Origin of the sequence: Mesorhizobium sp. BR1-1-3 (assembly GCF_020165455.1) — a bacterium.
GTDB classification, from domain to species: Bacteria; Pseudomonadota; Alphaproteobacteria; order Rhizobiales; family Rhizobiaceae; genus Mesorhizobium; species Mesorhizobium ciceri.
Map to the genome: position 1 here is coordinate 54,708 of NZ_JAIUIC010000010.1, position 115,343 is coordinate 170,050.

101 protein-coding genes and 1 tRNA gene (1 of these 102 only partly in view) are annotated in these 115,343 nt (G+C 62.8%); 49 read left to right on the forward strand and 53 right to left on the reverse strand.

Features of this window, described 5'->3' with window-relative positions; genetic code table 11:
• Positions 1-112 precede the first annotated feature (112 nt).
• Positions 113-188, forward strand: a tRNA-Ile gene (locus tag LB559_RS21640).
• Between the two features lie 402 nt (positions 189-590).
• Here the strand turns inward: LB559_RS21640 and LB559_RS21645 are convergent.
• From LB559_RS21645 to LB559_RS21730, 18 genes are all read right to left on the reverse strand, one after another.
• The gene (locus tag LB559_RS21645) at positions 591-1,403 is read right to left on the reverse strand and encodes an NAD-dependent epimerase/dehydratase family protein (protein ID WP_224674936.1); all 813 of its coding nucleotides are present in this window, start codon (positions 1,401-1,403) and stop codon (positions 591-593) included.
• A 3-nt stretch (positions 1,404-1,406) separates the two neighbouring features.
• Positions 1,407-2,609, reverse strand: coding sequence for a pyridoxal phosphate-dependent aminotransferase (locus LB559_RS21650; RefSeq protein ID WP_013530392.1), 1,203 nt, complete (start codon positions 2,607-2,609; stop codon positions 1,407-1,409).
• Positions 2,606-4,225, reverse strand: a complete 1,620-nt coding sequence (locus tag LB559_RS21655; protein ID WP_024503265.1) for a hydantoinase B/oxoprolinase family protein — start codon at positions 4,223-4,225, stop codon at positions 2,606-2,608. Before LB559_RS21655 ends, LB559_RS21650 begins: the two co-directional genes overlap by 4 nt.
• Positions 4,222-6,318 (reverse strand): hydantoinase/oxoprolinase family protein, encoded by a 2,097-nt coding sequence (locus LB559_RS21660; RefSeq protein ID WP_024503264.1) that lies wholly within the window; start codon positions 6,316-6,318, stop codon positions 4,222-4,224. The genes LB559_RS21655 and LB559_RS21660 overlap by 4 nt, the downstream gene beginning before the upstream one ends.
• A complete protein-coding gene (locus LB559_RS21665) occupies positions 6,315-7,985 on the reverse strand; it encodes a thiamine pyrophosphate-binding protein (RefSeq protein WP_224674937.1) in 1,671 nt (556 codons plus the stop codon). Before LB559_RS21665 ends, LB559_RS21660 begins: the two co-directional genes overlap by 4 nt.
• Before the next feature lie 98 nt (positions 7,986-8,083).
• On the reverse strand, positions 8,084-9,508 hold the full coding sequence (locus LB559_RS21670; RefSeq protein ID WP_224674938.1) for an FAD-binding oxidoreductase: 1,425 nt from the start codon (positions 9,506-9,508) through the stop codon (positions 8,084-8,086).
• A gap of 60 nt (positions 9,509-9,568) precedes the next feature.
• A complete protein-coding gene (locus tag LB559_RS21675; RefSeq protein WP_027161621.1) occupies positions 9,569-10,327 on the reverse strand; it encodes an amino acid ABC transporter ATP-binding protein in 759 nt (252 codons plus the stop codon).
• 12 nt (positions 10,328-10,339) lie between these two features.
• The gene (locus tag LB559_RS21680) at positions 10,340-11,419 is read right to left on the reverse strand and encodes an amino acid ABC transporter permease (RefSeq protein WP_064992567.1); all 1,080 of its coding nucleotides are present in this window, start codon (positions 11,417-11,419) and stop codon (positions 10,340-10,342) included.
• 3 nt (positions 11,420-11,422) lie between these two features.
• Entirely contained in the window at positions 11,423-12,586 is a 1,164-nt protein-coding gene (locus LB559_RS21685) for an ABC transporter permease subunit (RefSeq protein ID WP_013530399.1), read from the reverse strand.
• Between the two features lie 79 nt (positions 12,587-12,665).
• Complete coding sequence (locus LB559_RS21690) at positions 12,666-13,700, reverse strand: amino acid ABC transporter substrate-binding protein (RefSeq protein WP_013530400.1); 1,035 nt, start codon at positions 13,698-13,700, stop codon at positions 12,666-12,668.
• Positions 13,701-13,786: 86 nt separating this feature from the next.
• Complete coding sequence (locus LB559_RS21695) at positions 13,787-14,737, reverse strand: LysR substrate-binding domain-containing protein (protein ID WP_013530401.1); 951 nt, start codon at positions 14,735-14,737, stop codon at positions 13,787-13,789.
• A gap of 70 nt (positions 14,738-14,807) precedes the next feature.
• A complete protein-coding gene (locus LB559_RS21700; RefSeq protein ID WP_063168723.1) occupies positions 14,808-15,557 on the reverse strand; it encodes an SDR family NAD(P)-dependent oxidoreductase in 750 nt (249 codons plus the stop codon).
• A gap of 12 nt (positions 15,558-15,569) precedes the next feature.
• Positions 15,570-16,280, reverse strand: coding sequence for an SDR family oxidoreductase (locus tag LB559_RS21705; RefSeq protein ID WP_013530403.1), 711 nt, complete (start codon positions 16,278-16,280; stop codon positions 15,570-15,572).
• Positions 16,281-16,567: 287 nt separating this feature from the next.
• Positions 16,568-17,356, reverse strand: a complete 789-nt coding sequence (locus LB559_RS21710) for a FadR/GntR family transcriptional regulator (RefSeq protein WP_063170308.1) — start codon at positions 17,354-17,356, stop codon at positions 16,568-16,570.
• A 50-nt stretch (positions 17,357-17,406) separates the two neighbouring features.
• Positions 17,407-17,754 carry a RidA family protein gene (locus LB559_RS21715; protein WP_224674939.1) on the reverse strand — a complete coding sequence of 116 codons (348 nt, stop codon included), beginning with the start codon at positions 17,752-17,754 and terminating at the stop codon, positions 17,407-17,409.
• Between the two features lie 69 nt (positions 17,755-17,823).
• Positions 17,824-18,630 carry an SDR family NAD(P)-dependent oxidoreductase gene (locus tag LB559_RS21720; RefSeq protein ID WP_063168722.1) on the reverse strand — a complete coding sequence of 269 codons (807 nt, stop codon included), beginning with the start codon at positions 18,628-18,630 and terminating at the stop codon, positions 17,824-17,826.
• On the reverse strand, positions 18,623-19,435 hold the full coding sequence (locus LB559_RS21725) for a shikimate dehydrogenase family protein (RefSeq protein ID WP_063172734.1): 813 nt from the start codon (positions 19,433-19,435) through the stop codon (positions 18,623-18,625). Before LB559_RS21725 ends, LB559_RS21720 begins: the two co-directional genes overlap by 8 nt.
• Before the next feature lie 5 nt (positions 19,436-19,440).
• Positions 19,441-20,331: a 2-hydroxy-3-oxopropionate reductase gene (locus LB559_RS21730; protein WP_024503253.1), complete on the reverse strand. Its 891-nt coding sequence runs from the start codon at positions 20,329-20,331 to the stop codon at positions 19,441-19,443.
• Between the two features lie 117 nt (positions 20,332-20,448).
• Between LB559_RS21730 and LB559_RS21735 the strand changes: the two genes are divergently transcribed.
• Entirely contained in the window at positions 20,449-21,213 is a 765-nt protein-coding gene (locus LB559_RS21735; RefSeq protein WP_024503252.1) for an HpcH/HpaI aldolase family protein, read from the forward strand.
• Between the two features lie 15 nt (positions 21,214-21,228).
• The gene (locus LB559_RS21740; protein WP_024503251.1) at positions 21,229-22,446 is read left to right on the forward strand and encodes an NAD(P)/FAD-dependent oxidoreductase; all 1,218 of its coding nucleotides are present in this window, start codon (positions 21,229-21,231) and stop codon (positions 22,444-22,446) included.
• A gap of 179 nt (positions 22,447-22,625) precedes the next feature.
• On the opposite strand, the gene LB559_RS21745 is transcribed toward LB559_RS21740, so the two are convergent.
• The 8 genes from LB559_RS21745 to LB559_RS21785 form a co-directional block, all read right to left on the reverse strand.
• Positions 22,626-23,357: an ABC transporter permease gene (locus LB559_RS21745; RefSeq protein ID WP_063173765.1), complete on the reverse strand. Its 732-nt coding sequence runs from the start codon at positions 23,355-23,357 to the stop codon at positions 22,626-22,628.
• 5 nt (positions 23,358-23,362) lie between these two features.
• A complete protein-coding gene (locus LB559_RS21750) occupies positions 23,363-24,070 on the reverse strand; it encodes an ABC transporter permease (protein WP_063168719.1) in 708 nt (235 codons plus the stop codon).
• Positions 24,071-24,147: 77 nt separating this feature from the next.
• Complete coding sequence (locus tag LB559_RS21755) at positions 24,148-24,945, reverse strand: transporter substrate-binding domain-containing protein (RefSeq protein ID WP_224674940.1); 798 nt, start codon at positions 24,943-24,945, stop codon at positions 24,148-24,150.
• A 71-nt stretch (positions 24,946-25,016) separates the two neighbouring features.
• Entirely contained in the window at positions 25,017-26,981 is a 1,965-nt protein-coding gene (locus LB559_RS33055; protein WP_411970109.1) for a DUF2817 domain-containing protein, read from the reverse strand.
• A 67-nt stretch (positions 26,982-27,048) separates the two neighbouring features.
• Positions 27,049-28,575, reverse strand: coding sequence for an FAD-binding oxidoreductase (locus tag LB559_RS21770; RefSeq protein WP_224674941.1), 1,527 nt, complete (start codon positions 28,573-28,575; stop codon positions 27,049-27,051).
• Entirely contained in the window at positions 28,572-29,693 is a 1,122-nt protein-coding gene (locus LB559_RS21775) for an aminotransferase class I/II-fold pyridoxal phosphate-dependent enzyme (protein ID WP_013530416.1), read from the reverse strand. Before LB559_RS21775 ends, LB559_RS21770 begins: the two co-directional genes overlap by 4 nt.
• Positions 29,694-29,735: 42 nt before the next feature.
• On the reverse strand, positions 29,736-30,863 hold the full coding sequence (locus LB559_RS21780) for a 2Fe-2S iron-sulfur cluster-binding protein (protein WP_224620679.1): 1,128 nt from the start codon (positions 30,861-30,863) through the stop codon (positions 29,736-29,738).
• Positions 30,860-31,900, reverse strand: coding sequence for an aromatic ring-hydroxylating dioxygenase subunit alpha (locus LB559_RS21785; protein WP_224674942.1), 1,041 nt, complete (start codon positions 31,898-31,900; stop codon positions 30,860-30,862). The genes LB559_RS21780 and LB559_RS21785 overlap by 4 nt, the downstream gene beginning before the upstream one ends.
• Positions 31,901-32,022: 122 nt before the next feature.
• On the opposite strand from LB559_RS21785, the gene LB559_RS21790 reads away from it, so the two are divergent.
• A complete protein-coding gene (locus LB559_RS21790) occupies positions 32,023-32,940 on the forward strand; it encodes a LysR substrate-binding domain-containing protein (RefSeq protein WP_013530419.1) in 918 nt (305 codons plus the stop codon).
• 400 nt (positions 32,941-33,340) lie between these two features.
• Here LB559_RS21790 and LB559_RS21795 read toward each other — a convergent pair whose 3' ends face one another.
• The gene (locus LB559_RS21795; RefSeq protein WP_224674943.1) at positions 33,341-34,738 is read right to left on the reverse strand and encodes a YcaO-like family protein; all 1,398 of its coding nucleotides are present in this window, start codon (positions 34,736-34,738) and stop codon (positions 33,341-33,343) included.
• Between the two features lie 165 nt (positions 34,739-34,903).
• Between LB559_RS21795 and LB559_RS21800 the strand changes: the two genes are divergently transcribed.
• A complete protein-coding gene (locus LB559_RS21800; RefSeq protein WP_063168714.1) occupies positions 34,904-36,814 on the forward strand; it encodes a hypothetical protein in 1,911 nt (636 codons plus the stop codon).
• A 35-nt stretch (positions 36,815-36,849) separates the two neighbouring features.
• Here LB559_RS21800 and LB559_RS21805 read toward each other — a convergent pair whose 3' ends face one another.
• The 5 genes from LB559_RS21805 to LB559_RS21825 form a co-directional block, all read right to left on the reverse strand.
• Complete coding sequence (locus LB559_RS21805) at positions 36,850-37,251, reverse strand: hypothetical protein (protein ID WP_013530422.1); 402 nt, start codon at positions 37,249-37,251, stop codon at positions 36,850-36,852.
• Between the two features lie 54 nt (positions 37,252-37,305).
• Positions 37,306-39,216, reverse strand: coding sequence for a peroxidase family protein (locus LB559_RS21810; protein WP_224674944.1), 1,911 nt, complete (start codon positions 39,214-39,216; stop codon positions 37,306-37,308).
• A complete protein-coding gene (locus LB559_RS21815; RefSeq protein ID WP_164755109.1) occupies positions 39,110-39,985 on the reverse strand; it encodes a DMT family transporter in 876 nt (291 codons plus the stop codon). Before LB559_RS21815 ends, LB559_RS21810 begins: the two co-directional genes overlap by 107 nt.
• Before the next feature lie 138 nt (positions 39,986-40,123).
• A complete protein-coding gene (locus tag LB559_RS21820; RefSeq protein WP_013530425.1) occupies positions 40,124-40,822 on the reverse strand; it encodes a TIGR00730 family Rossman fold protein in 699 nt (232 codons plus the stop codon).
• Positions 40,823-40,860: 38 nt separating this feature from the next.
• Complete coding sequence (locus tag LB559_RS21825; RefSeq protein WP_013530426.1) at positions 40,861-41,631, reverse strand: hypothetical protein; 771 nt, start codon at positions 41,629-41,631, stop codon at positions 40,861-40,863.
• 825 nt (positions 41,632-42,456) lie between these two features.
• On the opposite strand from LB559_RS21825, the gene LB559_RS21830 reads away from it, so the two are divergent.
• The gene (locus tag LB559_RS21830) at positions 42,457-42,654 is read left to right on the forward strand and encodes a hypothetical protein (protein ID WP_013530427.1); all 198 of its coding nucleotides are present in this window, start codon (positions 42,457-42,459) and stop codon (positions 42,652-42,654) included.
• 145 nt (positions 42,655-42,799) lie between these two features.
• On the opposite strand, the gene LB559_RS21835 is transcribed toward LB559_RS21830, so the two are convergent.
• The gene (locus LB559_RS21835) at positions 42,800-43,318 is read right to left on the reverse strand and encodes a ferritin-like domain-containing protein (RefSeq protein WP_013530428.1); all 519 of its coding nucleotides are present in this window, start codon (positions 43,316-43,318) and stop codon (positions 42,800-42,802) included.
• 442 nt (positions 43,319-43,760) lie between these two features.
• Here LB559_RS21835 and LB559_RS21840 point away from each other — a divergent pair, with 442 nt between their 5' ends.
• Positions 43,761-45,323 (forward strand): GMC family oxidoreductase, encoded by a 1,563-nt coding sequence (locus LB559_RS21840; RefSeq protein WP_224674945.1) that lies wholly within the window; start codon positions 43,761-43,763, stop codon positions 45,321-45,323.
• A 112-nt stretch (positions 45,324-45,435) separates the two neighbouring features.
• On the opposite strand, the gene LB559_RS21845 is transcribed toward LB559_RS21840, so the two are convergent.
• From LB559_RS21845 to LB559_RS21855, 3 genes are all read right to left on the reverse strand, one after another.
• The gene (locus tag LB559_RS21845) at positions 45,436-46,698 is read right to left on the reverse strand and encodes an aldehyde dehydrogenase family protein (protein ID WP_318014180.1); all 1,263 of its coding nucleotides are present in this window, start codon (positions 46,696-46,698) and stop codon (positions 45,436-45,438) included.
• Between the two features lie 103 nt (positions 46,699-46,801).
• A complete protein-coding gene (locus tag LB559_RS21850; RefSeq protein WP_224674946.1) occupies positions 46,802-47,134 on the reverse strand; it encodes a pyridoxal-phosphate dependent enzyme in 333 nt (110 codons plus the stop codon).
• Positions 47,124-48,191, reverse strand: a complete 1,068-nt coding sequence (locus LB559_RS21855; RefSeq protein WP_224674947.1) for a succinylglutamate desuccinylase/aspartoacylase family protein — start codon at positions 48,189-48,191, stop codon at positions 47,124-47,126. Before LB559_RS21855 ends, LB559_RS21850 begins: the two co-directional genes overlap by 11 nt.
• Positions 48,192-48,321: 130 nt before the next feature.
• On the opposite strand from LB559_RS21855, the gene LB559_RS21860 reads away from it, so the two are divergent.
• From LB559_RS21860 to LB559_RS21885, 6 genes are all read left to right on the forward strand, one after another.
• The gene (locus LB559_RS21860) at positions 48,322-49,107 is read left to right on the forward strand and encodes an IclR family transcriptional regulator (protein ID WP_024503981.1); all 786 of its coding nucleotides are present in this window, start codon (positions 48,322-48,324) and stop codon (positions 49,105-49,107) included.
• Between the two features lie 130 nt (positions 49,108-49,237).
• Entirely contained in the window at positions 49,238-49,987 is a 750-nt protein-coding gene (locus tag LB559_RS21865; protein ID WP_224674948.1) for a GntR family transcriptional regulator, read from the forward strand.
• 68 nt (positions 49,988-50,055) lie between these two features.
• Positions 50,056-51,588: a putative N-acetylmannosamine-6-phosphate 2-epimerase gene (locus LB559_RS21870; protein ID WP_224674949.1), complete on the forward strand. Its 1,533-nt coding sequence runs from the start codon at positions 50,056-50,058 to the stop codon at positions 51,586-51,588.
• An 82-nt stretch (positions 51,589-51,670) separates the two neighbouring features.
• A complete protein-coding gene (locus LB559_RS21875) occupies positions 51,671-52,966 on the forward strand; it encodes an ABC transporter substrate-binding protein (RefSeq protein ID WP_224674950.1) in 1,296 nt (431 codons plus the stop codon).
• A 55-nt stretch (positions 52,967-53,021) separates the two neighbouring features.
• Positions 53,022-53,888 carry a carbohydrate ABC transporter permease gene (locus LB559_RS21880; protein ID WP_224674951.1) on the forward strand — a complete coding sequence of 289 codons (867 nt, stop codon included), beginning with the start codon at positions 53,022-53,024 and terminating at the stop codon, positions 53,886-53,888.
• A 2-nt stretch (positions 53,889-53,890) separates the two neighbouring features.
• Positions 53,891-54,712, forward strand: coding sequence for a carbohydrate ABC transporter permease (locus LB559_RS21885; protein ID WP_027160930.1), 822 nt, complete (start codon positions 53,891-53,893; stop codon positions 54,710-54,712).
• Here LB559_RS21885 and LB559_RS21890 read toward each other — a convergent pair.
• Entirely contained in the window at positions 54,702-55,016 is a 315-nt protein-coding gene (locus LB559_RS21890) for a hypothetical protein (RefSeq protein ID WP_224674952.1), read from the reverse strand. The two genes, LB559_RS21885 and LB559_RS21890, sit on opposite strands and share 11 nt — an antisense overlap.
• Positions 55,017-55,211: 195 nt before the next feature.
• Here LB559_RS21890 and LB559_RS21895 point away from each other — a divergent pair, with 195 nt between their 5' ends.
• From LB559_RS21895 to LB559_RS21935, 9 genes are all read left to right on the forward strand, one after another.
• Positions 55,212-56,201, forward strand: a complete 990-nt coding sequence (locus tag LB559_RS21895) for an ABC transporter substrate-binding protein (protein ID WP_013530444.1) — start codon at positions 55,212-55,214, stop codon at positions 56,199-56,201.
• A gap of 148 nt (positions 56,202-56,349) precedes the next feature.
• Positions 56,350-57,216, forward strand: coding sequence for an ABC transporter permease (locus LB559_RS21900; protein WP_024503974.1), 867 nt, complete (start codon positions 56,350-56,352; stop codon positions 57,214-57,216).
• Between the two features lie 13 nt (positions 57,217-57,229).
• Positions 57,230-58,033, forward strand: coding sequence for an ABC transporter ATP-binding protein (locus LB559_RS21905; protein WP_013530446.1), 804 nt, complete (start codon positions 57,230-57,232; stop codon positions 58,031-58,033).
• A 95-nt stretch (positions 58,034-58,128) separates the two neighbouring features.
• Positions 58,129-59,733, forward strand: coding sequence for a GMC family oxidoreductase (locus LB559_RS21910; protein WP_224674953.1), 1,605 nt, complete (start codon positions 58,129-58,131; stop codon positions 59,731-59,733).
• 153 nt (positions 59,734-59,886) lie between these two features.
• Positions 59,887-61,161, forward strand: coding sequence for a flavin-containing monooxygenase (locus LB559_RS21915; protein WP_024503972.1), 1,275 nt, complete (start codon positions 59,887-59,889; stop codon positions 61,159-61,161).
• 56 nt (positions 61,162-61,217) lie between these two features.
• Positions 61,218-61,634, forward strand: coding sequence for a RidA family protein (locus LB559_RS21920; RefSeq protein WP_013530449.1), 417 nt, complete (start codon positions 61,218-61,220; stop codon positions 61,632-61,634).
• 5 nt (positions 61,635-61,639) lie between these two features.
• On the forward strand, positions 61,640-62,314 hold the full coding sequence (locus LB559_RS21925) for a DUF1028 domain-containing protein (protein WP_024503971.1): 675 nt from the start codon (positions 61,640-61,642) through the stop codon (positions 62,312-62,314).
• 21 nt (positions 62,315-62,335) lie between these two features.
• Entirely contained in the window at positions 62,336-63,826 is a 1,491-nt protein-coding gene (locus tag LB559_RS21930; protein ID WP_224674954.1) for an aldehyde dehydrogenase, read from the forward strand.
• A 151-nt stretch (positions 63,827-63,977) separates the two neighbouring features.
• Entirely contained in the window at positions 63,978-64,934 is a 957-nt protein-coding gene (locus LB559_RS21935; protein ID WP_013530452.1) for a LysR family transcriptional regulator, read from the forward strand.
• 7 nt (positions 64,935-64,941) lie between these two features.
• On the opposite strand, the gene argE is transcribed toward LB559_RS21935, so the two are convergent.
• Positions 64,942-66,102 (reverse strand): acetylornithine deacetylase, encoded by a 1,161-nt coding sequence (argE, locus tag LB559_RS21940; protein ID WP_224674955.1) that lies wholly within the window; start codon positions 66,100-66,102, stop codon positions 64,942-64,944.
• Between the two features lie 276 nt (positions 66,103-66,378).
• Here argE and LB559_RS21945 point away from each other — a divergent pair, with 276 nt between their 5' ends.
• The 10 genes from LB559_RS21945 to LB559_RS21990 all read left to right on the forward strand — a co-directional run bounded on the left by LB559_RS21945 (position 66,379) and on the right by LB559_RS21990 (position 79,836).
• Positions 66,379-68,448, forward strand: a complete 2,070-nt coding sequence (locus LB559_RS21945; protein ID WP_224674956.1) for an NAD(P)-binding protein — start codon at positions 66,379-66,381, stop codon at positions 68,446-68,448.
• Positions 68,449-68,531: 83 nt separating this feature from the next.
• Positions 68,532-69,134: an ANTAR domain-containing response regulator gene (locus LB559_RS21950; RefSeq protein WP_224674957.1), complete on the forward strand. Its 603-nt coding sequence runs from the start codon at positions 68,532-68,534 to the stop codon at positions 69,132-69,134.
• 2 nt (positions 69,135-69,136) lie between these two features.
• On the forward strand, positions 69,137-70,375 hold the full coding sequence (locus LB559_RS21955) for a CmpA/NrtA family ABC transporter substrate-binding protein (protein ID WP_224675029.1): 1,239 nt from the start codon (positions 69,137-69,139) through the stop codon (positions 70,373-70,375).
• 356 nt (positions 70,376-70,731) lie between these two features.
• A complete protein-coding gene (locus LB559_RS21960) occupies positions 70,732-72,048 on the forward strand; it encodes a CmpA/NrtA family ABC transporter substrate-binding protein (RefSeq protein WP_224674958.1) in 1,317 nt (438 codons plus the stop codon).
• A 66-nt stretch (positions 72,049-72,114) separates the two neighbouring features.
• On the forward strand, positions 72,115-73,005 hold the full coding sequence (ntrB, locus tag LB559_RS21965) for a nitrate ABC transporter permease (protein WP_224674959.1): 891 nt from the start codon (positions 72,115-72,117) through the stop codon (positions 73,003-73,005).
• An 11-nt stretch (positions 73,006-73,016) separates the two neighbouring features.
• Entirely contained in the window at positions 73,017-73,814 is a 798-nt protein-coding gene (locus tag LB559_RS21970) for an ABC transporter ATP-binding protein (RefSeq protein WP_013530459.1), read from the forward strand.
• Positions 73,815-73,818: 4 nt separating this feature from the next.
• A complete protein-coding gene (nirB, locus tag LB559_RS21975) occupies positions 73,819-76,269 on the forward strand; it encodes a nitrite reductase large subunit NirB (RefSeq protein WP_224674960.1) in 2,451 nt (816 codons plus the stop codon).
• A gap of 5 nt (positions 76,270-76,274) precedes the next feature.
• Positions 76,275-76,604 (forward strand): nitrite reductase small subunit NirD, encoded by a 330-nt coding sequence (gene nirD / locus LB559_RS21980; protein ID WP_224674961.1) that lies wholly within the window; start codon positions 76,275-76,277, stop codon positions 76,602-76,604.
• Positions 76,605-76,608: 4 nt separating this feature from the next.
• The gene (locus tag LB559_RS21985; protein WP_224674962.1) at positions 76,609-79,470 is read left to right on the forward strand and encodes a nitrate reductase; all 2,862 of its coding nucleotides are present in this window, start codon (positions 76,609-76,611) and stop codon (positions 79,468-79,470) included.
• A 99-nt stretch (positions 79,471-79,569) separates the two neighbouring features.
• Positions 79,570-79,836 carry a BrnA antitoxin family protein gene (locus LB559_RS21990; protein WP_024503962.1) on the forward strand — a complete coding sequence of 89 codons (267 nt, stop codon included), beginning with the start codon at positions 79,570-79,572 and terminating at the stop codon, positions 79,834-79,836.
• Positions 79,837-79,853: 17 nt separating this feature from the next.
• Here the strand turns inward: LB559_RS21990 and LB559_RS21995 are convergent, their stop codons facing one another.
• From LB559_RS21995 to LB559_RS22035, 9 genes are all read right to left on the reverse strand, one after another.
• Positions 79,854-80,210: a cupin domain-containing protein gene (locus LB559_RS21995; protein WP_024503961.1), complete on the reverse strand. Its 357-nt coding sequence runs from the start codon at positions 80,208-80,210 to the stop codon at positions 79,854-79,856.
• 9 nt (positions 80,211-80,219) lie between these two features.
• Entirely contained in the window at positions 80,220-81,602 is a 1,383-nt protein-coding gene (locus LB559_RS22000) for an NAD(P)/FAD-dependent oxidoreductase (RefSeq protein WP_224674963.1), read from the reverse strand.
• Between the two features lie 28 nt (positions 81,603-81,630).
• A complete protein-coding gene (locus LB559_RS22005) occupies positions 81,631-82,740 on the reverse strand; it encodes an ABC transporter ATP-binding protein (RefSeq protein ID WP_024503959.1) in 1,110 nt (369 codons plus the stop codon).
• Between the two features lies 1 nt (position 82,741).
• Positions 82,742-83,530, reverse strand: coding sequence for an ABC transporter permease (locus LB559_RS22010; protein WP_027160917.1), 789 nt, complete (start codon positions 83,528-83,530; stop codon positions 82,742-82,744).
• A complete protein-coding gene (locus LB559_RS22015) occupies positions 83,527-84,435 on the reverse strand; it encodes an ABC transporter permease (RefSeq protein ID WP_224620656.1) in 909 nt (302 codons plus the stop codon). Before LB559_RS22015 ends, LB559_RS22010 begins: the two co-directional genes overlap by 4 nt.
• 24 nt (positions 84,436-84,459) lie before the next feature.
• Positions 84,460-85,539, reverse strand: coding sequence for an extracellular solute-binding protein (locus tag LB559_RS22020; RefSeq protein WP_023809407.1), 1,080 nt, complete (start codon positions 85,537-85,539; stop codon positions 84,460-84,462).
• Positions 85,540-85,542: 3 nt separating this feature from the next.
• Complete coding sequence (locus tag LB559_RS22025) at positions 85,543-86,235, reverse strand: helix-turn-helix domain-containing protein (protein WP_024503956.1); 693 nt, start codon at positions 86,233-86,235, stop codon at positions 85,543-85,545.
• A gap of 133 nt (positions 86,236-86,368) precedes the next feature.
• On the reverse strand, positions 86,369-87,463 hold the full coding sequence (locus tag LB559_RS22030; protein ID WP_013530471.1) for an ROK family transcriptional regulator: 1,095 nt from the start codon (positions 87,461-87,463) through the stop codon (positions 86,369-86,371).
• A 57-nt stretch (positions 87,464-87,520) separates the two neighbouring features.
• Positions 87,521-88,171: an SGNH/GDSL hydrolase family protein gene (locus LB559_RS22035; RefSeq protein ID WP_224674964.1), complete on the reverse strand. Its 651-nt coding sequence runs from the start codon at positions 88,169-88,171 to the stop codon at positions 87,521-87,523.
• 354 nt (positions 88,172-88,525) lie between these two features.
• Here LB559_RS22035 and LB559_RS22040 point away from each other — a divergent pair, with 354 nt between their 5' ends.
• The 5 genes from LB559_RS22040 (at position 88,526) to LB559_RS22060 (ending at position 93,867) form a co-directional block, all read left to right on the forward strand.
• On the forward strand, positions 88,526-89,572 hold the full coding sequence (locus LB559_RS22040) for a substrate-binding domain-containing protein (RefSeq protein ID WP_411970110.1): 1,047 nt from the start codon (positions 88,526-88,528) through the stop codon (positions 89,570-89,572).
• A gap of 81 nt (positions 89,573-89,653) precedes the next feature.
• Positions 89,654-91,165: a sugar ABC transporter ATP-binding protein gene (locus LB559_RS22045; RefSeq protein WP_224674966.1), complete on the forward strand. Its 1,512-nt coding sequence runs from the start codon at positions 89,654-89,656 to the stop codon at positions 91,163-91,165.
• Between the two features lie 9 nt (positions 91,166-91,174).
• Entirely contained in the window at positions 91,175-92,137 is a 963-nt protein-coding gene (locus LB559_RS22050) for an ABC transporter permease (RefSeq protein WP_224674967.1), read from the forward strand.
• A 3-nt stretch (positions 92,138-92,140) separates the two neighbouring features.
• Positions 92,141-93,094 (forward strand): ABC transporter permease, encoded by a 954-nt coding sequence (locus tag LB559_RS22055; protein ID WP_063168693.1) that lies wholly within the window; start codon positions 92,141-92,143, stop codon positions 93,092-93,094.
• 89 nt (positions 93,095-93,183) lie between these two features.
• A complete protein-coding gene (locus tag LB559_RS22060) occupies positions 93,184-93,867 on the forward strand; it encodes an SGNH/GDSL hydrolase family protein (protein ID WP_013530477.1) in 684 nt (227 codons plus the stop codon).
• A gap of 147 nt (positions 93,868-94,014) precedes the next feature.
• Here LB559_RS22060 and LB559_RS22065 read toward each other — a convergent pair whose 3' ends face one another.
• Positions 94,015-94,383 (reverse strand): hypothetical protein, encoded by a 369-nt coding sequence (locus LB559_RS22065; RefSeq protein ID WP_224620654.1) that lies wholly within the window; start codon positions 94,381-94,383, stop codon positions 94,015-94,017.
• Between the two features lie 105 nt (positions 94,384-94,488).
• On the reverse strand, positions 94,489-95,592 hold the full coding sequence (locus LB559_RS22070) for a histidinol-phosphate transaminase (RefSeq protein ID WP_318014181.1): 1,104 nt from the start codon (positions 95,590-95,592) through the stop codon (positions 94,489-94,491).
• Between the two features lie 130 nt (positions 95,593-95,722).
• Here LB559_RS22070 and LB559_RS22075 point away from each other — a divergent pair, with 130 nt between their 5' ends.
• The 8 genes from LB559_RS22075 to LB559_RS22110 all read left to right on the forward strand — a co-directional run bounded on the left by LB559_RS22075 (position 95,723) and on the right by LB559_RS22110 (position 104,020).
• Positions 95,723-96,496: an SDR family NAD(P)-dependent oxidoreductase gene (locus LB559_RS22075; RefSeq protein WP_224674968.1), complete on the forward strand. Its 774-nt coding sequence runs from the start codon at positions 95,723-95,725 to the stop codon at positions 96,494-96,496.
• A gap of 207 nt (positions 96,497-96,703) precedes the next feature.
• The gene (gene hisD / locus LB559_RS22080) at positions 96,704-98,026 is read left to right on the forward strand and encodes a histidinol dehydrogenase (RefSeq protein WP_024503949.1); all 1,323 of its coding nucleotides are present in this window, start codon (positions 96,704-96,706) and stop codon (positions 98,024-98,026) included.
• 15 nt (positions 98,027-98,041) lie between these two features.
• Positions 98,042-99,067, forward strand: a complete 1,026-nt coding sequence (locus tag LB559_RS22085) for a zinc-dependent alcohol dehydrogenase (RefSeq protein ID WP_224674969.1) — start codon at positions 98,042-98,044, stop codon at positions 99,065-99,067.
• 32 nt (positions 99,068-99,099) lie between these two features.
• Positions 99,100-99,831, forward strand: a complete 732-nt coding sequence (gene hutC, locus LB559_RS22090) for a histidine utilization repressor (RefSeq protein WP_013530484.1) — start codon at positions 99,100-99,102, stop codon at positions 99,829-99,831.
• A 29-nt stretch (positions 99,832-99,860) separates the two neighbouring features.
• On the forward strand, positions 99,861-101,159 hold the full coding sequence (locus LB559_RS22095; RefSeq protein WP_224674970.1) for a hypothetical protein: 1,299 nt from the start codon (positions 99,861-99,863) through the stop codon (positions 101,157-101,159).
• Positions 101,160-101,359: 200 nt separating this feature from the next.
• Positions 101,360-102,367: an ABC transporter substrate-binding protein gene (locus tag LB559_RS22100; RefSeq protein WP_013530486.1), complete on the forward strand. Its 1,008-nt coding sequence runs from the start codon at positions 101,360-101,362 to the stop codon at positions 102,365-102,367.
• A 28-nt stretch (positions 102,368-102,395) separates the two neighbouring features.
• The gene (locus LB559_RS22105) at positions 102,396-103,244 is read left to right on the forward strand and encodes an ABC transporter permease (protein WP_013530487.1); all 849 of its coding nucleotides are present in this window, start codon (positions 102,396-102,398) and stop codon (positions 103,242-103,244) included.
• Positions 103,241-104,020, forward strand: coding sequence for an ABC transporter ATP-binding protein (locus LB559_RS22110; RefSeq protein ID WP_013530488.1), 780 nt, complete (start codon positions 103,241-103,243; stop codon positions 104,018-104,020). The genes LB559_RS22105 and LB559_RS22110 overlap by 4 nt, the downstream gene beginning before the upstream one ends.
• A 26-nt stretch (positions 104,021-104,046) precedes the next feature.
• Here LB559_RS22110 and LB559_RS22115 read toward each other — a convergent pair whose 3' ends face one another.
• From LB559_RS22115 to LB559_RS22130, 4 genes are all read right to left on the reverse strand, one after another.
• Complete coding sequence (locus tag LB559_RS22115; RefSeq protein WP_224674971.1) at positions 104,047-105,939, reverse strand: ABC transporter ATP-binding protein; 1,893 nt, start codon at positions 105,937-105,939, stop codon at positions 104,047-104,049.
• Complete coding sequence (locus LB559_RS22120; RefSeq protein WP_224674972.1) at positions 105,939-107,798, reverse strand: ABC transporter ATP-binding protein; 1,860 nt, start codon at positions 107,796-107,798, stop codon at positions 105,939-105,941. Before LB559_RS22120 ends, LB559_RS22115 begins: the two co-directional genes overlap by 1 nt.
• Positions 107,799-108,088: 290 nt before the next feature.
• Entirely contained in the window at positions 108,089-108,529 is a 441-nt protein-coding gene (locus LB559_RS22125) for a hypothetical protein (protein ID WP_224674973.1), read from the reverse strand.
• Positions 108,530-108,697: 168 nt separating this feature from the next.
• Entirely contained in the window at positions 108,698-110,506 is a 1,809-nt protein-coding gene (locus tag LB559_RS22130) for an ABC transporter ATP-binding protein (protein ID WP_224674974.1), read from the reverse strand.
• Between the two features lie 191 nt (positions 110,507-110,697).
• On the opposite strand from LB559_RS22130, the gene LB559_RS22135 reads away from it, so the two are divergent.
• The 4 genes in view from LB559_RS22135 to LB559_RS22150 are tightly spaced (at most 34 nt apart) and all read left to right on the forward strand, a layout consistent with a single transcriptional unit that may run on beyond the window.
• Entirely contained in the window at positions 110,698-112,056 is a 1,359-nt protein-coding gene (locus LB559_RS22135; protein WP_224674975.1) for an LLM class flavin-dependent oxidoreductase, read from the forward strand.
• A 14-nt stretch (positions 112,057-112,070) separates the two neighbouring features.
• Positions 112,071-112,847, forward strand: a complete 777-nt coding sequence (locus tag LB559_RS22140; RefSeq protein WP_224674976.1) for a DUF427 domain-containing protein — start codon at positions 112,071-112,073, stop codon at positions 112,845-112,847.
• Positions 112,848-112,881: 34 nt separating this feature from the next.
• Entirely contained in the window at positions 112,882-114,519 is a 1,638-nt protein-coding gene (locus LB559_RS22145; RefSeq protein WP_024503938.1) for an ABC transporter substrate-binding protein, read from the forward strand.
• 7 nt (positions 114,520-114,526) lie between these two features.
• Positions 114,527-115,343, forward strand: partial view of an ABC transporter permease gene (locus LB559_RS22150; protein ID WP_013530496.1) — the 5' portion only. The gene runs 143 nt beyond the window's last position; only the first 817 of its 960 coding nucleotides appear in the window; its start codon is at positions 114,527-114,529; its stop codon lies off the right edge, out of view.

The following is a 115,343-nucleotide window of genomic DNA, read 5'->3' on the forward strand; positions in this document are numbered from 1 at the left end:
CAAGTCGCAGACGTCGCGTAGAGCGCGATTATGGGTTGATTTGGGCGATCTGGGGAAGCCCGTCGGGAAAGCCTTGTGCCGCGATGCGAAAAACATTAATCCAGCCCGCGTGGGGCCTGTAGCTCAATGGTTAGAGCCGGCGGCTCATAACCGCTTGGTTGGGGGTTCGAGTCCCTCCGGGCCCACCATAACCTAAGCCTTTTGTTATATTGGGTAATTATTGCCCTTTATCCAGAAACATACACCTGGAGCGGGCGACGTATCTATGGCGCAAAGACTCGGGATTTTTCTTCCAGATGCGAATCCCTGCCGGGAACCTGGGGCTTCATTGCGGCCGAGACGATCCTGCATCAGAACAGGTGATCGCGTAAGCCTAGATGGCAGACGGCACCGAACCCCAGAAGCACACCGGAGGCATGGGGGTGATCGCCGGAGCCTACGGTCTTGCACGATCGCCGGTGTCGCCCTGGCCTGAACGTCCCGGAAGCGCTTCATGATCATTATTCGGCTGTCGCCGTGAATTGCAGGGAGCCGTAGGGGTGTTGGTGGATGTTTCGTCTTCGCCATCTAGCGGATTGGTTTTTTGATAGTTACGCCCGCTTGTCGTCCGGATGGCCAAGCTCGCAGAACCACCCGCCCAGATACTTCACCGATGGCGCCTTGGGATCCGGAATCTGCGTCTTCGCCTCGACCGCTGCGCGGAATGGCTCGGCGCTGTCTTGCGGGATGAACCCCAGATGGTTGGCGCCGCTGTTGTCGACCATTTTCAGCTTGTTGTCGGATATGCCGAACGAGATTGTGTGCCCGACGCGCGGCGCCGTCAGTGCTGCTTCGACCAGACGAACGCAGTCGGCGAAGGAAAGATACGACCACAGCATGCGTCGGTCGGCCGGTTCGGGAAAGGACGAGAAGATACGCAGGCAAGCCGTCTCAATGCCGAACTTGTCCCAGTAGAGCCGGCTCAGGCTTTCGACGAAATTCTTCGACACGCCGTAGAGGCTGTCGGGGCGCACCGGCGCATCGACGCCGATATGGGCTTCGACTTCATGATAGCCGATGGCATGCACCGAGGAAGCATAGATAATCCGCTTCACGCCGTGTTTCCGGGCGCCTTCGTAGATGTGGTAGGATCCGCGAATGCTGGAATCCAGGATCGTTTGCCATTCGCATTCAAGCGGCGCACCGCCGAAATGCACGATCGCGTCGCAGTCCTTGGTGGCCGCAAGTGTAGCCTCCATGTCGGCGAGATCGAAGACCGCTTCTTCCTCGTGAGGAGCAAGATCGCCGAACGGTTCACGACCCGCCAGGCGGATCGTTTCTGCCAGCGGCACCAGCCCCTTTCGCAGTTCCGAGCCGAGCCGGCCGGCGGCGCCGGTGATCAGGATGCGTTCGTAATGCGGCATGGTCTACTCCACTTGCGCGACGGCGGCGTTGATCCGCGCGATCGCCTCGGCAAGCACCTCCTCGCTGGTGGCGGTGGAGATACGAAAATAGGGTGAAAGTCCGTAGGCAGTGCCCGGCACCGAGGCCACGCGGCCTTCGTTCAGAAGATAGGTCGCCACCGCCGTATCGTCCTCCAGCATGACGCCTTTTGGGGTCCTGCGGCCGATCAGGCTGGCGCAACCGATATAGGCATAGAATGCGCCTTCCGGCGGCGGCAGCGTCAGGCCGTTGATGCGCCTTATGCCATCGACGACCAGGTTCCTGCGCGCCTCGAATGCATCGCGGAAACGAGCCACCTCGTCCTGCGGGCCGTTCAGTGCGGCGACCGTCGCCGCCTGGGCAATCGAGCAGACCGAAGTGACCGACTGGCTCTGGATGATCGACATCGCCTTGACGAGTGGTGCCGGGCCGGCTGCATAACCGACACGCCAGCCGGTCATCGCATAGGCCTTGGCCACGCCGTTGACGATGAGGCTTCGGTCCTTGAGGTCAGGGCAGGCCTTGCCGAAGGATACGAATTCGCGGTTATCGAAGATGATGTGCTCATAGATCTCGTCCGACAGGATGAGCACCTGCGGATGCCTGGCAAGGACAGCGCCAAGCGCCTTGAGATCGTCGGCCGAGTAGACCGCTCCGGATGGATTGCCGGGCATGTTTAGGAACAGCCACTTGGTTCTCGGCCCGATCGCCTTTTCCAAGAGTTCGGGCGTCAGCCTGAAGCCGCCGCTTTCCCTGCATTCGACCGTGACGGGCGTGCCGCCTAGCAGCTTCACCATCTCAGGATAGGAGACGAAATAGGGCGCGGGCAGGATGGCCTCGTCGCCGGGTTCCAGCGTCGCCATCAGCGCGTTGAAGATGATCTGCTTGGCGCCGTTGGCCACGACGATGTCGTCGGCCGTGTAGTCCAGTCCGTTCTCGCGCCTGAACTTCCCGGCCACGGCCTCGCGCACTTCCGGCGAGCCGGCTGCGGCGGTGTAGAGGGTCTGGCCCGCTTTGGCGGCTGCATAGGCCGCTTCGATGATGTGGGCAGGCGTCGGAAAATCAGGTTCGCCAAGGCCAAGGTCGATGACGTCGACGCCTTTGGCCCGTAGCGCCTTGGCCGCCTGCGAGGCGGCCATCGAAGCCGACGGCTTGACCACGGACAGGCGCGAGGAAATGTAGCTCATCGGCTTTTCTCCGAAATATAGCCCCTGGACACGTCCTGTGCCCGCGCCTCCGTACTGCGCCTGGAGGGATCGCCATAGCCGCCACCGCCAGGAAGTTCCAGCACCAGGCGACGCCCTTCCGGAACGTGCTGCCAGCCCTTGGGGCGCATCAGCGTGCCATCGTCGAGCCTGACGATGCCGGCGGTTCCGTCCTTGCCGCCATCGCGCCCCTTGGCTGGATGCCTGACCCGGTCGAACATGGCGGAAAAATCGAACTCGTGGCCTTCAGTGGCCGCGATTTCGAGGATCTGGCCGAGGCCGCCGCGAAATTCCCCGTCGCCGCCGGAATCGGGACGCAGTTCCTTGCGCCAGATGACGATCGGCCCGGTGTGCTCGGTCGCCTCGATCGGCATGGTATGGACCCCGGACGGAAAGGCGGTGGCGGACAGCCCGTCCAACGTCGGGCGGGCCCCCATGCCGCCGGAATTGAACATCAGCACCTCGGCGCGGCGTCCATCGCTCCCGGCGACCGGCCTGACCGAGATGTGGATGTTCCACAGTGCCGCCGCCCCTTCGGCAAGGATCTGGCCCGGCAGCGCCTTGGCCAGCGCGCCCAGCACCAGATCGGGCACCATATGGCCGATGACGTGCCGCAGGGAGACCGGCGCCGGCCGCGGGGCGTTCAGGATGTTGGTCGGCGACGATATAGTGAACAGAGCAAGCGAGGCCGCATTGTTCGGGATCTCCGGCGCCACGACGCATTTCAGGGCGTAGCAGGCATAGGCCTTGCTGTAGATGATCGGAACGTTGATGCCCCATCGGCTTGTCGGATCGGTGCCGGAGAAATCGACATTCAAATGGTCGTCCTCAATCGAGACAGCTGCCACCAGCTTGACCGGCGTATCGTAGCCGTCGGTCACCAACTCGTTCGACCAGGTGCCTTTCGGCAGCGCCTTGATGCGCTCCAGCGTCGCGTCATGCGTGCGCGTGAAGATAAACTCTCCCAGCCTGTCCAGCGATGCCAGGCCGATCTCCTTCATCATGTCGACCAGGCGGCGATGGCCGACCTCGTTGCAGGCGGCCAGCGAATAGAAGTCGCCGACGACCTGATTCGGCTCGCGCACATTGGCGCGCAGGATCTTCACCAGATCGAGGTTCACCTTGCCGCGCTCGGCGAACTTCATGATCGGGATCTGGATCCCTTCCTCGTAGACTGACTTGCCGTCGGCGCCGAAGCCACGTCCGCCAACATCGACCACGTGCGCGGTGCAGGCGAAGAATGCCACCAGTTCGCCGTTCAGGAACGAGGGCGAGACCATGGTGATGTCATGGAGATGGCCGGTGCCTTTCCAGGGATCGTTGGTGACATAGGTGTCGCCCTCGTACATCTCCTCGCGCGGGATCTCGTTCATGAACTGCAGCACGGCCTCGGCCATGGTGTTCACATGCCCTGGCGTACCGGTCACGGCCTGCGCCAGCATCTCGCCGCGCGGATTGAACACGCCGGCCGACAGATCGCCCGATTCACGCACCGACGTGGAGAAGGCCGTACGCAACAGGGTCAGCGCTTGCTCCTCGACCACCGAAATCAGGCGATTCCACATCACCTGCATGCGGATTTCCAAGATGTCGCTCATGCCTGGACCCCTTTGCGGATCAGGAGGATCGAACCGTCGCTCTGTAGCGCGGCATCGAAGAGAGTGGTGACGACCGTCGACGTCTCACGCTCGACGATCACCGCCGGACCGCTGATGCGATCCCCTGGCGAAAGGTCGGCGCGTTCGATGATGGCTGAAACCTGCACGGTTCCGGTCGCCGGATCGAAAACCTCGCGCGTTTGCGAAGCGGCGACGGTCCTGGTCCCCATGGTGATCTCGTGCCTTGCGGGCGCCGGCCGCACGTCCTGCGCCTTGACCGACCAGGTGACGATCTCGATTTCCAATCCGTCGAGGCCATCAATGGCACGGCCGAAGAAGCGCGCATAATTGTCCCGGAAGGCGTCCTTGAGGCTCACCTCGTCGCCGGGCTTGAACGCCCTGTCGGGCAGCGGCACCGGGATTTCCCATCCCTGGCCGGCATAGCGCATGAAGGCGGTGATCTCGCGGGTGATGGCATTGTTCGTGCCGGCTCGCACGAAGCTCTCGGCGGTCGTCTTCAGCCCGTCGAGCAGCGCATTCACCTCGCATGCATCGAAGCGCGACAGCCGCATCAGCTTGGAAGCCAGCGCCTCGTAGCCGAACGGCGCCTTGAGGAAGCCGATGGCCGAGCCGACGCCGGCGCCTTGCGGGACAAGGCACTGTTCGACGCCAAGCTTCTCGCACAGCCGCGCCGCATGCAGGGGCGCTGCACCGCCAAAGGCGATCATGACATTGTCGGAGATGTTCTTGCCGTTTTCCACCGCGTGGACGCGGGCGGCATTGGCCATATTCTCGTCGACGACCTCGCAGATGCCGAAAGCGGCGGAAACGGAATTGAGCGAAAGCCGGGTGCCGACATCGCGGGTGATCGCCTGCTCGGAAGCCTGCGTGTCGAGCCTGATGGCGCCGCCGGCGAAATTGTCGGGATCGAGCTTGCCCAGCACCAGGTCGGCATCGGTGATGGCTGGGCGGCTGCCGCCACGCCCGTAGCAGGCGGGACCGGGTTCGGACCCGGCACTTTCCGGGCCGGTCTGGATGCGGCCCATGGCGTCGACCCAGGCGATCGAGCCGCCGCCGGCGCCGATCTCGATCATCTCGATGACCGGGATCGAGATCGGCATGCCGGAGCCTTTGCAGAAGCGATAGGTGCGGGCGACCTCGAAGGTCCGCGCCGTGCGCGGCGAATAGTCCTCGATCAGGCAGATCTTCGCGGTCGTTCCGCCCATGTCGTAGGAGACGACGGAGTCCAGGTCGAAGCGCCGCGCCACGTCGGCCGCAAAAATGGCACCGCCGGCCGGACCGGACTCGACCAGGCGCACCGGAAATTCGGACGCGGTTTCCACCGAGATCAGTCCGCCGCCCGAGTGGATCATGAACACCGGACAGTTCGCCCCCATCTCCTTCAGCCGCACCTGGAGGCGCACCAGATAGTCGGCCATCTGCGGCCGGACATAGGCATTGGCGCAAACCGTGTTGAAGCGTTCGAACTCGCGCATCTGCGGCGAGACCTCAGCGCTGATGGAAATCGGTATGTCCAGCTTTCTGGCGAGGATCGCGCGTGCCCGCTGCTCATGCACCGGGTTCATGTAGGAATGGATGAAGCCGATGGCGACGGCGCCGAAGCCGCCCGCGGCGATGCTGTCGGCGATCTCGTCGAGCGCTGCTTCGTCCAGCGGCTGCAATTCCTTTCCGTCCGCGCCGATGCGCCCCTTGACCGTATAGCGATGCTCGCGCGGGATCAGCGGCGGCGGCAGCTTCAGGTTCAGATCATACTGTTCGAACCGGTTTTCCGTGCGCATCTCGATGACATCGCGAAACCCTTCGGTGGTGACCAATGCCGTCTTGGCGCCACGCCGTTCGATGAGCGCGTTGGTCGCCAGCGTGGTGCCGTGAATGACGATGTCGAGGTCCGCCAGCGTGATGCCGGCGTCGCGCACGACGATCTCGATCCCGTCGAGGATAGCCTGTTCGGGGGCGGCATAGTTGGTCAGGATCTTGGTGGAAAAGATCGTGCCGCGCACATCGACCACAATATCGGTGAACGTGCCGCCGATATCCGCGCCGAGACGGATGTCATTTGCCGTACTGGTCATGCGTTGGCCTTATGCGAAGCGAGCGCTGCGTCGCGCATTTGGGAAAGGGTTTGACGCGGCGTGATCGCCTCCGGGGAAATATCCAGCTCCAGGACCGCGCCGGTCGGGGATGCCAGCGCCCTGCCGAAAGCGCCGGCGAACTCCCCCGTCGCGCCGACCCGCTCGGCGTGGAAGCCATAGGCCCGGGCGATGCCGACAAAATCCGGGTTCTCGATGTTCGTTCCCGACACGCGCGCCGGATAGTGCCGCTCCTGATGCGCGCGGATGGTCCCGTAGATGCCGTTGTTCAGGATGAGGACGATCGGCTGCGCCCCGGCCTGCATCGCCGTCCCCAACTCCTGGCAGTTCATCTGGAAATCGCCGTCACCGGCAAAACAGACCACCGTGCGTGAGGGAAAGGCCACTTTGGCCGCGATGGCCGCCGGCAGGCCGTAGCCCATGGCGCCGGATTGCGGTGCAAGCAGCCGCGCCTTCTGCCCGAACTTGAAGAACTTGTTTGGCCACACGGTGAAATTGCCGGCGCCGTTGGTGAGGATGACGTCGTCGGGTAGGTTCTCGCGCAGCCAGTGGCTGACTTCGACCATGTCGACCGGGCCCGGCTGGGCAGGCGCGGTGAACGTGCCCTCATAGCTTTGGCGTGCCTGCGACCGCCACGCGCCCCAGTCGCCCTTGACCGGCGAGAGCGCCTTGGCGAAGGCGTTCGGCCCGGCATGGATGCCAAGCGAGGGCACGTAGATCTTGCCGATCTCGCGATCCGAAGCGTGGACATGGATCAGCTTCTGCTTCGGCTCGGGCACGGACAGCAGCGTGTAGCCATCCGTGGTCATCTCGCCGAAGCGCACATTGATCGCCAGGATCACATCGGCGTCCCGGATCAGCTTCTTGACATGCGGGACCATGCCGACACCGGCCTCGCCGACGAAGACCGGTGAGCCATTGTCGAACTGATCCTGGAAACGGAACGCCGCGACCACCGGAATGTCGGAGGTCTCGGCGAAAGCCTGGAGCACGGCACGCCCGTCAGCTGACCAGTTGGCACCGCCGATCAGGATCACCGGTCTGCTGGAGGCGGCCAGCATGGACCGGGCCTCGGCCAGCGCATCGGCATCGGCCGCGGCCTCGAACACCCTGCCAGGCCCGCTGAGCGCCGCGACATCGGTCAGCGTCGTCAGCATGTTCTCGGGCAGGGCGATCACCACCGGGCCTGGCCGCCCGGTGAGCGCCGTGGTCCAGGCCCGGGCAATGATTTCCGGCAGGCGCTCGACAGCGTCGATCTCCACCGCCCATTTCGCCATCGTGCCGAACACCGCGCGGTAGTCGATTTCCTGAAACGCTTCGCGGCCGCGCATGTCGGTGCCGACCTGGCCGACGAACAGGATCATCGGCGAACTGTCCTGCATCGCCGTGTGCACGCCGATGGACGCATTGGCGACACCCGGTCCGCGCGTCACGAAGCAGATGCCCGGCGAACCCGTCAGCTTGCCATAGGCCGAGGCCATGAATGCCGCGCCGCCCTCGTTGCGGCACAGCACGTAGTCCAGCTTTCCACGAGTGTCGTGCAGCGCGTCCAGCACGGCCAGATAGCTTTCGCCCGGCACACCGAAACTCTTGGTCGCGCCGAGCGCGATCAGGCATTCGACAAGAAGGCGACCGCCATTGCGGATCATGCTGCGACATCCTTCATTCAGGCGGCAAGCGGATCGAGCCTGCCTTTCGGATTCATACGTGCACGCTGGCGCATCGAGACGAAACCAAGAAATGCCGTCTATTCGAAAGTTTTTCTTTCCCGAGAGGCGCGAACCAGGACGTCCGGGTTCATCGTGCCCAGCGGATCGAACGCGCCTTTGAGCCGCGCCATGAGCTCTCGCTCCACCAGGCCGCGATTGCGGTCGGCCATGACCACCTTTGCCCGGCCAAGCCCATGCTCGGCGGCAAAGCTGCCGCCCATCTGAGTGGCAAGAGATGACAGCGCCTCTGCGAACAGCTCGGCCTTGCCGTCGAAATCGGCACGACCTTCCGGCGGAGACAAATTGTAATGGATGTTTCCGTCGCCGAGGTGCCCGAACGGGTTTATCCGCACACCGGGAAGAATGCCGCCGCAGATCTTCGCGCCAGCCTCGACGAAACGGGCGATTGCACCTGGAGGGACGGAGATGTCGTGCTTGAGTTGCTCGCCTTCCAGCCTTTGTCCCTCCGGTTGCTCCTCGCGCAGCCGCCAGAATTGTGCCCGATGCGCACCTGTCGCCGCCAGCGCGCCGTCGCTAACCAGGCTCTGTTCCATCCCCCATTCCAGAGCCGAAGCCAGGATCTCGTCCAGGGGAACGCGTGACGACCCCGATGCCAGTTCGACCAGCAGATAGACGTCGCCCCGTGTCTCCAGTTGGTAGGCAAGGTCGGGCACGTGCTTGAGCGCCAATCGCAGGCCCACATCGGAGAAGAACTCGAGGCCAGTCAGGAATTCCCCGGCCTCGCCGCGCAGGAAGGCGCCGAACGAAACGGCGGCGGCAAAGTCGGGCAGGACCAGAAGGGCGCTCGCTTGCTGCCGAGGCTTGGGGTAGAGCCGCAGGATCGCGCGCGTGACGATGCCGAGCGTGCCCTCAGCGCCACAGAACAGCTTGCGCAGTTGATAGCCGGCATTGTCCTTCTGCACCGCGCGCAGTCCGTCCCAAATCCCGCCATCAGGCGTCACGACTTCAAGACCCAGGACGAGATCCTGCATCATGCCGTATCGGAAAGCCTGGCTGCCGCCGGCATTGGTGCCGATCAGGCCGCCGATCCTGGCGCTGCCTTCTGCGCCCAGATGCATTGGAAACATCAGCCCATGCGGCTCCAGCGCCTCGTGCAGCGTGGCCAGCACGACACCCGCCTCGACGACGATCGATCCGCTGTCCAGATCCGGCTTCCCGATCGCCGTCATGCGTGACAGCGAGACGATCACCGCATTCGGCTGCTCGGCGACGGCGGCGCCGCAAAGCCCGGTGTTTCCGCCTTGCGGCACGACTGCCAGTCCGGCCTCGCGACATAGTTTGACGACACTGGCAACCTCCGGCGTATTCGCGGGCCTGGCAACGCCCAGAGGTGCGACGCCGTAGCGATTGAGCCAATCGCGCCGGTAGGGCTCGGCATCCCGGCCCGAAAGCCAGCCTTTCGGCCCGAGAATCTCGTGCAGCGCGGTGGCGGGATCGGTCATTGATCTACCCGAGTTAGCTGAGGGCGTGCCGTCCGACACGTCCCGGATCGTTGCTTCCAATCAATGACCCAGCACCTGCGACAGGAATTGTCGAGTGCGCTCGTTGCGGGAAGAGGTGAAGAACTCGTCCGGAGGCGCTTCTTCGAGGATCTCGCCGCCGTCCATGAAAAGCACCCGGTCCGCCACGCGACGCGCAAAGCCCATTTCATGCGTCACGCAGATCATCGTCATGCCTTCCGAGGCAAGCGTGACCATGACGTCAAGCACTTCGGAAACCATTTCCGGATCGAGCGCCGAGGTCGGTTCGTCGAACAGCATGATCTGCGGCTGCATGCAAAGAGCGCGTGCAATGGCGACGCGCTGCTGCTGACCGCCGGACAATTGGCTGGGATATTTCATGGCCTGCTCGGGAATGCGCACCTTCTCCAGGTAGTGGCGGGCGGTTGCCTCGGCTTGCGCCCGCGGCTGCTTGCGCACGATCATCGGGGAGATCATGCAGTTCTCCAGCACCGTCATGTGCGGGAACAGGTTGAAGTGCTGGAACACCATGCCGACTTCACGCCTGATCTCGTCGATATTGCCGACATCGTCGTTGAGCTCGGTCCCGAGCACCGCGATGCGGCCGCCATTGTGCTGTTCGAGGCGGTTGATGCAGCGGATCATCGTCGATTTGCCGGAGCCGGAGGGTCCGCAGACGACGATTTTTTCGCCCCGTTGTACGGAAAGGTTTATCCCGCGCAGTGCTTGGAACGTGCCGTAGTATTTGTCGAGGTTTTCGATGCGGAGCGCTGGCTCACCGGTCGAATTGGTTGAGATCACCTGCACGCCTCCTTACCGTTCGCTGACCGACATGCGGCGCTCGAGAAAGGCGCCATAGCGGGATAGGCTGAAGACGAAGATGAAGTAGATGAAGGCGATGAAGGCATAGACTTCGACATAGGCGAAGCGCCATTCGCCGGTGCCATAGGCGGCATTGCCGGAAGCCAGGATCTCGAAGAAACCGACGATGACCACCAGCGAGGTCTCCTTGAACGAGATGACGAACTGGTTGATCGTGGCCGGCATCGCGTTGCGCATTGCCTGAGGCAGGAGGATGCGGCTGATGCGTTGCCAGTAGCGCATGCCGAGCGCCATGGCAGCCTCCTCCTGTCCTGTCGCAACGCCCTGCATGCCGCCTCTCACGATCTCAGCCTGATAGGCGGAGAAGAACAGAGCGGAGCCTAGGATCACGCGGTAAAGCTTGTCGCCCTGCAGCCATTGCGGCAGCGCGAACGGCAGAACCACTGCAAAGGTGAAGAGGATCGATATCAGCGGAAGCGACCGGACCCCGTCGATGATGAGGCCGGTGGTCCGCGAAATCCAGGGCAGCTCCGACCGGCGCAGCAAGGCCAGGCAGATCGCCAAGGGGAAACCGATCAGGCAGGTGGTCACGAAGATGAACAGGGTCAGCGCCAGCCCGCCCCAGGCTTCCTCGCCGACATGGGCAAGGCCAAGCACGCCGCCTTTCATCAATACGTAGAAAAGGCCTGTTCCGGCTCCCCATACCAGCGCGATCCGGCGGCCCGTCCAGAACGCCGGGATACAGCTCAGCACCGTCATCACCACAACGGCGACGCAGGCCAGCGCCGAGCGCCATTGTTCCTCGTAGGGATAGAGGCCGAAGAAGATGATCCGCCATCTCGCTGCGATGACCGACCAGCAGGCTCCCGCTGCCGCCTGGCAGGCTTCCGGCCCGCCGCTGGTGGTGAAGACAGCCGAGAAAACCGCCCAATTCAGCAGCTTCCAGACCAGGAAGACCATGATCGTCAGACAGGCCAGCGACACCACCGCCTGAAGCGGCGTCGCGAAGAAGCGTCGCCTCAGATCCTCAAGCCTGCCGGGAGCGGGTGGAGCGACAATGACCATCTCCATCTCTCAGCCCCTCAGTTGATTGCCCTTGAGGGCAATTGCCTTGTTGATGCGGTTGAAGACGGCGGCAAGGCTGAGGTTGATGGCGAGGAAGCCTGCCATCAGGATGCCGATCGCTTCGAGGGTTTGCCCGGAATGGTTGATCGTCAGCGCCACAATCATGAAGAAGTCGGTGAAGCCCACGGCGATGCCCATCGTCGTCGCCTTCATCAGCCAGACATACTGATTGGCAAGGATCGGCAGCATGGCACGCAGCGCCAGCGGCAGCCGCACCAGCGTGAAGACCCGCCAGGGACTAAGGCCCAAGGAAAGAGCTGCCTCGACCTGGCCGGTGCCGACAGATTTGAAGCCTCCGCGCACGATCTCCGCAATGTAGGAGCCGCCATAGATGGCGATGGCGATGGCGAGGGTGGCGAACTCCGGAGGGATACGCAGGCCGCCTCTCAGATTGAGGCCTTGCAGGGCAGGGAAGTCCAGCAGCGGCGTATCCGGCAGACGTCCGAGAGCCAGAATGATGGTCGCGCAGGCCAGTGCCGCTGCGGCGGCGGCAAACTGGATGGTGCGCCGCTGGCCGATCGGCTGGGCAAGGAGCGACGTCCTGCCCAGCCAGGCCGGCAGCACGATGGCCGCGATCACAGCCACTGTGGCTGCGGCAAACGCGGCACTGCCGACGTTCGGGAATGGGATGTAGAGTCCTCGGCTGGTGAGCAGGAAGCCCCAGGCTTCGTGCGCGCTGCGCGGCGTCGGCAGGTGCGTGATGATCGCATACCAGAAGAAAACCTGGAGGATCAGCGGAATGTTGCGGAAGATGTCCACATAGGTACGGCCGAGCAGCCGCGCCAAATCGTTCGAAGACGTCCGCGCCAGACCGACGATCGTTCCCACGATCGTCGCCAGTATCAGGCCGACGCTCCCCAGGAACAGCGTGTTGATGATGCCGATGAGGAAGTACCACCAATAGGGATCATTGGCCGTGGCGGGCAGCAGCGAGAAATTCACATCCCAACCCGTCGACTTGAACAGAAAGTCGAATCCGGAGGTGATCCCCTGATCAGCCAGGTTGCGGCGGGCGATCACGATGCCGGCAAGCACCATCGCGGCGATCGAGCCGACATAGAGGACCTGCAACAGCGCGTTGCGGACCTTTTGATTTCTCAGCAGGCTGACCATCCAAAGATCCTTGCCGAATTGTCGCCGACCCCGCCCCGCTGTGCCGGGCGGGGCCTGGAGCGGGTGAGTTAAGGACGGATCAGTCGATCACCAGCGGGAACAGGACACCGCCATTGTTCCAAAGGTTGGTCAACTCGCGGTCCATCTTGTAGGGCGAGTCCTTGCCGAGGTCGCGCTCGAAGATTTCGCCGTAATTGCCGACGTTCTTGATCACCTTGTAGGCCCAGTCATCATCGAGACCGAGACCCTTGCCCATGCCTGGCGTGACGCCGAGGAACTTGGCGACTTGCGGCGAGGTCGGCTTGGCCTTGACCTCGTCGACGTTCTTGGAGGTGATGCCTTCCTGCTCGGCGAAGATCAGCGTGCTCAGCGTCCAGTTGGCGATGTCAACCCAATTGTCGTCGCCTTGGCGCATGATCATGACTTCAGGCTCGACGGCGAGCACGTCGGGCAGGATGACATGGTCGTCGACCTTGCTCTTGGCGATGCGCGCAATGGCGAGCGTCGGGCCCCACTGCGCATAGAGATCGCAGCGTCCGGAGAAATAGGCCTGCTCGAGCTCCTCGGTCTTTTCGATGAGCACGGGTTCGAGCTTGATGCCAAGCTTGGCCGTATAGGCCGCGACCTGCTGTTCCTGCGACGTGCCGGCGGGAATGCAGATCGTGCCGCCGGCCGCATCCTTGAGCGACTTGAGGTTTAGCTCCTTGTGCGCCATCACCTTGGTCGTTCCGAGGTAATAGGACATGGAAAATTGCAGCCCGAGCTCGGTGTCGCGGCTGAGCGTGCCGCCCGACGCCTTGATGATGATGTCGACATCGCCCGATTGCAGGGACGGCCAGCGCTGCGCCCAGCTGATCGGAACGACCTTCAGTTTTGCCGGGTCGCCGAGCACGGCCGTGGCCACCGCCCGGCAGAGATCGATGTCCATGCCCTTCCAGTTGCCCTTGTCGTCGACTTCGGCGAAGCCGAGATAAGACCCGTCATGGCCGGTGCAGTTGAGCACGCCGCGCGCCTTGACGGCTTCCAGCGTCTTGCCGCCGGCGGCTTCTGCCGGCGCTGCAAAATGCACAAGTCCAAGGGCCATGGCTGCGGCCCCCCATTTCATCGTCTTCATGTTCCGTCTCCACTGTTGAGGTTGTTTGGTTTCTTGTTGTTGGAGGCCCAAAAGTTCTCTTTCGGAGCTCTGTCTCAAAGCCGCTCCTAATCGGAAAGCGGGGTCGGTTTCGGCACGGAGGAAATCTTCAGATCGCTGCCCCAGTCCTGCTGGGCGAGCCATCGGTGAAGGGCGGCGACCGCCTTCACGCGCAGGTGCCCGCGCGGGACGATCAGGTAGAACCCAGGAACTTCTTCCGGCCGCATATCGGCAAGGGCGTCGCGCCCGACCGGAGCGACCAGCGCCCCCGACCTCAAATCTTCCTCGGCGTCGATGACGGAGACGAGACCGACGCCGATGCCTTGCAGGGTTGCACGGCGCATGGTCGCGGCATCGTCGAAGCTGATGCTTCGGTTGCCGTCCGTCTGCTCGATGGCAAGGTGGCGTAAAATGTCTGGCCAAAGGCGCTTCGACTTGACGGTGTCCAGCAACGTGAACAACGTCAGGTCCTGCGCCGACTTGATGCTCTCGCCGATGGCCGGAGTGCAGCAGATGACCTTCGGATCAGGCACCAGCAGTATGGTCTCGTAGTCCGGCCAATTGCCGTAGCCCCACTGGACGGTCATATCGATGTCGTCGCGTCCGAAATCGGGCAGATCGACCATCGTCGTCAGGCGCAGATCCGCACCGGGCAATATCTCCCGGAACAGAGATAGGCGAGGCAGCAAATAGTGGGTCGCGAAATAGGGGCTCGCATTCAGGTTGATGCGGTCCCGGTAATTCGACTTGGTGACGCGGCGAACACCTTCGGAAAACTCGTCGAACCCAGCTTTGACATAGTGCGAGAGAAGGATGGCAGACTCGGTCAATTCGACCGACCGCCCCTTGCGTTCGAACAGTGTCACCTGAAGCGTGTCCTCCAGTAGCTTGATCTGCTGTCCGACGGCCTGCGGCGTGACCAGCAATTCATCCGCCGCCTGCCGGAAGCTCTTGTGCTGCGCGACGGCGTGGAAGACGCGAAGCGCATTCAGCGAGGGAAGGCGAAGCTTGCCGGTCATCGTCTATTCCACCTCCTTTCGCTTGCGTTCCTGTTGGACAATTCAGCGCCGCCGGCGCCGCGAAAATAGCTCAGGCGTATATATAACCACCTGAAACAATTACGTTTTCTCCGGTCATGTAGGTATTCTTGGGGCCGCCGGTCATGAGAACCCACTCGGCAATCTCCGCAGGCTCGGCGCCACGACCCAGCGGGCTCGCCTTGGCCAGTTCCTCGAGGAAGCCGAGGGCCTTGGCCCGCTCCGTGGCCATCCCTGCGGGGGCCACCGAATTGACCAGGATCCCGTGTTTTGCGACGTCATGGGCAAAGGAGCGCGTCAGGCTGACCACGGCGGCCTTGGTTGCCGCATAGTGGGCGTTCTGCGGATGCGCCTTGAAGGCATCGACAGAGGTCAGGTTGACGATCCGGCCACGCACATGGCTCTTCGGCTCCTGCGATTGCATGTGGCGAACGGCTGCCACCATCATGTGATAAGTGCCCTTGATGTTGATGCCATTGGAGGCATCCCAATCGGCGTCGCTGATCTCGAGGAGCGGGCGGCGAGGGTAGATCGCGGCGCAATTGATCAGCGTGTCGATACGCCCGAGCTTCGAAACGATGGCGTCGAAGGCGGCGTGGCACTGAGGGCCGACCTGGATGTCGCACAGGGCGGCCGCGGTCGGCAGGCCGTTGGCCTTTGCCGGTGCGAGAGCGGCTTCGGCGGCGTCCTGGTTGATGTCGATGATGCCGATCTTTGCAGCCCCGGCCTCTACAGCCATCCTGGCCAAAAGCGCGCCGAGGCCAGCGCCGCCGCCTACGATCAGAACGGAAAGATCCTTCATTCCAGTTTTTCCTTACTTGGTGCCGCTTGGCGAGGTTGGCCATGTCGGCATGATGTCGAAACGGGTAACGTCGGCCCATGCGGGCAGGCCGAGTACCGCGACCACCATTCTGGCCACGTCATCCGGCTGCACCACTTTGCTGGCGTACATGGCCGCGCGCGCCTTTGCGTCGAGGATGTCCTGGTAGAGCTGCGTCTCGACACGGCCGGCGACGATCTCGGTGACACGGACGCCTGATGGGGAGAGGTCGGCGCGCAACGCGGCGGCAAAGCCTGATATCGCCGCCTTGGTGGCCGAATAGACGGCAATGTTGGAATATGCCGCGTGGCCCGCGGTGGAGCCGGTGAACAGAATGTGGCCAGCCTGCCGCTCGCGCATCTGCGGAACGACGAGGCGGGTAAGCAGGATTGCCGCGCTGAGGTTGACCTCCAGCGTGGTGTCGATGTCGGAGATTTTCATGTCGGCGAAATTGCCCAACGGTGGCATGATCCCGGCATTATTGATCAGCACGTCGATGGTCAGATCCGCCAGAACAGCTTCCAGCGCCTCGCGATCGGTCACGTCGACGGCGATGGGCACGATGCCGGATCGCTCGGCCTGCAACGCCTTGAGCGCGGCCTGGCTGCGCCCGACCGCATAGACATCGTAGCCGGCGTCGCTCAGTGCGATCGCCATGGCCCGCCCTATGCCGCTTGTTGCACCTGTGATGAAGGCTGTCGTCACGTTGGCTTCCCTGATTGCCTGATTCAGTCTGCGGCCTGGGCCGATGCCGCGAAACCAAGAAAACCAGCAAAAAGGAAAGATAAACTTTCGAATTCTCTTCTCCCGCCCGAAACCTGGACAGGTGCTGACCTCGGCGCCGAGGCTGAAAACCGAAGGAAACGACGGGAAAACGATGTTCTCAACCTGCGGGAAACGGTTCAGGTCAGCTGGCGGAGCCAAAACATGGCTTTCGCAATGCGGTGGCTAATCTGGGTGAGTGCGAATGCCTGGGTGATCGAAGCCGGGGCCTATCCGCCGGTCGAAACAGGCCTCTTCATATCGGTAAAGAGCGAGGCCGCAGCCGCCTGCTGCTCTGCCTCTGTCGCCGCGACGCCCGAAGCCCGTGCCAAAGCGCGCACACGCCCGAGGCTGTTGTGCAGATGCTTGCGCATGGCCTGGCGAGCGGCACGACCGTCCTGCCTTTCGATGGCGTCCACGATGGTTTTGTGCTCGTTGTGAATGCGTGCGTAGTAGCTGTCCTTGAGCGCCGGCGTGACCACGTAGCCCAGTTGAAAGCGCGGAACGATCATCGGCCTGAGATAGCTCAGGAAGCCGTGGATGAATTCGTTGCGCGCGGCTTTGGCGATCGCCAGATGGAAATCATAGTCATAATGGATCTGGACGACAGCGGGATCCGCTTGCTGGGCGTCGACCTGTTCCATCAGGGTTCGGATTCCACTCGCCTCCGCATCGGTGCGCCGTTCCGCGCATAGCCCGGCGGACTCCACTTCGACACTTAATCTCAGTTCGAGCAGGGCAATGGTTTCCGGCAAGGTCCTCAGCGCCTCGTCCGGTATCGAGAAATTGCGCGGCGCCGGCGTTTCGCTGACGAACATGCCGCGGCCCTGCTGCGGCACCACCATCCCTTCGGAGCGCAATCGCGCCACCGCTTCCCGCACCACCGTCCGGCTGACGTCGTACTCGGCACAAAGCTCCGCCTCGGTCGGCAATTGCGCGCCGGGAAGCAGAGATCCGGAACGGATCTTTTCGGACAGACTCTCCGCCACGACAGTGGAAAGCGGTTTGCGCTTCGTCATCAGTCTCCCCTTAGCCAGATTCGCGATGATGCCTGAACCGGCAAGGCCATTCAAACCGCCGCGGTGACGATCAGCTCGACCAGCATTCCAGGCTTGGCCATCCGTCCTTCGCCGGAAGAGCGCGCGGGTGCATGCTCCTTCGGCATCCATCCGTCCCAGACCGTGTTGACCTCGTCGAAATCCCTGACGTCGTCCAGCCACATCTGCACGTGAAGGATACGTGTCTTGTCCGTACCGGCCTTGGCAAGCAGGACGTCGACCTTGCCAAGCGCCTCGCGCATCTGGTCGGCTGCGGACTGACCCGGCTTTGCGACCTGGCCGGTGAGGTAGAGGGTGCCATTGTGCATGACCCCGTGGTGGATGCGGGTGTCGAAGTCGAAGCGCTTGATGTCACTCATTGGATTGTCCTTGGGTCAAATTTCCGGCCTCCGCCGGTGGGGTCAGATTTCCGGCCTCCGCCGGATGGGTCAGATTGCCGGCGTCTGGCGGATGGGGTTTCCCTGCAGATATTGTGCGTAGGGCGCCTGAACGAGCCAGCCGGCGTCGACGGGCAGCGTGACGCCGGTTATCGATGCGGCCCGGTCGGAGCAGAGGAACAGTGCGGCCTCGGCAACGTCGCGCGGCTCGACGAAGCGGCGCAGCGCGGTGGTCGCCTGGATGGCTTCGGGGTTGCGCTCACCCTTGGCGATCCTGGCTTTCAGCCCGTCCGAAAGCGTGTAGCCGGGTGCCACCGCATTGACGCGTACGCCGTGCGGACCGAGCTCGGCGGCCAGGATCTGGGTCAAGGCCAGGACGGCATGCTTTCCGGGCGTGTAGGCGGGCAGGGACAGCGGCGCGAAGGAGGCAAGCGAGCCGACGTTCAGGATCGCGCCTCGCCCGGCAGCCGACATCAGCCGACCGAACACCTGGCAACCCAGCAAGGTGCCGCGATAGTTCACTCGCCACATCCTCTCGTCTTCGTCCAGATCCTGGTCGAGGACGTGCTTGCCACTCTGCAGGATGCCGGCGCAGTTGACGACGACGTGCGGGGTACCGAACGCGTCGCTGACGGCCTGCGCCAGCGCTTCCACCGAGCCGGATTCGGCGACATCGGTCTGGACAAACAGCGCGCGCGGTGCGCCAACCGCCGCGCAGGCGCCAACCGCCTCATCGCCCCGTGCCGCATCCCTGCCGGCGACCACCAGATGGTAGCCGTCCTCGGCAAAGCGCAGCGCTATCGCGCGTCCGATGCCGGAAGTGCCGCCGATGACGACGGCCGTCAATGTCTCAGCCATTGCCGCGACCCTTGCCTTCGATGTCGAAGAATTCGGACATGGCCCGGACCTGGAAATCCATCATCGGGCGCCCCGGCTGAATGCGGCAGCCAATCTCTTTCGCCGCCTTTAGCAGGGGGGTCTCGGCGGGCTCCATGATGATGTCGACGACCGTCATGTCCGGGGTCAGCCGGCTCACATCCAGCGGCAGCGGGTCGCCGGCGTGCATGCCGACCGGTGTGGCGTTGATCGCCATATGCATGCCGAAAGGATCGGCCTCGCCGACCTGGATGCGGCATTTCGGGAAGACCTGCGCAACCAGCGCCGCCAGTTTTTCGGCGCGACCGGTATCGAGGTCGGCGAGGCGGATTTCTTCGGCGCCGGCTTCCGCAAGACAATAGGCCAGGGACGCGCCGGCACCGCCGGCTCCAACTTGGAGAATGCGGCGGCCGGCAATCTGATGCCCGCCTGCATTGAGGCCATCGATAAAGCCGACGCCGTCGAAATTGTCGGCGTACCAGCTGCCATCGGGCAGCCGGCGCACGGAATTGGCGCTCTGCACCCTCGCGGCGCGGTCGTGAGCGGCGGTGCATTTGTGATAGACCGCAACCTTGTACGGCACCGAGATGATCACGCCCCTGATATTCTCGGCTGCCGTAATGCCAGCCCAGAAGGCCTCGAAATCCTCCGGGCGGCAGCTCAAGGGCACCATGAGGCTGTCGAGGCCCTTCTGCTCGAAGATCTCGTTGAATATGCCGGGGCTCTTGGCATGGGCCACGGGATGGGCCAGCATCACGAAGATCTCGGCCTTGCCGGTTCCGCGCATCGGTTTTACTCCTTTTCTTTTGACAGTTCGTGGCCGCTGAGGATCTCCAGCGCCTGGACGAGGGACGAGTGGTCGGCCTCCGCGCCGCCTGGTCGGGCTGAGCAGGCGCTCATCAGTTGTTGCGCCATCGCGGTGTTCGGCAGCGAGACGCCAAGCGCGCGGGCGCTTTCGAGCGCGAGGTTGAGATCCTTCTGGTGAAGCCGCATGCGAAAGCCCGGGGCGAAGGTCCGGGCGATCATGCGCTCGCCATGCACCTCCAGCACGCGGGACGAGGCAAAGCCGCCCATCAGCGCGGCGCGCACCTTTGCCGGGTCGCAACCGGCCTTGCTGGCAAAGACGAGCGCTTCCGCCACGGCCTCTATGTTGAGCGCGACGATGATCTGATTTGCGATCTTGCAGGTCTGGCCGGCGCCATTGTGCTCGCCGATCAAGGTGATGTTCTTGCCCAGCGTCCGAAAGATCGGCAGCGCGCGCTCGAACTCTGCGGTCGGCCCGCCGACCATGATGGTGAGGCTCGCCGCCTTGGCGCCGACCTCACCGCCCGAGACCGGGGCGTCGAGGTAGCCGGCTCCCGCTTGCCGCAGTTTCGCTGCGAATTCCGCAGTGGCGATAGGGCTTATCGAGCTCATGTCGATGACCAGCTTATCGGCCGACAGCCCCTCCAGGACGCCGTTTCCTCCAAGCAGGACACGCTCCACATCTGGCGTGTCGGGCAGCATGGTCACGATGATCTCGGACATCCGCGCCACATCGCCAGGAGAGGCGACGACCGATGCCCTAAGGTCCTTCGGCAGAGGGGAGCGGTTCAGGACCGTGAAGATCTCATGTCCCGCGCCGACGAGATGGTGCGCCATCGGTGCTCCCATCACACCGAGCCCGATGAACCCGATCTTCATTCTTGAACCCCGTACGAAGGTTGGTGCGTATTGCATCTTGCAGCAAATTATTGCCGTATGATATAGGACATCATACAAATTTCAATGTCCTATCGCTCATCGGAGACTGACCGCAAAATGCAAGAGCGCCTCAACACGCTGAAGGCTGCCGTGTCGGCCGGCCGGGCCCATATCGGCATCTGGTGCTCGCTGGCTTCCGCCCTGACGACGGAAATTGTCGCGGGCTCCGGCGCCGGCTGGCTGCTGATCGATGGCGAGCATAGCCCCAACCATCTGCGCAGCATCATGGCCCAGTTGCAGGTCATGGGCGGCTTCGACAGCGAGGCCGTCGTCAGGCTGCCTTCCGACGATCCCAATCTGATCAAGCAGGCCCTGGATATCGGTGCGCGCAGCCTGATGATCCCCAATGTGCGGACGGCCGATCAGGCCCGCGCCATTGTCGCGGCCATGACATATGCGCCTGGTGGATTTCGCGGCTTCTCGGTCGGTCACCGTGCCAACGGCTTCGGTCGCATCCCCGGTTACCACGCCAAGGCGCGTGAGCAGCAGCTTCTCGCCGTACAGATCGAGGATGAATTAGGCGTCGCCAATGCCGCCGAGATCGCGGCAGTGGACGGCGTCGACGTTCTGTTCGTCGGGCCCGGCGACCTTTCCACCAACATGGGTGCGATGGGCAATCCCGGGGCCGCACACGTTCAAGAAGCGATCGCCTCGGTGCGCAAGGCAGCAACGGCGGCAGGCAAGGCCAGCGGGATCCTGGCTCCCGCAAAGACCGATGCCGACCGCTACCTCGCCGACGGCTTCACCATGGTTGCCGTTGGTTCCGACCTCGGCCTGCTGGCGCGGGGCTCGGATGCCTTGGTCGCTTCGTTCACTCAGTAGACCGGAGATACAGCCATGCCGATCCCCCGGTACAAAGCGCCGTCACGGACCGCCTACGACATCGTCATCGTCGGCGGCGCCGTCATCGGTTCGTCCACGGCCTACTGGCTGAGCCAGGCGCTGGGCAGCGGCGCCTCGATCCTCGTGGTCGAACGCGACTCGAGCTACGAATTCTCGTCGACGGCGCTCTCCACCAGTGCGATCCGGCAGCAATATTCCAATCCGATCAATGTGAAGATCAGCCAGTTCGGCATCGAGGTCATCCGCGGATTTCAGGAGCGTATGGCACCTTTCTACAAGGACGAACCGGCGCCCGACCTCGGCTTCAAGGAGCATGGGTATCTTTACTGCTGTTCACCCGACGGCGTCAAAGCGGCCCGCGAGCGCGTCGATCTGCAGCGCAGTTTTGGGGCCCACACGGTGTTTCTTGAGCCGGGCCCGCTGAAGGATCGCTTCCCCTGGCTCAATGTGGAGGATCTCGGTGGCGGTTCCTGGGGGGCCAGGGAAGAGGGCTGGTTCGATTCCGTGGGGCTGATGAACGGTTTCCGCCGCGCAGCCCGCGCCAGCGGCGTCGAGTATATCGACAATGCCGTGACAGGGCTGGATATCGCCGATGGGCGGGTCATCTCGGTGCGCCTCGCGACCGGACAGACGGTTGCCTGCGGAACATTGGTCAACGCCGCGGGCCCGCGCGCTCAGCAGGTGGCCGCCATGGCCGGCCTGTCGATCCCGGTCGCGCCCTACAAGCGCTACAGCTTCGTCTTCGCCAGCGCCAACCCGATCCCCGGCCGGATGCCCAATGTCATCGACCTTTCCGGAACATTCGTGCGTCCCGAAGGCGAGCTTTTTCTCACCGGCAACACGCCGCAAGGCGACGGACCGGCCGGCTACGACGACTTTGAAATGCACCATGAAGAGTTCGACGACTACATCTGGCCGGCACTCTGGCACCGCATTCCGTCTTTCGACGCACTCAAGGTCCAGACCAGTTGGACCGGCCACTACGAGTACAACATGCTCGACCACAACGGCATCGTCGGCTTCCACCCGCAGGTGACCAATTTCATGTTTGCCAACGGCTTCTCGGGGCACGGGCTGCAACAGTCGCCAGCCGTGGGCCGGGCCGTTTCAGAACTTATCGTTCACGGGGCTTTCCAGACGCTCGATCTTTCGCCGTTCTGTTACGAGCGCATAGATCGCAACGAGCCGTTTCTCGAGGAAGCAGTGATCTAAAGCGAGACGATCGGTCACCCGTTTTATCTCGGGCATTCAGCGTCCAATGAAATTGCATCTTAGTCAGAGACGTCGTGAAAACTACTCGCTTCTCGCCGGGCTTGTTTCCAACGACTGACGAGTAGCCACTCGACCGTCAGTGACAATTGGTTTCGGATCGCTCTATCTTAGCAGGGGCGTCACGAACCCACGGTCGATCGATTTGGTTGCGGCGCTGCCAGATCTCGGCCAGAGGACGCCTCGTGGCGCATGAGGAAACGCTCTATGGCGCGGATGATGGCGATCAACAGCAGATTGATCACAAGGTAGAGCACGCCGGCAATGGCGAAGATTTCGAAGATTGCGAAGGTCTGGCTCATCAGCCGCTTGGCGTAGCCGGTGATCTCGAGCACCGTGATCGTCGAGGCAAGGCTGGTCCCCTTGACGACCAGGATGAGCTCATTGCCATAGGCCGGCAGCGCCTGGCGGATGGCGAGCGGAAACTCGATGCGCCGGAACCGGAGCATGCGCGACATGCCGCATGCCTGCGCCGCTTCGACGAGGCCAACCGGAACCGACATCAATCCGCCGCGCAGGATCTCCGACGTGTAGGCAGCCGTGTTCAGCGCAAGCGCCAGCACGGCGCAGCGCGCGCCGTCGCTGATCAACCACCACAAAGCTGCGTTGTCCTTGATCAGGGAAAGTTGGCCAAGCCCGTAATAGAACAGGAAAATCTGCACCAGCAGTGGCGTCCCGCGAAAGACATTGGAATAATATTTGGCAAAGCCTGACAGGAAGCGGTTCGACGACAGTCGCATCAGCGCCAAACCTAGGCCCAGATTGAAGCCGATCAGCACCGAGACGAACGTTAGTGCCGCTGTGACCCACAGGCCCTTGAGCAGGACGGGAACCGCTAGCTGGATGAGATCCATCATAACTACTTTCTCGTCCTCACCCTGAGCAGGCGTTCGATGCCGTCGAACCCGGCCTGGCTGACGAGCGTAATGGCCAGATAAACCACAGCCGCGATCAGGTAGAAGATGAACGGGTGGCGGGTGGAATTGGCGCCAATGAAAGAAATGCGCATCAGCTCCTGAAGGCCGACCACCGAGACCAGGGCCGTGTCCTTGATCGTGGTCTGCCAGACGTTGTTGATTCCGGGAACCGCGATGCGCAGCATCTGCGGCGCGATGATGCGGCGAAAGATCCGGCCGCCCGATAGCCCGAGCGCGCGCGCGGCCTCGATATGCCCATTGGGGATCGCGCCCAGGGCCCCGCGCACGACCTCGGTCGAATAGGCGCCGGAGATCGCGCCGATGGCGATGACCGCGATGACGAACGCATAGCCGCTCTCCGCGACCCCGGCATAGCCGAAAGCGGTCACGACCTTGGTCACGAATTCAACCGAACTGAAAAACAGGAGGTAGATGATGAGCAGCTCGGGCACGCCGCGCACCAGCGAGGTATAGGCATCAACGAGCAGCGAGAGCGGAAATATCCGGGCCCATTTGATCAAGCCGCAGACAATGCCGATCACCAGCCCGGCCGCCATGCTGACGAGACCCACCAGGATCGTTATCGACGCGCCACGCAGGATGGCGGTCACCCAACCCGCTTCCCAAACCTGCCAGAGACCGAATTCCATCTGAGTTGCCCTAGTCTTGTCGTGCCAGCGAAGCGCATGCGCCCGGCGCTCCGGGCGCATGCGAGGGTTCCAAGGCGTTATTTGCAGGGCCGGGAAATGTCCGTCTTGAACCATTTCTCGCTTGCCTTGCCGACCGAGCCGTCCGCGATCAGCTCGCAAAGCGCCTTGTCGATCTTGGCCTTGAGTTCGGTGTTGTCCTGCGCGATACCGACGCCGATGCCTTCGCCAAGCGTCGGGTCGTATGTGCTCTTGATCTCAACACCGACCAGTTGGAAGTTCTTGCCGTCAGGCTTGTCCAGAAAATCCTGCAAGGCGGATTGATCGGCGAAAGCCGTGTCGATACGGCCGCTCGCCAGGTCGATCTGCATCTGGTCAAGCGTGTCGTAGGTTTTCAGGTCGGCATTCGGTGCACGCTTCTCGAGGAAATGCGCGTGGGTCGTGCCAGCCTGCACGCCGACCTTCTTGCCGTCGAGCGACTTCAGCAGCGTGTCGACGTCGGTGATCGCGGCCAGATCAGAACCCTTGGCCGCTACGAACATGTTGGCCAGTTCGGCATAGCCGACGCTGAAATTGATCTCCTTCTTGCGATCGGCGGTGATCGACATGCCCGAGATGATGACGTCGAAGCGCTTGGCCTTCAGCGCCGGGATCAACCCGTCGAACGCCTGCACGACAAAATGGCAGGTCACCGCGAGTTTGGTGCACAGCAACGCGCCGACATCGGCGTCGAAACCGGTGACGTTGCCACTGGCGTCGGACATGCTCCATGGCGGGTAGGCGCCTTCCGTTCCGATGGACAACTCGCCTTCGGCCGCCAATGCGCTTCCCATGCTTCCCGCGAGACATGCGAGCAGCGTCAAGACTTTCAGTTTCATATCAGTTCCCCTTGTTGTTGGTCTTCATTGCCGTTGTCCGGTACGAACCGGACGCTTCGAGAATGCTTCCCTCACAGTGTCCGTGCCAGGAATTGGCGCAGACGCTCCGAGCGCGGGTTGCCGAACAGCTCCGCGGGCGCACCCTCTTCCTCCACCTTTCCCTGGTGGAGAAACAGAACCTTGTGGGAGACCTCGCGCGCGAACTGCATCTCGTGCGTTACGAGGATCATGGTGTTGCCTTCCTCCGCCAGTTGACGGATCACGCGCAGCACCTCGCCGACCAACTCGGGATCGAGCGCCGATGTCGGTTCGTCGAAGAGGATGACTTTGGGACGCATCGCGAGCGTTCGGGCGATCGCGGCGCGTTGCTGCTGGCCGCCTGATAACTGGCCCGGATAATGAGCGTGCTTGTCGGCGAGCCCGACCTTCTTCAACAAAGCGTGCGCATGTTGGATGGCCTTCTCGCGGGGCTCCTTCAAGACGTGCCGGGGCGCTTCGATGATGTTCTCCGCCACAGTCATGTGCGGCCACAGATTGAAGTTCTGGAACACCATGCCGACGCGGGCGCGGATGCGTTCGACCTGCGCCATATCGGCTGGCCCAAGACGGCCGCTCGACAGCGGCTTCATCTTGATCACCTCGCCATCGATGGCGACCTTGCCGCCATCCGGCTGCTCCAGAAGATTGATGCAACGCAGGAACGTGCTCTTGCCCGAGCCCGACGAGCCGATCATGGAAATGACCTCACCGGCATGGGCGGTGAGATTGACGCCCTTCAACACCAAAAGCGAGCCGAAGCTCTTGTGAAGCTCGTCGATCTGCACGGCCGGCGTGGTGATCTTTGCCTTGTCAGCGGGCGCCGGATCGGCCGCGACGGCAGGAAGGGTTGGCGGCGTCTGTTCGCTGCTGGTGTCCTGGGTTATCTCGACGGTTCGCAGGTCCGCCAGCGCACGATCGAAATAGCGCAGGCTGCTGGACAGGCAGGTGCGTTGCCAGTCTGGGTCATCCGGGATGAAGGCGCAACGCAGGGTGTCGCGGATCCGCTTGCCCAACGGCGAATCGAGCTTGCCGAACAGATGCAGCCAGTTGTCGGCCTGGACCGCTTCCATGACAGCCGGCCCGTCCAACGTGCCGCATTCAACGACAAGCGGCAGCACGCGCGCGTTCGGCATTGCCTTGCGGACGGCATCGGAGACATAGCCGGTCGCCGTCGCCGCGATGCCGGTATCGGTCTTGGCGCCCTGGCCTGTCAGGACTGTCGCCAGCGCCGGCCCGAAGATGGATTTGCCCCAGGCAAGGCCGTCATGCTCGGAACTCGCCACAGAAAGCAGAGCCGGATAACCGTAAGGCCCGGCGCCGGTATGCAGGTCGAAGACGATGGCCTGGCGCGCCGCGCCGGCAAAGGTCTTCAGAATTTCGTTCAAGGTGCGGTTCGACCAGACCGGGCCGCCACCGCCGTAGAACATGCCGTCGGCGAACTCATACTGGCCGGCTTCGACGATCGCCGCCAGCCCGGCATGCCCAAGCCTTTTGCGCGCCCCGGCGAGCTTCTCGTCGGCCGCTATGCGGTCCGGTCCCTCCCACTCGCGATACGCCATGGCGTCGTGCAGGCCGGCATAACCGTTGTTGACGGGAGCACTTGAAGACCAGTCGATGAAGTTGCGGTTGAGGTCGACATTGTCCTCGTTGACGCGCCGCGACCAAGCCGTACCCCAGGGATTGATGAGGTGAATGGCAAGGATGGCTGTGTCGCCGGGCAGGCGCCGCAGGTGCTTCCGGCCGAGCCAGGCGGTCTGGCAAGTCGAGCCGAACGGGCCCTCGACACCATGCGTACCGGAGATGAGCACGATCAGCTTGCGCGCATCGCGGCGGCCAAGCAGCGCCACATCCGTCGCCAGCGTCTCGCCATCCGGGCCGTTCAGCGGATGAACATATTCAGACAGTTCCGCGCCGGCCCGCTCGGCGGCTTCGCGAAATCTCCTGCGAAGGATGGCGAAATCACAGGCATAGGCTGGGGCTGGCTCATCATGGCGCATGGTCGATCCCACCGGATCGCTGGCGGTTGCGGTCAATCCGTTCATTCCCTGTCGTTCCACCGTGGGGCTATTCATCGTTGTGATCGCTCGTGTTCTGAGGTGGCAATCGGCGCTCATTGCCGGAAAGGAGCGGCCTGGAGGACCGGACAAACCAGGCGTCGGAGGGAAGCACCTTGTCGGGGTTCATGATCGACTGATCGTCCAGCGCTCGTTTCACCCGCTCCATCGCGGCGAGCTTCGTCGGGTCAACCGTCGCCAGCAGCGAATGGATGCGCTTGGACCCAACACCGTGCTCGGCGGAAAAAGAACCGCCAATCTCCCGCAGTTGTTGGTACAGGACGCTCTCGGCAGCCTCCGCTACGTCAGGCGCCAGCGGACCCTGACGGTTGAGGATGATATGCAGGTTTCCATCGGCCAGGTGACCGAATACATAGGGCGCCAGACCCGGTTCGATCGCTGCGAGCCGGGGCAGGATTCTGTCGAGATAGGCCGGAATTTCCGACAGAGGCACCGACACGTCGAAGGAAGGCGCTTGGGGATGGGCGCGATAGAGCACGCCGGTGTCTTCGCGCAACCGCCACAGGTCTTCCTCTTGCCGCCGCGAGCCGGCAATGATGCCGGTGGCTTCAGGATAGCGCTCCATCACTTCCGAATAGATACGCTCGAAATCTTCGCGCAGCGCCTCTTCGCGCGCGCCGCCAAGCGACAGCAGCAGGAACAGCGGCTGGTCGAGCGGCACGCTCGGTTCGGACCATTCATGCGCGGCTGCGGCCAGGCTGAAATACGAGGTCCACATCGCCTCCGCCGCGCGCAAAACTCCGGTATCCGATTCAAGCGCCAGATGAATGACTTGCAGCGCCGCTTCGACAGACGGCAGCCCGAAAAGCGCGGTGGCGGTGGCTCGGGGCGAAGGGTCGAGCTTGACGACCACGCGGGTCACGATGCCAAGCGTGCCCTCCGCACCGATGAAGAGATGCTTCAGATCGTAGCCGGCGGAATTCTTCACCACCCGCGTCAGATCGGAATAGACCGATCCGTCGGCCAGCACGGCCTCCAGGCCAAGGACGCGGTGGCGCATGACCCCGTTGCGAAAGGCCATCACGCCACCCGCATTCGTGGACACCATGCCGCCGATCGTCGCCGAACCGCGCGCGGCAAGATCGATACCGGGCTCCAGGCGGTGCTCAAATGCGGCAGACTGCAAAGCTTCGAGCGTAACACCGGCACCGACGATCGCCACGCGCTCGACGGGGTCGAGCCGCTCGATCCGGTTCATGCGTGCCAGGGAAAGAACGATCTCGCCCGGCCGCGAGACACTTCCGCCGACAAGGCCGGTCCGCCCGCCCTGCGGCACGATCGGAATCTCATTTTGACTGCAGATGCGCACCACCGCGGCGACCTCGCCGGTCGATGAAGGCGCAACGACGATGCCGGCGGCGCAATCCGTCCCGTTCGAACCAAGGTCGATCGCCCCGGCATCATCACTGGTCCGCACATTCGAGGCGCCAACGACACGGCGGATCGCGTCGACAACCGACAACGGCACCGCTTGCTCGATCCAGTTCGTTTGCCTGGGAGACGCGTGGCCGCTCATCGCCCCGCCAATCCCTGAAGCGCCGTGATCAGCCGGTCGTTGTCGGCCGGCAAGCCGATGGTGGCGCGCAGATAGTGCTCGTAGCCGGTTTCGCGCCACGCCTTGACGATGATCCCCTGCTTCAGGAGACCGGCGGCAACGCTGGAGCTGTCGCCCTTGCAGTCGAAGAACAGGAAGTTTGTCTGCGACTGGGCAACCCGGAAACCAAGGCCCTTAAGTGCGGCGGCGGTGCGCACGCGCTCGGCTCTGACGCGGCCCGCCGACGCCTTCATCCAGCTTTCGTCGGCCAGTGCCGCAATAGCGGCGACCTGTGCTGCCGCATTGACGTTGAACGGCGTCTTGGCGGCCGCGATCACTCTTGCCAGTTCGAAGCCCGAACAAACGGCATAGCCAACGCGCAGCCCCGCCAGGCCATAAGCCTTCGAAAATGTGCGCAGCACGACATGGTCGATGCTGCTGTTACGCAGGACCTCGATGCCGTCGGGCGCGCCGGGATCGGCGAATTCGAAATAGGCCTCGTCCAGGACAAGAAGCGTGCCGGGCCGCACGGCGCCGATCAGCCGTCGCAGGCCAGCGTGGTCGAGACCCGGCCCGACCGGATTCCACGGCGAGGATATGAAAACGATCCGTGGCCCAACGGCGATCGCCGCTTCGAGCGCGGCAAGATCGAACCCCATCTCGGGTGTCATCGCAATCTTGACGACATCGGCACCGGCAGCCAGCGGCTCTATCTCATGCAGCCCGAAGCTCGGCACCGTGGTGACGACCGAGGCGCCCGGCACCAGGACGGCGCGCGAGATGGCGGCGATCATCTCCTCGGAACCATTGCCGGCAACGATCATGCCAGGATCGATCGCCAGTTTTTCGCCAAGCGCCGCCCGCAGCGCCGTGCAGGCCGGGTCGGCATAGCGCCATGGCTCGAAGGATGAGGAGGCCAATGCGGCCATGACGGCGGGAGAACACCCATCCGGGTTCTCGTTGCTGGCCAGCCGGGCGACATCGTTGCGGCCACTCAGCGCCCGCGCCATCGAGATGTTCATGCCGGCATTGTAGGGCGGCAAGGCGGCGATATGCGGATTGAGCGGCAGGCTCGACGCTGGTTTGACCGACTGTTCCAAATCCCGACTTCCGTTTCCCCGCGCCCACGCGCGGCAATCTTGTCAAATATCGAGGACGACTGATCCGCGCGGCTTGGAGCAGCACAACAGCACTTCGCCGCTTCCAAGCTCGTCCAGCGGTTCTTCGAAATAGGCGATGTCGCCCGAGATCAGCCGCGACTTGCATGTGCCGCAGATGCCGGCCCGGCAGCTGAATTCCGGCAACAGACCTTGGTTCTCGGCGAAGTCGAGCAACGATACGGCCGAGCCATCCCAGACGGCCGTCAGGCCCGACTTCCGAAATTCCACGGTTGTCGCTTCCCCGGCCGGCTCGATCCTTGCCGGCTGCGCTGGAACCGCGGGAACTCGCACTGCATCGGGCTCAAGCACCGTCGCCGGGCCGAAGAATTCGTAGGCAATGCGATATCTTGGCGCGCCAAGCTCGCGCAGCATGACGTAGATCGCCTGCATGAACGGCGGCGGGCCACAGAGGTAGAAATCATAGTCATCGATCGGCAGCAAACGCTGCAGCACGTCCCGCGAAATCATGCCTTCGCTATGGAAGCGCTGCTCGGCCTTGTCGCGCTCGGACGGGTGCCGGTAGCAGAAGTGTGCGGTCAGGCCGGGACGGGTCGAGACCAGGCCGGTCACCTCATCGCGCAAGGCATGCACATCGCCGTTGTCGCAGGCGTGAATGAAGACGGCACGGCGGTCCGGCAACGAAGCCAATGCATGCAGCATCGACACCATCGGCGTCAGCCCGACGCCGCCGCTGAGCAGCACGACTGGACGGTTGCTGGCCTTGTCGAGCACGAAATCGCCGCGCGGCCCTTCCGCCTGAAGCACATCACCGACGTCGATACGGTCATGCAGGAAGCACGAGCTTATCCCATCGGGAAGCCCCGGCCCGGGTGCTGCCTCACGCTTCACGCTGATCCGATAGGAAGCGCTGTCTGGGGAACAGGAGATACTATAGTTGCGCAGCACATATCCCCTTTCGCCGGCGGCCTCCCGCGCTACCGGAATCCGGAACACCAGGAACTGGCCCGGCTGGAAGTCGCGCCAGTCCTGTGGATCGACCGGCTCGATATGGAATGAAGTGATGAGGGCGCTTTCGCGCACCTTCGCGACCACCTTCAGGTCGCGAAATCCGCTTCTTGCGATGGTGTCGCGAGCGGTGAATGCATTCATTCGGCAGCTGCCAATTGCTGGCTCTCGCTGGCAATCAGCTTGGCCAGGTTCCGACGAAAGCGCAGCGGTCCGACATCTATCTTCAGATCGAGATTGGGCGTGCGCTTGTTTGCCATGCCCTTGTGCACGGCATTGAGCACGGTGCGGTCCTCGTCGAAGGCGCCGCGCACAGAGGTGGCGAACTGGCGGGAAACCTCCAAATCGTCGGGGGCGAAATTGCGCATCTGGAACCAGTAATATTTCGTCTGGTTCTCATCGACCGGCGTCATGAAGTTGTAGGAGTCCATGAGGAACACGTCCTCGTGCAGCGGCTTGCCCTCGCCGCCCGTGCGGGCCGGCACGAAGATCGCCTTGATGATGGCGTTGGAGGGGTAGCGCACTTCGTAGTGCTGCTTGCGGTCGCAATTGCCTGAGAATTTGAGGAAAGGCGCATAGAAGGGCGCCGGCGCGGCATCGACCACCCAGCGCCACACGGTCACGCCGTCCGCGCCTACGGTGGTTTCGAGTGGCGCATCCTCCATCGCCTGAACTCCGCCGAAGGAGGACTGGTGGACCCAAGACACATGCGAGGGGTCGAGCAGGTTGTCGGTCATGTAGAGGTAGTTGCAATCGAGCGCCATGGACTCGCCGCGATTGACGCCCCATGCCGGATCGCCCCAGTGGTCGACCGCGAAAATCAGCGCGGGGTCGGCCTTTGCCGTTTCGCCCATCCATATCCACAGCAGCCCGTAACGTTCGGCGATCGGATAGGAACGAACGCATGCCACATGCGGTATCTTTTCAGCACCGGGCACGCGCGTACAGGTTCCGGTGCTGTCGAAGGTCAGCCCGTGATAGCCGCATTCGACAGTGTCGCCCTTGATGCGGCCCATGGACAGCGGCAGCTTGCGGTGGGGACAGGCATCCTCGAGCGCCGCCACCACGCCATCGGTCCGGCGATAGAGGACAATATCCTCGCCAAGTATCCGGGTCGGCACCAGCCTGTCGGCGACCTCATGGTCCCATGCGGCAACGTACCAGCAGTTTCGAAGAAACATGGCGTCCTCCCGAGCTTGTGACGCCTAAACGAATATCTTGCGGGCCTGGGACGACATAGGGCTTGCATCTGCGTTCTATTTTAGAAAAACTAAATCAAGCTGACCCCAGGATCGTTGCCCAGGTGAAGAAGACGCCCCCACTGCGTGCGATACAGGCCTTCGAGGCTTTCGGGAGGCGTGGCAGTGTGACGGCGGCCGCCAACGAACTCGGCGTCTCCGTCGGCGCGGTCAGCCAGCAGATCCGCAAGGCCGAAGACGCCCTGGAGGCGCGGCTTTTGGAACGGCGCGGCAGGAGTGTCGCCCTTACCGCGCTGGGCCGCGTTTACCACGCAGCGGTTGCCGTCGGCTTCGAACACATTCGCGACGCCCAGGATCTCATCGAACAGGCCCGGTCCGCGGACACTTTGACCATCTCCTGCCTGCCGTCGTTGGCCAGCAAATGGATCGGCCCGCAGCTCCTGGATTGGCAGGTCGACCACCCCGGCGCGACCGTGCGGCTGGTGGGCGCCGAGACGGAGCCAAGGCTGGGCGCCGAACAAGTTGACTTCCGTATTTCGTACGGCACGAAATATCGTGATTTCGAGCACTACACCGAACTGTTCACCGACTGGGTGGTGCCGGCCTGCTCGCCGACGCTGCTGGCGAAACATCCGGTCGGCAAGCCCGCCGATATTCTCGATCTGCCGCTTCTCAGCATCGAATGGGCCCGCGATCACCGCTCGCCGCCGACATGGGCGGAATGGGCCGCAAGCATCGGCGCGGTGCACCGCAGAACATCCGGCGAAGTGGCCTTTTCCCTGTCGAGCGCGGCGATCGATGCGGCGGCCAACGGAAGGGGCTTTGTGCTGGCGCAACTGTCGATGGCTGCCGACGATATCGCGTCGGGCAGGCTCGTCGCCCCGTTCGACAAGCGGATCAGGCTGCCGGAACCTTATTTTTTGGCTTGGGATCGGGCCATTCTTGAGAAGCCTTTTGGTCCTGAGCTGCGAGCCTGGATTGTTTCGATTTCCAAGCGACTGGGCGCAACCTTAGCCGGATAGTCGAACACCGATCTGGAGACACAAGTTTGCATCTGCCGAGTTCGCGCGCACCAGCGTCTTAAGAGATCCAGACATTGGTCGGCGGTGTGCGGTCCCACGGATTGCTTCGGTTTGCCCTAGATATCTCGACAAAAGTCCGCTTTTTTCGCCCTTCTTGCACCGCTAGCCGTCGGGCGGCTTTGCGACCCAAAACAGCAGCGTTCGCGCCCTCAAGTCAACAGGGGTTCACTCAACTTCCCTGCTGTACGAGATCCCGGCGAACTCGGAGCCCCTGCTTGAGCAAATCCCGACGTACACGAAGTCCTGGCCCCGCCCACAATCGTAACGCCGGCTTCCTCATCAGCGTCCTGTAACCGGCGACGGGTCTCCAACGTGACCGTGTCGTCATTGCCTGTAACAATTAGATCAAAAGTTTTCTGGCCTGCGAGAGGCGGCCTGCTGTTTTGCTCGAATCACTTGCGATGGAAGGTGCGGCGTTTCGGTGGCAGCCCCAGCGCGCTTTGAAATGGGATAATCCCTCGCAGATCGCCTTTGCAACGGGGATACCAATCTCGGATCGCGAAAGATCGGCGAACCAGACCTGCGAACCACAAACTTCGCCGATTTCATTCAGCAGGTCGGTGACGTTGCTTTCGCCAGCGCTTTCCAGGCCGTCGGCAGGCCTGCCGATGGCGAAACGAAAGTTGCGCACGTCAGCGAAACGCTTCCAGCGGGTCATCCGACAATCGTCATCGCTCATCGTTTTATTACGGGGCCGTTCTGCCCTTTCGGCATGGGCCTGCATCGCAGCTTCGGATTGTATCAATTCCAAAAACGCGGACCGGGCGGCAGCAACCATATCGAAGCTGCACCCGAAACCCACCGCCATATGCTCGCCACTGTCTTCGCAGCTGATCGCCGCCGTCACGATGGCCGTGCGGAAGGACGAGATATCGAGAAGCCAGAGCCTGCGTCCCGTTTCTTGGCGATGCTGCTGGATGTGAGACGCCAAGCCTTGGTCATCAAGCCGCGCGATATCCAGCCGCTTTCTCAGGGAGCCTCGGTGCCACCATATCCCTGTGGCGTCTCGTTCGACGAGTTCAAGCAAGGCGCGGGTTCTTGCATCGGCCCGCGTTGTGCCAGCGGCGCAACCATTGGTGTCGACGTTCAAGCTGCAATCGCCATATGCGACGTCACCAAAGCGGCCATAGCAGAGAAACGCCGGACAAAGCGCGACCCTATCGTCATGGAAGCTGCGAACGGACGCCCATAGCTGAGGATTGTTCAGATGATCCGTTGAAGGGATACTGTCCCAGCCACGCCACACTCTGTTGAGCCGATCGCGATGTCGGATCTGTTCCAGCGAAAAGCCCAATACCTGAATCGCATCGATCCTCATTCCATCGCCTGGAGAGCCGATGCGTGCTGACGCCGTGACGTCTTCGGCTCTGCAGGCCCAGCTGGAAATCTCCGCGGCCTCTCCGAGGCAAGACAGCACGGCCGTGCCGGCATCAAAGCCTTTGCCACTTGCTGTGAATCGTTTCTCATTCCCTTCGAATGGAGCAATGTTGGACATAGCCAGGAATCCACCCGGAACATCGAACACTTCAACGCCAATGTCGTAGCGTGTCGCGAAGTGCAAAAGGGGCAGCCCATTCTCGGGCGCAGCGACAAGGGTCGCAGCCAGATTCTCCAAAACATCCAAATCATCTTCACTCGACTGGCGGTCCCAGGTCGGGTCGTCTTGGTTCACCGTCATCGGCCGGCCGTGATGCATCAGCAGAGCAAGCGTTGTCCAATGCGACCCGCGCAACAGCATGTTGGCTCTTTCAATATCTTGGCTTCTGCTGTTTACGTAGGGTAAGCGGTGGGCGCCCGTTGGCGACCGAGACGATAGCCGGCGGAGTTGACAATTTCCACAGACGGTCTGGCGATTAGGCTAATCGGCGGTTTCGAGCTTCGCAAGGGCTCGGAGACGTTCTCGTTGGGCAAGCGGAAGGCCTGCGCGATTCTCGCCTATCTGTTACTGAGCGGCAGGTCACGCGAGACGCGCGGGCGACTGGCGGCATTGCTTTGGAGCGAGCAGGACGAGGAGCATGCGCGCGGATCACTGCGCCAGTGCATAAAGGATCTCCGACGCCTGGCAAGCGAGACCAGGCTTAATTACCTCGCGGTCGACAAGCTCGTCCTGGGAATCGATCCGACTGCAATCCGTTCCGACATCGATGAGCTTGAACGTGCGCTCGACGACCGCAATTATGACGGTGCGCTGCTCCTGCTGGCCAAAGCCAGGGATGGACTTTGCGCCGGGTTGGACGATTGCGATCCTGTCTTCGACAACTGGCTGAGAATGCAGTCGACGATGATAACCGACAGGCTGGTGACACGGCTCGCAGCCTGGCTGGCGGCCGAGACAGACCCGAGACAGCGCAAATCCATCGCTGCGTGCATCCTGCAACTTGATCCGTTTTTCGACGATGCCGTGGTGGAGACCATTCGGAGGGTCTGTGAGGAAAGCGGTTATGCCCGCGCCCTAGCGTTCTTCGACCGCTACGCGGCCGAACTCAAAGCGGACATGGATCTGCGACCACCGGCAGAAATCCTCCACCTTCTAGAGGCGCTCAAGCCGGGCAACGACGGTGAAAAGCGGGCGGCTGACCCCGACCTTGCGCAAAGCGATCACGACAGCCGCATCCCAGGGAAGCCGACAATCGCCATCATCATTGCCAGGCGCGAAGCAGAGAACGAACACCTGCAATTTGCCTTGGCGACAGAGCTTCTGGCTTCGATTTCCCGATTTAGGCATTGGACAGCCGTGTCAACGGAGTTGCAAGCCGGTGAATTCTCACTGGATCAGATGCATCAGGCGGCAGGCGAACACGTGGATATCGGCGTCCTCATCCGTCTGATCGACACGGATGGACCAGCAGTGTTCCAAATTACCTGCTATGACTTCCTGCAAGAAGGAGAAGCCTTCGTTCTCACCGTTCCGTCGGATCCGTCTTCCTGGCGCTCGGCCTTCAATGAAGTTTGCGCACGCTTTTCCGCGCGCCTGCAGATTGCCTTGTCCAGTGCCAGGCTGCATCGCATATCGCAAGCTTCCCCGAACCATTTCTCGGCCTATGATTGCTGGCTGGACGGACAGCGGCTTTCGATCATGTGGCGAAAGGACACCGAAGAAGCTGCCATCGCCCGCTACGAGGAAGCCATCCGGCTTGATCCCGATCTGTCCTGCGCCTATTCCAGCCTCGCTGCGGTGCTCAACTCGCGTTGGATCGTCGTTCCGGGTGCATCGTCGATCGAGCAGGATCTAAAGCGCGCATTCGAACTGGCCAAGCGTTCGGTTCTGCTCGACCCATTCGACCACCGCAACCAGGTAAATCTGGCCTGGAGCCACCTTCTGGCGCGACGCTGGGAGCTGGCCGATTTTCACTTCAGCCTTGCACATGAGCAAAATGCCGGGAACCCCGCGACGTTGATTGCCTACGCGCTGGCCAGCTCCTTCATGGGTGATCATCAACGGGCATCGGAGCTTTCGAAGCGCAGTTTCGACCTCAATCCCATGCCCGACGCTCACTATCATGGCTACCAGGCGACCATTGCCTTTCTCGCCAATGATCTGGAGGGGTGCGTGGCCGCTGCGGTCAAGAGCGATCAACTGTTCGCCGACATCCACGGCTGGTCGGCGGCGGCACTTGCGTTGCTGAAACGCAACCGCGAGGCCGGGGATGAGTTCAGACGTTTTCTACGCAACCTAACGGCGGCGTGGCAAGGGCCGGGTAGGCTTGACCGCGCTGTCGCCGTGGAGTGGTTCAAGACCGCTTTTCCGATCCGGTTACCAGTCGATCAGGAGAAGCTGGCCCGTGGCATCGAATTGGCAGCCCAGTCGGGCTGACACGGCCGAACCGTTGCTCGCAATTGCGCCGGGTTTCACTTGCAGCGTGACATCACGTAGTCGCCGAGGCGCTTATGATATGCGCTCAAACGGTTTTTCTTTATTTGATCGGGCGGGCCGGCGTTCGGGTCGAGATTGTAGTGATCGGGAAATGTATAGTCCTCACCGGGTCCATCCGCCGGCGCAATGGTGGCGATCGTTTGCTCGACGTCGCCGGTGAAGGGAAAGGCGATGTTCACGATCAGGTCTTGGTCGAAGTATGGTTGGATGGTGATCTCCTCCCAGGTTTTGTCCCTGGGCGTCATGAACCCACGCAGCAGGTCCTTCATCGCCTCCTGATCTCCACTTCTGAAGATCGCTTGCTTGGCCGGATCCTTGATCAGGTCTCGGATGAATTCGCCAAGCGCCTCGAACTGCACATCTTTGAACTTCACCATGTCCACTTCCCCCGCTAAACCAGATTGAGCACTGTAGCACTGCCGTTATCAGCGCTATTGAAAACCCTGACTGCCGAGCAGGCCGCCAAGCACTTCATCCGATACCTTCGCAGTATCATTGAGATCGAGCAGTCCTGCCAGCGTTTTTGGCTCTACGTCCGGAATGAGCCTGCGAGAGGTGATATCCGTATCGGCAGCCTTGAACAGTGCGGATGCGATCGTGGCGGCCACCACATAGGAGCCAACTGGGCCAAGATGGCTGCCGTCATTACCAAGAACGGACGCCTCCTGGATGATATAGTAGGAGAGAGGTGTTTGCCTCAGGAACTCCGGGTACCGTTGCAAAGCGGCCCGAAGTCGGCCGGCGTTGTAGACGTAACGTTTGGCGCAGGCGGCCGTGGGAAGCATGTCATTGCCCGTCAGGACCGGCACATCGATACTGTTGTCGCCCAGGGCGGTCTTCACCGCACCGGCCACGTCCTGCCCGGATGGCAAACCAAGGTCGTAACAGCGCCAGCAATCCATGAAGGCAACCGGCCGGACTGTGCCGTTCAATTCCGCACTCAGGCCGGCAATCGTCAGTTCTTTCGACAGGAATGGTCCTATGCGCCGGGCACTTTGAGCTTTCGACGGGGTGTCGGCTGAGGCAAACCGGTTCCAGTCGACAATCCAGTTCTCGGGTATTGGAATCTCCCCACCCGGGCGCAGGCTGGAAAAGGACAGCATTTTGCGCAGATTGGCTGGTTCTTCGACCGACCTGTCGTTCACGACATAGAACTGCCGGACCATGGCGTGGGCAAAGCGCGACGCACCGAAGGTGAATTCCAAAGGCAGCGCATTGAAAGTCTCAAGTGCCGAGACTCCGGCGCCAAGAAAATCGTCACTGGCGAAAAAATGGTCCCATATTTCCGGAGCCAGAACTTTTCTCAGATAGTCGTTGATGATCACAGTGCGGTAAACCGAGGTCAGATAGATCCTGGCACGCTTGTAAGCTTCTGCTGGGTCGGTGCCGATGCCAAGCAGCAGATCCACGATCCTGTTGTGGATGCCCATGAGTGTGCAGAGCAGTTGCGACAGGACAAGATTGTCGTCGTTTCGCGGATCCGCCACCAAGGGCCGATAAGGCGATCGCCGACCCTCGACACTGATAAACTTGCCCGAGAAGTCGATGCGCGGCAAATCACGGCCTTGCATGGTCTTACCGTCGACCGGAAGCATACTGCCTTTCATGCAAGGCAAGCCGATCGGAAAGCGGCAAGCCGACAGGTCCGCCCCATCCGCAACATCGTAGAGATGGGCGTCGACGATTGGCCCCCGCCCATAGAGCCCCGAAAGGTCAAGGCCTTGCGAGGACGCGTTCTTCAAATGATGGGTTTTGCCTGTCGGCTTGGGCAATCCGAATATTTGGCTGAAGACGATGTCATGGAACACGAATTGGCCGAAATAGGTAAAACCGGCTGGCGTAGGGCTGAGATCGCTGCCTTCAAGTCCATCGGTCGGGCCGACCATTTCCGCCGTGATGTCCAGCAAGCCCGCCTTGGTGCGGTCGATGGCGCTCTCGTCTTCGGTTGCGTCAAACAAGGCGATCGGCACGTCCGCCAGGGACGGGAAGAGCCTGATGCCTCGCAAGGTCGGCTTGTCGTTGAGGCCGTCGTCTGAATTCTGGTTTGACCGGTTCGGTATGTTGGCGGCTTCGAAGGAGGACGTTTCGCCGTGGAGCATCGAAGTAGACCTCGTTTTCCAGAAGGATGAATGCGGCCAGGCGAGTAGCTTGGCATGAATCCGGGAGTAGAAACAGACTTGCCCGTCGGTGGTCTGAATGGCGCGGCCCCAGAGCAGAGCGACATTGCCGAGGCGATCATGACACTGACGGATCGAGCTTCGGGCCCGCCGAGACGGCGGTGAACAGCACACAGGACAGAATGACGCCCGCACCCAGAAGCCCGTCGGGCGAAAGCCGTTCACCAAGCAGAGCGGCAGCGGAAATGGCGGCGAACACACCCTCTCCGCTGCAAATCACCGCCGCATGGGACGAAGTGGTGTAGCGCTGTGCAGAAGTCTGCAGGCAAAAGCCGACAGCGGTCGAGAACACACCAAGCATGATGAGTTCTGGCCATGCTGCCATAATTGCCTGAAATGTCATTGTGCCCTGCAGGGCGAAAGGTAGCGTGGCAACGGCCGTGCCGATGAACTGTGCGGCCGCCGTCGCGAAGGGATGGCCATGTGCCTGCACATGCCGCCCGAGTTCGACCGTCCATACTGCAAAACAGATTGCAGTCAGGACGGCGAAAGCGTCGCCGGCGGTTGCCGAACCATTGAAGCCGCCCGCCAGGAGAGCCGATCCCACGACCGTCAGAATTGCGACGAATAGGATCAGTGCACTTGGACGCTCCCTCATGATCAGCCACGCGGCGATCGGCGTGATAACAGTGGAAGCGCTGATAAGGAGGCTCGAGTTCGTCACCGTCGTGCTGACATAGGACAATTGCTGGACCACACAGCCGAGGGCAAAAAGCAGAACCACTCTCGCCACACTTGGAAACCAGCCGGTGTTGGTTTCGGGGTCGCGCTCCCGCACCGCGAATGGCAACGTCACCAGTCCGGCGATCACGCTGGTCAGGAAAACAACCGCCATGGGATCGAGGTGGGCCAGTATGGTCTTGTGGGACACATTGCCCACTCCCCAAATGAGCGCAGCAAGCATTAGCAAGGAATTTGCCTTGAATCTGGACATGATTGATCGCATCACCACAGCGGGCAATGGCTCCAACGGTTTGTGATCGGGTTTGAAAGCGATGATCGGGGCCGACGGACCCCGTCATCGTCGAGGTGGCTGGTGTTGCGCGGAAGAACGCGTCTTTTGGTTCGCGATCTATCCGGGGCCAGCACTCGATATATGTGATCTGCGCAAGACGGGGATGGTGGGCAGCAGGACGGGCGTTGGCGGTTCGTTCTGCTCGAAACTGACGCTGCGCTGAAGAAGCGGAAGGATGGCCTCCGGGGTTGCCGAAACCATTTGCGTGCATCGAGTTGACGAGTTCATGAAGCCAGCCTCGGACATGCTCTCGAAGACGCCGAGAAGTGGTGACCAGAAGCCTTTGAAATTCGCCAGGACCAGCGGCTTGCAGTGCCTTTCCAGCTTGCGAAGCGTCATGACCTCGGTCAGTTCCTCAACGGTTCCGATGCCGCCAGGCAAGGCTACAAATGCATCCGCGTAGTCAAACATGAGCTGTTTGCGGATACTCATGTCGGGAACTGAAATCGTCTGGCATCCCGATAATAGCATTCTCATCCGCTCGATCAGGAACTGCGGGGTGATCGCGATCACGGTTCCACCCCCTTCTGCTGCGGCAATAGCCACCTGGCCCATCAGGCCATCACAGCCACCGCCATAGACCAGGCGAATACCTGCTGCGGCTATCGTCTCGCCAAGGATGGTGGCGCAACGGGCGTGGTCGGGATCGTTGCCAAGCATGGCGCCGCCGAAAACGCAGATCGTGCCGATGCGTCGCTGCAAGGGATAGGAGCGGCCGATCTGTTCTGCGGAATTGTCGGATGATGATCCAAACATGGTGTCTCTCCAAATGAGGTTGGAATAGCGAAGCTTGATCAGCCGGCGGAATGATCGCGGGCTGCGCGAGGTTGGCTCGATCGGAACAGAAGCAGGTCAGCCCAGGACCAGAGCAGGTAACAAACGAGAAGGCTGGCGGGCGTAGACCAATGCTGTGGCTGTTCGACTTCGAATTTGAACAGCGATGCACAGAGTTCTGTCCCGGCGGCGATGAGGGCCGGCAGCCGGCTGAGAAGGACCATGACGCGAAACGGGTCGGGGCCGTATTCCGACAAGTTGAGGATCCGGACACCGGGTCGGTGGCAAGCACTGCCGAATTTTCCAACGGAATGAAGCAGGCCCGATGTCAACGCCAGCAACGGATGGCCAAGTTCAAACAGGGCCAGGCCAAGGCAACCGGCACCAACGCCGGACAGGAAATCACCCAGGCGGTTGAGATTTTCCCTAGGCTTGAGACGCCCGTTCCAGGCGCGATGGTAGATCTCGCCGCTGGCGAAGAAGATCGCCGTCGCCGAGGTCATTGCGATCGCAGCGAAATTGCCCGTCAAATAATGGCTGATGGCGGCCGGCGCGCCTGTCCAGAGGAGTTGGTTCAGATCGCCGGATACGAGAATCTGCGCCGTAATCCCCTGACAAAGACCAATGAGGTTGCCGACATTGTAGGCTCCCCCAGGGCCAGACATCCGTGCCGTTAACGCGCTGCGCCAAGCAAGGAGGCGCGGAGACCGAACCGTGAAGGATGAGGCTGTTTCGCGAGCTGAAATTTCGACTGGGGCTACACGCAGCGGCTTATTGATGTTGAGCGTCATGTCGGGTTCCTCCCTTATGACGCATGCTTTGCAGTGCTCCGCGTGATCTCAACGTGAATTGCGCTGGAATGGGTCCGTCCAGGCTAACAGGCAGATCGCATTGGCGGTTCCTGCAAGGTGACGGTTGATCTACTTCTCTCAATTGCCTCGGCCAGCCTTATCCCGCGGCGAGCTTCTGTGTCGGCGGGGCCTTGCAGCCCTGGCCGACGACATTGTCTAAGCGGGTCGCCTGCCGAGCCTCCATTGACAGCCATCCGGATGCACGGGCCGCGAAGACCGGAAATCATCTCTCGACGATCATGCGAAGACACCGGGGAACGATGATCGTTATTTCACGCTGAATTACGCTGAGTTGCCCAACATCACAGCCGCAACGCCAGACGGACATCCGCAAAAGGCTGAGCGGTCGAACCTGAACCTCAACTGAATCCAAGGATGGAATTCGATCATGCTACGCAGCTTGACGAAAACATTCACCGCCATCTCGACAATCGCGGTTCTCATGGCACCTCTGATGACTCCCAATGCGGCCTACGCGAACAGCACCACCGTTCCGCGCAAATGCATAAACGGCGTGGCAAGGTGCGCATCTCGCTATCCAGCAAGCTTTCGAGACCACCCATTTCAATTCAGCGGGACAGTGCAACGCACCTTACTCCCGAGGTTGGCGCAATGCTCGCCGGGTCGGCATCCATCTCAAGCTCCTTCGAACGCCCGGCTTGTCTGAGGGTCTTCACAAAATGTTACGTAAGGGAACGTTCGCGCCTGACTCTTCTTAGGCAATCGAGGCGGTTGTCGCCTCGTGCATTGTGAAGGAGAAGAAGAATGCCCAATCAAGGTGGTAGCCACGAACAGCATGTGAAGGCAGGCCAGCAGAGCCACAAGAATGCCGACAATAAAAACCGTCAGCAACAGCAGGCCGCTGGTGGTGGTCAACGGCAGCAGGGCGATGGATCCGGCATGCGTGGTGGAACCCACGAACAGCACGTGAAAGCTGGCGAACAAAGTCACAAAAACCGCTGATCGCGGGTGATTTCAGCAGACCCACCCCGAAGTATCGGGGTGGGTCTGATTGCATCTGAAAGAGGTGCTATCGACGACGCCGCGGTTGGGGTCGCGAAAGTCGCCCCGGCGGCTTCGCCGAGGCGACATCAGTCAGGACGCCCAGTCAGGCAGCTTGCTCCAGGGCGCGCTCATTGACACCGCCTTCGCCCAGCCCGGAAAGCGCTTCGTCGGTCGCGACCTCCTCTTTCAATGTCTCGTTGAGGAGCTTGACCACGTCGCTCTTGCCAAGCTGTTCAGCCCACGCGACCAACGTGCCGTAGCGCGCGATTTCATAATGTTCGACGGCCTGTGCCGCGCCGACCAGCCCAGCATCCAGGGCTGGGTCGCCCTTGTATTCGTCGAGAATTTCCGACCCTTCCTCAAGAATGCCGTCGATCGCCGGACAGGTTTTGCCGCGAGCCGGTTTGTCCATAAGTTCGAACACTTGCTCGAGCCGATCAACCTGGCCTTCGGTTTCCATGCGATGTTTCTCGAAGGCCGCAGCCACCTCCTCGGATTCGGCGCCCTTTGCCATCTTCGGCAAGGCCTTGAGTATCTTCTTTTCAGCGTAGTAGATGTCCTTCAGCCCATCGAGGAACAAAGCCTCCAGTCCCTTGGTCGTCGCTCTTTTTGCAGTCGCCATGATTTGTCTCCCTTGGATCGTCGTGAAAGCTCACCGGCGGTGTAGCCATGGACTAACTTTCCATGGAAGCAGTTGTTCCCTGGGGGCGACGTGGAAGGGCAGCGCGTCGAACACCGCTTTTATCGAGGGCCGATCGACATCAAAAGGCGATGGACGATGACGGTGTGAGAACCGCCGGCAGGGGGGACGGAAAGCACCGGGGTTCGTCGCGCCGTATGGAGTAGATGGTGAAAAGAGATACTTCCGATGGGTTCATATACGAAATCATATTTACATATAAAACAAATCATGATGATCTTGCTGTCGTGCAACGGCGGCTAAGGTGGTCGGTTCCGGCGTCCGTCGCCGAGCCTGAATGCCAGCAGATGATCGTGCACAATGAAATCAAAGATGATGTCGCGGTCGAGTGAGCCGTGCATTGGTCGGATGTAGGGAGTGCGGCATGCCCTTTGATGTCATCGTTGTCGGAGCCGGCGCAGCCGGGGCTGTCCTTGCCGCCCGGCTCACCGAAGATGCGGCCACGAACGTGCTTTTGCTGGAAGCGGGGCCGGACTACCGGAGCGGCGAGCAACCTGCCGAGATGGCGAGTCCAAATCCCTTCAACCTGCTGCTTCCCGATCATTTTCAGCAACAATATATGTACCCCGACCTGATGGCTCGCCGCACCAAGCGGCAGGAGCATCGGGTCTACTGGCGCGGCAAGGGGCTTGGCGGTTCGACGGCCGTCAATGGGCAGATTGCCATTCGCGGCGTGCTCCATGCCTTCGACCGCTGGGAGGAAATCGGATGCAAGGGCTGGTCGGGAGCCGACGTGCTGCCCTTCTTCTGCCGGCTGGAGGATGACCCGATCGCGGCTAATTTTCACGGCAGCGATGGCCCGATTCCGATCTACCGCGCGCCTGTCGAAAGCTGGGGAAGCGTCGACAAGGCCATGCGCCAAAGCGCGATGGCCCTCGGCCATCCCTGGCATGACGATCTCAATGCTCCGGATGCCGAAGGGGCTTGCACCTATCCCATCAACAGTCGAGCCGGCAAGCGCGTGTCGGTCAATGACGGCTATCTGGAAGCTGCCCGCGACCGGCCGAACCTCACCATCATCGGGCAGGCGACAGTGGACAAGGTGCTTTTCGATGGCAAGAAAGCGATCGGCGTTTTGGCCATCGTGGCCGGTCAGGTTCGCAAATTCGAGGCGCCGCTGGTCATCGTCTCGGCCGGCGCCATCCACTCTCCAGTCATCCTGCAGCGCTCGGGCATCGGTCCGGCGGCTCTCTTGAATCGAAAGGACATCGAGGTGCTTGCCGATCTGCCGGTCGGCGAAGGTTTCTTCGACCATCCTTATTGCCGCATCGAACTGAAGCTGAAGCCGGAATTCAAGGCGACCGATGTCGACGCGCGGCATACCAACTGCTGTGTGCGGATGAGTTCCGGCGTGCTGGGTGCCGAGCGCGACGACATCCTCTACGTCGCCATGAACCATGGCGGTATCGGCGTGGAGTCCGACAGCGCCCAGTTCGGCGAGGCCATGGTCAATCTGATCCTGATGGAGGCCAAGAGCCGGGGCACCGTGCAGTTGCGTTCCGCCAATCCCTTCGACCAGCCGATCGTGGAAGAGAACATGCTGGACGATCCAATGGATCTTCAGCGCATGCGTATCGCCTATCGCCACCTTGGCGAGATTGCCCGGCAGGTGCCGATCCAGGCGATCGCCGAGCGCGTCCTGCTGGGGGATTCCGATCTGCCTTTGTCATGGCTCGAAACGGCAAGCGACGAGGAGGTCGACAATTTCCTGCTGGCGCAGTCTTCCGATGCGCAGCATGGGATCGGCGGCTGTTGCATGGGGAGGCCCGGCGAGGCCGTGGTCGATCCGGAATGCCGGGTCTACGGTTTTGAAGGGCTGCGGGTTATCGATGCGTCGATCATGCCGCTCGATTGCCAGGCAAACACCAACCTGACCTCGATCATGATTGGCGAGAAAATGGCCGACAGCCTGCGCCGGTCCATCTGACAGCTTGCTGCCGAACGGCATACGGTCGCACGGGAGGCCCGCGCTAAAGGCGCGGGCCTTGAATGTCAGCGAGTGACGTCCACGGTAGTCGTCTTCAGGTCGCACATTTCCATCAGCGTGTGCCGCCCCCCGGTGCGGCCGAGGCCGCTCTGCGTCCCGGCGGCGCCGCCGGCAGGAATATGCGCTCCCAATAGCAGCTCATCTCGTTGATGTTGACGATGCCGACCCTCAGGCTTTCAGCAAAGGCAAAGGCGTTCTTGATGGTGCTGGTGAAGACCGCGGCCGACAGGCCGTAGGGGCTGGACGCCGCAAGTTCCATCGCCTCCTCGTCGGTCTCGAAGGTCAGCACGGGTGCAACCGGCCCGAAGGATTCCTCGACGTTGAGCAGGCTTTCCCGGGTCAGTCCTGTGACGATCGACGGCTCGAAATAGAGATTGGTGGCAAAACCCGACGCCACATTGCCGCCGGTGACGATCTCGGCGCCACGAGCGCGGGCGTCCGCAATGTGGCTGAGCACCTTGTCGATGGCCACCGCATTGTTGATCGGACCCATCGTCGTCGCGGGATCGAAAGGGTCGCCCATTTTCACCTTCGCGGCCGCTTTCACCAGACCTTCGATGAAACGGTCGTGGACGGATTTATGCACCAGCACGCGTTCGGTGGCCGTGCAGATCTGCCCGGCATTGGCAAAGCAGCCGCCCCCCACCTGGGCGGCGGCCATGTCGATATCGGCATCGGCCAGGACGATGGTCGGACCGTTGCCGCCCATTTCGAGCAGAAGCGGCTTGCCCGCGCCACGCCGGGCGATCGTCGCGCCGGTGGCGGAACTGCCGGTGAAGCCGATGGCATGGGTGCCCGGATGAACGACGGCCTCGTCGCCCACCTCCGCACCATCTCCCAGAACGAGATTGATGGCGCCGTCCGGCAAGCCCGCCTCGATGAAGCATTCGACAAGTGCCGTGGCAATCAGCGATGTCGTCGGCGCCGGCACCCAGACAACGGTGTTGCCCGTTGCGACGGCCGGTCCGAGATAGTAGAGGCAGGGCAGGGCGAGCGGGAAATTCCACGGCGTGATGATGGCAAAGATGCCCTTCGGCTGCAGGAAGCTGAAGGCGCGCTTGTTGGCATCGGCCAGGGGAAACGCCGCCGTCTCCAGCCACTTCATCTGCTCTGCCGCATTGCGGAAACCGAGAGCTGCCGCCGATGCTTCGGCCTTTGCCTCGCTGTGGAAGGGCTTACCCTGTTCCAGGCAGAGCAGGTGGGCAAGCTCTTCGGCGCGCCTGTCGATCGCGTCGGCGATGCGCATGCACAATTGAGCGCGTGCGAAGGTTCCCATCTTGCGCATGGTCTCGCGTGCGCCTTCGGCGGCTTTCACCGCGCGACCGACATCGGCGCGGGTGGAAAGGGAGAGATAGCCGAGATGCTCGCCCGCGCCGAGGGCAGCCTGGAAAAACAGGTCAGCATCATTGAGAATTTCATCAATCAGGGCGCGCCTTCAGCGGGCTTGCATTGTTCGGCAGGTAGATGGTGGCGGGAGCGCCGGCCCGGGCAGCCACATAGGCGGTGGCCAGGCCGTGATTGCCGCCGGATGCGGCGACCAGTCCGTTTTCGATCCGGCCCGGCTCGAGCGTTTTCACCCGGTTCGTGGCGCCCCGGATCTTGAAGGAGCCGCTCACCTGGAGGCATTCGAGTTTCAAATAGACATCATTTTGGAGGTTCGCGCCCGTGGCATGGTCGAGCTTGACGACCGGGGTGCGCCGTATGAAGGGGGCAATGCGCCGGGCAGCCGCCATGATGTCTTCATGGCTCATCGGTCAGTGCCTCCGGATATTCGTTGGCCAGCACGAAACAGCAATTCCCCGGGCGCACGCGGCCGGGTTGACGCTTGGCGAAAACGATGCCGTCGATGGGGTGAAGGAGATCGATGGGCGCGCGCGACGGCGTGTGGAGGAAGTGAAGGCGTCCGGCAAGGTCGCCTTTGCTGACGGCACTGCCGAGCGGGCTCAAGGGTTCGAAAACACCGTCCTCCTCGGAAAGCAGATAGCCTTCGCTTCCGGGCACCTTGAGCACGCGTGCGTTGGCGCCAGGGGCAATGTCAGGCGCGCCCTTCAGGACGCCTGCATGTTTCAGCACATTGCGGATGCCCCTGCGGCAGATGGCCAACGCATCCGGACTGACAAGGCCGCCGCCGGCCATCTCGCTGCCGATGACGATCAGCCCCTGGTGATTGGCGGACGCGGTCGAGGTCCGGGTTTCACCGAGATTGTCGACCATGACAACGGTCGGCGCCCCGAAGGCGAGCGTCGCCTTGATGTTCTTGCGATGCCCCTGCGCGGTCGGGGAGGGCTCGATGATCGCGCTCGGCAGGATCATCAGGGACGAACCGCCGGAGTGGAGATCCAGGAAGTAGTCGGCCTTCGGAAACAGGATGTCATGCACATAGGCCGCTATCTGGCTTGTCAGCGTGCCGTTGAAATCGCCTGGAAAACTGCGGTTGAAATTCAACCCGTCGACCGGGGAGGTGCGGGTGCCGGCCTCGACGGCCCGAATGTTGATGGCCGGAATCGCGATGATGCGACCGGCTATATCCCGTGGATCGATCTCGCGCAGAAGCTCGCCGAGCGCGATCGGCCCCTCATATTCGTCGCCATGGTTGCCGCCCTCGATCAGGACCGTCGGACCGTCTCCGTTCTTGATGACGGCGAGTGGAACGCGGACCGTGCCCCAGGCATCGTCGTGCGGCGATTGGGGCACATGGAAGAAGCCGATCTGCTTGCCCTCGCGATCGAAATCGACCGACGTGTAAACACTGTTGTTCCGGGGCGTGATGGTCGCGCGGACAGTGTTTGCTGGTCTCTGTACGGTCATTGGTCGGCCTCGAAATTCATTGTCCCCGTCATCATGTCAGTTTTATATATGGTGTCAAGTTTGGATATAAAACCAATGGCAATTCCGATTTCTTGTCTCTATCGTGCGTGGACCACCGGGGATTCTTCGAATGGCAGATGACGCAAAAGAGAGTGGCAAACCGACCTATTCGGCCCCGGCGCTGACGAAGGGTCTGGATGTCCTGGAGCTGCTGGCGGAGGCGCGGGCGCCCTTGACGATGAAGGAGATCGCGGAAGGCCTCGGTCGTTCGAAGAATGAGATTTTCCGGATGCTGATCGCGCTCCAGGAGCGTCAATATATCGAGCGCAACGCCGAGACCGACGCCTATTCGTTGACCGACAAGCTTTTCAAGCTGGGGCTGCACACGCCGAGCGCTCAGGATCTCATGTCCGCCGCAATGCCCGAGCTGACGCGGATTGCCGGGGACTCAAATCAGTCGCCGCACCTGGTCGTCTTCAATCATGGCTTGACCGTCGTGACCGCGGCCGTTCCCGGCGGCGAGGACATGGCGTTCACGCTGCGCCTCGGCTACGGCCGCCTGGCCACCGACGCGACCTCCGGCCATGTGATCCTTGCCTTCCAACCGCCAAAGGTCGCGACGCGGATGATCGACGAATGTGCGGCACATTCGCCGGCGCCGCTGGATCGAGAGGCGCTGGAAAAGCAGCTTCGTACCATCCGCGCGGACGGTTACTGGATGCGCGAGAGCCGTGATTTCGTCGGCATCACCGATATCTGCTGTCCGGTCATCGGACCGGACGGCAGCGCCGTCGCCTCCATTATCGTCGCCTATATCAATCGCCATACGCGTGAAAGCCGCCATGCCTTTACTCTGGAGGTCCTGCGTGCTGCCTGCGATCGCATCTCCATGAAGCTGTCACCGAAGGTTCGCTGAGGGGTCGTGGTGCGCTGACGGCGCAGACGAGGCACCGCCCGCGGGGCGTTTGCACCGGATGGATAATACCAGTATAGGTCCAGTCAGGAATGTTTTGATCCTGGGTGCTTCTCGCGCGGGAGGAAGAGCAATGACAACCGTGAACCTGATCGGGCTTGTCAGTCGGGAGATGGAAGCGACAGCCTACGATGTGCCGCTTTACAGACGGTTGAAATCGGCGATCGAGGCAGCGATCCGCTCCAATGCGTTGAAGGCCGGCGCGGTTCTGCCGGGCGAGCGGGTTCTGGCGGAAGCCCTGTCGATCTCGCGTGTCACTGTGAGAAAAGCTCTGGCGTTGCTCGAAGAGGAAGGGCAGCTCAATCGCCGGCATGGTTCCAAAACCGAGATCGGGTCGCGGGTCGAAAAATCGCTTTCGACGCTGACGAGCTTTTCGGAGGACATTCTGGCGCGCGGCCTGAAGCCTGGATGCCTATGGCTTTCCAAACAGATAAGCCGTCCATCGCCAGCCGAAATGATGGCTTTGGGTATTGCCGCAAACACCAATGTAATCCGCATGCGCCGCGTGCGGACGGCCGATGGCGCGCCGATCGCCGTCGAGGTCTCGGCCGTGCCGGTTCGCTTCCTTCCTTCGCCCGAGATGGTTCAGGACTCCCTCTATGAAGCGCTAGATGCATGCGGCTTCCTGCCTCAGAGGGCAATCCAGCGCATGCGCTCGCGCGGCGCATCGCTGGAGGATGCAAGACACCTTCATTGCGAGATGGGCGCACCGCTGCTGATGACCGAGCGCCGCTGCTTTCTCGCCGACGGACAGATCGTGGAATACTGCGAGACACGCTACAAGGGAGACGTCTACGACTTCGTCTTCGAGCTGCAAAGATAATACCAGTTATGAACTGGTTGTAATCTGGTATTTTCCATTTATCGTGATGGCGACAGGGGAGTGCCGACGTGCAGCGGGAAGACATCGCCAACAGTCTCATCGTGTCCTGCCAGCCGGTTCCCGGCGGCCCGATGGACAGTGCGCAATTCGTGACGGGCTTTGCCAGGGCCGCTCTTGAAGCCGGAGCCAAGGCCCTGCGCATCGAATCCGTGCCCTATGTCGCGGCCGCCCGCCTGGCCGTCCGCGTGCCGATCATCGGTATCGTCAAGCGCGATCTCACCGACAGCCCCGTGCGCATCACGCCCTATCTGGCCGATGTCGAGGCGCTGGCCGAGGCGGGCGCCGATATCATCGCTTTCGATGCGACGGACCGTGTCCGTCCCGTTCCTGTCGAAGCGCTTGTGAAAGCCGTCAAGGCCAGGAACAAGCTGACCATGGCCGATTGCTCTTGCCTTGACGATGCGCGCCGGGCCCTTGCCGCGGGTGTCGATTTCGTCGGCACGACGCTTTCCGGCTATGTCGGCGGGCCGGAGCCGGAGGATCCGGACATTGCCCTCATCGCTCAAATGCGAACCCTGACCCCCTACGTCATCGCCGAAGGGCGTATCCGGTCGCCGGAGCAGGCGGCCGCCGCCGCGCGCGCCGGCGCCTGTGCCGTGGTTGTCGGATCGGCGATCACCCGTACCGAGCACGTCACCTCGTGGTTCCACCAGGCGATTTCCGAGGCCTATGCGGCAAGAGGCACGCAAACCGTGCTTGGCCCAACCGTGCTGGGCATCGACATCGGCGGAACCAAGACTATGGCCGCGCTGGTCAGCGGCGGCAAGGTGATCGAGGACATGATCGTGCCGACGGCGCGAGAGGCTGGACCCGACGCCTGGCTGGCATCCCTTGCGCAAAGCACGTCAGCCTGGTCAAGCCGCATCAGTCGTATCGGTATTGCGGTGACGGGGCTGGTGCACGATGGACGCTGGTCGGCGTTGAATCCGGCGACGCTTGGCATTCCCGACGGCTACCCGCTGGTCGAAAGGGCATCCGCTGTTTTCGGCAAGCCCGTCTGTGCGTTTAACGATGCCCAGGCAGCCGCCTGGGGCGAATACAAATTCGGCGCCGGGCAAGGTCGCGACATCGTCTTTCTGACCATCTCGACCGGAATTGGCGGCGGCATCGTTTGCAACGGCCGATTGCTGTCCGGTCTTACCGGTCACTTCGGTCTGATCCGTAGTTTGTCTGAAGACCAGGCCCCGCTCGAAGACAGCACCTCCGGCCGCTGGATCGCTTCGCAGGCCCTCAAGGCCGGCTTCAAGGCCGATGCCGCCGATGTGTTCGGGCATGCGCTGAAGGGCGAGGCCTGGGCCGATGCCATCGTCTCGCGGAGCGCCTCGCGGGTCGCGACGCTGTGCCGGGACATTCAGATGATGTTCGATCCGAAATCGATCGTCATCGGCGGCAGCATCGGTCTTGCCGAAGGCTATCTCGACCGGGTGCGCGCGCATCTGGGCGAGGTTCCACCGCGCCTTTCCTCCAATCTCGTTGCGGCGAAGCTCGCGGGCCACGCCGGCGTCATCGGTGTTGCCGATCTTGCCGAATGGGCAAGGTAGCGGCGCCGCCGGTCATGCCATGCAAAAATCATCAAAAAAGAAGGGAACGATCATGAAATTGAGCAGGACGTCTTTTGCGCTTATGGCCACCCTCCTCGCGGGGACAGCTTTGCCGACCTTTGCCAATGCAACCGTGACCGTGCTCGGCTGGCCTGGCGGGTCCGAGGAAACCGCACTGCGGGCAACCGTGGAAACCTACAACAAGCAGGCAAGCGATGCCGACAAGGTGGAGCTGCTGTTCTTCAACCGCGAAGGCTTTTACGACAAGCTGCAGGCCGACATGGCGGCCGGATCCAACGCCTTCGACGTGAACCTCGTCGCCACCTACTCGCTCGGTCGCTACGCGCCCTATATGGAGCCGGTCGATCTTGGCGCGGATGCGGCCAAGGTTTTCGGCGAATCCGTTCTCAAGACGATGCAGTTCGACGGCAAGCAATACGGCGTGCCGACCGACCTTTCGCTGCACTTCATGTACTACCGCAAGGATCTCGTCGACGCCTTGAGCAGGGATGACGCCGCCAAGAAGACCTATGGTGAAATCGCCCAGAAATATCTCGGCAAGCCGCTGCAGCCGAAGGACCCGGACAGCTGGACCTGGGACGACTGGGCGGCCACCGCCCTCTATTTCACCAAGCAGGTGAACCCCGACAGCCCGGTGCGTTATGGCACGGTCCTGCAGATGAAGAACCTGCTGTTCAACATGATGGTCTTCCAGTCCCTGCCGCGCTCCTACGGCGGCGACTGGATGGACAAGAACCGCAATGTCACGGTGGATTCCGATGCCTACAAGACCGGCCTCGAGCTCTACAAGAAACTCTATGATGCCGGGTCATCGCCCAAGGATTCGCTGAGCTACGAATATGCGGAAACCAACGCGGCCTTCGCATCCGGTCAGGCCGCGACGGCACTGCAGTGGAATGCCGCGGCGGCGGATCTGACCAGCACCGAAAAATCTCCGGCGGTCGCCGAGGTGACCGGGATTGTCGCGCCGCCGGCAGGTCCCGACGGACGCGCCGATCATATCCACGGCCTTGGTTTGGGCCTCAACAAGAACGCCAAGAACAAGGAAGGCGCCGTCAAGTTCCTGAAGTGGCTCGCCACCGAGGATGCGGCCTTGCTCTATGCGCGCAGCGGCGGTTCGCCGGCATTGTCTCCCGATGTCGTCGCCAAGGTTGCGAAGGAACGTCCCGATCTCGTCAAGCTCGGCGAATTCGCCAGCAAGTACGGCTATGTCATGACCGGAGCGACGTCCGCGAGTGCGCTCCCGGTCTATGAGCTGCAGGCAAAGGAGTTTACCGGCTACTGGTCCGGCCAGCAGAGCCTCGAGGATGCGCTCGCCCACACCAAGGCGGGCATGCAGGACCTTCTCAAGAAATGAACCATTTGCCGGACGCCGGGTCGAGCTCGGCGTCCGGCGCGTTTGGCGGATCGACATGGCCCTTGTGACACGTGCCGAAGGCAGGATGTATCTGACACCGCTGGTCGGCTTCCTGCTGCTGTTCCTCGGCTTTCCGGCGATCGTCAATCTGATCTATTCCATTTCGGCCGTCACATTCGAGACGCTGCGCAGTCCGGTGTTGAGCGGTTTCAGCAACTATGTCGCGGTGTTGAACGACCGCGAATTCTGGAGCTCGGCCTGGTTCTCTCTGCGCTTCGGTATTCTTACCGCATCAGCCGAATGTCTGATCGGTCTTTTCCTTGCCATCTTCCTGGCACCGCTTCTGAGCAAGCGACCAGTCCTGATGGCGCCGTTGATGCTGCCGCTGATGGTCGCGCCGGCCATGGTCGGTCTCATGTACCGGCTGGTGCTGCATGAATTTGCGGGCCCCGTCCCCTACTATCTCTTCGAATGGTTCGGTGACAGCCCGGCCTTCCTCGACATCAACAATGCCTTCCGCACCCTTGTCGTCGTGGAGACGCTGCAATGGACGCCTTTCGCCTTCCTGCTCTTCTACATGGCCTATTCGGCCATACCGCTCGACGTGCGCGAAGCCTCCTCGCTCGATGGCGCATCACCGTTTGAGATCGTCCGGTGGATCGACCTGCCATTGATGAAGCCGACGCTGGTCATCGCGTTTTTCATCCGTTTCATCGACGGTTTCCGGGTGTTCGACAATGTCTATGCATTGACCGGCAGTGGTGCAGGAGGTTCAACGACGTCCTTGTCGATCTACATCTACCAAGCCTTCTTCAAGGAAGGGGCTATTGGCAAGGCGGTCGCCGCCTCGGTTGTCCTGTTCCTGGCGTCGTTCATCGTTCTCCACTGCCTTAACCGGCTTGCCGGCCGCAGGAAGCGTTGACGATGGCCGGGGCACTGCGCTGGATCGTTTTTGCCATCGCCGTGCTGGCGATGAATTTCCCCATTATCGTGACGCTGATCACATCGCTCAAAAGCCAGCGCGAGCTTTCGACGAACCCCGGTTTGTGGATCAGCCAGCCGACGCTCGACAACTATCTGGAGGTCCTTACGCAGACCAGCCGCTTCAACATATATGCCTATCTGCTGAACAGCACCGTGGCGGCGCTGATCGGAACCGGCCTTGCGATCGTGCTCGCGTTCCCGGCTGCCTATGCGATCGCGCGCAGCGAGGCGGGAAAGCGCTTGGTCCTGCCGATCGTCATCAATCTTCGCGCCGTGCCGCTGATCATCTTCGCGATCCCGCTTTACATGATGTACCAGTGGCTGGGCCTGCTCGATACGCGGATCGGGCTCGGGCTCATCCTGACCATCGTCAACGCGCCGCTTGCACTCGTCATCCTGGTAAACGCGATTTCAGATGTACCAGTCGAACTCGACGAGGCGGCGAAAGTCGATGGCGCAAGTTCCTTGCAGGTGATGATGATGATCGTCCGGCCCGTGATCCGACCGGCGCTCGTCACAACCTTCATCTTCGGCTTCATCACCGCCTGGAACGAATTCCTCTTCGGCCTCATGCTGACAACCAGTCGTGCCGTGCCGATGACGGTCGGCGCATCCTTCTTCTTCGCCGCGAGCGGCGGTGGCGTAAAATGGGGAACCGCTTCCGCCGTCATGATGCTGGGCGCCTTGCCGCCGGCATTGCTGGGTCTTGTGATGTATCGGCAGATATCGGGATCCATGACCGCTGGGGCGGTCAAGGGCTAAAGCAGAAGAAGTTCGTCTTTCCGACAAGTTGGACAACCCAATCCGACAGCGCCAGCGCACTTGTCAGGCCAGGTGACTCGATTCCGAAAAGACGGATCAGCCGTCCGGACGGATCTGCCAGAATGTCGAAATCGCCGAACTGCAACCCGTTCGTTAGGCCGTAGCCCACAATAGCTCGGCTCCAGTTCCCCTCTCTCAGCCCCGGCCAATAGATGGCGCGTAAAATGGTGTGGCCCCGGGCTGGCCGAGGAAAGAAGAAATGGTGCAGCTTGCTGATTGCGAAATCGCGATGGCGCAGACGCAACGCAGTCTGCTTAGGTCCAGCCTAAGCCGAACTACTGAAAATCATAATTTGTGCAGCGCACCCAACGTGCTTTGCTCCGCCATCGGCTGAAAGGAAACAAGAAAAGAACGTCAGGCGACAGGCTTCGGCGATGCCTCCGGAGCGGGTTCGTTCGGGCCGGGATAACGCCCGACTTCAGAAAAACAGGGGAACGTGATGACGACAATAATCTCGAAGTTTCGCCGGGCCGCGCTGGTGGCCGGCATTGCGCTCAGCGCCATATCGGTGAGCCTCCACGCCGAAGCTGGCAGCTTGAAACTGGGCATGACGACCTGGGTGGGGTACGGACCGCTCTTCCTTGCCCGTGACATGGGCTACTTCAAGGAAGGTGGGCTCGATGTCTCGCTTGAAATCATCGAGGAAGCATCGCTGTATATGGCGGCTGTTGCCGCCGGCGAGCTCGACGGCAGCGCCTCGACCGTCGACGAGATCATGAAGTATCGTTCGAAGGATGTTTGCTTCAAGTCGGTCTATGCGCTGGATGACAGCCATGGCGGCGATGGCGTGCTCGCGCCCAGCGGGGTCAAGAGCATCGCCGACCTCAAAGGCATGGACGTAGCGCTGAACGAGGGTTCAGTGTCGCAGTTCTGGTTCAATATCCTGCTCAAGCAGGCCGGTCTCACCCAGGCCGATGTGAAGATCACCAACATGACGGCAGACGATGCCGCCGCCGCCTTCATGGCCGACCGCATTCCCGTTGCCGTCACCTGGGAACCGCATCTGACGCTGGCCAAGAAGGAAAACAAGGGACAGGTGCTGATCGACTCCTCCAAGACACCCGGCTTGATCGTCGATGTGGTGGCGCTCAACTGCGACTACATCACGAAGAACCCCGGAGATGTCGAGGCGCTGGTGAAGGGCCTCTACAAGGCCAACGAGTTCATCAAGGAGAATCCTGAGAAGGCGTATGAGGTGATGGCCAAAGGCGTCGGTGGCTGGCTGAAGGATCCGAAGGACTTCGCTTCCTCGGCCGCTGGCGTGAACTTCTACGGTAAGCAGCGCAATGCCGAATTCTTCGCCGGTGGCGAGACTGGCGAAGCCGGCAAGCTGATCAAGCTGGGCGGCGATATCTGGGGCGGCTTCGGCAAGCTCAAAATGGACGTCAAGTATGACGACCTCGTCGATACGTCCTTCCTTGGGAAGTAGCTTGGCCTTGGAAAGTAGCTTGGCCTTGGAAGTAGCTTGGCCTTGCAAAGTAGCTTGGCCTGCGAAGTAATTTGACGTTGCAAAGTGATTTGGCTGAACCGGAGGCGGACCTCGCGCCTCCGGTCCAAGCGGCCCAAAAGGGTATCCCGTGACACTAGCACCGAACACGAGCTCTCTGGTCAGCAATGGCGTGACCGCGAGAGTTGAAGAAGGTCAGGCCGGTCGATCCGTCCTGAAAGTCATCGCCACACCGTTTCGGGCTGTGCCGCGCTCTCTCTCCATTACGCTCGGCTTCATGGTCTGGATCGCCGTCATCGGCGGCTGGTTCGCGCTGACCTATTCCGGAGCGGTCAAGGAAATGTTCCTGCCTCGCCCCGAATCCGTGTTGTCCACCACCATCAGCATGGCGCTTGACGGGTCGTTGTGGGAGCATGTTTTCGCCAGCGTCCAGGTGGTGTTGATCGGCTTCGTCCTTTCGAGCATCGTTGCGGTGCCGCTTGGATTGACGATGGGCACCTATCGCATCGTCCAGGCCGTTCTCGAACCGTTGGTCAATTTCATACGCTATCTGCCGGTGACGTCCTTCGTGCCGCTTTTCATCCTGTGGATCGGCATCGGCATCGAGCAGCGCGTTGCCGTCATCGTCTTCGGCGTCTTCTTCCAGCAGCTCGTCATGATCGCCGACAGCGCTCGCAGCGTCCAGCGCGACCTTGTCAACGCAGCCTATACGCTCGGCACGAAACGAGGCGACACGGTCTTCCACATCGTCTTTCCGGCCACGCTTCCGAGCGTGCTGGATGTGCTGCGCGTCACCATGGGCTGGGCCTGGACCTATCTCGTTGTGGCCGAACTCGTCGCCGCCCGCAGCGGACTTGGCTACATCTCGCTCAAAGCCATGCGCGGCTTTCAGGTCGACGTGATCTTCATGGCCATCGCCATGATCGGCATCCTTGGTCTTTGCACCGACCAATTGTTCCGGGGCATCCGCCGCCTCGTCGCTCCCTGGGCCAATTGAGGAACACGCACACATGGACGCCCTGAATCTTACGACGAAACCAAAGAGTTCCGACATAGGCATCGACAATGTGGTCCTGCGCTACGGCAAGGGTGACAATGCGGTGCTGGCGCTGGATGGCATTTCCTTTCACGTCGTGCCCAACGAATTCTGTGTGATCGTCGGCCCATCCGGCTGCGGCAAGTCGAGCCTGCTTTATCTCGTCGCCGGTCTTGAGGAGCGCACCGGCGGCATGATCGTAGTCGGCGGCAAGCCTGTTACCGAGCCGGGCCCGGATCGCGGCATGGTGTTTCAGGCATATACGCTGTTTCCCTGGCTTACGGTGGCGCAGAACGTCGAATATGGCCCGAAGCGGAAGGGCATTGCGCCGGCCGAGCGCAGGGTCATTGTCGAGCATTTTCTCCACGAGGTCGGTCTGGCAAAGTTCGCCAACCATTACCCGTCTCAGCTGTCGGGCGGCATGAAGCAGCGCGTTGCGATTGCGCGCGCGCTCGCCAATGATCCGGACGTGCTGCTGATGGATGAGCCTTTTGGAGCGCTCGACAGCCAAACCCGTCACAGCATGCAGAAGCTTTTGCTGAGGATCTGGGATCATTCCAAGAAGACGGTCCTGTTCGTTACCCATGACATCGACGAAGCGATCCTGCTGGCGGACAGGGTGCTCGTCATGTCCGGCCGGCCCGGTCAGATCAAGAAGGAAATCCGCGTAGGCCTCCCGCGTCCACGCAGCATGGATCTGGTCATGGAGCCGAACTTCATCGCCATGAAGCGGGAGATCCTCGAGCTCCTGAAGAATGACGAAGACGACGAGCACTAATGCATGTCGCTCAAAAGTGACCTCGGTTTTGGGCGGACGACATGCATGAAACAGACATCAGCAGTCTTCGGTGTGGATGACGAAACGGGTAAGGCATGGGCATCGAGGCGGCGGAATTTGACTATATCGTCATTGGCGCGGGCTCGGCCGGCTGTGTCTTGGCAAACAGGCTGAGCGCAGACCCGGCAGTTCGTGTCTGCCTGATCGAGGCGGGCGGCAGCGACGACCGCACCAGGGTGCGCGTGCCGGCCGGCATTCTCTCGCTCTACGGCAATCCGAACTTCGACTACGGCTACAAGGGCGTGCCGCAGCCGCTGCTCAACAACCGCCGCATACCCGTCAACCGGGGCAAGGTTCTTGGGGGGTCGAGTTCGATCAACTCGATGGTCTATATTCGTGGCGCCGCGCAGGACTACGATGAATGGGCAGCGCTTGGCTGCACCGGGTGGTCCTATGCCGATGTCCTGCCGGTCTTCAAGAAATTGGAGCGGAACTGCTTGTTGCAGAGCCCCGCCTATCACGGATTCGACGGCGAATTGCTGGTCGACAATCCGCGCGATCCCAACGTGGTATCAAGCCTGTGGGTTGAGGCGGGCAGAGGCGTAGGCCTGCCCGAGAACCGCGACTTCAATGCCGGTGGCCAACTCGGCCTCGGCATCTACAACGTCACCCAGAACAGAGGCGAGCGCTTCTCGGCCTACAGCGCCTTTGTCCGGCCGATTCTCGGCCGCTCGAATCTACGGATATTGTCAGGCGTCGAGGTTCTTGATCTGGCGATTGAACGCGAGCGCGTCACCGGCGTCAACGTGATCAGGGAAGGCGCAACCCAACGGTTGGGGTGCCGAGCGGAGGTCGTCCTCAGCGCGGGTGCGATCGGATCGCCGCGCATTCTGCTTGCTTCCGGCGTCGGCCCGACCGGGGAGCTGAAAGCAGCGGGGATTGAACCGGTCGCGAACCTGCCAGGCGTCGGTAAGAACTTGCGCGACCATGTCGATGGCATGATCACGGTGCGATCGAACAGCCGCAAGACGCTCGGCCTTTCACTTGCCAATCTTCCGGCGATGCTGGCGGCGCCGTTCCAGTATTTCGCCCGGCGCAAAGGCATGCTGACGACCAACTATGTCGAAGCCGGCGGCTTTGCCAGGACGAAGTATGCCGGGAGCATACCCGACATTCAGTTCCACTTCGTGCCGGGCTATCGCAGCCATCGCGGTCGGCTCGTCGAATATGGCCACGGCTATGCCGTGCACACCTGTGTGTTGAGACCCGGGAGCGTCGGCGAAATCACGCTTCAACGCGACGGCACCCGCCGCAATATGCTCATAGACCATCGCTTCTTCAGTGACGAACAGGATGCCCTGACCCTCGTCGAGGGCATAAAGGTCGCGCGTTCGATCCTGGCTTCGCCGGTTTTCGGCGGCATCCGCGGACCGGAAATCCTGCCTGGGCCCAACGTGAACACCGATGACGAGATTCTCGCCTATCTGCGTGCCGAGGCTCTCACAGTCTATCATCCGGTTGGCACGGCCAGGATGGGCAACGACGCCATGGCGGTGGTTGATCCCGCCGGTCTCAAGGTGCGCGGTTTCGACAATCTGCGCGTCGCTGATGCCTCCGTCATGCCGACATTGATCGGTGGCAACACCAATGCGCCATCCATGATGATTGGCGAAAAGGCGGCTATGGCAATACTGGCGTAACCGTCTGCGCGCGGCCAATTCAGCATTTAGGAACAAGCTAACCACTGCCACATGAAATCGTAATTTTCGCTGCCCGGTCCCTCCAGTAAACCAACGATCAGACCTCCGCCGCATGCGCAGAAACTCTCGGGGAGAGCCAGAAAGGGCCGCTGAATGCCAGTCGAAACAGTAGACACGCTTGTTGTTGGCGGCGGCCAGGCGGGGCTGGCGATGAGCGAGCATCTGAGCAAGTGCGGCGTGCCCCATCTCGTCCTAGAGCGGGACCGCATCGCCGAACGCTGGCGTAGCGAAAGATGGGACTCGCTGGTCGCCAATGGTCCCGCCTGGCATGACCGTTTTCCCGGCATGGAATTTCCCAATGCCGGTCCGGATGCCTTTATCGGCAAGGAGAAGGTCGCCGACTATTTTGTCGCTTACGCCGACATGATCGCTGCCCCCATCCGCTGCGGCGTGGAGGTCAGGAAAGTGGAAAGGCTTGTCGGCCGTCCCGGCTTCCGGATCGAAACCTCGGATGGCGTGATCGAAGCCAGGAGCGTGGTTGCCGCCACCGGCGCTTTCCAGCATCCGGTCATCCCGGCCGTCGTTCCCGGGGACGCCGGACCTATGCAGATACATTCCAGCGCCTATCGCAATCCCGGCCAACTGCCCGCAGGCGCGGTGCTGGTGGTCGGCTCCGGGTCTTCGGGGGTGCAGATCGCCGACGAACTCCAGCGTGCGGGACGGCGGGTTTATCTCTCGGTCGGGCCGCACGATCGGCCGCCGCGGGCCTATCGCGAACGTGACTTCTGCTGGTGGCTGGGGGTTTTGGGCAAGTGGGACGCGCAGGCGCCTGCGCCTGGCACCGAACATGTCACCATCGCGGTCAGCGGCGCGCGTGGCGGCCAGACGATCGACTTCCGGCGCCTTGCCGCGCAAGGGATGACGCTGGTTGGCCGGACCGAATCCTACAGGCACGGTGTGATGACCTTCGCACCCGATCTGGCCAAGAATATCGCGCGCGGCGATGCGAATTACATGTCGGTTCTGGACGAGGCAGATGCCTATGTCGCCCGCAACGGCCTCGACCTTCCCCCAGAGCCCGAGGCCCGCAAGATCGGCCCGGACCCGCGATGCATGACCGATCCCATTCTCGAGCTGAACCTGTCGGAAGCCGGGATAGGTTCGATCATCTGGGCGACGGGATTCACCGTCGACTACAACTGGCTGAAGGTCGATGTGTTCGACGAAAGGGGCAAGCCGAAGCACCAGCGCGGTGTGTCGACCGAGCCCGGCATCTATTTCCTCGGACTGCCTTGGCAATCGCGCAGGGGGTCGAGCTTCATCTGGGGCGTCTGGCACGACGCGCAGCATGTGGCCGACCATATTTCCACGCAGCGCAAATACCTGGCCTACCATGCGTCCGCGAAGCGCGAGACCAAGGTGGCATAGACACGGCACCTCAAACGAGATGCCCCGACCTCGAGCCTGATCCGACGGAGACCAAGATGGCGCATACAAGAATTCGAAAGTTCAACACCAAGGACACTTATCCCGAGCAGAAGCTCGACAATGATCTGTGCCAGGCGGTCGTTACGCGGGGCGGCAGGACCGTCTATCTGCGCGGCCAGTGTCCGCAGGACCTCGACACGGCCAAGAACATCGACAGCCATGATCCAGTCGAGCAGACGCACAAGGTCATGCAGAACATCCGCCAGCTGATCGAGGAGTGCGGCGGCACCATGGAGCACCTGGTCAAGGTGGTGGTCTACATCACCGATGTGCGCCATCGTGAGGCGGTCTACCGTACCATGGGCGAGTATATCAGAGGCGTGCATCCCGTCTCGACCGGCCTTGTCGTGCAGGCCTTGGCGCGGCCGGACTGGCTGGTCGAGATCGACGGCACCGCCGTCATTCCGGACTGATTGCGATGACCTTTTCCATTGTCGCGCGGTGCGGCCGCACCGGCATGTTCGGGGTCGCGGTGTCCTCCTCGTCGCCTGCTGTTGCGGCGCGCTGCGCCTATGCGCAGGCGGGCGCCGGGGCCATTGCCAGCCAGAACGTCACCGATCCTACGCTTGGACTGCGCGGTCTCGAATTGCTGGCGCGCGGCGTGTCCGCGGCGGAGGCGATTGCCATATTGAAGCGCACCGGTGCCTATCCCGAATACCGGCAGGTGCTGGCTGTCGACGCCGCTGGAGCGACCGCGATCCATTCGGGTCCCAAAGCTCTTGGCATCTGGGCGGAGGCGCGAGCTGACAATGTCGCCTGCGGCGGCAACATGCTGGCCCATGATGGCGTGCCGCAAGCGATGGTCGAGGCCTTCCTGGCGTCGGAGGGGCATCTCGGCGACCGCCTCATCGCGACTATGCGCGCGGCGCTGACAGCCGGCGGCGAGGCTGGCCCTGTCCATTCCGCCGGCATGAAGCTGGTGCGTGAGGTGGCGTGGCCGGTCGCCGACCTGCGCTGCGACTGGACCGACGATTGTCCTATCGAGCAACTGGCGGCGCTGTGGCAACTCTACAAGCCACAGCTCGATGCCTATGTGACCCGCGCGATCAACCCATCCGATGCGCCGAGCTACGGCGTGCCGGGCGACGAATAGTCAAGACAGGGGTCACCTGCGATGAGTGAACTCAGCCACAAGGACTGGATCGGCAAGGCGTCCGCGATCCGTTTTCGTGACAAGGCGTTCATCGACGGCAAGACGGTCGCTGCGCGTTCGGGCCGGACCTTTGCCAGCGTCAATCCGGCAACCGGCGAGGTGCTGGCCGAAGTGGCGTCCTGCGGCGAGGAAGACATCGATCTGGCGGTTGCCGCCGCTAGGCGCAGCTTCAACGCCGGCGTCTGGTCGCGCACCAGCCCGGCGCACCGCAAGGAGGTGTTGCTGCGGCTGGCGCAGCTGCTGCGCGACAACCTGCATGAACTGGCCCTGCTTGAATCGCTGGACATGGGCAAACTGGTCAGGGATGCGGCCTCGGTCGACGTCCCCGGTTCGGCGGCGATCTTCCAATGGTATGGCGAGGCCATCGACAAGATCTATGGCGAGGTGGCGCCGACCGGCGAAGGCGATCTGGTGCTGGTGCGGCGCGAGCCGCTTGGCGTGGTCGGCGCGGTGGTGCCGTGGAACTTCCCGCTCGACATGGCAACCTGGAAATGCGCACCGGCGCTGGCGGCGGGCAATTCGGTGGTGCTGAAACCCGCCGAACAGTCACCTCTGTCGGCCCTGCTCCTGGCGGAGCTGGCGATGGAGGCGGGCCTGCCTGCCGGCGTGCTCAATGTCGTGCCCGGCCTTGGCGAAACCGCCGGCCAGGCGCTTGGCCGCCATATGGATGTGGATTGCCTCGCCTTCACCGGTTCGACCGCGGTGGGCAAGATGTTCCTGCAATATTCCGGGCAGTCGAACATGAAGCAGGTCTGGCTGGAGACCGGCGGCAAGAGCCCCAACCTCGTCTTTGCCGACTGCGGGGATCTCGACGCGGCGGCCGATATGGCGGCGTTCGGCATCTTCTTCAACCAGGGCGAGGTCTGTTCCGCCAATTCACGCCTGCTCGTCCAGCGCGGCATCAAGGATGCCCTGGTGGAGAAACTGGTGCAGCGTGCGGCGGCCACGCAGCCCGGCGATCCGCTCGATCCGATTTCGAAAATGGGCGCGATGGTCGATAGTCGCCACGCCGCCAATGTCATGCGCTTCGTCGAGGCCGGTAAAAAGACCGCGCGCCTGGTCGCGGGCGGCGACATGGTCACGGTCAATGGGCGCGGCAGCTTTGTCCAGCCCACCATTTTCGACGATGTCACGCCTGCCGATCCGATTGCCCGCGACGAGATCTTCGGGCCGGTGCTTTCGGTCATTGCCTTCGATGACGAGGCCGACGCGATCCGCATCGCTAATGACAGCCCCTACGGGCTCGCCGCATCGCTGTGGACCGACAGCCTGTCGCGCGCGCACCGCATCGCTGGGCGGCTGCAGGCCGGCACAGTTTCCGTCAACAAGGTCGACGCTCTGAGCCCGATGACGCCGTTCGGTGGTTTCAAGCAATCCGGCTTCGGCCGCGACCTGTCGCTGCATGCGCTCGACAAGTACACCGCGCTCAAAACGACATGGATCAAATATTGATGGGCGCCTAGAGCGCATCGCGATCGAACGGATTCAAGTGATGCGCTTTAGGCCTTTGCTCCATGCATGTCGTTTGCGCAAAACCGGGGCCACTTTTGCGCGACATGCATTAAGCTTGATCGAAGCCCTCAAACCGGCAACATAGCCAGCCATGCCGCTACGCTTCACGCTCAGACAGCTGGAATATTTCGTTGCCGTGGGCGAAGCCGGCTCCATCGCCAAGGCGGCCGAGCAGGTCAATGTGTCGCCGCCATCGATTTCGGCCTCGATCGCGCAGTTGGAAACCGAGTTCGGTGTCCAGCTTTTTGTCCGCAAGCATTCGCACGGCCTCTCGCTCACCGCCGGTGGCCGCATCTTCCTCAAGGAAGCCGCCCGGCTGCTCAACGATGCCGATGCCCTGCATGACGTCGCCGGCGATTTTGCCGAGAAGGTGCGCGGCCCGCTGGCGGTGGGATGCCTGCTGACCTTTGCGCAGATCGTGCTGCCGGCGCTGCGCATGCGGTTCGAGCGCGCTTATCCCGATGTGCGCGTGCGCCAGTTCGAGCGCAATCAGGGGCAATTGCTTGAGATGCTGCAGCGCGGTGAAATCGACCTTGCCCTGACCTACGATCTCGAACTGTCGCAGGATATGACCTTCGAGCCGCTGATGCTGGTGCCGGCCTATGTCATGCTGCCGGCGGGCCATCGTTTCGCGACCAAGGCGTCGATCACGACGGAGGAACTGGCCGACGAGCCGATGGTGCTGCTCGACCTGCCGTACAGCCGCGAATATTTCCTGTCGGCATTCCACCAGCGAGGGATCCGGCCCAATATTGCCGAGCGCACCGGCGACATTGCGGTCATGCGCTCCATGGTGGCCAACGGCTTCGGCTACGGCATCGCCAACATGCGGCCGCTCAACACGCTGGCGCCGGACGGCAAGCCGCTCGTCTTCGTGCCGTTGGACGGTGACCTGCGGCCGCTGACCATGGGCGTCGCCTTGCCCAATTCCGAACATCGTACGCAATCCGCCCAGGCGTTCATCGACCACTGCCGGCATTTTGTCGTCGAGCAAGGTGTGTTCGGCGCCGAGCGGGCCGTCGGCCAGGCAGCGCTTCCGCAGAAGTAGCGCCCGGTTACGCCAGTTGCTGGTCGGCAAGCCGCTTAAGCAATTTTTCCAGCATGTCGTCGCAGCGGCGCATCTGCTCGAGGCTGACGAATTCGTCCGGCTTGTGCCCTTGCGCCATCGACCCCGGTCCGCACACGACCGTCGGCGTGCCGAGATCGCGGCTGAACAGGCCGCCTTCCGTGCCGAAGGCCATCTTGATGGTATTGTTGGCGCCGGTCAGCGATTTGACGAAGGCGACGGCTTGCGAACTGGCTGGCGTGTCCAGGCCGGGATAGGTGTTGGTGATGTCGATGTCGATTGCTGCCTCGGGCGCGATAGTCGAGGCTTCGGAAGCAATATGAGCAGCCTCCTTGCGCAGGCGGTCGAGAATCTCGTGCGGGTCGTCGGCCGCGACATTGCGGATCTCGAAGTCGACCTGGCAAAGGTTCGGCACGATGTTCAGCGCCACGCCTGCGTTGATCTTGCCGACATGGACGGTCGTGTATGAGATGTCGTAGTCGCCGTCGCGGGCGCCATCGCGCATCAGCCGGTCCTGTTCGCGGCGCAAGGCGGCGACGAAGTCGCAGCCGAGATGGATGGCGTTGAGCGCCAGCGGGGCCAGCGCCGAATGGCCTTCGCGCCCCTTGCAAAGCGCGCGTGCGGCAAGCTTGCCCTTGTGCCCCGTCGCCACCTGCATATCGGTCGGCTCGCCGACAATGCATAGCAGCGGCCGATGCGGGGCCGCTTGCAGCATGTCGATCAGGCTGCGCACACCGATGCAGCCGATCTCCTCGTCGTAGGAGAGTGCCAGGTGCAGAGGCGTCTTCAGCGTCATTTTCGCGGCCTTGAGGCACGCGGCGAGCGCGCAGGCCACAAAACCCTTCATGTCGGCCGCGCCGCGTCCGTAAAGCTTGCCGTCACGGTTCGTCATCTCGAAGGGCGGCAGCGTCCAGGCCTGGCCGTCGACGGGAACGACGTCGGTGTGACCGGACAGCATGATGCCGGAAGCATCAGTCGGTCCGATGGTGGCAAAGAGGTTGGCCTTGTGGCCGTCCTCGCTGTGGATGATCTGGCTGGCAGTGCCGTGCGCGTCTAGCAGGTCCGCCACGTAGTTGACGAGGGCGAGGTTCGAGTCGCGGCTCACCGTCGGGAATGCGAGCAGCTTTTCAAGGATCTGGATGCTGTCCATGCGTCTTGTGTCTCATTGGCCGTCGGTACTTCTAGCATCGCGTGGCCAGGGCCTTGAAGTCGCATTTGGCTCAGTCGGGATTCAGCGGATGCTAATCCGGATGTGTGCGATTAGGCGCGGCCTAACCGGCACAGAAGAAATCTGTTGTTTTCCGGCGCTTGCCGCAACTTATGAATGGTCTCACGGCATCAACCCACTGGGCTGGCCGGCTTGCGTCACGCCTCGAAACCATGATCGGGCGTGCTGCAGGGCGACGCTGGCAGGAAGGCACGTTCCATGCGCGATCCGCGTTATGATATTCTGTTTGAGCCCGTGAAGATCGGTCCGGTGACCGCCAAGAACCGCTTCTATCAGGTGCCGCATTGCAATGGCGGCGGCTATCGCGACCCTTCGGCCGCGGCCGAGATGCGCCGCATCAAGTCGGAAGGCGGCTGGGGCGTCATCTTCACCGAGCAAACCGAGATGCACCACACATCGGAGATCACGCCCTTCATCGAGCTCAGGCTGTGGGACGATGCCGATATTCCGGCGCTGGCGAAGATGGCCAAGGCAATGCACCAGCATGGCGCGCTGGCCGGCATCCAGCTGGCCTACTCAGGCATCAACGGGCCGAACCTCTACACCAAGGAAGTGCCGCGCGGGCCGTCGGCCCTGCCGATCCGCACCTTCACCAACGATCCGGTGCAGGCGCGCGCCATGGACAAGCGGGATATTCGCGACCTGCGCCGCTGGCATCGCAATGCCTTCAAACGGGCGAGGCTCGCGGGCTTCGATTTGGTGTGCCTCTACGGCGCGCATGGCTTCGGCATCATCCAGCACTTCCTGTCCACGGCCACCAACCAGCGCAGCGACGAATATGGCGGCTCGCTGGAGAACCGCTCGCGGCTGATGCGTGAGCTGATCGAAGAGGGCAGGGACGCTATCGGCGACACGTGCGGCCTGACGCTGCGGCTGTCGCTGGACGAGATGATCGGTGAGCTCGGCTTTGCCAATTCCGAAGTGCGCGACATGATCGAGATGCATGCCGATCTGCCCGACCTCTGGGACCTGGCGCATGGCGCCTGGGAGGACTGCTCCGGGCCGTCGCGGTTCAAGGAGGAGGGCGCGCAGGAGAGCCTGGTGTCCGGCATCAAGAAACTGACCTCGAAGCCGGTCGTAGGCGTCGGTCGCTTCACCTCGCCGGATGTGATGGTGAAGATGATCAAGTCCGGCACGCTGGATTTCATCGGCTGCGCGCGCCCATCGATTGCCGATCCCTTCCTGCCGAAGAAGGTGGAGGAGGGGCGCATCGAGGACATTCGCGAATGCATCGGCTGCAACATCTGCATCACCGGCGACATGACCATGTCGATCTCGCGCTGCACGCAGAACCCAACCTTCATGGAGGAATGGCGCAAGGGCTGGCATCCCGAACGCATGCAGGCCAAGGGCGATAGCGACAGCGTGCTGATCGTCGGCGCCGGCCCGGCCGGGCTGGAGGCGGCGCGGGCGCTCGGCCTGCGCGGCTATCAGGTGGCCATCGCCGAAGCCGGCACCGAACTCGGCGGCCGCGTGGCGCGCGAATGCCGCTTGCCTGGTCTCTCGGCATGGGGACGCGTGCGCGACTACCGCCAGTACCAGATCAGCCAGATGTCCAATGTCGACGTCTATTTCGAAAGCCGATTGTCGGCGCAGGAGATACTGGACTTCGGCTTTCAGAACATTGCGCTTGCCACCGGCTCGACATGGCGCCGAGACGGCGTGGCGCGCGCGCATGTCGTGTCGATGCCGATCGACCCGGCCATGCCGGTCTACACGCCGGACGATCTGATGGCCGGCACTGTGCCGACCGGCAGTGTCGTGCTGTTCGACGACGACCACTACTACATGGGTGGCGTTCTGGCCGAGCTGATGGCGCGCCAGGGCGCGAAGGTGACGCTGGTGACGCCGTCGGCCTATGTATCCGACTGGACCCGCAACACGCTGGAGCAGGGCGCCGTCCATCGCCGGCTGGCCGAACTCGGCGTCGAGATCGTGCTGAACCGGACTGTGACGCGCATCGTGCCGGGCGGTGTTGCCACGGCGTGCGCCTATACGGGCAGCCAATTTGACATCGCCGCGGACGCCGTGGTGCTGGTCACGTCACGCCACCAGGACGATAGTGTCTGGCAGGAATTGAAGGCGCGGCGGGACGAATGGGCCGACAGCGGAATCCGCTCGATCAAAATCATCGGCGACGCCGAGGCGCCGGGTCCGATCGCCTGGGCAACCTATGCCGGCCACCGCTTCGCGCGCGAGCTGGATGAAGCCGACATCGGCGACGCACTGCCCTTCCGCCGCGAGGTCACGGCGTTGGCCGCGGAATAGGGCGCCTGCGGTGCGGTCAGCGAATATCGGATTGTTCAACCATACCGCATTGCACAATTGCTTCGCTTGGTCACAATGCAGGCATGGTTCGAACCGCACTCGCCGTCCTGGTGATCGATGAAAACCGCATCCGCGCCGCGATCATCGAGGCGGGGTTGCGCGAGGCCGGCCATGAGCGGGTCACTGTCATCCATGATGTGACCGGCATTGCGCGGCGGATCGCCGAGATCGAGCCCGACGTCATCGTCATCGATCTCGAAAACCCGAATCGCGACATGCTGGAAAACATGTTCCAGCTGTCGCGTGCCGTAAAACGGCCGATCGCCATGTTCGTCGACCGCTCCGACCAGGCCTCGATCGAGGCGGCGGTCGATGCCGGCGTTTCGGCCTATGTCGTCGACGGTCTGCGGCAAGAGCGCGTCAAGCCGATCCTCCACATGGCGGTCAGCCGCTTCAACGCTTTTTCGCGCATGGCGCGCGAACTGGAAGAGGTTCGCGGCGAGCTCGAGAGCCGCAAGGTGATCGACCGCGCCAAGGGCATCCTGATGAAATCGCGCGGCCTCTCCGAAGAGGCCGCCTACACGCTGCTGCGCAAGACGGCGATGAACCAGAACCGCAAGATCGGCGACATCGCCCAAAGCCTGGTGACTGCCGCGGGGCTGCTGGGACCGGCGGAGGACGAATGAGCATGACTGCCAAGCACCAGATCACCGCCGGCTTCATGCCGCTTTTCGACAGCGCCGTGCTGGTCGCGGCGGGCGAACTTGGCTTCGCCGCGCAAGAAGGCATCGATCTGAAGCTGCACCGCGAGACATCCTGGGCCAACATCCGCGACCGCATCGCCATCGGCCACTTCCATCTCGCGCATATGCTGGGACCGATGCCGCTCGCCTGCAATCTCGGGCTGACGCCGCTGGCCTCGGAAACCATCGTGCCGTTCTCGCTCGGCCTCGGCGGCAATTGCGTCACCATCTCCAATGCCGTTTGGGCCGGTATGGCGGCACACGGCGCCGAGGCCGACCTAGACCCGGCGCGCGCCGGTGCCGCACTTGGCGCGCTCATTCGCGAGCGCGCTGCGGCCGGTGGCGATCCGCTGCGCTTTGCCGTGGTGCATCCGCATTCCGGGCACAATTACGAATTGCGCTATTGGCTCGCCGCCTGCGGCATCGATCCGAGCCAAGAGATTGAGATCGTCATCGTACCGCCGCCCTTCATGGCCGATGCGCTGGCCGCCGGCCGTATCGACGGCTACTGCGTCGGCGAACCCTGGAACAGCGCTGCGGTGGCCGCCGGCACCGGCCACATCGTCACCGTCAAGGCGCGGATATGGCGCAACAGCCCGGAGAAGGTGATCGGCGTGCGCAAGGCTTGGGCAGACGAAAACCCCGAGGCCTTGGCGGCGCTGCTGCGCGCGCTGCATCACTCGGCGCGCTGGTGCCAGGATCCGGCCAACCATGGCGAACTGGCCGGGGTGATGGCGCAGGCCGGCTTCCTCGGCCTGCCGCCGACCGTGCAGATGCCGATCCTGACCGGCCATCTCCAACTGGGCGGCGGTTCGGAGCGGACCATCGACGACTTCTTCCTCCCCTTCGATAAGGCGGCGAACTTTCCGTGGAAGAGCCATGCGCTGTGGTTCTACACGCAGATGGTGCGCTGGGGGCACGTGGCGCACACGCCTGAAAGCCTTGCCATCGCCCGCGACTGCTACCGTCCCGACCTCTACCGTTCGGCGCTGAAGCCGCTCGGCGTCGCGCTTCCCGGCGCCAATTCGAAAGTCGAGGGTGCGCTCCAAATTGCCACCGCGGTCGGCGCGACAGGCGCCGGCCTTGTGCTCGGTCCGGACGGTTTCTTCGACGGTCAGATCTTCGATCCTGACGAGATCGATGCGTACATTACCGGCCAGAAATCTGCCGAGATTCAGGCCTGATCATTTCCGCGCCATCCTTGTGCATTGCACAAAAATTGTGCGCGCGATTGCCCTAATGAACAATCTTTGGCCTGCCGGCCATAGGGTTCGATGCGCCGGCGATCAGCGCGGGCTGCTGATTTCATTGGCCTTTTTCACCTCTCTCAAAACTGGCACGGTTCCTGCTTTGAAATAGACAGGCCCTTCGCGGGTCACGGAACGGGCGTCCAATGGCGGGCGCCACAGGCAAAGCTGCCGCTCAGGTTAAAGCGCGCTCCCGGTCACCCGGACGCGAAGACCTGGCTGGCGGCTTTTTTGTTTTGATCAACACGCAATCGACGACGCGGATCCCAAGCCGCGCCCAACCGGAGACGACGATGACGAAACGGATCAGGACTGGAACGACCCTCAAAGACATGACGCGCCGCGATTTTCTGGTCAGCAGCGCGATGACGGCCGGCCTGTTCGTGGCGGCCCGCAAGCTCTTCCCTTCCGGCGCCTATGCCGCGACCGCCACTCCGGAGGTCACCGGCGCCAAGCTCGGCTTCATTGCCCTCACCGATGCGGCCCCGCTGATGATCGCCAAGGAGAAGGGGCTGTTCGCCAAGTTCGGCATGCCCGATGTCGAGGTGCTCAAGCAGGCCTCCTGGGGTGCGACACGCGACAATCTGATGCTCGGCGGCGCGGCCAACGGCATCGACGGCGCTCATATCCTGACACCGCTGCCTTACCTCATGCACACCGGCAAGGTGACGCAGAACAACCAGCCGATGCCGATGGCGATCGTGGCTCGGCTCAACTACGACTGCCAGGGCATTTCGGTCGCCCAGGAATATGCCGGCACCGGTGTCGGCCTCGACGCCTCGAAGCTGAAAGACGCCTTCGCTGCCAAGAAGGCGACCGGCAAGGAAATCAAGGCCGCCATGACCTTCCCGGGCGGTACGCATGATCTGTGGCTGCGCTATTGGCTGGCCGCCGGCGGCATCGATCCCGACAAGGACGTCTCGACCATTGTCGTGCCGCCGCCGCAGATGGTGGCCAACATGAAGGTCGGCAATATGGACGTGTTCTGCGTCGGCGAGCCGTGGAACGAGCAACTCGTCCATCAGGGCATCGGCTTCACCGCCGCCACGACAGGCGAATTGTGGAAGGGCCATCCCGAAAAGGCGCTCGGCCTGCGCGCCGAATTCATCGAGAAATATCCGAAGGCCACCAAGGCGATCCTGATGGCCGTCATGGAAGCCCAGCAATGGTGCGAGGCCACCGAGAACAAGGACGAGATGGCCGCCATCATCGGCAAGCGGCAATGGATGAACGTGCCCGTCGCCGACATCATCGGCCGTCTCAAGGGCGACATCAACTATGGCAATGGCCGCGTCGCCAACGGCACCGATCTCTCCATGAAGTTCTGGAAGGGCGGCGTCTCCTATCCGTTCAAGAGCCATGATGCGTGGTTCCTTGCCGAGAATATCCGCTGGGGCAAGTTCGCGCCGACCACCGACATCAACGCGCTGGTCGACCAGGTCAACCGCGAGGATCTGTGGCGCGAGGCGGCCAAGGACCTCGGCGTCGCGGCAGCCGACGTTCCGGCGTCGTCGTCGCGCGGCGTCGAGACCTTCTTCGACGGCAAGATTTTCGATCCGGCCAACCCGTCCGCCTATCTCGACAGCCTGAAGATCAAGGCATCGGCGTAGCCTGATCGCAAGCGGTGCATGCGCCGCTTGCGATCACTACCTGCCCCCAAGGAGTTTTCCCCAGACATGTCGATCCAGACTATCGAGGACACCAAGGTGAAGGCCTTTCCCGCCAAGCCGGCGGAGGTCATCGCCTTCACTGCCAAGGCACGGCGCCGCTTCGAGCCGCTCGCCATCGCCGGCAAACTGGCGAGCGCGCTGGTGCCGCCCATCATCGTCATCGCGCTGATGCTGGTCGTCTGGCAGATCGCCTGTTCGTCGCCGACATCGAGCCTGCCGCCGCCGACCCAGGTGTGGAAAGAGGCCTACGACCTGATAGCGCATCCGTTCTTCGACAATGGCCCGCAGGATATAGGTCTGGCCTGGCGCGTGCTGATCTCGCTGCAGCGCGTCGCCGTCGGCTTCGGCCTGGCGGCGGTCGTCGGCGTCGCGCTCGGTGCGCTGGTCGGCCAGTCGATCTGGGCGATGCGCGGCCTCGACCCGGTGTTCCAGATCCTGCGCACGGTGCCGCCGCTGGCCTGGCTGCCGCTGTCGCTGGCGGCGTTCCGTGATTCCAGCCCGTCGGCGATCTTCGTCATCTTCATCACCTCGATCTGGCCAATCATCATCAACACCGCGGTCGGCGTGCGCAACATTCCCGAGGACTACCGCAACGTCTCGCGCATCCTGCGGCTCAACCAGTTCGAATTCTGCGTCAAGATCATGGTGCCGGCCGCCGCGCCTTACATCTTCACCGGCTTGAGGATCGGCATCGGCCTGTCCTGGCTCGCCATCGTCGCCGCCGAAATGCTGACTGGCGGCGTCGGCATCGGCTTCTTCATCTGGGATGCGTGGAACTCGTCGCGGCTGCCCGACATCATCGTCGCGCTCGCCTATATCGGCGTCACCGGCTTCTGCCTCGACCGGCTGGTCGCGGCGGTCGGCGCCTTCGTCACCCGCGGCACAACGGCAAAGTGAGGAGAGGGGCGATGACGGCCTATCTGAAGCTCGACCATATCGACAAATCCTTCACGCGTGGTGCCCAGGTCAGCGAGGTGTTGAAGGACATCAGGCTGACCATCGACAAGGGCGAATTCGTCTCCATCATCGGCCATTCCGGCTGCGGCAAGTCGACCCTGCTCAATCTGATCGCCGGGCTGACCAAGGTGTCGGCCGGCGCCGTGCTGCTCGAGGACAAGGAGGTCGACAGCCCTGGACCGGAACGCGCCGTGGTGTTCCAGAACCACTCGCTGCTGCCGTGGCTGACCGTCTACGAAAACATCAACCTGGCGGTGTCGAAGGTCTTCGGCCGTTCGAAGAGCAAAGTCGAGCGGCATGACTGGATCATGCGCAATCTCGACCTCGTGCAGATGGCGCATGCCAAGGACAAGCGCCCGGCGGAAATCTCCGGGGGCATGAAGCAGCGCGTCGGCATCGCCCGGGCGCTGGCGATGGAGCCGAAGATCCTGCTGCTCGACGAGCCGTTCGGCGCGCTCGATGCGCTGACGCGGGCCCATCTGCAGGACGCGGTGATGGACATCCATTCCAGGCTCGGCTCAACGACGATCATGATCACCCATGACGTCGACGAGGCGGTGCTGCTCTCCGACCGCATCGTCATGATGACCAATGGCCCGGCGGCGACCATCGGCGAAGTGCTTGCCGTGCCGCTGGCGCGGCCGCGCCGGCGCGTCGAACTCTCTTCCGACCGGACCTTCCTGCGCTGCCGCGAGGCGGTTCTGAAGTTCCTCTACGAACGCCACCGCTTCGTCGAAGCCGCGGAGTAGCACCATGAGCGAAAGACTTGTCATCATCGGCAATGGCATGGCCCCCGGGCGCATGCTGGAGCATCTGCTGGAACAGGCTCCGGGCCGCTACACCGTCACCATCTTCAACGCCGAGCCGCGCGTCAATTACGACCGCATCATGCTGTCGCCGGTGCTGTCGGGCGAGAAGGCCTATGAGGAGATCATCATCCATGGCGACGGCTGGTACATCGCCAACAACATCACCCTCTACAAGGGCCACAAGATCGTTGCCATCGACCGGACGGCGAAGACCGTCACCTCCGATCATGGCGTCACCGAACCCTACGACAAGCTCGTCATCGCCACCGGCTCGGTACCGTTCATCATTCCGGTGCCGGGCCATGACCTGCCGGGGGTGCTGACCTATCGCGATCTCGATGACGTGCAGGCGATGATGCTCGCTGCCCAGTCGCGGGCGAAGGCGGTGGTCATCGGCGGCGGCCTGCTGGGTCTGGAAGCGGCGGCGGGCCTCAACGCGCAAGGCATGGACGTCACCGTGCTGCATGTCATGCCGACCTTGATGGAGCGCCAGCTCGATCCGGCCGCCGGCTATCTCTTGCAGCGCGCGGTGGAGCAGCGCGGCATCAAGGTCATCACCAGGGCCAACACCCAGGCGATCACAGGCAACGGCAAGGTCGGGCAGGTGGAACTTGCCGACGGTACCGTCATCCCTGCGACGCTGGTGGTGATGGCTGTCGGCATCCGGCCGAATTCGGCGCTGGCCAAACAGGCCGGCATCGCCGTTAACAGGGGCATCGTCGTCGATGCCGGCATGCGCAGCAACGATCCCGACATCTACGCGCTCGGCGAATGTGCCGAGGTCAACGGCCAGGTCTATGGCCTCGTCGCGCCGCTCTACGAGATGGCGCGCGTTGCAGCCAGCCAGCTTGCCGGCGACGAGGCTGCTGCCTTCGTCCATATGGACACGCCGACCAAGCTCAAGGTCACCGGCATCGAACTGTTCTCGCTCGGAGACTTCGCCGATGGTGACGACCGCCAGGAGATCGTGCTGCGCGATGCTTCGGCCGGCGTCTACAAGCGGCTGGTGCTGAAGGACGACCGCATCATCGGCACCGTGCTCTATGGCGAGACGGCCGACGGCGCCTGGTTCAACGATCTCAAGAAAAAGCAGACCGACATATCCGAGATGCGCGATACGCTCATCTTCGGCCAGTCCTACCAGGGGGGTGCCCCGCTGGACCCTATGGCGGCCGTTGCAGCCTTGCCGGATGATGCGGAGATCTGCGGCTGCAACGGCGTTTGCAAGGGGAAGATCGCCGGCGCGATCACGGCCAAGGGCCTGACCTCGCTCGACGACGTGCGCGCCCACACCAAGGCGTCGGCCTCCTGCGGCTCCTGCACCGGGCTGGTCGAGAAGCTGATGGTGCTGACCATCGGCGACAAATACAATCCAGCGGCGGTGCAGCCGATGTGCGGCTGCACGACGCTCGGCCATGACGACGTCCGCCGGCTGATCATCGCCAAGCGCCTGAAGACCATTCCCGCCGTCATGCAGGAACTGGAATGGACGACCTCCTGCGGCTGCGCCAAATGCCGGCCGGCGCTCAATTACTATCTCGTCTGCGATTGGCCGAACGACTACGCCGACGACTACCAGTCGCGCTTCATCAACGAGCGCGTCCACGCCAACATCCAGAAGGATGGCACCTATTCGGTGGTGCCGCGCATGTGGGGCGGGGTGACCAATGCCGCTGAACTGCGCGCCATCGCCGACGTTGTCGACAAGTTTGAAATCCCGATGGTCAAGGTCACCGGCGGCCAGCGCATCGACATGCTCGGCATCCGCAAGGAAGACCTGCCGGCGGTGTGGGCCGATCTCGGCCAGGCCGGCTTCGTCTCCGGCCACGCCTATGCCAAGGGGTTGCGCACGGTGAAGACCTGCGTCGGCTCGGACTGGTGCCGCTTCGGCACGCAGGATTCGACGGGCCTCGGCATCCGCATCGAAAAATTCATGTGGGGCTCGTGGACGCCGGCCAAGGTCAAGATGGCGGTGTCGGGTTGCCCCAGGAATTGCGCCGAGGCGACCTGCAAGGATGTCGGCGTCATCTGCGTCGACTCCGGCTACGAGATCCATTTTGCCGGCGCGGCCGGCCTCGACATCAAGGGCACCGAAGTACTCGGCCTGGTCAGAACCGAGGACGAGGCGCTGGAGCATATCGTGGCGCTGACGCAGATGTACCGCGAGCAGGGCCGCTACCTCGAGCGCATCTACAAATGGGCCAAGCGCATCGGCATCCCCGAGATCAAGCGCCAGATCATGGACGATGGCGACAAGCGCAAGGCCTATTACGAGCGCTTCGTCTTCAGCCAGAAATTCGCCCAGGTCGACCCGTGGTCCGAACGCGTTTCCGGCAAGGACAAGCACGAATTCCGGCCAATGGCCTCGGTCGGTTTTGCGCAGGCGGCGGAGTGAGCGTGATGAACTGGATATCGATAGGCTCTCTCTCCGACATCCCTCGCCGCGGCGCGCGCTGCGTCGCCACGCCGGAAGGAAAAATCGCGGTCTTCCGCACCCAGGACGATCAGGTCTACGCCATCGACGATCGTTGCCCGCACAGAGGCGGACCGCTCAGCCAGGGCATCGTGCACGGCACGGCGGTGACCTGTCCCTTGCACAATTGGGTGATTTCGCTGGAAACGGGCAAGGCGCTCGGCGCCGACGAGGGCGCGGTGCGCACCATTCCGGTGCGGATCGAAGGCGAGCATCTGTTCATTGCGCTGGAAGCGCTGGCCAGCCGCGCGGCCTGACCCCATGGAGATCGATGAAGCGCGCGAGGTGAGGACCACCTGCCCCTATTGCGGGGTGGGCTGCGGCGTGCTGGCGAAGGTCGCCGCGGACGGGCAAGTGTCCGTGCGCGGCGACCCCGACCACCCGGCCAATTTCGGCCGGCTCTGCTCCAAGGGCTCGGCACTGGCCGAGACCATCGATCTCGACGGCAGGCTGCTTCATCCGGAGATCCACGGCCGCCGCGCCGGCTGGGACGAGGCGCTCGACCTCGTCGCCTCAACCTTCTCGCAAACCATCGCCGAGCACGGGCCCGATGCGGTCGCCTTCTATGTCTCCGGCCAGTTGCTGACCGAGGACTACTACGTCGCCAACAAGCTGATGAAGGGCTTTGTCGGCTCCGCCAACATCGACACCAATTCGCGCCTGTGCATGGCCTCTTCGGTCGCCGGCCACCGCCGCGCTTTCGGCTCCGACACCGTGCCCGGAACCTATGATGATCTGGAGCTTGCCGACCTGATCGTGCTGGTCGGCTCCAATCTCGCCTGGTGCCATCCGGTGCTCTACCAGCGCATCGCCGCGGCCCGGGAAAAGCGGCCGGAGATGAAGATCGTGCTGGTCGACCCGCGTCGCACCATGACCGCTGACATTGCCGATATGCATCTGGCGATCGCGCCCGATGGCGACGTCGCTTTGTTCACTGGCCTGCTCGCCTATCTCGGCCAGCACAATGCGCTCGACCGCACCTATATCACGACGCACACGACGGGCTTCGGGCAAGCGCTTTTCGCCGCCTCGGCGCTGGACCTGGCCGGCCTCGCCGTTGCCACGGGCCTGAGCGAGGACGAGCTTGGCCGGTTCTACAGCCTGTTCGCGGCGACCTCCAAGACGGTAACCGTCTACAGCCAGGGGGTGAACCAGTCGTCTTCGGGCACCGACAAGGTCAACGCCATCATCAACTGTCATCTCGCCACCGGCCGCATCGGCAAGCCAGGGGCAGGGCCGTTTTCGGTGACCGGCCAGCCCAACGCCATGGGCGGGCGCGAGGTCGGCGGCATGGCCAACATGCTGGCCGCCCATATGGAGATCGAAAACCCCGATCATCGCGACCGCGTGCAGCGCTTCTGGAACGCGCCGGCCGTTGCCGGAAAGCCCGGCCTGAAGGCAGTCGAGATGTTCAAGGCGGTTGCCGACGGGCACATCAAAGCGCTGTGGATCATGGCCACCAACCCGGTCGATTCGATGCCGGACGCCCATGCCGTCGAAGCGGCGATCAAGGCGTGCCCGTTCGTGGTGGTGTCGGACGTGCTGGCCCGGACCGATACCGTCCGCCACGCCCCTGTCCGGCTGCCCGCCGCCGCATGGGGCGAGAAGGATGGCACCGTCACCAATTCCGAACGCCGTGTGTCGCGCCAGCGCGCGTTTTTGCGCGTGCCCGGAGATGCGCTGCCTGACTGGCGGATTATTGCCGAGGTGGGCAAACGGATGGGGTTTGGTGAGGCGTTTTCCTACGCGTCGCCGGCGGAGGTGTTTGCCGAGCATGCCGCGCTGTCCGGGTTCGAGAATGATGGTGCGCGGGATTTCGACATCGGGGCTTATGCCGAGGTTGATGCGGAGGGATATGAGGCGCTTGAGCCGTTCCAATGGCCAGCGCCGAGCCAAGGCGCCCCCCTCTGGCCTGCCGGCCATCTCCCCCTCAAGGGGGGAGATCGGCTGTCATGGCCGTCCTCGCCAATTCACAACGTCGCAAAGCGAAAGCAGTCGGCGAAGCTGCCAATCTCCCCCCTTGAGGGGGAGATGGCCGGCAGGCCAGAGGGGGGCGCTCAAGCTGGAGGTTGGCCAGAAGGGGTCGGCACGACTGGGCTCCAGGTTCGCTTCTTCGCCAACGGCAACTTCTTCACACCCGACCGCAAGGCGCGCTTCATCGCCATCCGTCCCACCACGGAAATCCGCACCAGCCCCGATTATCCGCTGATCCTCAACACCGGCCGGATCCGCGACCATTGGCACACCATGACGCGGACGGGGAAAAGCCCGCGTTTGTCGCAGCATATCGCCGAGCCCTTCGTCGAGATCCACCCGGCGGATGCGCAGCGCTTCGGCATCGGTGACGCCGACATAGCGCGCGTTTCCAGCCCGCGCGGTGATGTGCTGGTGCGCGCGCTGGTGACGGCGCGCCAGCGCCAGGGCAGCCTGTTTGCGCCGATGCACTGGACCGATCAGTTCTCGGCAAAGGGCCGGCTCGACACGCTGACCGCGCCGCTGACCGATCCCATTTCCGGTCAGCCGGCGCTGAAACATGTCGCCGCCCGTATCGAGAAATTCGCGGCCAAGGCCTTCGGCTTCGCGGTGACGCGGCGCAGGCCTGAGCCCGATACCGCGGCCTACTGGGCCGTGGCCAAATGCAAGGGCGGCTGGCGGGTCGAACTTGCCTTTGCCGAAGACGACATCGACTGGGCCGGCTTTGCCGGATCACTGTTCGGCGCGCCAGTGGGCGCCGAAATCCTCGCCTATCATGACCGCGACGCCGGCCAGCATCGCATCGCCGCCTTCGACGGCGACCAACTGTCCGGGGCCTTGTTCGTCGCGCCCGGCCCGGTCGCCGTGTCGCGCGGCTGGGCGGCGGAACAGTTGAGTGTCGATCATGTCGACCGGCGCGACAGGCTGGCGATCGTGGCCGGGCGGCCGGGCGGGGTCGACGTCGATCGCGGCGCCATCGTCTGCTCCTGTTTCGGCGTCGGCGCCAACCAGATCGCGGAAGCGGTACGCCGCGGCTGCGGCAGTGTCGCGGCAATCGGCACGGCCCTGCATGCCGGCACGAATTGCGGCTCCTGCCGTGCCGAGATCAGGGTCATCATCGACGCACAGAGCCTCCAGGCGGCCGAGTGATTGTCATGACCAAAGGGGCCTGCGCGACGGTGCTGGTTGGGCTATGGTGGCTCAGGCGTGCTACGTCGCGCACGAATCATCCTCAGTCAGGGTCATCCAATGGCAAATCCTCCGCGCCGACCGACAAATCCGATGGCGGCCGCCGAGGCGGCTTTCAAGCCGGTGAAGAAGCCGGCTGCCCCGGTCCGAGAGCCCACGGCCGCTCCAGGCGTCAGGGAGCTTGTTTCGATCCGAATCGACCGCGCCGTGCTGGACCATTTCCAGGAGGATGGACCCGGCTGGCAGGACCGCATCAACGACGCCTTGCGGCGTGTGATAGAAGGCAAGCCGATCGTTACCGGGGGTGATCGTTCAGACGACGAGTAGCGGCTGTTCCAGCCGGCTCACGCTTCGAAGTGCAGGATGTAGAGCTTCCGCGTCTTCTCGTGGATCGTCCATTCGCCTTTCCAGCCTTTCGGCAGCACCAGCATTTCGCCCGGACCAACGTCCTCGCTGCGGCCATCGGGACCATGCAGCGAGACCCGGCCTGACACGATGTGGCAGGTTTCGGAATTGGTTTCGCGCGAGGCCGTGAAGCGGCCCGGCGTGCACTCCCAGACGCCGACTTCCAGTGCGCCATCCGGCGAGGTCCACAGCGTCGTCGAGGCTTCGAACTGATCGCCGCTGATCGAGGTCGGCTTGGGCTCAGCCTCGCCGAGGTCGATGGAGGCGAGGTGGGCGAAGGTCTGGAAGTCGGTCATGGCAGTCTCTCAATGTCCTGTGATGCGGTCGGCGATCGCGGCCAGTTTCGACGTGTGCTGGAGGCCGGCTTCCTCGCGCTCATCGGCGACGCGATAGAGCTGATACATCGAGTGGACGCCGAGCCAGCGCATCGGCTCGGGCTCCCATTTGCTGACCTTTCGGTTGACCCAGGGCAGGCGGGTCAGTTCGGTGTCGCGGCGCAGGATAAGGTCGCGCAGCGTGCGGCCCGAAAGATTGGAACTCGAGACGCCGAGCCCGACATAACCGCCGGCCCAGCCGATGCCGGTTTGCGGATCGAGCCCTGCCGTCGTGCACCAGTCGCGCGGCACGCCCAGCACGCCGCACCAGGCGTGGTCGATGCGAAGCCTGGCTGTCTGCGGCAGCAGCCGGGTGAGGATCGCGTGCAGGCTTTCGATCGTGGCCTGCTGCGTTTGGCCGCGCACATCCGTTTGCGAGCCGTAACGATAGGGTACGCCGCGTCCGCCCATGGTGATGCGGCCTTCCCTGGTGCGCTGCGCATAGCAATAGGCGTGCGCGGAGTCGCCCAGAAGCTCATGGCCCTCCCAGCCGATCTCGTCCCACAGTGATTGCGGCAGCGGCTCGGTGATGATCTGCGCGCTGTTGAGCGGCAGCCAGAGCCGTTCATTGCCTGGTATGCCGGCCGTGAACCCTTCCGTGGCACGGATGATGATCGGCGCGCGCACGGTGCCGCGGTTCGTCGTGACCTTGCCCTTCTCGATGCCGGTCACGGTGGTCTGCTCGTAGATCGGCACACCGAGCCGCTCGACGGCTTCGGACAGGCCGCGCACCAGCTTGGCCGGCTGCACACGCGCGGTGCCGTGGTGGATATAACCGCCAAGCACATTCCTGATGTTGATGCGGGCCTTGGCCTCTGCCTGGCCGATCAGGCTGACACGCTCGCTCGGCACGCTCCAGCCGATCGCATCGGCATAGGCGGCGTTGATCCGTTCGAGCTGCGGCGGGTTGGTCGCCACCGTCAGATTGTCGACGCGGCGGATGTCGGCATCAATGCCTTCGGCTTCGGTCACCTTGATCACTTCGTCGACCGTGCCATGCATGGCCGTTTCCATGTCGATGACAGCGCCGCGCGTCGAGGTCTGCAGATATTTCTCGCGCGACCAGCTGAAGCCGCCGGACAGCCAGCCGCCATTGCGGCCCGACGCGCCGAAGCCGGCGAACTCCCGCTCGACGATGGCGATGCGGATCGATGGATCGGCCTTCTTCAGGTAATAAGCGGTCCACAGGCCGGTGTAGCCGGCGCCGACGATGCAGACATCGGCTTCGAGATCGCCCGGAAGCGGCGCGCGATAGGGCGGCAGGCCGATGTCGGCATACCAGAACGAGACGTTGCCGTTGACTTTGGCGTCCATGTCTAAAAATCCTGCGGGGAAAGAGCGATCAGGTCATCGTCATGTCGGCGCGGTCGTCGTCGGCAAGAAGTTTTGCATCGACGACCGACCAGCGCAGATCGACCGTGTCACCAATCGAGAACGGTGTGGCTTCCAGCGACGCGCGTACGATGGCGACCGAGCCGTCGCGCAACGTCACCTGGTATTTCGAGCCGGAGCCCAGATAGATCGCCTCGCTGACTTGACCGGTGAGGCTGTTCTGCCCGGCGGCGGGAGGCGTGTTGGTGCCGGCAAGCGAAAGCTTCTCCGGCCGCAGCAGGACCACCGGTTTGCTGCCGCTGGCGAGCTTGCCGTTGGCCACGATCTTCTGGCCGGCGATCGTCAGGCTGGTTTCGTTTCCGGACGTCAGGGCGGTGCCACGCAAACTGGTCGATTCGCCGATGAACTTGGCCACGAACAGGGTCGTCGGCTCGTCGTAGAGCTGGCGGCCGGTTCCGACCTGTTCGATGCGGCCCTGATTGAAGACGGCGATGCGGTCGGACAGGACCAGCGCTTCTTCCTGGTCGTGCGTCACATAGACGAAGGTGGTGCCGAGTTCGCGGTGGATGCGCTTGATCTCCAGCTGCAGCCATTCGCGCAGTTTCTTGTCGAGCGCGCCGAGCGGTTCGTCCATCAACAGCAGCGGCGGATCGAAGACGATGGCGCGCGCCAGCGCCACGCGCTGCTGCTGGCCGCCGGAAAGTTCGGAGGGATAGCGATGCGCGAAGTCGGCCATCTTGACCATGTCCAGCGCGCGCACGACGAGACGGTCGCGCGCCTGCTTGTCCATGCCGCGCAAGGTGAGGGGATAGGCGACGTTCTTGCCGACCGTCATATGCGGAAACAGCGCGTAGTGCTGGAAGACAACGCCGATGTTGCGCTTGTGCGCCGGCAGGGCGACGATGCTTTTGCCGCCAACGGCGAGGTCGCCGGAGGTGAGGTCGGTGAAGCCCGCCACGACGTTGAGCGTCGTGGTCTTGCCCGAGCCGCTGGGGCCGAGCAGCGTCATGAACTCGCCCGGCTCGATATGCAGGCTGACATCGTCGAGTGCGGTGAAATTGCCGTAGCGCTTGGTTGCGCCCTTGATGTCGATGGCCGCGCCGCGTTTCCTCGCAGTCATCTCAACTCCTCGTCGATTTCGAGCTGATGATCAGCCCGGCGCTGATGATCAGCGTCGTGGCAATGAAGATGATGGTTCCGACGGCCGTCACCGTCGGATCGGCGTCGCGGGTGATGCTGGTGAAGATCTGCACCGGCAAGGTCTTCAGGTAGGGACTGGTGATGAACAGCGCGACGATGATCTCATCGAAGGAGGTGACGAAGGCAAACAAAAGCCCGGACAGGATGCCGGGCGCGATCAGCGGCAAGGTCACGGTGCGGAACGTGGTGAAGCGGTTGGCGCCGAGGCTTGCCGCCGCCGTCTCCAGCCGCGCGTCGAAGACTTCGAGGCTTGCCGACACGGCGATGATGACGAAGGGGATCGCCAGCATCGTATGTGCGATGACGAAGCCGGTGGTGGTGCCGACGAGCTGGTAGTCGAGATAGACGGCGTAGATGCCGATGGCCAGCACCACGCCGGGCACGATCATCGGCGTGATCAGGATGGCGCGCAGCAGGCCGGCGCCGGAATGTTTCATGCGGCTGAGGCCGAGCGACGCCAGCGTGCCGATCAGCGTGGCGGCGACGGCGACGAGGCCCGCGACCCTCAGCGAATTGAAGAAGCTCGACAGCCAATCGGGGTTGGTGAAGAAATTCTCGTACCATTGCCAGGAGAAACCGGACGGCGGGAAAGCGAGCGACTTCTTCTCGTTGAATGACATCGGGATGATGACCAGCGTCGGCATCACCAGCCAGACGGCGACCAGCAGGCAGAACAGACCGAGCAGAAGGCGGGATGGTGCCAGTCTCATGATCTGGACGCCTGCTTGTGGCGCTGGCGCATCAGCGGGGCGGCGAGCGCCAGAAGCACGAAGGTCGCGACCAGCAGCACGACGCCCATGGCGCCGCCGCGGCCCCAGTTGAGCAGGCTGAGCACCTGGCTCTGCACCAGCGTCGACAGCATGGTGCTGCGCGGGCCGCCGAGCAGGGCAGGCGTGATGTAGAAGCCGAGCGACAGGATGAAGACGATGATGGCGCCGGCGAAAACGCCGGGCAGCGACAGCGGCAGATAGATTTGCAGGAAGGCGCGTGCCGGGCGCGCACCAAGGCTGCGCGCCGCCTGCACGAGGCGCAGATCGATGCCGCGCATGACCGAATAGAGCGGCAGGATCATGAACGGCAGCAGCACCTGCGCCATGCCGATGACGACGCCGGTCTGCGTGCGGATCAGCTTCACGCCGTCAAAGCCGAGCAGCCTGATGACCGAATTGATGATGCCGGAATCCTGCAGCAGGATGACCCAGGCCAGGGTGCGCACCACGCCGCTGACCCAGAACGGCACCAAAACGCACAGGATGAGGACCAGCCGCAGGCGCGGTCCGACCGCCGTCATGAGATAGGCATAGGGGTAGGCGGCGATGACGCAAACGATGGTGACCCAGGCTGCGATGGAAAAGGTGCGCCACAGGACGGTGACGTTCACCGGGGTGGAAAAGAACCAGACATAGTTCTGCAAGCCCCAAGATGGGTCCGAGAAGCTGCGCAGCGTGACGGTCAGCAAGGGATAGCCCATCGCGGCGATGAGCAAAGCCAAGGCGGGCATCGCCAGCAGCGAAGGATAGGCAGCAAGGTGCGGGCGCCGCTGCGGCGCCCGCACGGCACCTGGCGGCCGAGGATGATCACCCCCGGCCGTCGGCGTATGCGATGTCTGGCTCACGCCGTCACCTCAGCGGTAGCCGGCTCAGTTGCCGGCCATCAGCGCTGTCCACTTGTCGGACGCGGCGGCGAAGTTGGCGACCCAGAACTTGATGTTCTGCTGATAGCCGAGCTTGGCGTGGTCCGGCGTGTTGGTCAGAAAGGCGGCGACGGATGCGTCGACCTTCGGCTGTGCCTCGTTGTTGATCGGCGAGTAGGAGGTCTGCTCGGTCAGGATCTCCTGCGACTTCTTGCCGAGATAGGCGTTGATCAGCGCGTAGGAAGCGTCGGTGTCCTTGGCGCCGACCGGGATGGTCAGCTGATCCATGACGACCAGCCAGTCCTTCCAAACCGGCGTATAGGCAGCGCCATTCTTGACCGCCGTCATGGCGCGGCCGGTCCACATGATGATCATGTCGGCCTCGCCGGATTCGGCGAGCTGCTGGGATTCTGCGCCCGTCTTCCAGAAGATCGTGTCGGGACCGATCGCCTTGATCTTGGCGATGCCCTTGTCGATGTCGGCCGGCGTCATGGCGTCGACCTTGCCGCCGTCTGCCAGGATGGCCTGTTCGATCAGGCCGCCGAGCGGGCTGCCGCTGCCGTCGATGGCGCGGGTGCCGGGAAATTTCGCGGTGTCGAAGAAGTCCTTCCAGTCCTTCGGCGGATTGTCCTTGTACGTGTCGTTCTTGTACATCAGGACCATGCCGTAGTTCATCGCCGGCACGCTGCACTCGCCGACCTGTCCGGGCGGGATGTGCGAGATGTCGAGCTTGGTCAAATCCAGCTTCTGGAACAGTTTTCCGCAATGCACGAAGGGCGGAAAATCGTCCGTATCGACGACATCCCAGGTCACATTGCCTGATTCGACCTGCGCCTGAAGCTTGGCGATTTCGGTCGGCCCATCGTTCAAAAGCTTGACGCCGCTCTTGTCGACGAATTCCTTGAGGGCGGCGACCTGGCCGTCCTGGTAGATGCCGCCATAGGAGACGAAGGTCAGCGTCTTTCCCTTCAGCGAGCCGTCCACCACGGTCCCGGCCGGCGGCGCGTTCTGCGCGTGAGCGGCGGCCGCAAGCAAGGCCAGTGCGGCGGCGCCGACGAACCCGGCCAATCTTGATCTGCTTCCCATTTTCTAACCCTCCGATGGCTCGCTGTTTGATTTTGGTAGGCCGGGCGCGAGCGTTTTCCGGGCTACATATTGGTCGAGGTCGACGGCGCCGCTGGTCGGCGGCGCAATGATCCACAGCACTTCGGCCACCGTATCGCCGACATTGATCGTCCGGTGGGGCGTCGAGGTCGAATATTCGATGCTATCGCCCTCTTCGAGGGTGAAGCTCTCCTCGCCGAGCGTCAGTTGCACGCGTCCGCGCAGCACGAGGAACATCTCGCTCGCGTTGCCGTGCGTGTAGGGCACGTCGCCGGTCGAGCCGCCGACGGCGAACTCGCCGCAATAGACTTCCATCTCGCGGATCGGCCGGCGCGACAGCAGCGTCTTGCGGTAGCCTTCGCTGGTCGGCAGCGCCGGCCGCTCGCTGCGTGTCAGCACCGCGTGCGGCGACACTTCGCATTCGTCGAAAAGATCGGCGAGGCTGATGCCGAGTGCATTGGCAATCAGCATCAGCGTGCTGGTGTTGGCGCCGGAAAGGCCGCGCTCGAGCTGGCTCAGGAAACTGGCGGTGGTGCCGATCATGTCGCCGAGCTGGCGCAGCGTCAGGCGCCGCGTCGTGCGATAGGCCTTGATCCGATCGCCCAATACCGTCGAGCGGCGCGCTTCGGCGCTGGTCGCGGCATTGTCGTTGAGTGCGTGATCCGCAGCGATTTTCATGGCGATCTCAGGGTTCACTTAACATGCTATTAAGTGGGGCGTCCTGGCAAGCGGATTCGCCTGGTCACCTGAAAATCATCGATGGACCTGCAGAGGGGCATGATCGGCCGACCGGCAACCCGGTTCAGCTCGATCACTGGATCATGAAGCGCGAACTGAATGGCAGGCTTGCCGCGCCGACGGCCTTCGGGCTGATGGTGACGCGCGCCGGCAGCGCTTCGATGCCGGGGAATTCCCGGCCGATGTCGTCGCACAAGGCCTCGGCAATCTTTTGCGGCGCATAGCTGGACAGGACGACCGTCCTGAACTCGACAAACTGGGTCAGCGCGGAGATCGACGCTTTCAAGCGGTCGGAACACTCGCCCAGCCATGCGCTGTAGGCCTCGCCCAGATCGGGCCACTCAGGGCTGCTGCTCCAGATGATTTCGGACGGGCGCCCGCGCATGGCCAGTTCGCTCTCCAGGCGCATCAGGCCGTGATCGAAGCTGGCGCTGGAGTTTCCCTTGTAGATCTGGTGGTTGAGGATGAGCCTGCTCTGCAGCCGTGCTCCGAGATAGAAGAACAGATAATCGTTGAGCGGCTTTGCGACGCCGAACATGCTCTCGCCGCCGGCCGCAGCGGTGATGTCGTTCTGCACGAAAACCGGCAGCTTGATCTGTTCCTCGATTTCAGCCTGCAAGGCCTTGAGCGAGGTGCTCGATCCGTTGCGGGTTGCAGCCATCGTGTCGACATCGTCGGGAACCGCCAGGCCGATGCCGGCAACCCGGCTGCGCGCCTCGACCGGCAGGCTGGTCATGGCTTGCCCGATCGCGCCGAACAGATCGCTGCTTTGCGGAAACGGATTGGCTTCATCCGCCGGCAACTGCGTGTGGAAGCGCACCGTGCCGATAAAGTCGATAAGCGCGATGTCGATCCTGCGCCGGCTGAAGCCGACGCCAACCGCATAGGCGCCCTCCGGGTTGAGTGAAAGCGGGATCGTCGGCGGCCCGACGCGGCCGCGCTGCGCCTCGCCCTGCGAGACCAGGCCCTCCTGCTCGAGCGAGCGAACGATGACCGAAGCCGTCTGCGCCGACAGGCCGGTCTTCTCGCCGATTTCCATCCGCGAAATGCCTTCGTTCTGAAGCAGCAGGGACAGCACTAGCCGCTCGTTGTAGCTGCGGACGCTCAATGCATTCAGCCCGCTCGCACGATCGGCGATGCGCAAGGGATTGGGTGGTGCGAATCTCATGTCAGGCAAAGGTCGCCCCGTCGGTAAGAGCGCGTTGCCTGGCGGCGGTATGGTTGCTCATGTCGAGCGGCTCCAGCCGATGGCATCGACCGCGCGGGCGAGCGCGGCGCCCAGCAATCTGTGCGCCTCGGCATCGATGTGAAAGCCGTCCGCCTCGCTGCACGACACCACCGAGCCGGCATCGAAAAAGTGCAGTTCGAGCGAGTCCGCCAGAACCTCGAACTCGAGCGCGAGCAGGCGCGATTTCTCCGGCGCACCGGCGAAGATGGACTTCCATTCCTTGACGTCGTCCTGCATCGGCGGCGGCGCCACGATCATGATTTCGGGCGTGGTGCCGCCCGGACCGGGCGCCAGCTCCTTGATGTCATAGACGAGGCAGCCGATCCCCATCGCCACTTCCGACGGCGGCTTGTTGAAGCGGATCTTCAGATCGTTGGTGCCGAGCATGATGATGACGAGGTCGAGCGTCGCATGGCTCTGCAGGCAAGGACGAAGATAGGTTCGGCCGTTCTTGTGGGCGCCCTCGATCGGGTCGTCATGGACAGTGGTTCGGCCGCTCAATCCTTCCTCGATGACATACCAGTCAGGGCCCAGCTGAGAACGCAATATGCCCGGCCAGCGTTCACCCGGACCATAGCGCTCGAGCGGCCCCTTGCCGGGGATCTGGCCGTGCGTGTTGGAGTCGCCGTAGCACAAGACTGATCGCATTTTTTTTCCCGCCGGGACTGACAGCGCGCCGATGCCGGCGAGCGCCAATCATGATGGATAGAGGAGCGGTGAAAGGCAAGCAAGGGAATAGTCATTCAACATGACTAACTATTGACAGGGCGTATTCGCTGTGCTTCTAAAGTGGCCGGAGGAGTTCTCGACCGTCATCATCGTCCAGCAGAAGTTGGGCTTCGACACGCATGTGTTCGGGGGCGGGAGAATTGCGCGCATCGGTCGGTTTGTGACGGGGGCATGCATTGGGAGAGCGTCTCGTGGCCATACGAATTTGTAGGCCGGAGCAACCACAAGGAGGAGTGTTCAATGTTAGGATTGCTGAAAACCGTCGGCCTGGGGATGCTCGTTGCGTCCACGCTTGCCGTGACGTCCCTGGCGCATGCGCAAGACGTCAAGCTGATGGACGGCGTGGCGCCGCGCCCCGACGACACGCGCATGACCGCCGCCGGTGCGTTCAAGAAGGACCCGCCCTGGGTCATCGGCATGAGCGACTTCGGTGTCAACGCAAACACATGGACGGTGCAGGTGGCGCATGAGGCGGAGAACGCCGCGGCCAAGGACAAGCGCATCTCGAAATTCATCCTGCTCGATGCCGGCTTCGACCAGAAGAAGCAGGTGGCCGATATCGAGGACCTGATCGCACAGCATGTCGACGCCATCATCGTTCAACCGGTGACCAGCACGTCGGCCAATGCCAGCATCGCCAAGGCGGTCGCCGCCGGCATCCCGGTCATCCTTCACACCGGGCGTATCGATTCCGACGCCTACACCACCGAAATCCAGGGCGGCGCCGAGCACTTCGGCAAGGTCATGGGCGACTGGCTGGTGAAGACCGTCGGCGACAACGGCAAGATCTGGGTCCTGCGTGGCCTGGCCGGCCATCCGGAAGACACCAACCGCTACAACGGCCTCCTGGAATCGCTCAAGGGCACGCATGTGCAGATCATTGCCGAGGAGCATGGCGACTGGCAGTACGACAAGGCCAAGAAGCTGTGCGAGACGCTCTATCTGAACAATTCGCAGGTCGACGGCATCTGGTCGTCCGGCGCCGACATGACGCGCGCCTGCGTCGATGTCTTCAAGCAGTTCGGCACACCCATTCCGCCGATTTCGGGCGAGGGCAACAATGGCTATTTCGGCCAGTGGATTACGGATGGGTTCAAGTCGATCTCTCCGGAATACAGTCCCGCCCAGGGCGCTGCCGGCGTGCGCGCTGCCGTTGCCCTTCTGGAAGGCAAGCAGCTCTACAAGCGCTATGTCTACAATCCCGACGGATGGGACCAGGACAAGGCCAAGAAATACTATCGCGACGACCTGACCGCCAATGTCTGGTGGCCAAGCGAATTGCCGGAAGACAAGCTCAAGGAATACTACGGCAAGAAGTGACGGCGCCGTGGCTGGCGGGGAGTGGACAAACATTCCCCGCAGGCCGTTCCATGTGTTGAATCCGGTTCGTTCGAGGGTTTCGTGACCAATCTTGTCGAGATGTCCCACATTTCGAAGGCATTCGGAGGGAGCAAGGCGCTCCACTCCGTTTCCCTCGACCTCAAGGCGGGCAGCGTCCATGCCCTGATGGGCGAGAACGGTGCCGGCAAATCGACGTTGATGAAGATTCTGGCGGGCGTGCATCAGCCCGATTCCGGCGAGATCTTCATGAGCGGCGAGAAGCTAGATTTGAAGTCGCCGCGCTTCGCGCTCGATGCCGGCATTTCGACCGTTTTCCAGGAGCATTCGCTGCTGCCCAATCTGTCGATCGCCGAGAACATGTTTCTCGGCCGGGAGCCGACGACCCGGTTTGGCTCGATCGACTATCCCGCGATGAAAAGCCAGACCGCCAGGGCGCTTGGCGAACTCGGCCTCACGCTCGACCCGTCGCAACTCGTTTCCAACCTGACGATCGCCGAGCGGCAATTCGTCGAGATCGCGCATTGCATCCAGGCCGACGCCAGCGTGCTCATCCTCGATGAGCCGACGGCGGCGCTCAACGCGGCCGATGTCGATGTGCTCAACCGCAACATCCGCCGGCTGCGCGACAAGGGAAAAGCCATCGTCTACATCTCGCATCGCATGGAGGAGATCTTCGAGTTGTGCGACACGGTGACGGTGCTGAAGGATGGCGCACTGGTCGGCACAAGGACGGTGTCCGAGATCACCACCGACGAACTCATCGCCATGATGGTCGGACGCGAACTCCAGGACCTTTTTCCCGATCGTACGGGCGATGTAGGCGATGAGATACTGCGCGTCGAAAACCTCAAGATCACCGAGACATCGCAGCCGCTGTCGCTGACTTTGCACAAGGGCGAGATCGTCGCCCTGGCCGGGCTGGAAGGGCAGGGCCAGCAGCGCTTCCTGCGATCGCTGATTGGCCGCTACCATCCCTTCGCCGGGACGATTTCCATCAACGGCAAGGCGCTGAAGATGCCGCTCCCGGCGTCGGCGGGCGTTCGGTATTTGCAGCAGCTGAAGGTCGGCTTCGTTCCCGAGGACCGCAAGGAAGAGGGGCTCTTCCTCGCTTTGCCGATCGCCCACAACATCGCCATCGGATTGCATTCGAGGCGCCCTGAACTTGCGCCGGCGCGGCCATATCGAAACGTCATCGCCCGCATGATGGAGGTCATGAACATAAAGGCGGCGGGCCTGTCGGCTGCGGTCGGTTCGCTGTCGGGCGGCAACCAGCAAAAGGTTCTGCTCGGCCGCTACCTTGCCGCCGATCTCGATCTTCTGCTGGTCGAAGAGCCGACGCGCGGCGTCGACATCGGCGCCAAGTCCGAGATCTACCATCTTCTGCGGGACTTCACCGCGAAGGGCGGCGCGGTGCTGGTGCTGTCGCGCGAGACGATCGAGCTAATCGGGCTCTGCGACCGCATCTACGTCGTCCATCACGACACGATCGTGGCCGAAATGCCGGCAGCGCAAGCGAGCGAACACAAGATTCTCGACGCGGCCCTCATGGGCGGCTCCACGCGCCAGCATTAGGGGCCTGCCATGGTTCGTTCGGTTTTCAATATCCTGAATGGCCGGAACACGCGGCAGGGCCTGTGGGGCCTGCCGCTGCTGGTCGCCTTGCTCATTTCGCTGTGGCTGACCGTCGAGACGACGCAGTTCGCCACTGCCGAAAACCTCTTCAACCTGGTTGCCCAGGCGATGCCGCTGATCATCGCGGCGATCGGACAGCTCGTCGTCGTGCTCATCGGCGGGCTCGACCTGTCGGTCGGCTCGGTCATCAGCTTCACCACCGCGGTGCTGGCGCTCGACCAGCCAGCGATTGTGTTGATCCCGGCGGTCTTCGCGCTGGCGGCAGTCATCGGGCTGATCAACGGTCTGGCGATCACCCGTTTCAACGTCCATCCGATCATCGCGACGCTGTCGACGCAGTACATCGTGCTCGGCATCACGCGCATCCTGCGGCCCGTCTCCGGCGGCACGGTGCCGGAGATCGTCATCGATGCCGTCTCGGGCAGTTTCCTCGGCATTCCCTATCCGGTTTTCTGGGGCATCGTCGTGATCCTGGCAGCGTGGAAACTGCTCTACGGATCCCGGTATGGGCTGCATCTGTTTGCGATCGGCGGCGGCATCGCGTCCGGCGCCGAGAGTGCTGCCCGCAATTTCGGCGTCTCCGACCGCCGCAACATCATCCTCGCCTATGTGATCTGTTCCTGTTTCGCAGCCGTTGCCGGTGTCTTCCTGGCCGGGCGCATCGTGTCGGGCGATCCGAATGTCGGGCTGCTTTTCGAACTCGATACCGTCACCGCCGTGGCGCTTGGAGGCACCCAGCTTTCCGGTGGCATAGGCAGCCTACACGGCACCGTGATCGGCGCGCTGGTCATGGCGCTGCTGGCCAATGGCATGAACCTCGCCAACGTCTCGCCGTTCGTCCAGACCGCGATCAAGGGCGGCATCCTGCTGGCGGTGGGCGGGCTGCAATCCCGCAAGAAGATGGGGCTCTGAAAGATGGCTGCCGTTCTCGCAAATCCGATCGCCCGGCGCCTGCTGCGCATACCGCCGTCCTATTTTGTCTTCCTCGTGCTGCTGGCCACGCTGTGGATCGCACGACCGAACATGCTCAACCTCAACATCATGGGTATCTTCGTCAGGCAGATCGTCCCGCTCGGCATCCTGGTTCTGGGGCAGCTCGTCGTCATGCGGGTGAAGTCGATCGACCTTTCCGGCGGCGGCATCATCCTGCTCATCAACTATTTCATTTCGTCAGGCACTTTCCCCGGCGCGTCGATGCCTTTCTTCGTCGTGCTGGCGCTCGGTACCGGCCTCGTCATCGGCCTGTTCAACGGCTTCATGATAGGGAGCCGGCGGGTGTCGGCGGTCATCGTCACGCTGGCGGTCAGCATCATCCTGGTCGGGCTGGTGCAGTTCCTGTCGAGCGGCAATCCGCCCGGCGATGTGCCGAAGCTGTTCAACGACCTCTACAACACGAAATTCCTGTCGGTTCCGACGCCGGTGCTGTTCTGGGTCCTGCTGACCGCTTTGGTGTGGCTGCTGCTGTCGCGGACCGTCTTTGGCCGCTACGTCGCCTCGGTCGGGGAGAATGCCGAAGCCGCGCATTTTTCCGGCGTGCCGGTCCAGCGCACGGTGATCCTTGCGCACACGCTCGCCGGCCTGATCGCGGCGATCGCGGCCCTGGTGCAGACCGGTTCGATCGCCGTCGGCAGCGTCCGTGTCGGCCTCGACCTGCCGATCCTGGCGGTCGCAGCGACGATCCTCGGCGGCGTCGTCTTCGGTCGCGGCGACGGTGGCGTCTGGGGACCTTTCTTCGGGGCGTTGTGCTTTGCGCTGCTGTTCGTGGTGATGACCGTGCTCGGCATCGACGAGCCCGGCAAGCTTATCGCGCAGGGCGTCATCATTCTCGGCGCGGCGATCTTCTACGGAGTGCGCGTGCGAAACCCCTGACCTGAGACGGCGAAAGCAAGCCGACCGGTGTTCGCCGGGACCGACAAATCCACGCGTTCAGACAATTGCAAACAGATGGAGAAACATGGATGTCACCGCCAAAAAACATCATGTGCTACGGCGACTCGCTGACCTGGGGCTGGGTTCCGGTCAAGGAGGGGTCGCCGACCTACCGCTACCCCTATGACCAGCGCTGGACCGGTGTGATGGCGGCGGCGCTGGGAGGGGGCTACCACATCATCGAGGAAGGCCTGAGCGCGCGCACGACCTGTCTCGACGACCCCAACGATCCGCGCCTGAACGGCGCCAATTACCTGCCCTCGGCCATCGCCAGCCATCTGCCGCTGGACCTGGTCATCGTCATGCTCGGCACCAACGACACCAAGTCCTATTTCCGCCGGACGCCTTATGAGATCGCCAATGGAATGGCGAAACTGGTCGGGCAGATCCTGACCAGTGCCGGCGGCATCGGCACCCCTTATCCGGCCCCCAAGGCGCTGGTCATTGCGCCGCCGCCGCTGACCCCGATGCCCGATCCATGGTTCGAGGGCATGTTCGGCGGCGGGCACGAAAAATCCAGGGACCTGGCCAGGCAGTACAAGGCGATGGCGGATTTCATGAAGATCGATTTCCTCAATGCCGGCGATTACCTCACCACGGACGGTGTCGACGGAATTCATTTCACCGCCGCAAACAACGCCGATCTGGGACGCGCCGTCGCCGACAAGGTCAAGTCGATCCTCGAGCCGGGCCAGGTCAGCACCGCCGCTTGAAGCCGCCACGCCCGTCGGCTTGCGGCACACAGGCCCACGGCGCAGGTGTGTCGCAGGTTCCTCCGGCGATGCACATCGATGCGGGGTCGAACGATGCGTTTGGCCCCGCGTTGATATGGCGCCCGGCGCCGGCAGATGTGCGTCGATCTAGGGGCTTGGCCTCGGAACATCATCGGCCGATGCTTTGGTTTGACGATCGAAGACGACCGCCAGGCCGTTCTTGACGGCAAGTGAGGCGACCATGTCGTCGAGCTCGCGATCGGGAATGGCGGGTTTGAGGACCTGCCGGATGGCCCGATAGGCCTGCTCGGTCGACACATAGTCATAGCGCTTTTTACGCGCTTCCACATATTGCTCGATGAGAATGCCCAATCGGCGGGCGGCTATGTCATCTGGCTGCTGCAAGGGAGCCTCCTCAAGCGTCGATCGTTTGCAGACCCCTCGGATGTAAAAACCCACGCTGCGAAAGTTAAGGCCTGCGGCTGGTCCGAAGCCAAATAAATACGCTGTGGTCATCGACGATCCGCACGGCAGCCAAGCCAAGCGTCGGTCAAAGCCTTGGGCGAAATAGGGCGGCAGCGATCGGCTCCCAAGCGCGGAGCGATCCGCCCAGACGTGCATTCACAACAGCGCCGACAGAGCGGCCATGAAGTGGTCGTTTTCCGAAGTCGAGCCGATGCTGACACGCACATAGGTGTCAAAGCCCTGCTGCTTCCAAGGTTTGACGATGACCCCTTGCCGCAGCAGGCCTTCGACGAAGACGGAGGCATCTTGCCGGCAGTTGAAGAACAGGAAATTGCCTCTGGAGGCGGCGACGTCGAGGCCCTTGCTTGCCAGGAAAGTCTCGACGCGTTTTCTCTCCGCCCTGGCCAGAGCTACGACCCTGGCGAGGTGTTCGTCATCGGCCAGCGCCGCGAATGCTGCGGCCTGGGCCATGCCGTTGGCGTTGAAAGGCGTGCGGACGCGGTCGAGCAGCGTGCGCAGCTCCGGGTCGCCGACGATGCCGAAGCCGATCCGCAATCCGGCCAGGCCGAACGCCTTGGAAAAGGTCCGAAGCACGATCCACGGCCGGTCGAGCTTTCCCAGATAGGGCAGGGATGACGCATAGTCGTCGCCCTTGGCATATTCGGCATAGGCTTCGTCGATGACGATCAGCGTCTCGTCGCTCGTCGCATCCAGAACCCTCGACAGATTGCCGCCGGAGAGCCAGCTGCCGACCGGGTTCATCGGGTTCGAGAACAGCAGCATGCGCGGCCGTTCGCGCACCGCCTCGACCAGCGCATCGACATTGATGGTCAGATCGTCGTTGACGACAACGCGATTGACGGTAGCGCCCATCAACGTGGTGTAGTCCTCATGCAGCGGAAACGACGGATAGAGCGTGACGACGGCGTCGCCCGGCCGCAACACGGCGCGGCTGATGACGGAGAGAAGATCTTCGGAACCGTTGCCGAGGATAATCTGGTCCTCGGCGACGGCATATTTGTCGCCGATCGCCTGGCGCAGCTTGCGCCCGGCAGGGTCCGGATAGAGGCGGAACATCTCGGAGCCGGCATGCATCGTCGCGGCGAGGGTCGGGCTGGGCCCGAGCGGGTTTTCGTTCGAGCCCAGTTTGGCGATTCTGGCCGGTGCGTATCGTTTCCGCACCTCGTCAATGGTCAGTCCGGAATTGTAGGGCGACAGGCGGTTGACTTCGGTGCGGACCATATCCGAGGCTTTCGACACGGGCTGGCTCCTCTGCGGTGGATTTCGTCATCCGTACCGCAGCTGAAATGCTTTGTATATGCTTGTATATGTAACTTGACCTGATAGTCTCTACGCCGAAGCGGAAACCGACACCGACCAGGAGGATCACATGCGCAACGCTTCTCTCTTCGATCTCTCCGGCAGGAAGGCGCTTGTCACCGGCGCCAGCCGTGGCATCGGGCGCAGCATCGCCGAAGCGCTGAGTGCTGCCGGCGCCGACGTCGCGGTCACGGCGCGCAGCCTGGCCGCGCTGGAGCACACGACGGTCGCCATCCGCGCGGTCGGTGGGGTGGCGCATGCCGTCGCTCTCGACGTCACCGATGTCGGCCGCTGCCGCGCAGCCACCAACGAGGCTGCCAGCCTGCTTGGTGGTCTCGACATTCTCGTCAACAATGCCGGGATGGAGGAGGTGCGGCCCTCGCTCGATGTCGACGAGGCGCTGTGGGACAGCATCGTCGACACGAATCTGAAGGGAGCGTTCTTCTGCGCCCAGGCCGCCGCGCGGCAGATGCGCGACGCCGGCCGTCCCGGCACCATCATCAACCTGTGCTCGCTGACGTCGGAAGTCGGAATCCCAACCGCGGTGCCGTATGGCTCGTCGAAGTCCGGCCTGCTCGGCATGACGCGGGCGCTTGCGGCCGAGTGGGCGGAGCTTGGCATAAGGGTCAACGCCATCGCGCCGGGCTATTTCAGGACGGCGATGACGGACGTTTTTTACAACAACGAGGCATGGCAGCACTCCATGCTGGCCAAGATCCCGCAGCGGCGTTTCGGTGATCTCTCCGACCTGCATGGCATCGCCGTGTTCCTCGCTTCGGATGCGGCGGCCTACATAACCGGCCAGTCCATTCCGGTCGATGGCGGCTTTCTCGCCTCGATCTGATGAGGCAGGTTTGTCTCGGTAGTTTCGACGGGAAGGATGACGGAAAAATCGCTGGCGACCGTCACATAGACATGTATATACTTTTGCCCGAGTGAAGCCTCTCGACGGCTTTGATCCTTGTCCGGGGTCGACCTGTCGGCCCGCAGCATATGGCCGGCCTGCGCCAGCCGTCATTGCGTTCCAAGAGTTCCAGGAGAACGAGCAGCCATGTCCGACATCAGCTTCCACGATTTGTCATCCATCGATGCCGACCAGCGCGCCAGTCTGCTGAAGCGCGCCGAGGCCGATCTGACGGTCTTCGTCGAGAAGGTCCGGCCGATCATCCAGGCCGTCAAGGACGAAGGCGACGCCGCCTTGATCCGCTTCGCCAGGGAACTCGACAAGGCCAATGTCGCCGAGGGCGAGCTGCAGGTGTCGGAAGCCGAGTTCGACGCGGCGTTCGACAAGGTGGAAAAGGACGTCGTCGAGAGCATCCAGTTCGGCATCGACAACATCAGGCATTTCCATGAGGAGCAGAAGCCGGAAACGATGTGGCTCAAGGAAGTCCGGCCGGGCGCCTATGCCGGCGACCGGTACACGCCGATCGCTTCCGTTGCGCTCTACGTGCCGCGCGGCAAGGGTGCTTTCCCATCGGTGACGATGATGACGTCGGTGCCGGCGGTGATTGCCGGCGTGCCGCAAATCGCCATCGTGACGCCGCCGACATCGGATGGTTCGGTGGATGCGGCAACGTTGGTCGCCGCACGCCTCGCCGGCGTCGGAACCGTCTACAAATGCGGCGGCGCTCAGGCAGTTGCCGCCGTCGCCTACGGCACGGAGACGGTGAAGCCCGCGCTCAAGATCGTCGGCCCCGGCAGCCCCTGGGTGGTGGCGGCCAAGAGCGTGCTGTCGTCGGTCATCAACACAGGCCTTCCGGCCGGGCCGTCCGAAGCGATCATCTTTGCCGATGACAGCGTCGACGGCGGGCTTGCTGCGCTCGACCTGTTGATCGAAGCCGAACACGGGCCGGATTCTTCGGCCTATCTGGTGACGCACAGCCGCAAGGTCGCCGAAGCCGCATTGGCTGCAATCCCGGAGCACTGGTCGCGGATGACCGAGCAGCGTGTCGAGTTTTCGCGCGCGGTGCTGACCGGCAAGCGCGGTGGCATCGTGCTGACCGCGTCGCTGGAAGACAGCTACCGCTTCATCAACGACTATGCGCCCGAACATCTCGAGATCCTGTCGAAGGAGCCGTTCGCGCATCTCGGGCGCATCACCGAGGCGGCTGAAATCCTGATGGGGCCGCACACGCCGGTGACGCTGGCCAATTTCGTGCTTGGACCCAATGCGGTGCTGCCGACCAGCCGTTGGGCGCGGACCTACGGGCCGCTTTCGGTGACGGATTTCGTCAAGCGCTCGTCGGTCGGCTATGTCACCTCGGTGGCCTATCCGGAACTCGCTCTGCACGCCCGCAGGCTCGCCCGCTACGAGGGCTTCAGCTCGCATGAGAACGCGGTCTCGGAGATCCGCGACCGCTATCTTGCCGGCTGAGCGGAACCGATCGCGATGAAGGCGGCACGACTTTACGGGCCCGGCGATCTGCGCGTCGAGGACATCGCGACGCCGGGCGCGCCGGATGCAGGCTGGGTGAAGCTCAGGGTCGATGCCGCCGGCATCTGCGGTTCGGACCTGCATAATTTCCGCACGGGACAGTGGATAAGCCGGTCGCCTTCGACGGCCGGCCATGAGCTCACCGGCACGGTGACCGCCACCGGCGAGGGCGTCGACGCCTTCGCTATCGGTGACAGGGTTGTCGCCGATTCCCGCTTCTGGTGCGGAGACTGCGCGCAATGCCAAGCCGGCAGGCGTCATCTCTGCGCGTCACTGGGCTTCGTCGGAGAGGTCTGCGACGGCGGTTTTGCCGAACAGGCCGTGCTGCCCGCACGGCTTTTGCATATCATCGATGCCGGGCTCGACGAGCGGGTCGCGGCAATGGCCGAGCCGCTGGCGGTGGCGCTGCACGCGGTGCGGCGCCTGCCGAAAACGACAGGCTCCGTGCTGGTCGTCGGTTGCGGACCGATCGGCGGTCTTGCCGCCCTGCTGTTGTCGCGGACCTTCGCCGGCACCGTGCTGATCGCCGACCGCAACCAGAGCCGCTGCGCCCGGGTGGCGCGGGTGACGGGTGCCCGGATCGTCGATCTGAGCCGGGACGCCGTTGCCGCCGCAACTGCCAATGCCCCGCTGCTCGCGGCCATCGAGGCGACCGGCAGCGTCGCGGCGCTCAATCAGCTGCTCGGCGTTCTCGATCTCGGCGGTACGATCGCCATGGTCGGCATCTTCCACGGCCGCCTCGACATTGATCCCAATACGCTGGTCGAACGCGAAATCGGGTTGCTGGGATGCCATGCCTTTGCCGACGAACTGCCCGAGGCCGTGCGGATGCTGGGTGAATTGAGCGAACCGCTGCTGGCGCTGATCGACCAGGAGATCGGCCTGGATGACATTCCGGCTGCCTATGAGCGGCTGTTGGCGGGGCGCAGCGACGGCTTGAAAACAATCATCCGCATGCGGCAACCTGTCGAGCAGTCGTGATTTCCGATGAATCGCCGGAAAGGACTTTTGAAATGATCACTTTGCCCGACACCGCCAGCCCTCTTTACGAGAAGGTGAAGGACTACATCCTGGCAAACATCGGAACGGGCCGGTGGGGCAAAGATCGCAAGCTGCCGTCCGAGAATGAATTGGTCGCTTCACTCGGCGTCTCGCGGATGACGGTTCACCGGGCACTCAGAGAATTGACCTCGGCCGGGTTTCTGATCCGCCTGCAAGGTGTGGGGACCTTCATCGCGCCGCCTAGGCCACAGTCGACGCTGATCGAGATCAACAACATCGCAGCCGAGATCGTCGAGCGCGGCAACAGGCATCGTTCCGAAGTCCTCGTCCTCGAAACCATCATGCCGACAAAAGAGCTGGCGCTGTCGTTCGAATTTCCAAAGCGCGTCTCGATCTATCATTCCGTCGTCGTCAATTTCGAGAACGATCTGCCGGTGCAGCTCGAAGAGCGCTTTGTCAATCCGAGCCTCATCCCCGACTATGACAAGCAGGATTTTTCGAAGACGGCGACCTATGACTACCTCATGCAGAAAACCCCGGTGACCGAGGTCGAGCATATCATTTCCGCCATCCCGGCGGATGCCGAGACGGCGCGGCATCTGGGCATCGATGTCGGCGCCTGCTGCCTTTTCCTGCACCGCCGGACATGGACGGGCGCGGTGGTGGCGACGATCAGCAAGCTGACTTATGCCGGCAGCCGCTACTCGCTCGGCAGCCGCTATTCCCCTTCAAAAAGCAGCTGACGGAAGCAGGTCGAATGCAAGAGCGACAGATGACGCCGGCACCGAGCCGCACGGCGCGGATCCGGGCACTCGCGCAGCATGATGTTGCCGAAGCACAAAGCGCGCTGGCGGCATTGCTGGGCGACCTGTTCGCGATGCGCCCCCGCAATGTCCGCATCAACTTCGACAAATACAGCCTCAATTCGTTGAACGGCTTCTTCGAGGACGACGGCAAGCCCTACTTCTTCAAGTTCCATCAGGAGGAGCGGGAAGAGGCGATGACGGGCGAGTATTACCGCGCCGAGATTCTGTCGCGCGCCGGCCTGCCGGTCGACCAACCCGTGCATATGTCGGCCCAACCGGGCGAGCAGATCCTTGTCTATCGGCGGCGCACGGATCCGAGGTTTTCGGATGTGCTGTTCGCGCTGGATGCGCAGGACGATGCCGGCAAACGGCGAGAAGCCGTTCTTGCCGAGCGCGACCTGTCGGCCAGGCTGCTCAAGGTCTATCTCGAAACGCTGCATCCGGTAACCGTCGAGGACGTGGCGGCGGAACCGATCCACAGGCTGTTTCATGAGCGGCTGATCGATGCCGATACGCGCTTGCCGCCAGGCGGCCGGCTGGCCGATTTCTATGTCGGCAAGCCGTTCGTCTTTCCCGGTGCCGAGCTGGATTGGGATCGGTTTTCCCGGCTGAAATTCGTCATCAATGGCGAGCAGTACACCGACAGCGTCGGTGAGCTTTTCGATGCCGCCGCAGTGCGCTTGCGGCCGGACCGGCTTGCCAATGCAGGCGGCGTGGTCGCGCATGGTGACGCCCACAACGCCAATGTCTGGTACACGGCGAAGGCGGGGAGGGCGGAGCTGTCCTTCTTCGATCCCGCCTTTGCAGGCTCGCATATCCCCACGCTGCTGGCGGAGGTGAAGGCGACGTTCCACAACATCTTCGCCCACCCGTTCTGGCTCTATGATCCGGCGACCGCGACCGAGGCTTTTCGCGCCCATGCGCGGCTGGACGGAAACCTGCTCCATGTCGACACGGACTGGGACCTGAGCCCCGTCCGCCGCGACCTGCTGGAGGTCAAGGCCACAGCGCTGTGGCGGCCGTTGCTGCTTGAGCTCAAACGGCGCGGCATGCTGCCGGCCGATTGGCGCGCGGTGCTCCGGGCCGGTCTCTTCCTGTCGCCGACGCTGGTCATGAACCTGCGCACCGGCGTGCGCAGCCACACGCCGGTTTCTTCCCTTATTGCCTTTTCGGTGGCGGTCATGGTCGGCAGCGAACCTGTTGCCGGAACCGATCGGGTGACCGATTTTCTAGACCGGATCGATCCCGGAGAGCGTAAAAATTGAGTCTTTCCAACTTGTATATGCATGTATGTATTTTAGCCTTGACATCCGCTCCCGCTGACGCTGAAATATCCGCGCACTTCACCATGAAGTGGCAGGTAAGACGCCGAGGCACAGTGCCGCAAGAGCAGAAACCCGCAGTCTCACCGGACTGGCTACCTCAGTCAGAAAAAGCGGTCCGATCATCAAGGGGAACAAGGATGATGCGTAACCTAACAGGACAATTTCGCGCGCTCGTGATGGCCGCCGCCATCGGGCTCGCCGCCGCCCCGGCGGCCTACGCGGCCGATGCGGCCATTCCCACCACGCCCGAGGCAGGAGCGTTCAAGATCGGCATCGAGCCCTGGCTCGGCTATGGCCAGTGGCATGTCGCCGAGGCCAAGGGCCTGTTCAAGACGAACGGGCTGAGCGACGTCCAGATCGTCAACTTCGCCGAGGACAAGGACATCAATGCAGCACTTGCAAGCGGCCAGCTCGACGCCGCCAACATCGCCACCCACACGGCGATGGGCATGGTTGCGGCCGGCCTGCCGGTGAAGATCGTGCTGCTGCTCGACGTCTCCATGACCGCCGACGCGATCATCGCTGGCAAGGACGTCACCTCCATCGCGGACCTCAAGGGCAAGCAGGTGGCCTTCGAGGAAGGCACGACGAGCGACATCCTGCTCAAATACGCGCTCACCAGGAACGGCATGTCGATCGACGATGTGAAACCGGTTCCGATGCCTGCGTCCGACGCCGGCAGCGCCTTGATCGCCGGCCAGGTGCCGGTCGCGGTGACCTATGAACCGTACCTCACCGTCGCCATGGCGCAGAACAAGGACCTCAAGCTGCTGTTCACCGCCGGCGAGGATCCCGGCCTGATCAGCGACGTGCTGGTGGTGCGTGACGAGGTGATCAAATCGCGGCCCGGCCAAGTGCTGGCCATGATCAAGAGCTGGGACGCAGCGCTCAAGGACTACAATGCCGATACGCCCGGTGGGCGCGCCATCATCGCCAAGGCTGTCGGTTCGGACGTCAAGGACCTCAACACCGCCTTTGACGGCGTGCGTTACTACTCACTCGCCGAAAACAAGGCGGCGCTGACCGGTGATTTCACCACCAAGACCTTCGCCGATGTCGAAGCCGCCGCCAAGAACGCCAAGCTGCTGCAGGCCGATGTGACGCCGGAGCAGATGATCGACCCGTCATTCGTCAAGGCGGCGGAATGACCAAGGCCGGATCGCGGTGGTGACGCAGATGCCCGGGGAGCGTCCCGCTCAAACGGATCCGGCTCGTCCCACGAAACAGGCGAGGCGTCGCCGATCCTCCGGCATCGGCGTGCCCATCGCCAGGTCGCGCTTCCTGGTGATCGCGGTGGCCGTGTTCGTCGGGCTCGGCCTTGCCTGGTGGGCGGCGACCGGACTGGGATTGGTAAAGCCGATCTTCCTGCCATCGCCCGGCAGCGTCGCTATGCAGATCGCCAAGCTCGCGGCCGACGGCACGTTGTGGCTGGACCTCAAAGCCTCGATGTACCGTATCTCCATCGGCTTCCTTATCGCCTCGGCCCTGTCGATACCGATCGGCGTGCTGATCGGCAGTTTCCGTTCCTGGGAAGCGGCCATCGAGCCGCTGGTGGATTTCATCCGCTACATGCCGGTCGTCGCTTTCGTGCCGCTCTCCATCCTGTGGGCCGGCACCGGCGATTCGCAGAAATTCCTGATCATCTTTATCGGCACGTTCTTCCAGCAGGTGCTGATGATCATGGACAATGTGAAACGGGTTCCAGCCGATTTCATCGGCCTTGGGCGCACGCTCGGCCTGCCGGATCGCAAGATCCTGACGCGCATCGTCGTGCCCAGTGCCTTGCCGGGCATCTGGGATACGCTGCGCATCAGCTTGGGCTGGGCATGGACCTGGCTGGTGCTGGCCGAACTCGTCGCCGCCACTTCGGGGCTCGGTTATCGCATCACCGTGTCCCAGCGCTATTTCCAGACCAACACCATCATCGGCTACATCCTGCTGCTCGGCCTGCTCGGCCTCATCACCGACCAGGTGATGAAGGCGCTGGAAAAGGTGCTGTTCAAGCAAGAGGGCCGCTCGCAATGAGCCCCAAATTGCGGATCGCCGGCCTCCACAAGAGCTTCGGCACGGGCGAGCGGCGCACGGAAGTACTGCGCGATATCAACCTCGATCTTGCCGACAACGAGTTCGTCTCCCTGGTCGGCACGTCGGGCTGCGGCAAGAGCACGCTGCTGTCGATCGTGGCCGGACTGCAGGACTTCGACGCGGGCGATCTCAGCATCGATGGCGCGCCGATCCTGCAGCCTGGTCTCGACCGTGGCGTCGTCTTTCAGTCCTACACGCTGCTTCCCTGGCTGACGGCGCGGCAGAACATCGAGTTTGCGCTCAAGGCCGCTGGTTACGATCGCCCGACCTGCCGCAGGATCGCGCTGGAGCATCTCGAACTCGTCAAGCTGTCTGGTAGTGCGGACCGCTATCCAGCCGAACTCTCGGGCGGCATGAAACAACGCGTCGCCATTGCGCGCGCGCTTTCCTACCGGCCCAAGATGCTGTTGATGGACGAGCCCTTCGGCGCGCTCGATGCCTTGACCCGGCATCAGATGCAGGAACTGCTGACCCAGATCTGGGAGGAACACAGGTTGACCGTCCTGTTTGTCACCCATGATGTGGAGGAGGCCGTCTATCTGTCGGACCGCATCGTCGTCATGGGCATCGGCCCGGGACGTATCACGCAGACATTCAACGTGGATATCGAGCGCCCGCGCCGCGAAGAGGTGATGGAAAGCCCTGCATTCATGGATCTGCAACGCGGCGTGCACAAGGCCATCCGCGAGGGGTCAAGACGCCCGGAAATGGCCTAGGCGCCTGCGGTCGTTTGCAGGCCCAATCACGTCGCCTTGCCGACTGCCGCGTCCAGTTCCAGCTCGCCTTCGGAAATGTCGTCGAACGAGGCGTAGTTCATGTTGTAGAGGCGGGCGTAGAGGCCTTTTCTTGCCATCAGCTGTTCGTGGTTGCCGCTTTCGACGATCTCGCCGTTCTGCAGCACGATGATGTGGTCGGCGCCGCGGATAGTGGCCAGACGGTGGGCGATGACCAGCCCGGTGCGGCCTTCCAGCAGCGTGATCAGCGCCTTCTGGATCAGCATCTCGGTGTAGGAATCGATGCTGGCCGTGGCTTCGTCGAGCACCAGGATCTTTGCATCCGCCACCAGCGCGCGCGCGAAGCTGATCAGCTGGCGCTGGCCCAGCGAGAGATTGCCGCCGCGCTGCTCGAGTTCGGTATCGTAGCCATCTGGCAGGTTCTCGATGAAATCGTGCGCGCCGACGGCTTGTGCGGCGCGGACCACCTCCTCGCGGCTGGCTGATGTCTTGTGGTAGCGGATGTTTTCCAGCACCGAGCCGGAGAACAGGAACGGCTCCTGCAGCACCATCGCCACCTGATCGCCGAGCGAATCCTGGGTGAGGTCACGCACATCATGGCCGCCGACCAGAACCTCACCCGACCAGACATCGTAGAAGCGGTGCACCAGCGCCATCGAGCTCGACTTGCCCGACCCGGTCGGGCCGACAAGGGCTACGGTCTCGCCCGGGTTGACGCGGAAGGAGATGTTCTTCAGCACCGGCTGGTTCGGCCTATAGCCGAAGGTGACGTTCCTGAACTCGACCGAGCCGTCCATGTCGCGCGACAGCGCCACGGCACCGTGCCTGTCGCTGACGTCGACCGGCACGTCGAGCACTTCGGAGATGCGCTGGCCCGAAGCCATGGCGCGCTGCATGACGCTGTACTGCATGGTCAGCGAGCGGATCGGGTCGAAGAAGCGCTGGATGTAGAACAGGAACGCCACCATGACGCCGATGTCGAGGCTGTGCGAGAGCACCATCGACCCGCCGACGACGATGACAGTTGCCATGGCGATGCCGGTCAGCGTGTCGACGATCGGCACCATTACCTGCGCGTATTTCGCCGACCTCAAATGGGCATTGAGGTTGGCCAGCACCTTTTCGTCGTAGAGGTCGAAATTGACGTGCTGGCGCTCGAGGCTCTGCACCGTGCGCACGCCATGGATGCCTTCGGCCAGTGCGCCGTTGGCGATCGAGTTGGTTTCGTGCGCGGCCATGAAGGCGACCTTGGCGCGCGGCAGCCAGAAAAGGCGCACGATGAATAGCACCGGCATGGTCGACAGCGTCAGCAGGCCAAGCCGGAAATCGAGCCACAAAAGCACGCTGACAATGCCGAACAACAGCACGATGTCGCCTACCGACATCACCGATGTTTCGAGGAATTCCTGCATCGAATTGACGTCGCCCTGCAGGCGCGACATCAGCCGCCCGACCTCGGTCTTGTCCATGAAGCTCAGCGAGACCCGTTGCAGATGGCTGAACATGGCGCGGCGCAGGTCCGACAGCACGTTTTCGGCCACCTTGCCGACGACGCTTTCCTGCACATAGCTGGCAGCATAGTTGATCAGGATGATCACGGCGAAAGCGCTGATCGCGGCGATCATTACCGATTGGTCCAGCTTGCCAGCCGTCATGCCGTGGTCGATGGCGTAGCGGATGACCAGCGGGATCGCCAGTTGCGTCAGCGTGAACATCAGCACCGCGGCGAGTGAGATGAAAATCCGGTTCTGATACGGCCTCACGAAGCTCCAGATACGCCGCACGATGCGCGGGTCATAAGCTTTGCCGAAGACCTCTTCGTCGTCGCGGTGCGAGCCCACGACCGCCTTTGTCGGTGGCCCGCTGGTGTCTTCCTTCTCGTCGTCGGCCGGTGTCTGCATCACGCGGCTCCCGCCACGGGCCGCTCATCGTCCGGCCGCAACTGCAGGTCATGGAGCGCGCGGTAGCGTCCACCGAGCGCCAGCAACTCCTCATGCGTGCCGCGCTCGACGATCCGGCCGCCCTCGACGAACAGGATCTGGTCGGCATGCATCAGCGAACTCAGCCGGTGCGAGATGATGAGTGTCACGCGATCCCTGGCGAAGCGTTTCATCGCTGCCCGGATCCGCTGTTCGGTGCCGGCGTCGATGGCCGCGGTGGAATCATCGAAGACCAGCACGGACGGCCGCAGCATCAGGCTGCGGGCGATGGTCAGGCGCTGCCGCTGGCCACCGGAAAGCGACGCGCCGCGCTCGCCGACGACTGTGGTGTAGCCGGCTGGGAGGCCCATGATGTAATTGTGCAATTGGGCGTACTCGGCTGCCTGCCCGATGCGGGTCTCGCGCGCCCAGGGATTGCCGTAGGCGATGTTGTTCTCGATCGAGGTGGTGAACAGGAACGCGTCCTGCTGCACGACGCCGACCGCCTTGCGCAACGATTGCAGCGTCGCGTCACGGATGTCCTGGCCGTCGATGGTTATCGCGCCTGAGGTGACGTCGTAGAAACGCGGGATCAGGTGCGCGATCGTCGATTTGCCGCTGCCCGGCGGACCGACGATGCCGATGGTCTCGCCGGACCTCGCCTCGAAGGAGATGCCCGACAGAGTCGGCCGGTCGCCCGCGCCCTCGTAGCGGAAGCCCACATTGTGGAAGCGCAGCACGCCATCGGTGACGACGAGATCCTTGGCGCCGGGCGCGTCCTCGATGTCGAGCTCGGCGTCGAGCAGTTCGAACAGCCGGCTGCCGCAGGTCGAGGCGCGGGCGAAGGAATTGACCATCAGCCCGAGCTGGCGCACCGGCATCTGCAGGATGGTCATGAAGGTGAGGAACTGGGCGAGCGTGCCGACGCTGATCTGGCCTGCAATCACTTTCTGGCCGCCGAACCAGAGCACCAGCCCCATGGCGGCCAGGAACGAGAAGTTCATGGCGCTGGTGTTGGAGACGCGGATGTCGACGCGCTGATTGGCGAGGTCCAGCGCATCGCGCTTGGCGCGGTCGAATTTTTCCAGCTCATGCCGCTGTGCCGCAAAGGCCCGCACGACGCGGATGCCGCCGAGGTTCTCATCCATCACCCGGCTCAGCACAGACAGCCGCTCCTGCAACGTCAGCCAGGTGCTGCGCAGTTTGAGCTGGGTGACCGAGGACCGCCAGGCAACGAACGGCACGAAGCTCAGGCTGAGCAGCCCGAGCATGAGATCGGTGCTGATCAGGAGATAGGCGCCGACGCCGATCAGCACGCCGAGCAGCACCACACGCAAAATGCCGGTGGAGAAGAACATGCGCACGCCGTCGAGATCGAGCAGGCCGAGCGTGATCAAATCGCCGGTGTGGACCCTGTCGTGGTAGGCGAAGCTCAGGCGCTGGATCTTCTCGTAGAAGGCCAGCCGCAGTTCATAGCCGGTGCGATGACCGACGGCCTCGCCATAGTAGTTCTGCGCCATGGTGAAGAGGCCGCGCAGGATCGAGACGACGAGCAGCGTCAGCGCCGTGTTCCACAGCGCCTGTTCCGCCGCAGCGCCGGCACCCGCGGCCATCACACCTTGCGCCTGGTCGATGGCGCGTCCCAGCAGGCGTGGAATGAAAAGCTGCAGCGTCGCGGCAATGAAGGTCGAGACGATGGTGATGGCGACCTGCCAGGGATGGCGCAGTGTCATGCGCACGATGCGAAGCAAGGTGCTGAGGCCCTTGCCCCAGGACGCTTCCGCGACGTGAGCAAACGATTTGCCGCGCTCCGGCGCGCTGCTGGTTGCTTGCGTGTTCAAGGAAAATATCCAAACCAATCCGGACGTTAGCCCGGACTAATAAAGCAGACTCAATGTGAGCGGTTGACTTGGCGCTATGTTACGCGGGTCTGGCTTGGCCCTTCAAGAGCCAATGCGGGCATCGCACTGTGCCTGAAGGAAAGCGAACATGCGGCTGTGACCCGGCTGGCACCAGCGGCGGAATCCTGCCGATCTTGCCGAAGGGCGTTGGCCGGACGAGGTCAGCACCTAGTGTACGCAAGCGCCGGCCGGACGGCATGCGACCTTCCATCCGGCCGGAATCCGGTTTGCTAGGCAGGTATCAGGACGGCGATCCGATGCACGCCGACCTCCTTGCTTGTATTTGTCGCCTCGTCGGTCTTGCCTTTGGCGCAGGTGTACATGTCACCCGTCTTGAGCTTGAATTCCTTGTCGGCCTTCTTGATCGTGAACGCACCTGAAGCAATGGTGCAGACCATATCGTTGTCCATCACCATCTGAGGCGCGTGTGCGCCGGGCTGAAATACCACGTCGACAATTGCGATGCTCTTGTAGGCGGGAATGTCGGAGTTGCCGGTGCTGACCTCAACCACCCTGACACCGGGCGCAATCTCCTTGCCTTCCTTCGGGCCGTATTTCTTCGCTGATGCCGCCAGGGTGAACAGAGGCGTTATCGCGACAGCCATCACACCGAGAGCAATTGCAGACCTGCGATTCATGGTTTTCATTGCATCCTCCCACGTCTTCGTCACGAACGAATGTGCATGACAGTAATATATTAGCACAAATGAATGTACTTGTATGCGAGGAAGCGGCCCAACCACGGCGGCAGGAACTCCGCAGCAGCCGTCGGAGAGGTTCCAGACATCGACGATCTGCTTGCCGCTAAAACCCTGCCACTGCTGCGGACCTTCGGGCGCTCAGACACCCTTGCCGTGCCGCCAGCAGGCGATCAGATGCCCTGCCGCGGTCTCTCGGGCCGGCGGCTCCGTCTTTCGGCAGTCGAGCAGGACCAGCGGGCAGCGGTCGGCGAAGGAGCACCCCGTATTCGGGACGCCGGCCGACTCGATCTCGATTGGAGCGGATAGTCTCGGCGCAGCTTCGTCGGAGGACGCAGCCAAAAGCAGGGCCGTATAGGGGTGGTTGGGGCCGCGAAAAATCTGGTCGGAGGAGCCGGTTTCGACCAGGCGTCCGCGATAGAGCACGCCGATCCTGTCGGCCATGTAGCGCACCACCCTGAGGTCGTGGCTGATGAACAGATAGGTCGTGTCCTTGTCGCGCTGCAGGTCGTTGAGCAGGTTGAGAACGGTCGCCTGGACGGAGACGTCGAGCGCGGAGGTCGGTTCATCGAGCACGACGACCTTCGGCACGCCGGCGAAGGCGCGCGCGATTGCCGCCCGCTGCCGCTGGCCACCGGACAGCGAACGCGATTTCTGCTCGGCCGTGGCGCCGGCGAGGCGAACCGATTGCAGCAGGTCGCCGACGCGGGCTCTCACCTCGCTGCGGCGCAGGCCGGCGAGCCTGCGCAGCGGGCGGCCGAGGATCGTGCCGATCCGCTGGCGCGGATTGAGCGTGCGATCCGGCGACTGGAAGACCATCTGCACGTCGCGGCGTTCGGCAAGGTTTCTCTTCTCGACGCGCGGCGCGACCGTCCTGCCGAACAGTTCGACCGATCCGGCGCTTGGCGTCTGCAGGCCGGTGACGATCCGTGCCAGGGTCGACTTGCCAGAACCGGACTCGCCGATCAGCCCGAAGGTCTCGCCCTGGCCGATGTCGAGATCGACGTGGTGCAGCACTGGCTGGCTGCCGAAGGCATGACTGATGCCTTTGCAGGCGATCGCGATGCGGCGTTCTTTTGGCAGGCCGGCGTCTTCGCCTTGGACCATTGGGTGCGCTGGCACGCCGTCCGTCTCCGCCAGTCTTCCGTCCCGCTTGGTGTAGTTGAGCGCCGGGATCGAGGCGATGAGCGCCTTGGTGTAGGCGTGAGAGGGGTTGTCGAAGACATCGCTCGCAACGCCGCTTTCGACCACGGTTCCCGCCTGCATCACCGCCACCCGGTCGCAGGAGCGGCGGATCATATTGATGTCGTGGCTGATCAGCAGGATGCTGGTTTTGTGATCCTTGCGTAAGTCGGAGAGGATGGCGATGATCTCGGACTGGACGCTGGCGTCGAGCGCCGTCGTCGGCTCATCCAGCAACAGCAGCGATGGGTCGAGCGCAATGGCAATGGCGATGTTGGCGCGCTGCTGCATGCCGCCGGAGAGTTCGTGCGGATAGAGATCCAGCACCCGCTCCGGATGGCTGACCCGGACGCGGCCGAGCAGTTCGGCGGCGCGCCCGCGCGCCTCTTCGAGGCAAACCGGGCGATGCCGCATGACCGTCTCGGTGATCTGGCGGCCGATCGTCATGCTTGGATTGAGGGCAGCACCGGGATGCTGGTAGACGGCGGCGATATGATTTCCCCTGAGCCGGCGCAGCTGCTCGGCGGAAAGGTCGCGGATTTCGCGGCCCTGGAATTCCAGCGCCGACGCAGTGATGCAGGCGTTTTTCGGCAGATAGCGCAATATGGCGAGCGCCACCGAGCTTTTGCCCGATCCCGACTCGCCAACCAGGCCGAGCGCTTCGCCTTCGCCGATGTGCAGTGACACGCCGCTGACGGCGGGATGCGATCCCTTGCGCCCGTCATAGGCCACGGACAGCTGGTCTACGTTCAGAACCGAGGAGGACATGGGGACTTGAAACCACTTTCTTCCAGCGCCGCCATCGAGGGCAATCGCTTCCGCTTTCGCAATGCATTATCTCTATAAAATTACTCGGATTAAGCCGGAGCGCAATCTACCTTTCTCGCATCAGCAGAGATTGTCGCCATCTGCCGAGGCAGCGCGACGGTCTCCGGAGCAGATCTGGAAGGAGGCCCGGCATGGCTCGAGACCACATGATCCTCAGCGCATTCTTCTTCAACCCGCAGGGCGATCATCGGATGTCGTGGCGCCACCCGAGGGCGCCGGGGCGGGAGGTGCTGGATTTCGAATTCTACCGCGATCTCGTGCAGGCGGCCGAACGCGCCAGGATCGACACCATCTTCGTCGCCGACCACGTGTCGATCTGGGATTCAGTCAAGAGCGGCGTCGCCCATTACGCCAATGCCCGCCTCGAACCGCTGACGCTGCTATCGGCGCTGGCTAGCGTGACCAAGCATATCGGCCTGATCACCACGGCGTCGAGTTCCTACAGCGAGCCGTACAATGTGGCGCGCATGTTCGCCTCGCTCGACCATATCAGCAAGGGCAGGGCGTCGTGGAACGTCGTCACCTCGGCCATGGATGAGGAGGCGCGCAATTTCGGCCGCGACGGCAATATCGAGCATGCTTTCCGCTATGAGCGCGCGGCCGAATTCCTCGATATCGTCAAGGCGCTGTGGGACAGCTGGGAAGACGAGGCGCTGCTGATCGACAAGGCGTCAGGCCATTTCGCCGACCCCGACAAGGTCCATCCCATCGATCACAAGGGCAAGCACTTCAAGGTGCGTGGGCCGCTCAACGTCTCGCGGCCGCCGCAAGGCCATCCGCTAATCGTCCAGGCCGGCTCGTCCGAAGATGGCAAGAACTTCGCCACCGCCCAGGCCGATGCGCACTTCGCCATCTACAGCACCAAGCAGGATGGCATCAAATACCGTCAGGACATCAACGAGCGGCTGGCCCGCCACGGCAGGCGGCCGGAGAGCTTCAAGATCCTGCCCGGCATCCTGCCGATCGTCGCCGCCTCCGAAGCGGAAGGCCGGGAAAAGCAGGAATACCTGCAGACCTTGCTGCCGGATCAGGTCGGCATCGACCTTCTGTCGAGCTGGAGCGGGTTGGACCTGTCGCTGTTCCCGCCGGACGGGCCGCTGCCGCCACTGCCGGACGAAAGCACGTTCAATGGCGGGCGCACATCGCTCAACCGGGTCAAGCAGTGGGCGAAGCAGAATCTCAGCCTGCGCGAGATCGCGCGCAAGCTCGCCAACAGCGGTTCGGTGCCGACGGTTGCCGGCACGCCGGTACAGATCGCGGACCAGTTGCAGGACTGGTTCGTTTCGGGTGCCGCTGACGGCTTCAACCTGATGTTCCCGCTGCTGCCAGAAGACTGGGTGAATTTTGCCGAACAGGTGGTGCCGGAGCTGCAGCGGCGCGGCGTCTTCCCGACCGAATACGGGCCGGGAACGCTGCGCGAGCGTTTCGGCCTGGCGCGGCCCGCCAACCGCTTCGCCGACCAGCGCGACAATGCGCGTGCCGTGTCCTGACCGGAAGAACGATCATGACCGTCGCACCAAGATTGCAGCCGCGCGAAGCGACCGCGCCGCAGCTCGTCAATGTCCTGCACAGCCCCAAGCGTGTGCGCGTCAAATTCGGCGGCCGCACCATCGCCGACAGCCGCAACGTGCTGGTGCTGCGCTCCAACCATTTCCTGCCGATCTATTTCTTCCCGCCGTCAGCGGTCGACCCATCGGTGCTGAAACCTTCGCTGCATCGCGAGCCGCATCCGGTCGGTGGCGAGACCGCCTATTGGGATATCGACAGCGGCGACAGGCGCAGCGCCAACGCGGCGTGGTCGTTCGTGTCGCCGCCGGATGAAAACCTGGCGCCGCTGGCCGGCCGCATCGCCTTCACCTGGAAAGCCGTCGACCAATGGTTCGAGGAGGAAGAGGAAGTCTTCGTTCATGCACGCGATCCCTATGCGCGCATCGATGTTCTGCAAAGCTCGAGCCATTTGCAGATCTGGTTCGACGGCGAGCCGATCGCCGACAGCCACCGCCCGGTGCTGCTGTTCGAGACGCATCTGCCGACGCGTTTTTATCTGCCCGCGGAAGACATCCGGCTGGAGCGGCTGACGGCGTCCGTCACCACGACGCGATGTCCCTACAAGGGCATCGCCTCTTACTGGTCCGGCCTGCTGAGCGACGGTTCGGTGCGCCCTGATATCGCCTGGAGCTACCGGGATCCCATTGAGGAAATGCCGAAGATCAAGGGCCTCATCGCCTTCTATCCGCAGGCCGTCGACCGCATCCATCTCGACGGCGAGCCCGTCGTATAGATTTTCAATCTTCATTTCAAAGCAGGGTTTCAAAATGACCAGACGCAGAGATATCGACGCAGTTCGCAATCTGTCGGGGGACATCTGGAATGTCGCCGTCGACGAACATCAGGGCGGCTTTCTCAAGCGCCGCGATCTCCTCAGATATGCCGCACTGCTCGGCCTGACCGGCTTTGCCGCCTCGCAGGGATTGGGAGGCGCGCGCGCCGCGGCTGCCGGCGGCGGCACGGTTCGCGTCGGGCTCGGCCAGCCGACCAAGGCGATCGATCCGGTTTCGGTCACCGATCCGGCCAGCATCGGGGTGATCAGCCAGGTCGGCGAGTATCTGATCCTCGACGATCCGAAGGATGGTCTGCAGCCGAAGCTGGCTCTGTCCTGGGAGGCCAACGAGACGGCCAGCCGCTGGACCTTCAAATTGCGGCAAGGGGTAAAATTCCACGATGGCCGCGCGGTCACCGCCAAAGACGTTGTGGCGAGCTTCGAGCGGCTGGTCGATCCGGCCAGCGGCTCGTCGGCGTTGTCCGCCTACAAGGGCATCCTGTCCAAGGGCGGCGCCAAGCTGGTCGACGACGAAACCGTCGCCTTCGATCTCGACGGTCCGAACAGCAACTTCCCGTTCTATGTCTCCTCCGACGTCTACAATGCCGTCATCCTGCCTGCCGACTATGCCGGTGATTTCGAGAAGACTTTCAACGGCACCGGCCCGTTCAAGCTCGAATCCTTCCGTCCCAAGCAAGGCGCCAGCTTCGTGCGCAATGAGAATTACTGGGGCGACAAGGCGCTGCCCGACCGGATCGAGATCAAGTTCTTCGACGACGAGCAGGCACAGGTGCTGGCTTTGCAGGCCGGCCAGCTCGACGTGATCCCAAGCACGACGCGGCTGGAGCTGGCGATCGAGGGCAATCCCAACTTCAAGCTGCTGAGCGTGCAGGCGAGCTCGCACGACCAGGTGCATCTCAGGACCGACCAGGCGCCGTTTACCGACAAGCGCATCCGCCGCGCGCTGGCGCTCACGATCGACCGAGAGGCTGTGGTCAAGGGCCTGCTCAAGGGCCGCGCCATCGTCGGCAACGACACGCCGTTCGCGCCGATCTTCCCCTCGGCCGATCCATCGGTGCCGCAGCGCAAGCAGGACATTGCCGAGGCCAAGCGGCTGCTTGGCGAGGCGGGCGTGCCCAACGGCTTCGAGGTGACGCTGACCACCGAACGCGCCTATGACATTCCCGACTATGCGGTCATCATCCAGAACTTCGCCAAGAAGGCCGGCATCGACGTCAAGCTCAATGTCCTGCCGCAGGACGCCTATTACGGCTCGGCGACGTTCGGCAGTTCGCCATGGCTGGATTCGGTGCTCGGCATCACCGACTATGGCCACCGCGGCACGCCCGACATCTTCCTCAACGCCACGCTAAAGAGTTCGGGAGCTTGGAACGCGGCACATTTCAACAACCCGGCCTATGACGCGCTGCTGCTTGACTACTCGAAGGCGCGCGACCTGCAGGCACAGCGCCTTGTTGCCCGCAAGATCCAGACCTTGCTGCTCGACGAGACGCCGGCGATCATCAGCTACTTCTCGCAATACAGCCGCATCGTCAGCTCCAAGGTCGAGGGCGTACGCTTCACCGCGATTTCGCATCTCCTGCTCGACCGCGTTTCCTTCGTCCAGGCATGATCGCGACATGCTGACCGGTCGCATTCTGTCAGCGCGTGTGGGCACACTTGTCCTCACCCTGTGGCTGGTCAGCATTCTGGTGTTCTTCGCCGGGCAGGTCCTGCCCGGCGATGTGGGCCGTGTCATGCTCGGGCCTTTTGCCGACGCGCAAGCGGTGGCGGAACTGAACAAGCGGCTAGGCGCCGACCAGCCGGTTCTCGTCCAGTATTGGCTCTGGTTCAGCAAAGCGGTCACCGGTGACTTCGGCACCTCGCTGTCGATGCGCGGGCCGGTGGCGCCCTTCGTGCTGGAAAGCCTCAAGCGCTCCGCGGCGCTTGCCGGGATTATTTTGCTCTTCCTCGTTCCGCTCGGCGTTGGTGCCGGCGTCATCGCCGGTCTCAATGCGGGCCGCCTCATCGACCGGCTGATCGTGATGGCGGGCGTCTCCTTCGGCATTGTGCCTGATTTCGTTTCCGGCCTGATGCTGCTCATCGTTTTCGGCCTGTGGCTGAACTGGTTCCCGATCTCCGGAGTTGCGCCCGATGGCGCGGGCTTCTGGACGCATGGTTATTATCTGATCCTGCCGGCGCTGCCGCTGGTGCTGAACCTTTCCGGCTATATCGCCCGGATGACGCGAGCAGGCGTGATCGAGGCGATCGCCGCCGATTACACGCGCACCGCCGTCCTGAAAGGGCTCGAGCGGCGCGAGATCATCTTTCGGCACGTGCTGCGCAATGCGCTGACGCCGACCGTCGCGGTGCTGGCGACGCAGACCGGATACATGCTGGGTGGGCTGGTGGTGATCGAGGCGTTGTTCGGCATCCAGGGACTTGGCAATCTGGTCC

Bases quoted from the DNA above. Each gene is read 5' to 3' on its own strand.
- LB559_RS21830 (WP_013530427.1), top strand. From the start codon at position 42,457: ATGCCCAATCAAGGTGGTAGCCACGAACAGCATGTGAAGGCAGGCCAG.
- LB559_RS22145 (WP_024503938.1), top strand. From the start codon at position 112,882: ATGACCAGACGCAGAGATATCGACGCAGTTCGCAATCTGTCGGGGGAC.
- LB559_RS21745 (WP_063173765.1), bottom strand. From the start codon at position 23,357: ATGGATCTCATCCAGCTAGCGGTTCCCGTCCTGCTCAAGGGCCTGTGG.
- LB559_RS21895 (WP_013530444.1), top strand. From the start codon at position 55,212: ATGACGACAATAATCTCGAAGTTTCGCCGGGCCGCGCTGGTGGCCGGC.
- LB559_RS21740 (WP_024503251.1), top strand. From the start codon at position 21,229: ATGCCGATCCCCCGGTACAAAGCGCCGTCACGGACCGCCTACGACATC.
- LB559_RS21755 (WP_224674940.1), bottom strand. From the start codon at position 24,945: ATGAAACTGAAAGTCTTGACGCTGCTCGCATGTCTCGCGGGAAGCATG.
- LB559_RS21650 (WP_013530392.1), bottom strand. From the start codon at position 2,609: ATGAGCTACATTTCCTCGCGCCTGTCCGTGGTCAAGCCGTCGGCTTCG.
- LB559_RS22040 (WP_411970110.1), top strand. From the start codon at position 88,526: ATGCTCGTTGCGTCCACGCTTGCCGTGACGTCCCTGGCGCATGCGCAA.
- nirB (WP_224674960.1), top strand. From the start codon at position 73,819: ATGAGCGAAAGACTTGTCATCATCGGCAATGGCATGGCCCCCGGGCGC.
- LB559_RS22135 (WP_224674975.1), top strand. From the start codon at position 110,698: ATGGCTCGAGACCACATGATCCTCAGCGCATTCTTCTTCAACCCGCAG.
- LB559_RS21660 (WP_024503264.1), bottom strand. From the start codon at position 6,318: ATGACCAGTACGGCAAATGACATCCGTCTCGGCGCGGATATCGGCGGC.
- LB559_RS22105 (WP_013530487.1), top strand. From the start codon at position 102,396: ATGCCCGGGGAGCGTCCCGCTCAAACGGATCCGGCTCGTCCCACGAAA.
- LB559_RS21815 (WP_164755109.1), bottom strand. From the start codon at position 39,985: ATGTCCAGATTCAAGGCAAATTCCTTGCTAATGCTTGCTGCGCTCATT.
- LB559_RS22025 (WP_024503956.1), bottom strand. From the start codon at position 86,235: ATGAAAATCGCTGCGGATCACGCACTCAACGACAATGCCGCGACCAGC.
- LB559_RS21880 (WP_224674951.1), top strand. From the start codon at position 53,022: ATGGCCCTTGTGACACGTGCCGAAGGCAGGATGTATCTGACACCGCTG.
- LB559_RS21735 (WP_024503252.1), top strand. From the start codon at position 20,449: ATGCAAGAGCGCCTCAACACGCTGAAGGCTGCCGTGTCGGCCGGCCGG.
- LB559_RS22065 (WP_224620654.1), bottom strand. From the start codon at position 94,383: ATGACCACAGCGTATTTATTTGGCTTCGGACCAGCCGCAGGCCTTAAC.
- LB559_RS22100 (WP_013530486.1), top strand. From the start codon at position 101,360: ATGCGTAACCTAACAGGACAATTTCGCGCGCTCGTGATGGCCGCCGCC.
- LB559_RS21825 (WP_013530426.1), bottom strand. From the start codon at position 41,631: ATGACGCTCAACATCAATAAGCCGCTGCGTGTAGCCCCAGTCGAAATT.
- LB559_RS21695 (WP_013530401.1), bottom strand. From the start codon at position 14,737: ATGACCGGCAAGCTTCGCCTTCCCTCGCTGAATGCGCTTCGCGTCTTC.
- LB559_RS21665 (WP_224674937.1), bottom strand. From the start codon at position 7,985: ATGATCCGCAATGGCGGTCGCCTTCTTGTCGAATGCCTGATCGCGCTC.
- LB559_RS22060 (WP_013530477.1), top strand. From the start codon at position 93,184: ATGTCACCGCCAAAAAACATCATGTGCTACGGCGACTCGCTGACCTGG.
- LB559_RS21925 (WP_024503971.1), top strand. From the start codon at position 61,640: ATGACCTTTTCCATTGTCGCGCGGTGCGGCCGCACCGGCATGTTCGGG.
- LB559_RS22000 (WP_224674963.1), bottom strand. From the start codon at position 81,602: ATGGACGCCAAAGTCAACGGCAACGTCTCGTTCTGGTATGCCGACATC.
- LB559_RS22075 (WP_224674968.1), top strand. From the start codon at position 95,723: ATGCGCAACGCTTCTCTCTTCGATCTCTCCGGCAGGAAGGCGCTTGTC.
- LB559_RS22030 (WP_013530471.1), bottom strand. From the start codon at position 87,463: ATGAGATTCGCACCACCCAATCCCTTGCGCATCGCCGATCGTGCGAGC.
- LB559_RS22095 (WP_224674970.1), top strand. From the start codon at position 99,861: ATGACGCCGGCACCGAGCCGCACGGCGCGGATCCGGGCACTCGCGCAG.
- LB559_RS21875 (WP_224674950.1), top strand. From the start codon at position 51,671: ATGGCCACCCTCCTCGCGGGGACAGCTTTGCCGACCTTTGCCAATGCA.
- LB559_RS21685 (WP_013530399.1), bottom strand. From the start codon at position 12,586: ATGGTCAGCCTGCTGAGAAATCAAAAGGTCCGCAACGCGCTGTTGCAG.
- LB559_RS21995 (WP_024503961.1), bottom strand. From the start codon at position 80,210: ATGACCGACTTCCAGACCTTCGCCCACCTCGCCTCCATCGACCTCGGC.
- LB559_RS21805 (WP_013530422.1), bottom strand. From the start codon at position 37,251: ATGGTGAAGTTCAAAGATGTGCAGTTCGAGGCGCTTGGCGAATTCATC.
- LB559_RS21670 (WP_224674938.1), bottom strand. From the start codon at position 9,508: ATGACCGATCCCGCCACCGCGCTGCACGAGATTCTCGGGCCGAAAGGC.
- LB559_RS21730 (WP_024503253.1), bottom strand. From the start codon at position 20,331: ATGAAGATCGGGTTCATCGGGCTCGGTGTGATGGGAGCACCGATGGCG.
- LB559_RS22115 (WP_224674971.1), bottom strand. From the start codon at position 105,939: ATGCAGACACCGGCCGACGACGAGAAGGAAGACACCAGCGGGCCACCG.
- LB559_RS22020 (WP_023809407.1), bottom strand. From the start codon at position 85,539: ATGGGAAGCAGATCAAGATTGGCCGGGTTCGTCGGCGCCGCCGCACTG.
- LB559_RS21710 (WP_063170308.1), bottom strand. From the start codon at position 17,356: ATGACGAAGCGCAAACCGCTTTCCACTGTCGTGGCGGAGAGTCTGTCC.
- LB559_RS21700 (WP_063168723.1), bottom strand. From the start codon at position 15,557: ATGAAGGATCTTTCCGTTCTGATCGTAGGCGGCGGCGCTGGCCTCGGC.
- LB559_RS21655 (WP_024503265.1), bottom strand. From the start codon at position 4,225: ATGAGCGACATCTTGGAAATCCGCATGCAGGTGATGTGGAATCGCCTG.
- LB559_RS21920 (WP_013530449.1), top strand. From the start codon at position 61,218: ATGGCGCATACAAGAATTCGAAAGTTCAACACCAAGGACACTTATCCC.
- LB559_RS21750 (WP_063168719.1), bottom strand. From the start codon at position 24,070: ATGGAATTCGGTCTCTGGCAGGTTTGGGAAGCGGGTTGGGTGACCGCC.
- LB559_RS21955 (WP_224675029.1), top strand. From the start codon at position 69,137: ATGACTGCCAAGCACCAGATCACCGCCGGCTTCATGCCGCTTTTCGAC.
- LB559_RS21715 (WP_224674939.1), bottom strand. From the start codon at position 17,754: ATGAGTGACATCAAGCGCTTCGACTTCGACACCCGCATCCACCACGGG.
- LB559_RS21680 (WP_064992567.1), bottom strand. From the start codon at position 11,419: ATGGAGATGGTCATTGTCGCTCCACCCGCTCCCGGCAGGCTTGAGGAT.
- LB559_RS21725 (WP_063172734.1), bottom strand. From the start codon at position 19,435: ATGCGCGGAACCGGCAAGGCCGAGATCTTCGTGATGCTGGCCCATCCC.
- LB559_RS21960 (WP_224674958.1), top strand. From the start codon at position 70,732: ATGACGAAACGGATCAGGACTGGAACGACCCTCAAAGACATGACGCGC.
- LB559_RS21850 (WP_224674946.1), bottom strand. From the start codon at position 47,134: ATGAGCCATGAAGACATCATGGCGGCTGCCCGGCGCATTGCCCCCTTC.
- LB559_RS21780 (WP_224620679.1), bottom strand. From the start codon at position 30,863: ATGAATGCATTCACCGCTCGCGACACCATCGCAAGAAGCGGATTTCGC.
- LB559_RS21795 (WP_224674943.1), bottom strand. From the start codon at position 34,738: ATGCTGTTGCGCGGGTCGCATTGGACAACGCTTGCTCTGCTGATGCAT.
- LB559_RS22010 (WP_027160917.1), bottom strand. From the start codon at position 83,530: ATGAGACTGGCACCATCCCGCCTTCTGCTCGGTCTGTTCTGCCTGCTG.
- LB559_RS22110 (WP_013530488.1), top strand. From the start codon at position 103,241: ATGAGCCCCAAATTGCGGATCGCCGGCCTCCACAAGAGCTTCGGCACG.
- LB559_RS21910 (WP_224674953.1), top strand. From the start codon at position 58,129: ATGGGCATCGAGGCGGCGGAATTTGACTATATCGTCATTGGCGCGGGC.
- argE (WP_224674955.1), bottom strand. From the start codon at position 66,102: ATGGACAGCATCCAGATCCTTGAAAAGCTGCTCGCATTCCCGACGGTG.
- LB559_RS21930 (WP_224674954.1), top strand. From the start codon at position 62,336: ATGAGTGAACTCAGCCACAAGGACTGGATCGGCAAGGCGTCCGCGATC.
- nirD (WP_224674961.1), top strand. From the start codon at position 76,275: ATGAACTGGATATCGATAGGCTCTCTCTCCGACATCCCTCGCCGCGGC.
- LB559_RS22140 (WP_224674976.1), top strand. From the start codon at position 112,071: ATGACCGTCGCACCAAGATTGCAGCCGCGCGAAGCGACCGCGCCGCAG.
- LB559_RS21690 (WP_013530400.1), bottom strand. From the start codon at position 13,700: ATGAAGACGATGAAATGGGGGGCCGCAGCCATGGCCCTTGGACTTGTG.
- LB559_RS22005 (WP_024503959.1), bottom strand. From the start codon at position 82,740: ATGACTGCGAGGAAACGCGGCGCGGCCATCGACATCAAGGGCGCAACC.
- LB559_RS21990 (WP_024503962.1), top strand. From the start codon at position 79,570: ATGGCAAATCCTCCGCGCCGACCGACAAATCCGATGGCGGCCGCCGAG.
- LB559_RS21770 (WP_224674941.1), bottom strand. From the start codon at position 28,575: ATGAGCGGCCACGCGTCTCCCAGGCAAACGAACTGGATCGAGCAAGCG.
- hutC (WP_013530484.1), top strand. From the start codon at position 99,100: ATGATCACTTTGCCCGACACCGCCAGCCCTCTTTACGAGAAGGTGAAG.
- LB559_RS22085 (WP_224674969.1), top strand. From the start codon at position 98,042: ATGAAGGCGGCACGACTTTACGGGCCCGGCGATCTGCGCGTCGAGGAC.
- LB559_RS21720 (WP_063168722.1), bottom strand. From the start codon at position 18,630: ATGGCTGAGACATTGACGGCCGTCGTCATCGGCGGCACTTCCGGCATC.
- LB559_RS21950 (WP_224674957.1), top strand. From the start codon at position 68,532: ATGGTTCGAACCGCACTCGCCGTCCTGGTGATCGATGAAAACCGCATC.
- LB559_RS21905 (WP_013530446.1), top strand. From the start codon at position 57,230: ATGGACGCCCTGAATCTTACGACGAAACCAAAGAGTTCCGACATAGGC.
- LB559_RS22050 (WP_224674967.1), top strand. From the start codon at position 91,175: ATGGTTCGTTCGGTTTTCAATATCCTGAATGGCCGGAACACGCGGCAG.
- LB559_RS21945 (WP_224674956.1), top strand. From the start codon at position 66,379: ATGCGCGATCCGCGTTATGATATTCTGTTTGAGCCCGTGAAGATCGGT.
- LB559_RS21885 (WP_027160930.1), top strand. From the start codon at position 53,891: ATGGCCGGGGCACTGCGCTGGATCGTTTTTGCCATCGCCGTGCTGGCG.
- LB559_RS21985 (WP_224674962.1), top strand. From the start codon at position 76,609: ATGGAGATCGATGAAGCGCGCGAGGTGAGGACCACCTGCCCCTATTGC.
- LB559_RS22035 (WP_224674964.1), bottom strand. From the start codon at position 88,171: ATGCGATCAGTCTTGTGCTACGGCGACTCCAACACGCACGGCCAGATC.
- LB559_RS21860 (WP_024503981.1), top strand. From the start codon at position 48,322: ATGGCAGATGACGCAAAAGAGAGTGGCAAACCGACCTATTCGGCCCCG.
- hisD (WP_024503949.1), top strand. From the start codon at position 96,704: ATGTCCGACATCAGCTTCCACGATTTGTCATCCATCGATGCCGACCAG.
- LB559_RS21935 (WP_013530452.1), top strand. From the start codon at position 63,978: ATGCCGCTACGCTTCACGCTCAGACAGCTGGAATATTTCGTTGCCGTG.
- LB559_RS21855 (WP_224674947.1), bottom strand. From the start codon at position 48,191: ATGACCGTACAGAGACCAGCAAACACTGTCCGCGCGACCATCACGCCC.
- LB559_RS22055 (WP_063168693.1), top strand. From the start codon at position 92,141: ATGGCTGCCGTTCTCGCAAATCCGATCGCCCGGCGCCTGCTGCGCATA.
- LB559_RS33055 (WP_411970109.1), bottom strand. From the start codon at position 26,981: ATGCGCCATGATGAGCCAGCCCCAGCCTATGCCTGTGATTTCGCCATC.
- LB559_RS21785 (WP_224674942.1), bottom strand. From the start codon at position 31,900: ATGTTTCTTCGAAACTGCTGGTACGTTGCCGCATGGGACCATGAGGTC.
- LB559_RS21835 (WP_013530428.1), bottom strand. From the start codon at position 43,318: ATGGCGACTGCAAAAAGAGCGACGACCAAGGGACTGGAGGCTTTGTTC.
- LB559_RS21645 (WP_224674936.1), bottom strand. From the start codon at position 1,403: ATGCCGCATTACGAACGCATCCTGATCACCGGCGCCGCCGGCCGGCTC.
- LB559_RS21840 (WP_224674945.1), top strand. From the start codon at position 43,761: ATGCCCTTTGATGTCATCGTTGTCGGAGCCGGCGCAGCCGGGGCTGTC.
- LB559_RS21865 (WP_224674948.1), top strand. From the start codon at position 49,238: ATGACAACCGTGAACCTGATCGGGCTTGTCAGTCGGGAGATGGAAGCG.
- LB559_RS21820 (WP_013530425.1), bottom strand. From the start codon at position 40,822: ATGTTTGGATCATCATCCGACAATTCCGCAGAACAGATCGGCCGCTCC.
- LB559_RS21970 (WP_013530459.1), top strand. From the start codon at position 73,017: ATGACGGCCTATCTGAAGCTCGACCATATCGACAAATCCTTCACGCGT.
- LB559_RS21915 (WP_024503972.1), top strand. From the start codon at position 59,887: ATGCCAGTCGAAACAGTAGACACGCTTGTTGTTGGCGGCGGCCAGGCG.
- ntrB (WP_224674959.1), top strand. From the start codon at position 72,115: ATGTCGATCCAGACTATCGAGGACACCAAGGTGAAGGCCTTTCCCGCC.
- LB559_RS22130 (WP_224674974.1), bottom strand. From the start codon at position 110,506: ATGTCCTCCTCGGTTCTGAACGTAGACCAGCTGTCCGTGGCCTATGAC.